We start from the raw sequence: 83,550 nt of genomic DNA, 5'->3' as shown, positions 1-83,550 counted from the left end.
CGGCCCGGTACGGCTGAGCCGGCCCGACGGCCCGGTGCGGCTGAGCCGGCCGGACGGTTCAGCCGTCCGGGTGCTGGTCGTCGACGACGAGCAGACGCTCAGCGAGCTGCTCGCCATGGCGCTGCGGTACGAGGGCTGGGACGTGCGGTCGGCGATCGACGGCGCCGGTGCGGTCAAGGTGGCCCGCGAGTTCCGGCCGGACGCGGTGGTGCTCGACATCATGCTGCCCGACCTGGACGGGCTGGAGGTCCTGCGCCGGATGCGGTCCGACGCGCCGGAACTGCCGGTGCTGTTCCTGACCGCGCGCGACGCGGTGGAGGACCGGGTGGCCGGCCTGACCGCCGGCGGCGACGACTACGTGACGAAGCCGTTCAGCCTGGAGGAGGTGGTGGCCCGGCTGCGCGGGCTGATGCGGCGGGCGCACCGGGTGGCCGCCCGGGAGGGTTCGGTGCTGGTGGTCGGCGACCTGAGCCTGGACGAGGACAGCCACGAGGTGCGCCGGGACGGCCGGGACATCCAGCTGACCGCGACCGAGTTCGAGCTGCTGCGGTTCCTGATGCGCAATCCGCGCCGGGTACTGAGCAAGGCGCAGATCCTCGACCGGGTGTGGAGCTACGACTTCGGCGGCCAGGCCAACATCGTCGAGCTCTACATCTCGTACCTGCGGAAGAAGATCGACGCGGGCCGGGAACCGATGATCCACACCCTGCGCGGCGCCGGCTACGTGCTCAAGCCGGCGCTCTGAGACCGGTGATGATCGGCGACCCGGCGCCACGCCCGGCCGGCCCGGCACCCCATCCGGCCGGTACCGCGGCCGGCGACCCGCCGGCGCACCCGGGCGGCCCCGCCCATGGTGGTCGACGGTGGGCCCGGTTCGCGAGCTGGTCGCTGCGGTCCCGGCTGACCGCGATGGTCGTGGTCCTGATCGCGGTCGTGTGCGTCGCGGCCGGGGTGGCCACCGAGGTCGCGCTGCGCTCGTTCCTGTTCGCGCAGCTGGACGGGCAGGTCGAGCAGGCGGCACAGCACTCGGTGGCGCTGCAGCGCGGCCCGCAGCCACCCGGCCCGGAGCCGGGTCGCCGGGCCCCGCAACGGTTCCTGGGCCTGCCCGCCGGTACGGTGCTGGCCACCGTCGAGGGCGGCACCGTCACCGACGGCCAGCTGGTGGAGTCGCACTCGGTCGGCACCCTGCCCACCGGGGCCGGCGAGCAGCTGGCGCAGGTCGCCGACGACGGACGGCCGCGGTCGGTGGACCTCGGCGCCGAGCTGGGCACGTACCGGCTGGTCGGGTTGCCGGTGGGCGACGGCGAGACGGTGGTGGCCGGGCTGCCGCAGGGTTCGGTGGACGACACGCTGCTGCGGGTGGCGCTGATCGAGCTGCTGATCGCCTCGGCCGCGGTCCTGGTCGGCGGTACGGTCGGTGCGCTGGTGGTCCGGCACTCGCTCCGGCCGCTGCGCCGGGTCGCCGCGACCGCGAGCCAGGTGGCGGAGCTACCGCTGGAGCGCGGCGAGGTGGCGCTGTCGGTCCGGGTGCCGGACGCCGACCTGCATCCGGCGACCGAGGTCGGCCAGGTCGCCGGCGCGCTCAACCGGATGCTGCGGCACGTCGCGAACGCGCTGTCCGTCCGGCACGCCTCCGAGCAGCGGGTCCGCCGGTTCGTCGCGGACGCGAGCCACGAGCTGCGCACCCCGCTCGCCGCGATCCGCGGGTACGCGGAGCTGACCCGCCGCGGCGGCCACGACCTGCCGCCCGACGTACGGCACGCGATGGAGCGGGTCGAGTCCGAGTCGGCGCGGATGAGCACCCTGGTCGACGATCTGCTGCTGCTGGCCCGGCTGGACTCCGGCCGGCCGCTCGCGCACGACGAGGTGGACCTGTCCCGGCTGGTCGCCGACGCGGTCAGCGACGCGCACGTGGCCGGTCCGCGGCACCACTGGCAGCTGGACCTCCCGGCCGAACCGGTGCTGCTGGTCGGTGACGGCGCCCGGCTGCACCAGGTGGTGGTCAACCTGCTCGCGAACGCCCGCACCCACACGCCGCCCGGTACCACGGTGACCGCCCGGCTGCGGGCCGACCGCGCCTCGGCGGTGCTGTCGGTACGCGACGACGGGCCGGGCATCGCGCCGGAACTGCTGCCGCGGGTGTTCGAGCGGTTCGCCCGCGGCGACTCGTCCCGGTCCCGGTCGGCCGGCAGTACCGGGCTGGGCCTGGCCATCGTGGCCGCGGTGGTCGCCGCGCACCACGGTACGGTCGGCGTCACCAGCCCGCCGACCACCGTCACCGTCCGGCTGCCCACCACCCCGCCGCCGGGCCCGGCCGCGGTGCCGCCCTCGGCCCCGCCTGCGGTCGCGCCGGGTACCACGCCGCCGGCCGGACCCGCGAACCGTTCCGGCCCCCGGCCGGGGCGGCCGGGGCGGCCGTGACGGCCGGGGCGGGTGGCCCGCCCCGGCCGGTCGGCCACCCGGATCAGGGGCGCTGGCGCGGCCGGTCGACGACGGCGACGGTCAGCGCGTCGAAGTAGTCGACGGTCCCGGACGGGAGGACGTCGTTCCCGGCCAGGGCGCTCGACCGGGCCCCGAGGTACTGGCCGGTGTCCGGGTCGATGATCAGTTCCTGGCGCCGGTCGACGGAGTCGAGGCCGAGCGCGGTGCCGCGCTTGCCGTTGAAGTTCGCGACCCGCTCGGTGACCTTCAGGTCCGGCAGCGTGGCGAGGGCACGGTAGATGGTCGCCCGCAGCGCGGCCGGGATGACCCCGGAGCTGAGCAGCATCGAGCTGGTCTGCATCGCCTCCCGCTCGACGTCGTCCGGGTGGGCGGTCGCGCCGCCGGCCGCCCAGCGCAGGTACGCCTTCGGATCCCGCGGTACCTGCTTGAGCAGCTGGGTGTTCGGCTGCTTGCGCACCTCGTTGCCGTCCACGCAGCGGGGCGTGCCGCCGTTCATCGCGTGGTAGAAGTCGCCGCAGATCGCCTCGGCCCAGGACGGCGGGTGGGAGCCGGTGAGCTCGCGTTCGAGCTTGGCGCCCCGCTTGGCGATCTGCGCGCGCGTGCCGATCACCCACTTCGGCTTGCCGACCTGCTCGTAGTGCTGCACCCAGGTGCCGGACTGGTCGTACGGCACCCACTTCTCGGTCTGCCCGGTGATCCGCAGGCCGAGCGGGCCGCTGTCGCCGCCGTAGACGGCGAGGCTCTGCGCCACGTCCTTGACGTAGAGGTACTGGCCGGGGCCGACTTTCGGGTCGCCGAACCGCAGCGTCCTCGCCGCGGCGGCGCGCATCGTGCTGCCGCCGGGCACGGTGGCGACCGTCGTCCGGTCCGGTACCGCCGCCCGCTGGTGCCGCGGCGGCTGGTGCTGGGGCTGGCCGAACGGTCCGGTGAACGCGACCGCGGCGGCGGCGACGGCGGCGACCCCGGCGGCGATCGAGGCGTACAGCCGGCGTCGTCTGCGCGGCGGACGCGGTGCCGCGGTGTCGCGGTCGCGGGAGGCGGTGAGCATCGGGACGCCCTGGTGTGCCAGCGCGTCGTCCATGGTGGCGCGGGCGGTGGCGAGCTGCCCGGTCTCGTCGGCGTGCAGCGCGTCGAGCGCCCGGTCCAGCTCGTCGTCCGTCCACAGTGCACGCATGGGTTCGGTGCGGTCAGTCATCGGTGCCGTCCTCGTCGGGCAGGGTCGTGGTGGGGCATTCGCGGCGCAGCCAGCGGCGTACCCGGTGCAGCCGGGAGCGCACGGTGCCCGGTGGGATGCGCAGGACCTGGCCGATCTCGGTGGCGTCCAGGCCGGCCCAACTGGTCAGCAGCAGCACGTCGCGGTCGCCGGGCGACAGCTGGCTCAGTGCCGTGGCGAGCTGCCCCACCCGGTACGCCGCGTCCACCCGGTCGCCGACCGCATCGGCGTGGTCGGTGCCGGTCGTACGGCCGGCGGCCAGCCGCGCGGTGGCCCGCAACCGGCGCATCTCGGTACGTTCGTGCTGCTTGAGGAGGTTGCCGGCGATGCCGTAGAGCCAGGCGCGGATGCCGGCCCGGTCCGGGTCGTAGCTGGCCCGGCGGCGCAGCGCGGCAAGGAACGTCTCGGCCACGATGTCCTCGGCGGTCGCGGCACCGACCCGGCGGGCCAGGTAGCGCTGCAGCCCGGGGGCGTGTTCGGCGAACAGCCGGCCGAACCGTTCGGTGAGTGCGGTGTCGGTGAGCGCGGCGAGGTTGGGACGATCGAGCTCGCCGGCGGCGGATTGCACCGGCGATGCGCCGGCCGGGCTGGTCATCTGCGCGCCACGTCCTTCCTCGCGTCGATCCTGATGTCGGTCACACCCCTTGTCTGCCGCAGCCTCGGCAGGTGTTCACGACGTGCGGATCGAACCGGCGGCGGCGCTCAGCCGGCGGCGTCGTCGGGAGCCGGTGCGGGGCGCAGCGCGACCGCGACGACGCCGGCCGCCACCATGAACGCGCCGACCACCCACAGCCCCGCCTTCTCGGTACCGGTGGCGTCGGTCAGCCAGCCCGTCACGTACGGCCCGGCGAAGCCGGCCAGGTTGCCCAGCGAGTTGACCAGGGCGATGCCGCCGGCCGCGGCGGCGCCGGTGAGGAACATCGTCGGCAGCGGCCAGAACGTGGGCAGCGCCGCGCAGATGCCCATCGTGCACACCGTGACCGCGATCATCACCGCGAACGGCGAGTGCAGGTACAGCGCGACCGGGATCGCGACGCCGCCGACGACCGCCGGGATCGCCACGTGCCACACCCGCTCGCCGGTACGGTCGCCGTGCCGCGCCCACACCAGCATCGCCACGCACCCGAACGCGTACGGCACGGCCACGATCAGTCCCTGCTGGAACACCGTGTAGCTGGTGTGGAACGTGTCCTGGAAGCCGGCGATGATGGTCGGCAGGAAGAAGCCCACCGCGTACAGGCCGTAGACGATGCCGAAGTAGACGAACGCCAGCGCGAGCACCCGGGGGTTGGTCAGCGCCCGGCGCAGCGGGAAGTGGTAGCGCCGGCCGGTCTCGGCCTGCTCGGCGTCCATCTCGCGCTGCAGCCAGTCGCGCTCGTCGGCGGCGAGCCAGCGGGCCTGGCTCGGCCGGTCGGTCAGGTAGAACCAGCAGACCACCCCGACCACGATCGCCGGCAGCCCCTCGACCAGGAACATGAACCGCCAGCCGGCCAGGCCGAACAGCACGTCGTGCCCGATCGAGATCAGCCACCCGGACAGCGGCGAGCCGATCATCGACGACAGCGGTACCGCGAGCATGAAGAACGCGACCGCCTTCGCCCGCTCCCGCTGCGGGAACCAGAACGTCAGGTACAGGATGATGCCGGGGAAGAAGCCGGCCTCGGCGATGCCCAGGACGAAGCGCAGCAGGTACATGGTGCCGGCGTTGGGCGCGAACGCCATCACCGAGGCGACCACGCCCCAGCTGACCATGATGCGGGCCAGCCAGCGGCGGGCACCGAACCGGTGCAGCGCGAGGTTGCTCGGCACCTCCAGCACCAGGTAGCCGATGAAGAACAGGCCGGACGCCAGCCCGAAACCGGCCTTGCTGAAGCCGAGCGCCTCGTTCATGCCGTGCGGCGCGGCGAAGCTGATGTTCGTCCGGTCCAGATAGTTGACGAAGTACAGCAGGATCAGGAACGGCGACAGCCGCACCGCCACCTTGCGCATCACCCGCCGCCGCAGCGCGGCCTGGTCCGGTGCCTCCGCGGTGCTGCTCATGCAGGCTCCCAGCGCGCGGCCGGGTGGCCCGGCCGCCCGGCAGGGATACGAACGGGCGTCAACCTAGCACGCCCGCCGGTGGTCGGCGCCGTGCGAAACGGCAGCCGGCCGCGGCACCGGAAGGGCCACGGCCGGGGATGCGGGGTGCTCTCAGCGGGGCCGGCCGGAGACGGCGAGCGCCCGGCCGAGGCACAGCAACGCGGCGACCGAGGCGAGCGTGCGGACCACGTTCCAGGCGAGCCACGGCGTGCGGATCCGGTCGATCACCGGGCCGGCATGGGCCGGCGCGACCGCGGCCAGCTGCTCGTTGAGCGGGATGTCGCCGACGATCGTGGCACCGAAACCGACCAGGTACAGGCCGAGCGCGAGCAGTACGAACAGCGCGGCGGTGCGGTTGCCCCGGCGCCACTGCTGCGTCGCGGCGATCGCGGTGACCACGAGCGCGCCGAAGAACGCCGCGAAGAAGGCCGGGTTCTCGATGGACTCGTTGATCCGGTTCAACGCCTCCGCGTAGGTGGCGTCCGACGCGCGCGACAGGCCGGGGATCACCGCGACCTGGAAGGCGAAGTACACGCCGGCGACCAGGCCGACGCTCAGCAGCGACAGCATCAGCATCGTCGCGCCGGAGGTGGCGTACCGGCGGGGCTGCCGCACCACGGGCACCGGCCGCGCGCCCTGCGGCCCGGCCGGCACGGGGCGCGGCGGTACCGGTGCGTACGGTCCCGGCCCGTTTGCCGGCGCGGGGATCGACTGGCCGGGCCCGACGGGCGGTACGGGCGCGTTCCGGAAGGCGATGGGGCGGTGCGGCGTCGTCGAGGTCGTCATGACCTCATTCCAGCGCAGGCCCGGGCCCGCAGCCATGGCCACGACGCTCACGCCCATAAGCGCTCGTCTCGACGCCGCAGGTTGCCGGTTCGGTTCGTGCCGCCCGGGGCCGACCGTGCTCGGCCCCGGGCGGGCCCCGCCCGAGGACCGCTCAGAGCACGAAGCCGTGCGGGAACGGGTCGGTCGGGTCCAGCAGGTAGGTCGCGGTGCCGGTGATCCAGGCCCGGCCGGAGAACTCCGGTACCACCGCCGGCAGGCCACCGACCTCGGTCTCGGCGAGCAGCCGGCCGGTGAACCGGGTACCGATGAAGGACTCGTTCACGAAGTCGGTGTCGAGTGCGAGCTCGCCGCGGGCGTGCAGCTGCGCCATCCGGGCGCAGGTACCGGTGCCGCAGGGGGACCGGTCGAACCAGCCCGGGTGGATCGCCATCGCGTTGCGCGAGTGCCGCGGGTCCGAGCCGGGCGCGAGGAACTGCACGTGCTTGCAGCCGGCCACGTCCGGGTCGGTGGGATGCACCGGCCGGCGCTGCGCGTTGATGCTGTCCATGATGGACAGTCCGGCGGCCAGGATCTCGCCCTTGCGGCCCCGGTCGAAGGGCAGGCCGATCCGCTCGATCGGCAGGATCGCGTAGAAGTTCCCGCCGTAGGCGAGGTCGTAGCGCACCTCGCCGAGTCCCGGCACGTCCACCACCGCGTCCCGCTCCAGGCAGAACGCGTCCACGTTGCGCAGCGTGACCTGCTGCACCGCGCCGTCGGCGACCGCCACCCGGGCGGTCACCAGCCCGGCCGGGGTGTCCAGCCGTACCACCGTCTCCGGCTCGGTGACCGGCACCATGCCGGTCTCCACCAGCACCGTGGCGACCCCGATGGTGCCGTGCCCGCACATCGGCAGGAACCCGCTGACCTCGATGTACAGCACGCCCCAGTCGGCGTCCTCGCGGGTCGGCGGCTGCAGAATCGCCCCGCTCATCGCGCCGTGCCCGCGCGGCTCGTCGACCAGGAACCGGCGCAGCTCGTCCAGGTGCGCCATCGCGTACCGCCGGCGCGCCGCCATGGTGGCGCCCGGGATCGGCGCCACCCCACCGGTCACGACGCGGGTCGGCATGCCCTCGGTGTGCGAGTCGACCGCGGTGATGGCGCGTGCGGACCGCATCAGGACTCCCGCAGCGCCGCGATCGCCCGGTCCAGGTCGGCGGTCAGCTGCTCGCGGTGCGCGTCGGTCAGCGGCCCGCGCGGCGGCCGGCAGGGCCCGCCGTACCGGCCGGTGCGGTCCAGGCCGTACTTGATTGCCTGCACGAACTCGGTCTTCGTGTCCCAGCGCAGCGTCGCGACGATCGGCTCGTACAGCGCCCGCGCCTCGTCCAGCTTGCCGGCCTCGGCGAGCGCGTAGAGCCGGGTCGTCTCGGCCGGGAACACGTTGGGGAAGCCGGCGAACCAGCCGGCGGCGCCCATCAGCACACCCTCCAGCAGGACGTCGTCGGCGCCGACGATCACCTGCAGGTCCGGTGCGTGCTCCTTGATCTCCAGCACCCGGCGCACGTCGCCGGAGAACTCCTTGACCGCGACCACGTTGTCGATCGCGGCGATCTCGCCGAGCAGCCGCGGCGTCAGGTCGACCTTCGTGTCGTACGGGTTGTTGTAGACCATCACCGGCAGCCCGACCGCGGCGACCGCCTGGTAGTGCGCGATCACCTCGGACTCGTTCGCCCGGTACATGGTGGGCGGCAGGCACAGCACGCCGTCCGCGCCGTCCTCGGCCGCGGCCTCCGCCCACCGGACCGCCTGGTGGCTGCCGACCCCGTGCACGCCGACGATGACGGTGGCGTCCGCGCCGACCGCGGCGATCGCGGTCCGCGCCACCCGGCGGCGCTCCTCGTCGGTCAGCGACGAGTACTCGCCGAGCGACCCGTTCGGGCCGACGCCGTGGCAGCCGTTGTCCACCAGCCACCGGCAGTGCTCGGCGTAGGCGTCGAAGTCGAGCGCCAGGCCGGCCGGTGCGCTGGCCTGCTCGCGGTAGAACACCGGCGTCGCCACCACGACACCACCCAGTCCACGCGTAGGGTTCTTCACGGATTCTCCTTGTCCGGTACGGGTTCCGGCGGCTCCGCGTCCGGCTCGGCGGACGCGGCGAGCTCGCCGAGGCGGATCGGTTGGGCGAGGGGACGGTGGTACGGGCTTGCGCCACGGGCACCGTCGTCCGGCCGGCGTGCGGCCTCGAACGAGCGCAGCGCTGCCACCGTCGGTCCGCAGATGCGGGCCTGGCACGGGCCCATCCCGGCCCGGGTGCCCAGCTTGGACACGCGCGGATCCTGGTCGGCGGCCTCGCGCAGGGCGCCGACGCACACCTCCTCGCAGCGGCAGACCACGGTGTCGTCGCGCAGCCAGCCCGGCCAGGCGGCGCCGATCGGGTGCGCGGCGGCCAGCCGGGCGGCGAACCGCCGGCCCGCGGCGACCCGGCGGCGCAACGCCCGTACCGCCGGGCGGTCCGGGCCGCCGGCCGCGAGCCAGCCGGCCAGCGCGCCCTCGGCCCGGGCGGCCGGTGCGCCGGCGATGCCGGTGAGCTCGCCGACCGCGTACACCCCGGGGCGGCTGGTGCGCAGGTCGGCGTCGACGGCGACGAACGAGCGGCCGTCCGGCTCGGTGCGCAGCGCGCAGCCGGCCGCCACCGGCAGCTCCAGTTGCGGGGTGAACCCGTGCCCGACGCACACCGCGTCGACCGCGACGGTGCGTTCGGTGCCCGGCAGCACCGACCAGTCGGGGCGCAGCCGGGCGGTGACGACCTCCTCGACCCGGCCGTCGCCGCGGGCGGCGACCACGGTACGGCCCAGCAGCACCGGAACCCGGTGCCGGGCCAGCGTCGCGGCGTACTCGGCGAGTTCCGGCAGCTTGCCGGCCTGCCCGGCGAGCTGCCACGGCCGGGAGCCCCAGCCCGCGGCGAGCCGGCCCGGCCGGTTCGCCTCCAGCACCTGCCGGAGGGTCGAACCGGCGCCGAGCAGCGTGGCGGCCACCGGCAGCAGGAACGGCCCGGTGCCGGCGACCACGACGGCGTCGCCGATGGCCACCCGTTCACCCTTCACCAGCGCCTGCGCCGCACCGGCGGTGACCACCCCGGGCAGCTCCCAGCCCGGGAACGGCAGCATGGTGTCGTGCGCGCCCACCGCGAGGACCAGCGCGTCCGCCTCGATCGCCTGCCGCCGCCGGCCGGCGCCGTCGGCCGGACCGGTCAGCACGTGCACCACCGGCACCCGGACCGCCGTCGAGCCAGGGCCGGTCGGATCGTGGGGCGCCGCCACGTCCAGATGGGTCGGGCGGTCGGTCCTCCTCCGGCCAGGATCGGCCACGAGACCGGTCGTGGGGCCGGTCGTGGGGCCGGTCGGGCGGCCGGCCGGCGCTGCCGCGTCGGGGTCTTCCAGCGCCCAGACGCTGGTGTCCGGCAGGAACCGACAGCGGGGATGGCTCAGCACGAAGTCGCGGCGGGCCGCGAAGTCGCGCCAACCGTGCTGCAGCGCCTCCGGCCGGCCGGCACCGAACTCGGCGACCGGCGCCCGGTGGTACTGGCCGCCCGGCTGCTCGGCCGCCTCGATCAGGGTGACCCGCGCACCGGCGCCGAGCGCGGTGGCCGCCGCGGACAGCCCGGCCGGCCCGGCCCCGACCACCACCACCCGGGTCACCGTTCACCATCCACATCGGACGGTACGCGGGCCTGGGTGGTGACCGTGTCCACATCGGACGGTACGCGGGTCTGGGTGGTCACCGTGTCACCGTCGCGGGCGCGGCGTCGGCACGCGCGTACGTCCGGCACGCCGTCGACGGTGACCAGGCAGTCGAAGCACACCCCGATGCCGCAGAACACGCCGCGGCCGGCGCCGGTCCGCCCGTACCGCCAGGCGGTCCGGCCGGCGGCGAGCAGCACGCCGGCGATCGACTGCCCGGCGACCCCGGTCACCGGCTCGCCGTCCACCGTGATGGTGACCGGTCGGTCGTTGCGGCCGAGCACGTCCTGGTCGGCCCGGATCAGCCTGGGGGTCATCAGCGCTCTCCGATCGCGACGGCGGATCGGTTGGGGGAGAAGGGTACCGGGTCGATCGGTGGGGTGCGGCCACCGATCAGGTTGGCGAGGATCCGCCCGGTGCCGACGGACAGGCCGATGCCCGCCCCCTCGTGCCCGGTGGCGTGCCACAGCCCGGGCAGCCGCTCGTCCGCCCCGATCACCGGCAGGTGATCCGGTACGAACGGCCGGAACCCGCCGTACGCCCGCATCACCGGCACCCCGGACAGCCCCGGGAACAGCCGCAGCGCCTTCGCCGCGATCGCCGACCACACCGCGACCGGCATCGCGTCGGCGAAGCCGACCTGCCGCCGGGACGAGCCCAGCAGCACGGTGCCGCCGCGGGTCGACTCGACCACCGCCGAGGTCTGCACCGCCGCCTCGTCGCTCGCGACCGCGCCGACGTAGTCCGCGTCGTACACCTTGTGGAACACCGTCGGCGGCTGCGGGGTGGTGACGAGCACCTCGCCGCGCCGCGGCCGGACGTCGATCGGTGCGCCCAGCGACGCGGACACCGCGCCGGCCCACGGGCCGGTCGCGTTCACGAACGCGTCGCCGGCCACCGTGCCGCCCTCGGTGCGTACCGCGGTCAGCCGGCCACCGCTGCGCACCGGGCCGGTGACCGCGCAGCCGGTACGCAGCTGGGCGCCGGCCGCGACCGCGTCGCCCAGCAGCAGGGTGGCCGCGCCGGCCGGCTGCACCTGCGCGTCCTGCGGGTAGTGCACCGCGGCGGTGTGGTCCCGGGTCAGGTGCGGCTCGGCCGCGTGCAGGGCGTCGTCGGACAGCTCGGTGGCGGTGACGCCGGCGGCCCGCTGCGCCGCGGCGAACGCGCGCAGCGCGGTGGCGCCGGCCGCGGTGGTGGCGACCACGATGCCGCCCTTCGTATCCCACTCGGCGGCCTCGGTGCGAGCCCGGTCCGCGACGGCGGTTCCGACGGCCCGGCCGGTGGCGATCGGTCGCGTTCCCGGCTCGGCGAGTACCTGCGGCCACAGCGCGCGGGACAGTTGGGCCAGAGCCAGCTCGGGGCCGGGCTCCTTGTCGGAGATCAGGATGTTGCCCTCGCCGTGCGAGGTGGTGGCGGCCGCGGCGCCGCCCCGGTCGAGCAGCACCACCTCGCAGCCGGCCCGGGCCAGCTCGCGGGCGCACGCGGCGCCGACGATGCCGGCACCGATCACCACCACCCGCATGGCGCCTCCCGTTCATTAAACCGAACGACTCCGAGAGTACAACCGGGCCACGGTCGCTGTCACGGGGCGAGTCCGTTCCGCTCGCCGAACGGCGAGTGCCGGACGAACCGGGCGCCGGGTCAGTGCGGGGTGATGGTGGCCCCGGCGCGGTCCGGCCGGTACTGCAGCAGCAGCACCGAGCGCACCTCACCGTCCGGCGCCTCGTAGCTGTGCGGCGCCGTCGCGTCGAACCGGATGTAGTCGCCGGCCTCCAGCCGGGTGGTCCGGCCGGCCAGGTGCACCAGCAGCGTGCCGGCCTGCACGCTGGTGTGCTCGATCCCGACATGGCCGTCCGAGTCCTGCCGCCGGCCGGCACGGACCCGCTGGTCGTAGAGCTCGACGATGCTCTCCCCGGTCTCCAGCCGGGACAGCGGGCGCAGGTCGACACCGGCGCCGCGGAGCACCTCCACGTCGGCGCCGCGGACCACCGTCGGCTCGGCCGTACTGGCGTCGAGCAGGTCCGAGATCGGCATTCGCAGCGCCCGGGACAGGCTGAACACGGTCTCGATGGTCGGGTTGCCGGCGCCGGACTCCAGCTGCGACAGGGTCGCCTTGCCGATACCGGACAACCGGGACAGTTCGGAGATCGACAGGCCCAGTCCGGACCGGGCCCGGCGCAGGTTGGCGGCCAACTGGCCGCGGATCGACCCGTCCGACGCGTGCACCGTGGCCGCCTCCCGTTCGCTTCACCGTACGCACGGGACCCGCGCCCCGTTCGTTCCACCGAACGATACCGCGCCGCCACCCACCGCCCCGGCGTCGACCGGGGCGGCTCCGGGCGCTGATCGAGGGGCCCCGGCCACACCGCCGCCCGGCGCTGCCGCGATCCCTCGACCAACGGGCCCGGTCGCTACAGCCGGTCCGGGGCGGGCAGGCCGAGCAGCGTCAACCCCTGCGCGAGGGTGCGCCGGGTGAGCCGGCACAGCGCCAGCCGGTTGCTGCGCACCGGCTCCGCGGCCCCGAGCACCGGGCAGCTCTCGTAGAAGGCGGTGAACGCGCGGGCCAGCTCGTACAGGTAGCCGCACAGCCGGTGCGGCTCCAGCGACTCGCCCACCTCGGTCACCACCGCGCCGAACCCGTCGAGCGCCAGGATCAGCGCGCGCTCCGCCGGCGCCACCGGTACCGCGGGGTCGGGCGGAGCGTCGCCGTCGCCGGTGGCCGGCTCGGCGCGGCGCAGGATCGCGGCGACGCGGGTGTGCGCGTACAGCAGGTAGACGCCGGTGTTGCCGGTGAACGCCACCATCCGGTCCGGGTCGAACCGGTAGTCCTGCTGCCGCGAGGTGGCCAGGTCGGCGTACTTGACCGCGGCGATCCCGCACAGCTCCGCGATCCGGTCGGCGTCGGCGTCCGGCATCGTCGGGTTCTTGTCCCGCACCACCCGCCGGGCGCTGGTCACCGCCGCGTCGAGCAGGTCGGACAGCAGCGCGGTGCCGCCGTCCCGGGTCCGGTACGGCCGGCCGTCGGCGCCGAGCACCGCCCCGAACGCGACGTGCTCGACGTCGACGGTGCCGGGCAGCCAGCCGGCCCGGCGGGCTGCGGCGAACACCTGCCGGAAGTGCAGCGCCTGCCGGGCGTCCACCACGTACAGCATCCGGTCCGCGCGCTCGCGCCCGACCCGGTCCCGTACGGTGGCCAGATCCGTTGCGGCGTAACCGAAACCACCATCGCTCTTGCGTACGATCAGCGGGACGGGCGCGCCGTCGCGGCCGGTGAACGCCGGGTCGAACACGCACAGCGCACCGGCGGAGGGCACCGCGATGCCCTGCCGTACCAGCTCGTCGACCACGCCCGGCAGCGCGTCGTTGTAACGCGACTCGCCGGCCGCGTCCGCCTCGGTGAGCAGCACGCCGAGCCGGTCGTACACCTGCTGGAAGGCGTGCTGCGACTCGGCGACGATCTCCCGCCAGGCCGCCAGCGTGTCCGGGTCGCCGGACTGCAGCGCCACCACCCGCTTGCGGGCCCGGCCCGCGAACGCCGGATCGGCGTCGAACGCGGCCCGGGCCGCCCGGTACAGCTCGTCCAGTGCGGCGACCGCGGTGGTGCCCGCGGCCAGCCGGTCGTGTTGCCAGCGCGCCTCGGGATGCTCGACCAGGTACTGGATCAGCATCCCGAACTGGGTGCCCCAGTCGCCCAGGTGGTTCTCCCGGATCACCTCGGCGCCGAGGAACCCGAGCACCCGGACCAGCGCGTCGCCGATCACGGTGGACCGCAGGTGCCCGACGTGCAGCTGCTTCGCCACGTTGACCGAGGAGTAGTCCACGACGGTGCGCACCCCGGCCTGCGGGGTGTCCACACCGAGCCGGTCGTCGGCCAGCCGGGCGGCCACCTGACCCCACAGTGCGGCATCGGTGAACGTCACGTTGAGAAACCCGGGCCCGGCAACGGAAACGGCCGCCGGCAGCGCGGTCGCCGGGCCCGTTCCCGCAGCCGGCCCCGCGCCGGGCGCCGCGGTCAGCTGGTCGGCGAGCTGGCCGGCGAGCTGCGCCGGTGGCCGGCCCGCCGCGCCGGCGAGCGACAGCGCCACGTTCGACTGGACGTCCACGCCGGGCCGGTCGGAGCGTCGGATCAGCGGGTCGGCGTCGCGTCGTGCCGGCAGCACCGCACCGATCGCGGTACCGACTGCCTGTTCCACCTGTCGCGCGAGCGACGCCACCCCGGTCATGCCCGGTCTCCTCCGACTCGTCGAGAAGCCGCCAGCGTGCCACACCCCGCCCCGCCGTACCGCCGAGTTTCGGCCCGTCGAACGGGCATCCCGGTCGCCGCCGGTGGGTCGCGGCGCGCGCTCCGGTGCCCGGGGAACGATCCGGAGCGGTTCGCGGTCGGCGTCGAGCCGGGACCGGACCTCAGGCCCAGCCCCGCCGGACCACCTCCATGCCGGCCTGGAACCGGGTTTCCGCGCCCACCTCCGCCATCATCCGGTGAACGTGGCGATGCACGGTACGGGGACTCCAGCCGAGGGCCCGCGCGATGGTCTCGTCGGTGGCGCCGCCGGAGAGCAGGCCCAGCAACCGGTCGTCGATCGGGCGGTCGGATTCGACCGCCCGGTCCCGGTCGTTGAGCCGGACCGCCCGGTGCCAGAGCGCCTCGAACAGCTCGCTGAACGCATCGAGCATCGAGGAGGGATGCACGAGGTACGCGGCTTCGGCCGCACTGCTGCCGGTCGTCACCGGGATGAGTGCGAGCTGGTCGTCGCACAACGCCATCTTCATCGGTACGTGGCGCGAAACGCGCGCTCGCTCGCCGTGCTGGACGCGCCGCCGGACGTCCTCGAGGCGGCCGGGGATCTCCAGCGCGCTGGAGTGGTACACGACCCGGTAGACGAGCTTCCGCCGCTCCGACTGGATGTACTGCTCCTCGTTGCCGGCGATCGGATCTTCCAGGTACGGCGGCCGGTCGAACGTCCGGATCTCGTGTCGCGCCGTGCGCTGGAGCCGGACGAAGGCGCTCTGCACGTTGCTGGCGCCGTCGATGATCTCGACGAGGGAGGCAGGGTCGTGTTCCTGGGGCCGTTGCCGGGCATGCTCGGCAGCGAGCTGGTCGGCATGCGTGCGCAGCCGCGACAGTTCCCGCTCCCGCTCGGCGATGAGCGACCCTGCCGCGAGATCCGGGGGGACCGCCACGTACCGGGCCGGTGCACCCGGCAGCCGGGTGGCGAGACCGCGCTGGACCAGGCGTCGAAGGACCCGGGTGACCTGCCCCTTCGACACCCCGACGGCCCCGGCCAGCGTCTCCGCGTCGGCCTGTCCACGATGGACGAGCGCTTCGTAGGCGGTGGCCTCGGTGCCGGACACGCCGACGGCGTCCCACATCGCGTACCCCCTCGTCAGGAACCGGACAGGTGGCAGGAACTCGCACCCCGAAGCGGTTGTCGCCGCACTCTACCGTCTGACAGGATCCTGCAATCTGCCAACGCTGTCAGGTATGAGACAGACCGGTTGACTCGATCGGAGCCCCTCCAGATGCAAGATCCCCGAAGACGGCGAGACGTCCTGGCTCGCCGCATCGCCAGATACTCCACGGCTCTGGCCATCGTCCTGGTCGCCGCGATCCTTCCGGGCTCGCCGGCTTCGGCGCGGCCGGCGGCGCCCCCCGCTCCCGCCTCCGGACAACCGACGTGGAGCAAGCACTCGGTGGCGGCGGGTTGTGCCGCCGACACCGACCCCGATCCGAGCGACGACACGCCGTTCGCCCGATGCTTCGCGGCGGGTCTGGCCACCTCCGACGGCAAGCTCGTCGAGCAGACCGACGAGCCCGTACCGGGTGCCCTCGGTCCGGCGGACATTCAGAGTGCCTACGGTCTGACCGACACCGGTCAGGGCGGCACCGTCGCGGTAGTGGACGCGTTCGGCTACAGCGCTGCCGAGTCGGATCTGGCCGTCTTCCGCGCCCACTACGGGCTCCCGCCGTGCACGACGGAGAACGGCTGCTTCACCAAGCTGGACCAGCGCGGCGGCGGCGACTATCCGAAGGTCGAAGACCCGGGCTGGTCGATCGAGACGGCCCTCGACCTGGATGCGGTCTCCGCGGCCTGCCCCTCCTGCGACATCCTGCTCGTGCAGGCCGACGACAACGGCTTCCCCAATCTCGGGCAGGCGGTCGACACGGCGGCGGCCCGGCACCCGGCGGCGATCTCGAACTCGTACGGCGTCGACGGCGAGATCCCGTACGAGGCCGCCTACTACGACCAGTACTACGACCACCCCGGCATCGCCGTGACGGTGTCGACGGGCGACACCGGGGGTGTGCAGAGCTACCCGGCCACCTCTCCCGATGTCGTCGCCGTGGGCGGCACGACCCTCACCCGGGATCCGTCCACCGCACGCGGCTGGACGGAGACCGCCTGGGCCGGTGGCGGCAGCGGATGCTCACGCTACGAAGCGGCGCCGGACTTCCAGCAGCCCGACGTGACCGGATGCGCGGGCAAGCGCGCGACCGCGGACGTCGCGGCCGACGCGGACAGCGCGACCGGTCTCGCGGTCTACAACACGCTGGGGCAGGATGGCTGGTCGCAGTACGGCGGTACCTCGCTGTCCTCGCCGCTCGTCGCAGCGATGTACGCGCTCGCCGGCCCGGCGATCCCCGGCACCTACCCGGCCAGCTACGTGTACCGCGCGGGCGCGTCACTGTTCGACGTGACCAAGGGCGCCAACCAGAACTGCGGCGACATCGAGTGCACCGCCGGGGTTGGCTGGGACGGTCCCACCGGGGTCGGCACGCCCAACGGCCTGTCGGCACTCACGCTGGGGCCCGCGGCCGCGGTCGCCGGCACCGTCACCGCCGGTCGCCAACCGCTCGCCGGCGCGCGGGTGACCCTGACGGACTCGAGCGGGTACCGCTTCCATGGCATCAGCGACGCGCACGGCCGGTACCACGTACCGGTCGCCGCGGGCACCTACCAGCTGACGGTCTCGGAGTTCGGGTACGGCTCGGCGGCGGTCGACAAGCTGTCCGTGGCCGCGGGGAAGACCGTCACGCGCGGATTCGCCCTCGACCGGCTCGCGAGCCGGCAGGTCAGCGGAGTGGTACGAGACGCGTCCGGTCAGCGATGGCCGATCTACGCGAAGATCACCATCGACGGTGACCCGAACGGTGCGGTCTACACCGATCCGGTCACCGGCCGGTACAGCGTCGAGCTGCCGGTCGGCTCGCGGTACTCGCTCGGCGTCGAGCCGGTCGACATGCCGGGCTACCAGACCCGGCGGACGACGGTCGACCTGCGTACCGGGCACGGCCGGGTCACCCACGACATCGGGCTGGCGGTCGACGCCACCACCTGCACGGCGCCGGGCTACGCGTACACCTACGACGGGGTCGCCGCCGACTTCGAGGACTGGTCGGGGGCCGCGGACGGCTGGCAGGTGACCGACGCCGCCGGGACCGGGAAGACCTGGGTCTTCGACGATCCAGGGGGCAAGGGCAACCGCACCGGCGGCGGCGGTCGGTTCGCCATCGTCGACAACTGGGTCAACCCCACCGCGCACGACACCAGCCTGGTGTCGCCGGCGCTCGACTTCTCCGATCAGGCCAGCCCCGAGATCGGCTTCGACACCTACTACTACGACTACGGATTCGGCAACCAGGACGGTGACGTCGACCTGAGCCTGGACGGCGGTTCCACCTGGACGAACGTCTGGCATGCCCCGGACACCATGGTGCAGGGCCAGGTGCGCGTCCCCGTACCGCAGGCCGCCGGGAAGCCCGACGTCCGGTTCCGCTTCCGGTTCGTCGGATCCTTCGACAACTACTGGGAGCTGGACGACGTCTTCGCCGGCTCGCGATCCTGCGGTGCGGCCGAGGGCGGACTCGTCGTCGGGACGGTGCGCGACGACAACACCGGAGCGCCGCTGACCGGCGCCGAGGTGGCGGTACCGGGCGGTGTCGCCACCGTGACCCAGCCGACGGTGGGCGACGCGGCGGTGGACGACGGTTTCTACTGGTTGTACGTGCCGGGCACCGGCACGACGCGGATCACCGCTGCCGGCCGGAACTACGTCGACAGCGCCGCGACGGTCCGCACGGCCGCCCATCGCGTCGTGCGGCAGGACTGGCGGTTGCGTGCCGGTCAGGTGCAAGCCACGCCCGGCGCCATCGACGTCACCGCGTCCGCCGATCGTGGCGGGCACCGTGGCAACACCCGTACCCTGCGGCTGCGCAACACCGGTCGGGCGCCCGCCACGGTGCGCATCGTCGAGCAGGACCGCGGCTTCACGTCGCCCGACGGGAAACGCCGGGCAGCGTCGCCGGGAGCGCCGACGAAGCGCGTCAAGGTCGACGCGAATCCGTTCGCGTTCGGTCCGTCCGGTCACGTCGGTGGCCATGATCTTCCCCCGCGGGAGGCGGCGGTCGACCCCGCCTGGGACGACCTGCCCACCGTGCCGAGGCCGATCCAGGACAGCGTGGTCGCGACCGAGGACGGGATCGTCTACTCGGTGGGCGGGCTCGACGACTCGGGTATCACGCGCAACGCCTATGCCTACGACTCCGCGGTCGGGAAGTGGCAGGCCATCGCGCCGCTGCCGGCGGCCCGGGAGAACGCCGTCGGCGGGTTCGTCAACGGCAAGCTGTACGTCGCCGGCGGCTGGGACGGGCAGGGCAACCCGTCCGCGAGCACCTTCGTGTACGACCCGGCCACCGACCACTGGTCGACAGCGCCGGACATGCCGACGCCCAGTACCGCTGCGGCTGGTTCGGTGTCAGGTGGGCGGCTCTACGTGGTCGCCGGCTGCACCACGGTGACCTGCGACAGCGCGTCGTCGGTCTACGCCTACGACCCGCACACCGCCACGTGGTCGCGATCGGCGAGCTATCCGGAGGACGAGGTACTGCTCGCGTGTGCGGCCTCGGGCGAGGGTCTGGTGTGTGCGGGTGGGCGCGATCCCGCGCCGTTCTCGGAGGAGATCGCGTCGACGGCCTACCGGTACGATGCCGGATCCGATGCCTGGACGCAGATCGCCAGCATGCCCTATGGCGTCTGGGGTGCGTCCTACGCCGGGTCGGGTGGAAAGCTGCAACTGGTCGGTGGCATCGCCACCTACGACCGCAACACCGGTGCCTCCTACACCAGCACCAACCAGGCGATCGAGTTCGATCCCGAGACCGGCGCCTGGTCTGCGCTGCCGAACGCGCGGTACGCGGTGTTCCGCGGCGGCGCGGCATGCGGCCTGACCGCGGTCGGTGGCTCGATCGGCTCGTTCACGCCGGTGCCCTACGCCGAGCGCCTGCCGGGGCAGGGTGACTGCGTCACCGGCTCCGACGTCGGTTGGCTGTCGACCGATCACAGCGAGGTGACCATCCCGGCCGGCCGGACGGTGACGGTACAGGTGGTGGTCGACACGTCGGCCACCTCGTCGCGCGGGACCTACTCCGCCCGGCTGGCATTCGTCACCGACACCCCGTACACCGTACCGCCGGTGGACGTCACGCTCAGCAGGAAGTGAGGGTCCGTTCGATCGGCCGACGAGTCCGGGCCGGCACGGGAGTCGTCCGTGCCGGCCCGGCGCCGTCACCAGCCGATCAGCAGACGATCGTGTGGTTGCTGGTGGCGTACGCGAGCTTCTTGTTGCCCGCGCCGTCGTCCCACTGGATCGTCAGCTTGCCGCCGTACGGCGAGACGATGGCCGTCGACTGCCCGGCCTTGACCGTGTGCGGGTACCCGAACCAGGTCGTCCTGCCGTCGTAGGTGACGCCGGCGTGGAACGTCCGGTCCCGGCCGCCCGACACGTTGGTCACCTGCCACGCGTTGGGCGAGGCGGACGACGACACCCGGCACAGGTTCGCCGGCGCGAGCACGCTCGGCTGGAACGCCGGCGGCGCCGCCTGCGAGGTGAAGTGGTCGGTGACGTCCTGGGCGTCGGTGACGATGTGGACGTCGTCGACCGACGCCTTCACCGCCTGCGGCGCCGGGAACGTGCCGAGCTCGACACCGTAGTAGCCGACGGTGAAGCCCTTCAGGTCGGCGGATCCCCAGTCGGCCAGACTGCGCCGGTCGGAGACCTTGTGCGTGGCGTCCGGGTTCTTCGTCCACCACCAGCCACCGCTGGTCTGCGACGTGTCGAACCGGGTGCCGTCGACGGTGCTGCCGCCCTGCGCCGGGTCGTACACCAGGGTGCCGTCCCAGTCGCCCGCGGTGTCGTACACCCCGAGCTGCAGCGTCGGCAGCAGCGCCGCGTTCGCCGGCCGGGCCGCCAACTGGATGGTGGTGTACCCGAACGACGCCACGTTGGCCAGCGGCGTCCTCGCGGCCAGCGGCCGCAGGTACCCCGCCTGGTCGCCCGGCGCCGAGACCGCCAGCGTGACCCCGCGCCGGCTCAACGTCGCGGTCGAGAAGTCACCGTTCATCGTGTTGCCGGGGATGAACAGCTGCTTGTCGACGGTCCGAACCGTGTTGTCCTGTGGGGTCGGTGCGGCGTTCGCGGAGCCCGCGGCGAGCAGGCCACCGGCGACGGTCGCGACCGCGGCCATCGCCAGAAACTTCCTGTGCATGTACCACATCCCTTGCTTCCCGAGTCGCCCGATGCGACTCCGCCACCGGCCCGGTGCGTCGCCGAGCCGTTGGCAGCACGTACCGAACGGGCCCGCGCCGGGGCGCCACCGGCCGCGGGGGACCGGCGGCCACAGGAGCGCGGGCAGCTTGATCTTCGCCGCCCGCATCCGCTTCGCTACCCAGTGCGGCCGAAACCGCCGGTTCGGTCAGCCGGGATCGGCCGTTCGGTGGGCATCGTGCGGTACCGCCCGCAAACCGGCGCGAACCCGCCGGTACCGCGCGGTGGCCGCCCGGCGGTCACCCGAGCTGCGGCGCGATCAGCGCGGTCACGAACCGGTCGGCGGCGAGGGTGCCGGGGCGGTCGCTGACCTGGCCGTCGCCGAGCTCGACCAGCCGCCAGCGGCCGTCGTCGCGGCGGACCAGGTCGGCGGTCACGAACGGGAGGCCGAGCCGGCCGACGACCGGCCCGAACCCGGCCGGGTCGGGCAGCTCGGCCGGCAGCTCGTCGGCGGTGTCGGGATGCGGCCCGACGAGCCGGCAGACACCGTCCACCCACCAGGTCCGCACCTCGGCGGAGACGAACCGTTCGAACCGGCGCAGCACGAACCCGCCGACCAGCTCCGAGCCGCGCAGCTCGACGAACCGGGACGCCACCGCCCAGGCGGCGTCCCGGTCGGCCAGCTCGGGAACGTACGCCGCCTCGTGCCAGTGGTGCTTCAGGGACTTCGTGTGGTCGCGCAGCACCGCCGGCCCCGCGCCCAGCTCGCTGGCCGCGGCGTCGAACCCGGCCCGCCCGGTACCGGTCGTCCACGTGGTCGGTGGCGTCAGCCCGGCGAAGTCGGGGTACCAGCCGGGCAGCTCGTGTGCCCGCCGGTACTGCGCGGCGCCGGTACGCAGCCGCACGCCGCGGCGCCGCAGCGCCGCGTCCAGGCCGGCGTAGTGCTCGCTGCGCAGCATCCAGCCGCGGTAGACCGCGGGCCCGGTGCCGCTCACCCGGGCGATCGCCGGCTCGGCCGAGCCGGCGGCCAGCGCGTCGTGGTCGACCAGGCACACCTCGATCCCGGCGGCGCGGGCAGCGGCGGCCTCGGCGGCGAAGTGTTCGTCGACCCGGCGGGGGCGCAGCACGTCGGACGGCATCAGCAGCATCCCGCCATCCTCGCAGCCGGCAGCCAGCCGGCCGCCCCTGTTCGGGCGCTGCCGGGTTGGCGGGTTCGCTAGCCGTCGCAGCAGAACGGGCCGTCGCAGGGGCGGCCGTGCTCGCTGCCGAAGGCGGTGAAAAGGCGCACCGGTGCCAGTACCGCGGCGGCGGTGTCGGCCGGCAGGGTCGGCGCCGACCGGTCCAGTGGCCGGCCCCAGCCGGCGGGGGTCTCGGTCAGGTCGAACCGGGCCACCCCCGCCACGAACAGTGTCCACAGTGGATGGTCGGGGAAGCCGTTGATCCGCAGCACCCACCAGCGGTCGCCGACCCGGGCGGCGACCGGGAACCGGCCGTCGCCGGTGAACCGCCACCGCGGCCGTTGCGCCAACTCCGGATGCGTCACCTCACCAGTGTGCACGCACCCCGCCGCTCCGGCCGGGGCGCGCCAGCTCGGCGGCACCCCGGCCGGACGGCCGCCCAGCGCGGTCAGCCGGCCGGGATCGGGGCGAGCAGCGCGGACAGCGCGCTCGCCTGGGTACGCCAGTCGAACACGTTGGGGTGCTCGGCGCTGGTGCCGCCGGCCCAGCGCTCCCCGAGCCGGTCGTCGGCGGTACGGTCCCGCGTCCAGATCGTGTCCGCCTGCCGCGTCGCGAACGCCCGGTACGCCGGGGCGCCGGTCACGTCGGCCAGATCGGTCAGGTACCGCAGGAACACGCCCTTGAACTGCTTCTGGTTGTCGTCGCAGCTCGCGGTGAGCGCATCGCACGACTCGGTCAGTACGCCGGCGGAGACCAGCGCCGGATCGCTGGTACCGGCTTCCGCGAGCCGGCGTGCGGTCGCCAGCGCCGACGCGTCGCCGGTGGCCCGCCACATCTCCACGCCGGCGCCGATCGCGAGCCCCTGGTTGTAGCTCCACACCGTCTGGCCGTTGTTCGTGCAGTCGTTGGTCAGCCCGTCGTTGACGAGGTTCGAGGAGTTGATCAGGCCGCTGCCGAGGAACCAGTTCCAGGCCGTCGTCGCCTTGCCGAGCCACCTGGTGTCGCCGGGGATCCGGTCGTGCAACTCGGCGGTGAGCCGGATGTAGAGGCCGTTGGTGACGGCGTTCTTGTAGGTGCGTTCCCGGTCCCACCACACGCCGCCGCCGCAGGTGCTGGTGTCCCAGTACCCGTCGACGTAGTCCGCGATGGTGACCGCCTCGTTCAAGTACGTCGCGTCGCCGGTCACGTCGTACGCGCGCAGCCAGGCCAGCCCCCACCACTCGGTGTCGTCGATGGCGCGGCTGACGAAGTCGCCCTCGACCGGGTCGCTGCTGCGCTCGCCGGCCGCGAACACCCCCTTGTTCAGCTGGTACGTGTTGCCGATGACCCACCGGTACCGGGTGTCGCCGGTGCGCAGCTCGTAGTCCTCGATCGTGGTGAGCGCGACCGCGGAGTTCCACCAGCTCGACGGCCACCAGCCGGTCGCCGGGTCGTAGTCGGCCATCAGCACGTCGGCAGCGGTACCGGCGTCGGCGGTGCGGTCGTGGTGGTGCCGCGGCTGCGCGGCCGCGGTGGCGGGCAGCACGGCGACCGCGCACAGCGCCGCGACGGCCGCGATCACCAGGGTCCGGATGCGTGGCACGGGTCCTCCTCCCAGGCCGCCGCGGCCGGGTAGCGGACACCCGGGAGCGCCGGCATGTGACATCGTTGTCACGATAAGAGGCGCAAAGCTGGCAATCCACCACGTACCACATGTTGGACGTCGCTGTCCTCCCGGCGGCGGCCGAGGCGTCGTCCGGGCCGCCGGGCCGCGACGGTGCTCAGCGGGGTAGGTTCGGGAGGTCGTGCGCACGGTGGTGTGGCGCGGCGTGCTGGCCGTGCAGTTCGGCGTGCTCGAACAGATCCTCGCCGGTGTGCTCGACCGCGGCGGCGCCGCCGGCGCCGGCCAGCAACACCACCAGCAGACCGGCGAGCAGCAGCGGGCGGCGGCGCGGCGGCGGGGCGAGCAGGGCGCGGACCCGTTGCGGCACCCGGCCGCCGACCGCCGCGACCGCGGTCGCCGCCGGCCGGCGCCGGCTGGCCAGCGCGGCGTGCGCGACGGCGCGGGCGACCAGCCGCCGGTCGCCGACGGCCGTCGCGGCGTCCTCGTCGGCCCACCGTTCGGTGGCCTGGGTGACGGTGGCGGCGGTGCGCCGCAGCAGCGGGTTCACCGCGGCGGCGAGGTCGGCGGCCAGCCGCCACCACGCGTGCCGGTGGGCCAGGTGGGACCGTTCGTGCGCGATCAGCGCCCGCTGCTGGTCGGCGTCCAGCGCGGTGAGCAGTGCGGTGGTGACGACGATGCGGCCGACCACGCCGGGCGTGGTGAACGCGTCCGGTACCGCCGAGTCGACGATCGCCACCTGGCCGGGCCGGGCCAGCCGGCGGCAGGCGCGGTGTACCCGGACCAGGGCGCGGCACCGGTCGACGGCGGCACGGACGCCGAGGAAGGCGAGCGGCAGCAGGACGGCGCCGGCGGCGATCCCGACCGGTGCCGGCAGCGGCGAGTCGGCGTGCAGGGTGACCGGCGACCAGTGGCCCCACTCGGCGACCTCGCCGAGCTGGCCCAGCCAGACGAACGCCATCACGGCCAGCACGAACCCGCCGCAGCCGGCCGCGAGCACCGACCCGCCGGCGAGCAGCCGGGTCGCCGGCGCCGGTGGCAGTCGCCGGCCGACGAACGGCGCCAGGGCCGCGAACGCCAGGCAGGCGCCGAGGCACACCACCACCGCGGCGATCACGACCGGTCCTCGTCCTCGCGCGTGCCGGCGAGGAGCTCCTCGAGCAGCTTCTCGTCCTGGTCGCTGAGCACGTCGATGAAGCGGGCCAGCACCGCGGCCCGGTCGGTACCGGCGTCCAGCAGCCGGCTCATCCGGCGTGCGGTGAGCTCGGCCTCGTCGGCGACCGCGGTGTAGGCGAACGCGCGGCCGACCCGGTGCCGGGTGGCGGCGCCCTGCGCGACGAGCCGGGTCAGCACGGTCATCACCGTGGTGTACGCCCAGTTGCCGCCGAGCACCGCGCGCACCTGTGCGGTGGTCATCGGTTCGGCGGACGCGGACAGCACCTGCCAGACCCGGCGGGTCAGTCCCACCCGGTCGGCGCCGTCGTCGGTACCCATGCCCCACCCCGCACAACTACGACATCGGCTGTAGTAATAATGGCTACGACGCTCAAGTGTAGTAAGCGGGTCGGGTCGCGGCCACGCTCCGGTCTCCGGAGGGGCGGGATGAACCGAGGTCACGCACTGTCGATGCTCGTCGGCTACCTGGAGGCACACCGGATGGGATGGGACAGCACGCTGTTTCTCGACGTCAACCGGCTGTCCGCGGACACCGGGTGGGCGCACGGCTTCATGGCCGGCTACGCGCTGTGGGGCGGCCTCGTCGCGCTCACCGTCGTCTGGGCCTGGTGTGGGCTGTCGGCCCGGCGCGGCGGCGACCGTCGACCGCTCGCCGGCGTACTGCTGGCCGGGGCGGCCACCGTGCTCGCACTGGCGCTCAACCAGGTCATCAACCCGGTGGTGGACCGGCCACGGCCGTTCGTGACGCTGCCGCACGTCCTGCGGTTGCTGCCGCACGCCGCGGACGGCTCGTTCCCGTCCGACCACGCGATGATCGCCGGCGCGTTCGCCGGTGGGCTGCTGATGGTGCACCGGCGCTGGGGGATCCTCGCCGCCGTGCTGGCGGTGTTCCTCGCCTTCGCCCGGGTGTACGCCGGGGTGCACTACCCGACCGACGTCGCCGCCGGGCTGCTGATCGGTGCCGCGGTCGCGGTGGTACTGGTGCTGTGCCTGACCGCGCCGCTGGCCCGGCTGCTCGACGCGCTCGCCGGCACCCGGCTGCGCCCGCTGATCACCGCCGACCGCACGCCCTGACCTCGCGGTCCCCGCGTACCGCCGGGATCGGCGCCCCGCCGCCGCCGCGGGCGGACGTGCGGCGCCGGCGGACCAGGGACGTGCGTCGCGATCGAGCCGGACGGGTCACCTAGCCGGCGGTGCGCCGGCGCCGGCCGGTGGCCGAGCGGGGCGGCTGCGCCCGCATGTGGTCGCGGGCCCGGGTCATGATCTCGGCCAGGGCGTGCAGGTCCCGGTCGGACATCGCGTCGAACATCAGGTCGCGAACCACCTCGATGTGGCCGGGCATCAACCGCTGGATGAGCGCGAGGCCGGCGTCGGTGATGGTGACCACGGTGGCGCGCTGGTCGTCCGGGCAGCCGGTGCGGGTGATCAGGCCCGCCTGCTCCAGCAGTTTCGCCTGATGGGTGAGGCCGCTGCGGCTGTACACGACGCCGTCGGCGAGTGCGGTCATGGTCAGCTGCTTCGCCTGGGCGAGCCGGGCGAGCAGCTGGAACTGCACGTAGCTGATGCCCCCCTCGGCGCGCAGCTGCCGTTCGACGGCGTGCTGCAGCAGCGTCACCGACTCCATCAGCGCGAAGTAGGCGCGCAGCTGCTCGGGTTCCAGGGCTTTCGCCATGCCCGGCAGTCTAGTTGTTTCGATGTCGAAGCAGAGTGACGACCCTCACCCGGCTCCGGTGTTGTTTCGAGTTCGAAGCAGTGGCACGGTGGGAGCACTTCGACATCGAAGCAACTTCGTCCAGGGGGACAGCCATGAAGGCAGTACGTTTCCACCGGTACGGCGACACCGACGTCCTGGCCTACGAGGACGCGCCACGCCCCGCACCCGCCGCCGGGCAGGTGCTGGTGCGGGTCGCCGCCACCACGTTCAACCCGGTCGACGCGTCGATCCGGGCCGGCAGCCTCACCGAGGCGTTCCCGATCCGGTTCCCGCACGTGCCCGGCGTCGAGGTCGCCGGCACGGTCGCCGAACTCGGTCCCGACGTGGCCGGCTGGCAACCCGGCGACGCCGTCCTCGCCTACCTGCCGATGACCGACGACGGCGCCGCCGCCGAGTACGTGCTCGCGCCGGCGGCAGCGCTCGCCGCCGCGCCGCGGACCGTACCGCTGGCCGACGCCGCCGCGCTGCCGGCCGTCGGGCTGACCGCCTGGCAGGCGCTGACCGAGGAGGCGGAACTCGCGGCCGGGCAGCGGATCCTGGTCAACGGCGCCGGCGGCGCGGTCGGCGGGTACGCGGTGCAGCTGGCCAAGCAGCTCGGCGCCGAGGTCACCGCGACCGCGACGGCCGGCAGCGCGGACCGGCTCCGGTCCTACGGCGCCGACCGGATCATCGGCCACATCGACGATCCGGCCGCCGTCGCGGGCGCGCCGTTCGACGTGCTGCTCAACCTGGTGCCCACCACGCCGGAACAGAACGCCACGCTCGTCGGCCTGGTCGCCGACGGGGGAGTACTGGTCAGCGCGACCTCGCCGGCGCAGCCGGACCCGGCCCGCGGGGTCCGCGCCGTCGCGGTGTTCTCCCGCAGCGACGCGGCTCAGCTCGCCGAGCTGGTCGCCCGGGTCGACGCCGGCACGCTGCGCATCGACGTCGCCGACCGCCGCCCGCTGGCCGACCTGGCGGCGGTGCACGCCGACCACGCCGCCGGCCGGCTCGCCGGCCGCACCATCCTGCTCCCCGCCTGACCGCCGCCCGGATCCCGCACCGACCCTCCGGTCCGGTGCGGGATCCGTTCCGGGACAACCGGTCTGCTCAGCGGAAGGCGTCCACGTTCCGGGCCGCCCAGCCGGCGAAGTCGCCCGGCGCCCGGCCGAGGACCGTCTCGACGTCCGGGCTGACCCGGCGCTCCTCGGCGGTGGGGTGGCCCAGGATGTCCAGCGTGGTGTCGGCCACCGGGGCGGGCATGAACGGCAGCATCGCGGCGTGCGCATCGGCCCGGCTCACCGCGGTGAAGCCGACCCGTTCGCCCAGCGCGGCGCCGATCGCGGCCGCCTGCTGGCGCGGCGAGATCGGCGCCGGCCCGGTCAGCACGTAGGTACGGCCGGTGTGGCCGTCGGCGCGCAGCACGGTCGCGGCGACCGCGGCGATGTCGTCCGGGTCGACCACCGGCAGCGCCACGTCCCCGTACGGCGCGACCACGGTGCGGTCGGCCCGCACCGACGCGGCCCACTGGTACGCGTTGGAGGCGAAGCCGCCGGGCCGCAGCACGGTCACCGCCGCCGGCGTGTCGAGCAGTGTCTTCTCGGCGGCCAGGAACCAGCCGTGCGACGCCGACTCCGGCCGGGTACCGGCGCCCTGCGAGCTGAGCAGCACGATGCGGCGGACCCCGGCCCGTACCGCGGTGTCGGCGAGCCGCGCCGGGTCCTGTCGCGGATCGGCCAGCAGCAGGAACAGCGCGTCGGCGCCGGCCAGTACCGGCCGCAGCGATGCCGGCTCGGCCAGGTCCGCGGTGGCGTGCACGGCCCCGTCCGGCGGCTCGGCGGCGGTACGCGACACCGCCACCACCTGCTCGCCCGCGGCGGCGAGCGCACGCACCAGCGGCCGGCCGACGTTGCCGGTCGCACCCGTCACAACGATCATGATGACTCCTGTTTCCCCAGGTCAGAGGCGGCTCTGGTGCCGCACCGAGGGAAAGCTAGCATCGTCGGGATAGTAGGTACCTAGAGGAAAGTGACTACCGAGGATGAGCGGAACGCGAACGAGCGCGGCGGTGACCGGCGCGGCGGTCGACCCGGCGGTGTCCGGTGCGGCGATCGATCCGGCGGTGACCGCGGCGATCGACGCCGAGCAGGCGTGCCCGATCAGCCCGGTGGTCGACATCGTGTTCAGCCGGTGGACGACGCCGATCCTGTGGACGCTCCATGCGTTCGGGCGGCAGCGGTTCGTCGAGCTGTCCCGCCGGATCGGCACCATCACCCCGAAGGTGCTCACCCAGCGGCTGCGCCAGCTCGAACGAGACGGACTGGTCGTCCGCACCTACCACCCGGAGGTGCCGCCACGGGTCGAGTACGAGATCAGCCCGCTCGGCCGCAGCCTCGCCCCGCTGTTCGCGCAGCTCGCCGACTGGGCGAGCGACCACCTGCCGGAGGTCGACACCGCCCGGCGCAGCTACGACGCAGCCGACCGCCCGCTGCCGTAGCCGGCGCCCACGCGCACGAGGCCTCCCCGTCCGGTCGGCGAGCCGCACGGGTCGCGGGCCGACGGCGCGCGGGCGCCCGTCGGGGCCGCGTCGGGTGGCCCTTTCGGTTGCGGCGTCAGGGATTCGGGATGATCTTGAAGACGACCCGGGCGCCGGTCGAGGTGTCGATCCGTTCGTTGATGCCCCACAGCTCGCCGGTCTGCGGCCAGTACGACAGGTTCTGGGTCAGCGGTGGGCCCTGGGTCAGCACGTGCGGCGCCTCGCCCGGAAGCGCCCGGTGGATGCAGATCCAGTCGTTCGGATCGGTACCGGCCGGCGGCGTGCCCGGGCAGTCCCCGGTGAGGTAGAACGCGGTGCCGTCCGTCGCGGCACCCTGCAGGTGCCAGACCGGCGAGGAGTACGCGCCGGTCGCGTGCACCACGCCGGTCTCCGGCAGCCCCGTGGTCGAGTCGGTGAGCGGCCAGCGGATCACCCGGGCGCCGGCCGGTGAGTCGCCGTCGGTCGGCGCGTAGTACTCCGCGGTGACGAACGAGGTCCGGTCCGGCGCCAGGCTGATCGAGTTCAGGCACGGCTTCGTGCCGGTCTTCGAGTTGCACGGCACCCATCCGCCGCCGGCGCCCCACGCGGTGCGGTACTCGGCGATCATCGGCAGCGCCCAGGCGTGCCACCGGGCGTACGCGCCGTCGGCGTACAGGCCGACGTTGCCGGCGTAGCCGCCGCCGGTGATCGTCTGCCAGATGTGGTCCAGGCTGAACACCTGCAACCGGGTACCGGTGGCGAGGAACAGCCGGTCACCGAACCACATCAGGCCATCGGCGTGCACGTTCTGCACGGTGCGGAAGTTCGGCGCACCGGTCGGGTCCAGGTACGGCTCGACCAGCAGCAGGTGGTGGTAGGGCACGCCGGCCGACGGCGTGGTGTAGTCGGCGATGCTGACCCGGGCGAACGCGTCGGACGGCGCGTGCCAGCTGGCCGCGAGCAGCCGCCGGCCGTCCACGTACCCGGTCGCCGAGGCGTCGCCGGAGCCGGTGATGCCCTGCGGTACCCACTGGTCGGTGGTGTCGTCGTCGTGGTCCCAGCAGAAGCCGGACGGCGAGTAGGTCGAGGACAGGTGGGTCGGGTGGCACAACGGCCAGGTGCCGGTGCGTACCACCCCGGAGGACAGCACGCTGGAGAGCGTCACCCGGTGGATCCGCGCATCAGACTCCAGCCGCGACACCAGGCCCTGGTAGCTCGCCGCGGTACCGGCCGGGTCGAGGGTGAAGCCGGACGCGTCGATCGGCGCGAACGCCGCCGCCTGCGGGGTCGCCACCTCGTCCGGCGGCGGCCCCGCGGTGGGAGGAACGCCGGTGGCCACGACGGCCGTGACGGCGATGGCTGCGGTCCGGATCCAGTGCATGACGACCCCTTCGTCCGGTCTGCCTCGGACCGTACCGGGACGTCGCGTTCGAGGCCATGCACGAACCGGTCGCGTTCAGGGCATCGTCGTCGGTGGGGTGAGGGTGGCGATGTCCTGCAGGGCGGCGAGGTGGCGGTCCAGCGCGTCGCGGCCGTGCCTGCTCAGGCGTACCCAGGTGCGTGGCCGGCGCCCGCTGCGGCCCTTGCTGATGCTGACGTAGCCGGCGTCCTCCAGCATCGTCAGCTGCTTGGACAGCGCCGAGTCGGAGACCTCGATGGTGTCCCGCAGGACCTTGAAGTCGGCCTTCTCGACCCGGGACAGGGCGGCCACGATGGACAGCCGGACCGGCGAGTTGAGCGCGTCCGCCAACCGGTGCCGCGGATGGGTGTCGGTCACGAGACCGGGTGGGGTCGGCGGGCCGGCAGCCAGCCGGCGAGCAGCAGCGGCACCGTGCTCACCAGCGCGGCGGGCACCCAGTACGCGGCGCCGGGCCGGATCGCGACGCCGAGGGCGAGGATCGCCACGTACGCCGCGGACCACAGGCCCGAACCGATGCCGAGGCGGAACTTCGTCGCGGCGACGACGGCGCCCTGCCCGCGTGCCCAGAGCACGCCGACGGTCACCAGCACGGCCCAGGCGGCCACCCCGACGACCATGCCGACGGCGCCGCCGAGGCCGATGAGCAGGATCAGCCCGACGCTGCCGATCGCCCACCCGGTCAGGTAGATGCGCACCCACCGCCAGCCCTGGGCGTGCGCGGCGTGCGCGACCCGGGCGGCCCGGTCGAGCGCGTCGGCGGCGGCGCGGGCATCGGGCAGGTCCTGCGGTTCCGCGGTCTCGGCCATGCCGTCGAGGATGACATCTACTTTCCAACCTGGCAAGTGTTTTCCGAATGGACAGTTGCGGCCGCGGATCGCGACAGAGTCGGGCAAACCGCAATGAGTCGGCGTGACGATCTTCTCTGTCCACGGGATCGCGCGCGGTTGGGCGGATCCGCACAATGGTGCGCATGCCGATTCCCCTTGCCGCGGTCGATGCGGCGTGCCCGCTCGACCGCGCGACGCCGACACCGCGGGCCGGCCGGTGAACCCTGCACCGTCCCCGCCGCCCCGTGCTACGGGGGCCGGCCGGCTCGGCTGGCTGCTGCTCGGCGCGGTGGTGCTGGTGGCGCTGCTGGCCGTCGCCGCCTCCGCCACCTCGGTACTGGCCCCGCTGCGGCACGGCCGCCCGGACCGGCTGGCCATCCTGGTCACCGTCGGCATCGTGGTCGGCGCCGGCATCGTCGCGACGGTACTGGTGATCCTGGTGCTGCGGCTGGTGTTGCGGGGCCGGCCCGGTGACCGCGGGCTGCGCCACACGCTGCGCGTCGCGGTACCGACCGCGGTCGTCGCGCTGGCGTTGCTGGCGCTGGTCGGCATCGCCCGCACCGGGCTGCCGCCGGCGGCACCGAAGCACCCGCCGACCCCGGCAGCCAGCGCGCCGCCGACCTCGACGGCGCAGCCCGGCATCGGCGGTACCGGCGCCGGCGGCACCCTCGCGCATCCGGTCGGCACCGCCCGGGTCGGCGACTTCGACCACGACGGCAAGCCCGACATCGGCGTCGACCTGGACGGCGACGGCACCATCGACGGCGTCTTCGTCCGGAGCAAGGACGCGGCCTCGCAGCTCGGCCCGAGCCGGCTGTACGTGGTGCGCCGCGACGGGCGCTGGGTCGGCGCGATCGACACCGACGGCGACGGCACCATCGACGGCTACGTCGCGCTGGACGACGGCGGCGGCGCGGGCATGTCGCACCGCGACGTCGACCGGTACCTGAACAGCCTGCCGACCTCGCCGTCCGCGCCGCCGATCGATCCGACGCCGGCCGAGGTGACCCCGGCGGCGACCGGCACGCCGCACCCCGGCGCGCTCGCCGGGCTGAACCTGGCCGCGCTGGGCTGGATCCTGATCGCGCTGGTCGGCGCGGTGGTGCTGGCCGCCGTGATGGCGGTCGCGGTCGTCGTCGGCCGCGGCGCGAGCCGGCGGCAGCGCACCGCACCGGCCGCGGCGCCGGACGAGTTCGCGCAGGCCCGGGAGGCGATGGCGGCGACCGTGGTGGGCAGCATCGACGCGATGCTCGCCGACCCGGATCCGCGTACCGCCGTGATCGGCGCGTACGCGCGGCTGCTGGAGGGGCTCGCCGCCTGCGGCCTGGCCCGGTACGACCACGAGGCGCCGATGGAGCACCTGCACCGGGTGCTGCTCGGCCTGCGGGTACGGCCGGAGCCGCTGCACGCGCTGACCGAACTGTTCGAGCGGGCCCGGTTCTCGCCCCATCCGCTCACCGCCACCGACCGGGACGCCGCGCTGGCCGCGCTGCGCCAGGCAGCGGCCGACCTGGCCGCGATGGCACCGACCGGGGCGGCGTGATGGCCGCGCCGCCGCCGAGCGGGAACCTGTTGCTGCGCCGGGGAGTCACCCTCGCCGTACTGGCCAGCGTGGCCGCGGTGCTGCTCGCGCTGGCCTGGCCGGCCGCGGCCGAGACGGTGCTGCGGGTGCTGCTGGTGCTGCTCGCCGCCGGCGCGGCGGGCTGGCTGCTCACCCGGGTCGCCTGGCCGGCCGCCTCCGAGGTGTCCGCGTCGCCGTTTCGCACCGGGCACGACGACGGCGCCCACCGCCTGCTGCCGATCGGGCTGCGCGATCTCGCCGACGACCTGGCGGCCACGTTCCGGACCACGCCGAACGGCCCGATCCCGTTCGCCGCGCGCGGCACGCTGCACGACGAGCTGCGCCGCCGGCTGGCCGACAGCCACGGCCTCGACCCGCGGGTGCCCGAGCACGTCCCGCGGATCCAGGCGCTGATCTCGCCGCCGTCGTGGGCGCTGCTGCAGTCGCGACATCCCGGCCAGCTCACCGACACACCCGTGCACCTGCGGTACCTGAGCATGATCCTCGACGATGTGGAGCGACTGTGACCGAGCAACCTTCGATCGGCGGTGAGGCGGCGGGACCGGGTGTCGCCGGTACGGCCGCCGCGGCCAAGCGGATCCTCGCCGAGGTGGAGCGCGCCGTCGTCGGCAAGCGACACGTGCTGGAACTGGTACTGGCCGGGCTGCTCGCCGACGGGCACGTGCTGCTCGACGACCTGCCCGGGGTGGCGAAGACGCTGCTGGCGCGGTCGTTCGCGACCGTCGCCGGGTTGGAGTTCCGCCGGCTGCAGCTGACCCCGGACGTGCTGCCCGCCGACATCACCGGCACGATGGTGCTCGACCTCGCCACCACCACGCCGGTGTTCCGGCCCGGCCCGGTGTTCGCCCAGCTGGTACTCGCCGACGAGATCAACCGCGCGCCGGCCAAGACGCAGGCCGCGCTGCTGGAGGCGATGCAGGAGCGGCAGGTGACGATGGACGGCAACACCCACCCGCTGCCGCGGCCGTTCCTGACCATCGCCACCCAGAACCCGATCGAGTCGGAGGGCACCTACCCGCTGCCGGAGGCGCAGCTGGACCGGTTCCTGCTGCGCACCGGCGTCGGCTACCCCACCCCCGACGACGAGCTGGAACTGCTGGCGCAGCGGCTCACCCGCGGCCAGGACGACGTGGTACTGACCCCGGTGGTCACCGCCGAGGAGTTCCGCGCCATGCAGGCCAGCCTGGAGCAGGTGCACGTGGACCGCAGCATCGCGCAGTACGCGGTCGCGCTCGTCACCGCGACCCGCTCGGACAAGCAGCTGGAGGTCGGGTCCAGCCCGCGCGGTTCGCTGGCGCTGATCAAGCTCGCCCGGGCGATCGCGGTGCTCGCCGGCCGCGACTTCACCACCCCGGACGACATGCGCGCGATCGCGGTACCGGCGCTGGCGCACCGGGTGGTGCTGCGTTCCGAGGCGTGGGCCCGCCGGGTCTCCTCCGACGACGTGGTACGCCAGATCGTCGACCGAGTCCCGGCGCCGAACTGGCGATGAGCGCACCCACCGGGCAGCCCACGATGCTGCCGCCGCGCCGCGAGGGTCGGCTCCTGCCGTACCTGGCGATCGTGATCGGTTCGCTGGTCGTCGCGGTGCTGGCCGGTCAGCCGGCGGTGGTGGCGTTCGCCGTACCGTTCCTGCTGGCCCTCGGCGTCGGTCTGGTCCGGACCGGCCGGCTGCCGGTCACCGCGACGCTCACGGTGGACACCAGCCAGCTGCTGGAAGGCGACCTGATCCGCGGCGAGATCACCGTCGACTGGACCGGCCCGCTGGACCTGGAGGTGCTGGTCCGTACCCCGAACGGGCTGGTCGGTGTGCCGCCGTACCCGACCCGGTGGGCGATGCCGGCCGCCACCGGCCCGCTCCGGTTTCCGGTGGTGCTGCGCGCCGCGCTCTGGGGCCGGCACGCCGCCGGCGAGGTGTGGGTGCGCGCCCGCGCACCGCACGGCCTGCTGGTGTGGCAGGGCCGGGTCGCGACGGGCCCGTCGCTGCGGGTGCTGCCGCAGGTGGAGCGGCTGAACCGGCTGCTCGACCCGGCCGAGTCGCGCACCGTCGCGGGCGTGCACCAGGCGCGCCGGATCGGCGAGGGCTACGAGTTCGCCGAACTTCGCCCGTACGAGCCGGGCGACCGGCTGCGCGACCTGAACTGGGGCGCCACCGCGCGGCACGGCCGCCCGTACGTCAACCGGCACCATCCGGAGCTGTCCGGCGAGGTCGTCGTCGTGCTCGACACCTACACCGACGGCACCACCGAGGTGCTGGCCCGCGCCGCCCGGGCGGCCTGGGCGATCGCCTCGGTACACCTGCAGGCCGGCGACCGGGTCGGGCTGATCGGGCTCGGTGGCGGCTGGCGCACGCTGCATCCCGCCGGTGGCGAACGCGCCAAGTACCAGCTGCTGGAGACGCTGCTGGCGATGGGAGCCGACGCGATGGACACCGCCAGCCACAACTGGGTCTCGCACCGGCTGCCGGTACCGGAGTCCGCGCTGGTGATCGCGCTGACCTCGCTGTACCAGCGCAGCGTGGTCCGGTTCTGTCAGGACTGGCGGGCCAGGGGGCGTGCCGTGGCGGTCGCCGTGCTGGACGCGGGCGACGCGCTGCCGCCGCCGGCGTCGGCCACCGACGTGATCGCCCGGCGGCTGTGGCGCCTCGAGCTCGACCGGCGGCGGGCCGCGCTGGCCGACGTCGGCATCCCGGTGGTCACCGTCGGCCCCGGCGGCCTGGCCCGCTCCGTGGTCGGCGGGCTGCGCCGGCTCGGTCGGTCCCGCACCGTACGGGCCGCCCGGTGACCGGGCTGCGGCTGGGCCTCGCCGCGGGATCACTGACCGGTGTGGTCGCCGCGAACGCGCTGGCACTCGCGCTCGGGCCGGAGCAGGGCCGGCCGCTGTTCGCGATCTGCGCGGTGTTCGCCCTGGGCGCGGCGGTCTTCGGCCTGCTGGTGCGCAACGACAGGTTCGGCCTGGCGTTGCTGGCCAGCGCGCCGCCGGCCCTCGGGCTGCTCGCCACCGACCGCACCTGGCTGCTCGGCCCGCTCGGGGTGCTGCTGTTCGCCGCCGCCGAGCTGTGTGCCTGGAGCTGGGAGCAGCGCGGCGCCGGTGCCGACCCGGCGCTGCCGGCCCACCGGGTGCTGCGCTCCGCCGTACTGTGCGGGGTCGGGCTCGCCGCGTCGCTGCTGTGCTATGCCGTCGGCGCGGCGCACCCGCTCGCCGGTACCGCCGCGGTGTTCGCCGCCGCCCTCGGCACCGCCGTCATCGCCTGGGTACTGGCCCGCGCCGGCGCCCGCCGCTGACCGCCGGCAGCCCTCGGCGTGCTCGGCCGCCGGCTCGGCGTGCTCGGCCGCCGGCCCGCACCGCCACCTGCCGCTGGCGGTCTGGGAGGAGGGCTCGGCTTGCTCGGCGTTTGCCGGGGGTTTGTCGGTCGACGCGTACGCTCGGCGCGCTCACAGGTTCCACCGGCGGCGGCCCGCCCCGGCGGGGCCGTCGGACCTGGGGATCGACCGGACCATCCGTCGTGGCGGCCCGGTCGCGGGGGACCTGCCATGCCGATCGCGTGCCACACCTGCGGCCATCCCGACGTCGACCACGACGGCGACGTCTGCTTCCACGACTCGCCCGAGGACCGCTGCGTCGACCACCCGGACCTCGCTCACGGTCAGTGCCGCTGCGAGTACTACCTTCCGCTCGACGACGGCACCGATCTTCCGGCCGGCCACGCCGGGCGGCGCGCCCGGTGACCCGTCCCACCGCCGGCTCGTCGGCGGGCACGCGGTCTCGCCGGTGCGGCTGCCGCGGGGTTCTCCTGAGGTAGGCGGTTAATTACTACACTTGAGTGTCGTAGACATTGTTACTACACTCGCTGTCGTAGTCGGGACGCGTGGTCGGCCACCCGGTGCATCACGCGTGCCGGCCGCGCCACGGACACCTGCGTACGGTCGGTCGACGCGCGCCACGCGGCACCGGCCCGGTGGGGCCACGGCTGCCGACCGACCCCTCGAACCAGCCCGCGACCGCGCCCGGAGGCTGTGCCGGCCCCTGCGCGCTCGGCCGCGGGGAAAGGCGTGCCCGATGAGCCACGTCGCGATCGTCTCGGCCAGCGTCGGTGCGGGGCACGACGGTGCCGCGGCCGAACTGACCCGCCGGCTCGGCGCCGCCGGGTACAAGACCGATCGGTACGACCTGCTCGACCTGCTGCCGCGCTCGCTCGCGCAGCTGCTCACCACCGGCTACTACCGCCAGCTGACGTCGGCGCCGTGGAGCTACCAGGCGACCGTACGGGTCTTCGACCGTGCCGGGCCGACCGGCTTCGCCGCCTGGGCGGTGCGCGGCGCCGACCGCCCGATCCTGCGGCTGGTACGGCCCGACACCGTCGCCGTGGTCTCCACCTACCCGCTGGCGAGCCAGGCGCTGGGCCGGTTGCGCCGCAGCGGATCCCTGCGGGTACCGGCCATCAGCTACCTGACCGACCCGTCGGTGCACCGGATCTGGATCGCCGCCGGCGTCGACGCCTGCCTCGCCGGGTACGACGTGACCGCGGCGCAGGCGCGCCGGCTCGGCGCCGCCGGCGTGCGGCGCGTCGCCCCCGCCGTACCGCCGGACTTCCGGCCGGCCGGCACGCGCGCCGAGATCGCCGCGGCCCGCCGCGCGTTCCGGTTGCCGCCCACCGGGAAGCTCGCCCTGGTGGTCGCCGGTTCGCTCGGCCTCGGCCGGCCGGAACTCACCGCCCGGGAGATCGCCGGTACCGGCCTGGCCACCCCGGTCGTGGTCTGCGGCCGGCACCGGGCGCTGCACCAGCGACTCTCCGGGGTACCCGGCCTGGTCGCGCTCGGCTGGGTGGACGAGATGCCGACCCTGCTGCGCGCGGTCGATCTGGTCGTGCACAACGGCGGCGGGCTGACCAGCCTGGAAGCGCTCGCCACCGGGCTGCCGGTGCTCACCTACCGGCCGCTGGCCGGGCACGGCCGGGCCAACGCGAGCATCCTCGACCGGGCCGGCATCATCCCGTGGATCCGTTGTCCCGCACAGCTTCCCGCCGTACTGCGGCGCACGCTCGACCGGCCGACCCCGGTCCCGGTCGACCGGTCGACCGATCCGGCCGAGGCGATCGTCGACTGCGCGCTGGCGCGCTGAACTCCGGCCACCGGCGGGGCCGAGCCACCGGAATCTCGCACTGGGCCGGCGACCGGGAAGCAGAAACCGGGTCTGGCGCCGAACCCGCGCCCCGGGCTTGCCGTCACGAGCCGACCACGGCTGCCGGTGGCAGATCGAGGGCCACGGCTGCCGGTGGTGGGTCGAGGGCCACGGGCTGCCGGCCGGGAACCGAGGAAGGACAACCGGCCGGCAGCGGCCGAGCGCGCCCCGGGGGACGGGGCGCAATCCGACCAACGCGCGAGCCAGCGGGTCGTCACGCGTTCGGCCGGCGGTGTGACGCAGCCCGCAGCGGTCAGCCGCGTCGCCGGGCGACGAGCACCGCGTCCCGGGTGTGTGCGGTACCGGGCGGTGCGGCGGAGACGCGCGGCCGGATCTCGTCGACCAGTACCGTCCAGCCGTCGTCGAGGACGGCGGCGATCTCGTCGGGCCGGTAGAAGTCGGCGGGGTCGGGACCGCCGTGGGCGTGCGGCGGCAGTTCGGTCGTGTCGTGCCCGGCGACCAGCAGCGTGCCGCCGGGTGCGACGGCGGCGAGCAGCCGGTGCAGCGCGGCGTGGTCGGCCTGCCGGGGCAGCGGGAAGTACTGCGCGGACACCAGCTCGTAGGCGTCCCGCGCCGGCGCGGTGGTGGCGAGGTCGAGCCGGGTGAAGGTCACGGCCGAGCCGTCGGTACCGGCGGCGGCCCGGTCCAGCGCGACCGGGGAGATGTCGATCGCGGTGACCTGCCAGCCGCGGTCGGCGAGCCACCGGGCGTCGGCGCCCTCGCCGCAGCCCACGTCGAGCGCCCGGCCGGGTGGCAGCGCCGACGCCTCGCGGACGAGCACGCCGTTGGGCTGCCCGCTCCACAGCTGGCCGCGCTCGCGGTAGCGCTGGTCCCAGTAGTCGCCGTCCATCGTCGCTGCGCTCGCGTCCGTCATGACCGCAGCGTGCCGGCCGCCGGCCGACGTGACAACTTTCCTTGCCGGACCGGCAAACTCAGCGGCCGTCGCCGTGGTACCGCTGGTGCCAGCGGTCGATGAGGGCGGGCAGCTCGGTGGCCAGGTAGCCGTAGAAGTCGTGCATCTCGGCGAGGCGCCGGCCGGCGACGCTGTCGGCGCCGGCGGTGTCGATACCGTCCCGCGCGGCCCGTTGCATGACGTCGAAGATGGCGTTCTGCCCGCCCATCAGGGTGGCCCAGGCGCCGCGGCGGACCCGGAAGTGGTCGCGGCGGCTGCCGGGTGCCGGCACCCGTTCGATCAGGCCGATCGGGGTCAGCTGCTTGATCGCGCCGGAGACCGAGCCGGAGCTGAGCCGCAGCTGTTCGGCCAGCTCTCCGGCGGTCATGGTCGCCCCGGGGCTGAACACCAGCGCGGCCAGCACCCGCGCGGTCGCCTTCTGCATCCCGTTCTGCGCCATGGTCAGCGCGAACGACTCGGCCAGCTCGGCCAGCCGCGCGCGGTGAGCGCGAACGAGGTGGGCCACATCGACCCGTCGTCCAGCATCGCCCTGTCGGTGAGCCGAGCGTGGCGTAGCGCGCCTTGACCTTCTGCGCCGGCTGGAAGAAGTACGGCACCGCGCCGTCCCGGGCGTAGGCCGGCATCCCGTACCCGGGGGCACGCCGTTGCCCGTCGCGATCACGCCGACCGGGCCGCTTCTCGGTTCCTGATCGCTAGCCGTTCACGCCGGTCAGGGAGAAGAACTCCTGGCGGGAGCGCGGGTCGGCCCGCAGCGTGCCGAGCAAGGTGGAGGTGACGGTGGTACTGCCGGTCGCCTGCACGCCGCGCAGCGTCATGCAGGTGTGCTCGGCGTCGATGACGACGCCGACCCCCTTCGGGTGCAGCTGCTCGTCCAGCCAGTCGGCGATCTGCTTGGTCAGCCGTTCCTGCACCTGGGGCCGGCAGGCGAAGTGCTCCACGATCCGGGCCAGCTTGGACAGCCCGAGGATCCGGGTGCCCGGCAGGTATCCCACGTGCGCGACGCCGACGAACGGCAGCAGGTGATGCTCGCACACCGACCGGATCGGGATGGAACGGGCCAGCACCAGCTCGTCGTACCCCTCGTCGTTGGGGAACGTGGTCAGGTCGAACGGGCGGGGGGTGAACAGTTCGGCATAGGCGCGGGCCATCCGGCCGGGGGTGTCGCGCAGGCTCTCGGCGTCCAGGTCGACGCCCAGCGCCGCGATGAAGTCCGCCGCGGCCCGCTCGGCCGCGGCGAGATCCAGGCCCGCCTCCGGCTGCTTGACGACCCGCAGTGCGCCGCTCGTGGTGGTCATCGGACTCCTCTCCATTTCGCTAACAAGTCTTGGTCATATTTGGCGCCGAGGTCAAGAGCGAGTGGCAGATCTATCGGGCGATGGGTTTTCGGACACGCTCATCGGAGTTACGGTGAGTTGGTGAGCACAGATCCGGCGGTCCGGGCCGTCGCCGCGCTCGACGACGAGCAGCGCGCCCGCATCTACGCCTTCGTCCGCGCCGAGCACCGACCGGTGACCCGGGAGCAGGCGGGTGCCGCCGTCGGCATCTCCCGCAAGCTGGCCGCGTTCCACCTGGACAAGCTGGTCGCGACCGGCCTGTTGCGGGTGCGCGACCAGGACGCCGCGGACCAGCCGCGGGTCGGCCGCCGCCCGAAGGTGTACGAGCCGACCGACGTCGAGGTGCGGATCAACATCCCGGCCCGGCAGCACGACCTGCTCGCCACGATCCTGCTCGACGCGGTGCTGGCGGAGCCCGGCCCGGGTGGCTCCGTCGAGGCCGCGACCCGGGTCGCGCACCGGCGCGGCGTCGAGCTCGGCGCGGCGGTACGGGCCGAGCGGCGTCCCGGCCGGCTCGGCGCCGAGCGGGCCCTGCACCTCGCCGCGCAGCTGCTCGCCCGCTACGGCTACGAGCCGGTCCGGCCGACGCCGAGCAGCCTGCGGCTGCGCAACTGCCCGTTCCATCCGCTGACCGACCGGGCGCCGGAGCTGGTCTGCGCGATCAATCACGCGTTCATCGCCGGGATCCTCGCCGGGGTCGAGGCGGACAGCCTCACCGCGACGCTGACCCCACCGGCGGACGGCGGCTGCTGCGTCGAGCTCAGCCCGCGCCGCTGAACCTCGCCGCCCCGGCACCGCACGCCGCGGCGCTCACCCGCGCCGGCGGCGCAACCCCGGTCACCGTTGCCCGCCCCAGCGGATCCGCGAGCACCGTCCGGTGTGGACGGTCGTGGCTCGGGGCGGGCCGAGGGTCAGGCGTCCCAGGCCGCGCCGAGGGCGAGCAACCGCTCGCGGTACTCGATCGCCGCAGCCCAGTCGGCCGGCCAGCCGTCGGCGCCGTGGTACGCGCCGGCGAAGGCGCCGGCCAGCGCGGCGATCGAGTCGGAGTCGCCGGACGAGTACGCCGCGCGCCGGACCACCGCCGGCGGGTCGTCGGCGAGCTGGAGAAAGCAGTACAGCCCGGTGGCGAGCGCCTCCTCGGCGATCCAGCCGGCGCCGGTGGCCAGGCACGGGTCGGCATCCGGGTCCGGTGCGGCGAGCGCGGCGTCGAGCCGGTCCAGCGCGGCGAGGCACTCGTCGAAGCCGCGGGCGACGAACGACCCCGGATCCGGGTCGTGGCCGTGGTCGGCGAGATCACCCAGCCAGTCGGCCCGGTAGATCGACCGGCCCGCCGCGGCGTACTCGCGCAGCCGGCCCACCAGCTCGGCGGGCCCGGTGCCGTGCGCGAGCAGCCAGACCGCGTGCATCGTCAGGTCGCTCGCGGCGAGCGCGGTGGGATGCCCGTGGGTGAGCGCGGACTGCAACTGGGCCGCGCCGGAGCGCTGCGCCGGATCGAGCCCCGGCACCAGCGCGACCGGCGCGACCCGCATGTTGGCGCCGCACCCCTTCGAGCCGAGCTGGCTCGCCGCCTGCCAGCGACCGCCGCGGCTGAGGTTCTCGCAGGCGCGCAGGCAGGTCGCGCCGGGCGCGCGGTCGTTGTCCGGGGACGCCCACCAGTCGAGGAAGTGCGCGCGGGCCGGTGGTTCCAGCCGCGCCGCCGTCAGCGGGCCGGTCGCGGTCGCCTCGCGCAGCGCCTCGCCCAGCGCGAGCGTCATCTGGGTGTCGTCGCTGACGTACGCGGTGCCGCGTTGCAGCGGCAGTGCCATCTCGCGCCACGGCCCGCACTTCGCGGTGATCCGGGCGACGTCGTTGAACTCGGTCGGGAATCCCATCGCGTCGCCGATCGCGAGACCCAGCAGTACCCCCGTCGCCACCCGCTTCGCCATCGACCCCTCGCTCCCACGCTCGTACCGCCGGAGGCGAAGCCTAACCGGGTCCCGCCACGGCGGCGACCAGTGCGGTGGCGAACGTCGCGGTGATGCCGGTCCACAGCACGGCGAAGCCGAGGTGCCCGGCGGTACGCAGCCGGGAACCGCGCCAGATCGACGGGGTGAACGCGGCGAACTGGCAGAGCCAGCGGGCGCCCCAGAACACGCACTCGCCGGCCAGGATCGCGGCCGCGAGCTGCCCGCCGGCGAGCAGGTCGCCGGTCAGCAGCAGCGGCGGCAGCCCGCCCAGTACGCAGGCGAGGCCGATGAAGCCGGTGTGCAGGTGCATGATCCGTCGGGTCAGCGGGGTCAGTGCGGTGAACTCCCGCAGCCAGCCCAGCCCGTACGGCAGGGCCAGGTGGGCGAGGCCCAGCAGCACCAGGAGCGCGCCGACGGCGCGCAGCGCCAGCGCGATCACCGGCGCAACACCCAGCCGCGAAGTGTCGGTGCGATCATCAGCGGAGCCCCCGACCGCGCACGATCGGTGCCGCTGCCGGCGCGCTCACCGGCGGAACGCCCAGCCGCGCACGAACGGTGTCATCGCCCGCTCGCCGACCAGCCGCAACCCGGCCGGGCCGGCCGGCCGCAGCCAGGCGCGGCGCGGGTGGAAGTGCCAGGCGCCGGGCCCGAACGCCGCGATGGTCGCCGCGTTGCGCGGATGCTCGACCACGACGAGCCGGCCACCCGGCCGCAGCACCCGGGCCACCTCGGCATAGAACGCGGCGCGCTGCGCCGGTCGGCGCAGCTCGTGCGCGGCGATCGCGGTGACCACCGCGTCCAGGCTGCCGGTGGCGAGCGGCAGCGCGTCGTGCCGGCACGGCCAGCCGGCGTCGCCGGACCGGTGCGCCCGGCGGATCGAGCCGGTCACGGTGTCCCGGTAGCAGTCCAGCACGACACCGCGCGCGGTCGGATGGTGTCGCCGCAGCGCAGCGCTCACCTCGTCCAGCCCGGTGGTGACCACGGCGTACCGGTGCGGCGAGGCAGGCAGCAGCGGGTGCAGCCAACCCCAGTCGTACAGCGCGGAGCGGTCGTAGACCCACCAGCTCACGGCCAGCGACGCCGCGGTACCGGCGGCGGTGAGCGCGGCGCCGGCCCGCAGCGCGCGACGCGGCAGCACCGGCAGCCGGCCGGAGACCGCGGTGGCGCCGGCGGCGAGCAGCGCGGCGGCGGCGTACTTCGGCCAGTTGAAGGCGACGATGCGGCGCACCCCGGTCGTGCTCATCGCGGGCTCCCGTCCGGCGCGTGCGCGCGGCCGCGATGCCAGCCGTAGTCGAGCTCGGCGACGTGGAACGCGTTGGCCAGCACCGGCGCGGTACCGGTGAACGGGCCGTGGGTGAGGAACCCGGGCCGTGGCACGGTGACCGTCACCGGCCGCGGCCGCCAGGCGGACCGGAACGCCTTCACCACCACGATCGAGCCGGTCGCCGGCTCGTGGTCGAACGTGTACGGCAGCGGGCCGGCGAACCGGCGGGCGTCGGCCATGGTGGCGAACGGTGAGCCCGCGGGCAGCCCGGCCTCGGCCCGGACGTCGGCCCGCAGCACCAGATCGCCACGACCGTCCACCGTGGACACATCGACCCGCACCTCGGCGTCGGTACTGGTGTCGAGGATCCGCGCCCGGTGGTAACGGTAGCGGGTGAGGGCGTTCGCGCCGAACCGCAACAGCCGGCGGTCGGTGTCGCTGCGCAGCACGTACAGGCCGCGCATGGTGCGGCCGCCCGGGGTGGCGAACCTCGTCATGATGCGGTAGCCGACCAGTACCGCGTCCAGACCGAACCGGGCCGGCAGCCGCGCGGGCCGCAGCCGCCGGGTCGACACCACGCCGACGGCGACGAAACCGACCCCGCGGTACGTGTCGAGGCGCAGCCCGGTGGGCAGCAGCGGGGCGAGCACGGCGGCCGGAAGGGCGTAGGTGAGGACGACGGAGTGGCCGAACCGGGTCGCCATCGGGATCGGGTGCCGGCGCAGTCGCTCGATCATCGCACCGTCCCCACCGACACGGTGCCCCACAGCGGGCAGCGGTCCACCTCGGTCCGGTCCCGCCAGCCGAGGTCGGCATCGAGCGGGCCCGTGGCGCCGAAACCGCGCAGCACCACCGGCCCGCCGGGCCGGACCCCGTGCCGCAGCGCGGCGACCAGCCGCCGTCTGAAGTGGACGGTCGTACCGTCGGCGACGTTGGACAGCGTGACCCCGTCGTACCGGCCGGCCGGGCCGGCGCGCAACTGCTCGACCACATCGGCGAGCACGAACCGTACGCCGCCCGTGCCGGCAGCCGCCCCCGCCGCCCCCGCCGTTCGGGGAGATACCGCTGCCGACCCCGGCGTTCCGACGGATGCCGCCGTTCCCGGCGTTCCGAGGGACTCCGCCGTTCCCGGCGTTCCGAGGGACTCCGCCGACCCCGGCGTTCCGGCGAGTGCCACCGCCCCCGCCGACCCTGGCGTTCCTGCGGATTCCGCCGAACCGGCCGGTACCGCGCTCCGATCCCCACCAGGATGGTCGAGTCCGCCGGGTCGGCCGGGATCGGCGGCAGCGTCGGGCTTGCGGGCCGCACCCTGCCTGCCCGGACCACCGGGGCCCGGCCCGAGGACCAGCCGGCGCAGGTACGGGTTGGTCGCGTTCGGGTGCCGGGACAGCCCGTCGCGCAACCGATCCCGCAACACCGCGTCGAAGCGGTCCGGTACCGCGGCGGCGAGCCCGGGGCGGACCACGAGCGCCGCGTGCCGCAGCGGGCGCAGCAGCAGCCGCAGCGCGCTCCGGTCCAGGTACTCGTCCCACCAGGCGATCTGGTCGGCCGGGTCGGTCAGCCGCAGGAACGGGGCCAGCCGGGCCGGGCGCCAGGCCGGTGCGACGGTGCGCAGCACGTCGCGTCCGGCGGCGAGCAGCCGTTCGGCCTGGCCACGCCGGGGCGGTGCGCCGGCGAGCCGGCCCGCCGCGTACCGCAGCTGGATCGGGTTGAGGTCCACGGCGGTCACCCGGTGTCCGGCGGCGGCCAGCGCCGCGACGGTGTCGCCGGCCGACGCGATCGCGAGCACCCGGGACCCGGGCGGGAACGCCGCCAGCTCCACCCGCGGATCCTCGTACATGTGCCCGAACACCAGCCGAGCGCCCCAGCCCGGCGTCAACCGCCCCGCCCGCCAGGCGGTACCGCCGGTCACGGTCGCCGCCCGGATCGCCTGGCGGACAGCGCAACCAGCCAGCCCAGCGCGAGGAACGCCAGGTTGCGGGCGAGCATCGGCGCCGGCTGGGACAGGTACCGGTGGCCGAACAGCAGGCCGCCGGCGTTGAACGCGACCAGCGCCACGGTCTGCGCCAGTGCGGCGAGCCGCGGCCGGGCCCCGGTCAGCACCCAGAGCCCGAGCCCGACCTCGGCGACACCGATCGCGAGCACCGCGTCGGGCACCAGGGCGGTCGGCAGCCACGGCACCGAGGCCACGATCGCCCGCTGGTCGGCACTGCCGGCGAGGATCTTGTCCCAGATCCCCTCGTACCACCAGACCAGCGCCACCGCCGCGGCCGCGATCCGGTGCGCCCCGGCGTACCACCGCGCGGAGGCGTCCCGAGGCAGCACGCCTTCCCGGCCGCCGGGTGGGTCGCGCCACGGTACGGGGAGGGCTTCCGCGGGTTCCGGGCGGGTCATGTCGGGGCTCCGGCGCGGCGCAGCCGGGAGCGCAGCGCCCGGCGGGCGACCGGGCCGAGGTCGTCGACCACCTCGGCGAGCACGGCGAGCCGTTCCAGCGCGGCGAACGCGTCGTCGGCGGCGGCCGCGTCGACCCCCTCGTACAGCTCCAGGCCGATGAACGCGGCGGCGACGGCCCGGGCGATGCCGGTGCTGTCGGCGATGCCGGCGAGCGGGCTGTCGGCGAGCAACCGGGCCAGTACCTGGTCGAGCTCGGCGACCCACCGCGCGAGGGCGTCGGCGACCGCCGGCCGCAGCGCCGGGTCACCCTGCGCGCCGGCGAGCGCCTGGCCGAGCACGGCGACGTTGCCGAGCCGGCGCTCCTGCGCGTGCAGTTCCCTGCCCACGGCGAGCAGTTCGGAAAGCGAGCCGACCGCGGCGAACCGCTCCCGGTAGGCGGCCACCCGCGCCTCGGTGCCGCGGCCGCAGGCCGCCGCGAGCAGCTCGGTGACGGTGCCGAAGTGGTAGAAGACCAACGCCTGGTTGACCCCGGCCTCGGTGGCGATGACCCGCGCGGAGGCGGCCGCGACGCCCCGGTCGCCCAGCACCCGCAGCGCCGCGTCCATCAGCTTGGTCCGGGTGTCCGCCATCCTCCGCCTTCCCTTCGCCCCTGGTCAGCAGGCACCGTAGCAGAATTTGAGCGACCGCTCAAACTGGCTGCGGGGCGCTCGTCGCGCCGGACCGAGCCGTGGCATGATCGGCGAGCGGCCGACCCGCGGCGCCACGCCGCGCGGCAGCTGCGGCGGAGTCACCGGAGCGGCCGGCGCACCGGTACGGCGGAGCCACCGGGGTGCCGAGTCGCGGGCGCCACCGGTCGGCGGAGTCGCCGGGGTGCCGAGTCGCGGGCGCCACCGGTCGGCGGAGTCGCCGGGGTGCCGAGTCGCGGGCACCACCGGTCGGCGGAGTCGCCGGTGTGGCGAGCGGCGGCGCCACCGGCACGGCGAGGGAGGGCGCGCGGATGACCATGACCGAGCCGACGGTGCCGGGGCACCGGCGCGACCTGCGGGCGCTGCCGAAGGCCGAGCTGCACCTGCACATCTCGGCGGCGATGCGGCCGGCGACGCTGACCGAACTCGCCGAGCAGGCCGGGCTGACCGCGCCGGACCCGCGCGGGTTCACCACGTTCACCGAGTTCCAGCAGGTGTTCGCCGCCTCGCACGCGGTGAGCCAGGCCCGCCCGGAGAACCTGCAGCGGCTGGTACGAGAGCTGATCGAGGACGCCGCCGCCGACGGCGCGGCCTGGGTCCAGCCGCACTTCAACCCGCACGTGTACCCGCGGTTCGGGCCGCCCGAGCAGGTCCTGGAGATGGTGCTGGACACCGCGCGGGAGGCCGGTGCGCGCTGCGGCGTCGGGTTCGGCCTGACGATGGCGGTCAACCGGCACGCCGACCCGGCCGGCGAGGTGGCGCTGGCCCGGTTCGCGGCCCGGCACGCCGGCAACGGCATCCACGCCCTCGGGCTGACCGGCGACGAGTCGCAGTTCGGCGCGGAGCCGTTCGCCCCGGCGTTCGCGATCGCCCGCGATGCCGGGCTCACAGTGGCCCCGCACGCCGGCGAGCTGAGCGGTCCGGACAGCGTCCGTGCCGCGATCGAGACGCTCGGCGCGACGCGCATCGCGCACGGGGTCCGGGCGGCCGAGGACCCGGAGCTGGTGGCGCTGCTCGCCGACCGGGGCATCGGCCTGGACGTCTGCCTGACCTCGAACCGGATCCTCGGCGTGGTATCCGATCTCGCCCGGCATCCGCTGCCGCGGCTGCTCAACGCCGGTGTCCGGTGCTCGCTGGGGGCCGACGACCCGCTGATGTTCGGCGCCGGCCTCGCCGACGAGTACCAGACCGCGCGGGACACGTTCGGCCTGTCCGACGCGCAGCTCGCCGACATCGCCCGTACCTCGCTGGAGACCGGAGACGCGCCGGCCGAACTGGTCCGCTCCGCCACCGCCGGCATCGACGCCTGGCTCGCCGGCCCCGCGGACCAGCCACCGACACCCCGCTGACCGAACCGCCGTCACGGCGGCCGGGCCACCGCCGCAGCGGCGGAACCTCGCGGCGCCGCCGGACCGGGGCTGCGATGGCTCGGGCCATGCCAGCTCGGGCCATGCCAGCTCGGGCCATGCCAGCTCGGGCCATGGCAGCGCGGTGGCGTGGCGGCTCGGTCAGTGGTGGTTCCGTACCGCGGCGGCGCGGAGCGGGCCGCCGCGGTCCGTCGGTCAGAGGCGGAGGTTGCCGGTGGTCTGCACGCGCTTGCCGTCGGCCGGGATGCTGCGCGTGACGCCGGTCTCCACGTTGCCGGTGTGCAGCAGGTACGAGTCGCCCTCGAACGCCTTGTCCGCCAGCGAGAGCGTGCCGCCGGTGAACCGCGCGCCGGTCGCCTGGTACTCGTTGGTGCCGGCCCTGATCGCCAGGTGCGCGGTGTCCGCGTTCGCCGCGGTGCTCGCGTAGGGGCCGAGCTCCCAGCGTACGGTGGCGTCGCCGGCGCCGCGGGACAGCAGCGCCTTGGCGTTGTTGGTACCGGAAACGGTTGCGCCGCCGCCGATCCGCAGCCGCTGCGCCCTGGTCGCGGTGAGCCGCAACCCGACGTCGGACAACGTCCCGCCCTCGATGGTCACCGCGGTGGCGGCGATCGTCACCGGCTGCGCGTCCTCGGCGCCGGTGAACACGCAGTCGGTGAAGTGCAGCTCGCCGGTGCCGTTGAACGCGTTGCCGTTGACGCCGCGGAACGTGCACCGGTCGAAGTACAGCGGGTTGGTGACGTTGGCCTGCACCACCTCGTTGCCCTGCTGGCCCGGGTAGATGACGCCGGCGGTGGGCGTGGCCGGGATGTCGCAGCCGGAGATGATGTTCGCCCGGCCGGAGAGGTTCGACGACTGGGAGACGATGAACGTGTCGCTGGCCTGGCAGCCGCGCAGCTGCACGCCGTCGGCGTTCACCCAGATCATCCCGGAGCCGTCCAGCCCCTTCTTGCCGATGACCCGGACGTCCTCCAGCGTCAGGTCGGTGACCTTCACCCGGGCGACGAACCAGGAACAGACGTGCCGGCGTACCGTGATGCGCTTCGCCGCCGAGCCCCAGGCCGCGCCGCTGTTGGCGAACGTCATCAGCCCGGAACAGCCGGTGTAGACCAGGTCGTGCTCGTACTGCCCGTGCGTGACGAACGGCCCCTGGTCGTCGCCGTCACCGTGGCAGTTGGTCACGTAGCAGTAGGCGGAGGCGGTCCAGTCGTTGAGGTGCCGGGCGTTGGAGGTGTGGCAGTCCTCGACGTGCCCGTACAGGCAGTAGATCTGCTGGGTCAGGTAGCCGGCGCCGCCGTAGTCCACGTCCGGCGGGTTGACCAGCGAGCACTGCTCGGTGCGGAAGAACGTGCACCAGCGGCGCATGATCACCGGCCAGAACGTTGCCGTACCGTGGATGCCGGACACGTCGCAGCGCACCGTGTACTCGTAGGCGAGCGGGTGCGAGCCGGACAGCTCGTCGCCGCCCACCCCGACGAACACCATGTTGCGTACCGTCGTGTTCACCACCGGCTCGACCTTCGTCCAGGTGAAGGTGCGGCCGGCGGCGAACGGCCAGCCGTTCTGGTAGTTGACCCGCACGTGCGTGCCGTCCACCCGCTCGGTGATCTGGACCAGCTTCTGCAGCTCGCGTTCCCAGGTCGTGTTGCGCAGGTTGACCTGCAGCGCGTACCAGTCACCGATGGCGAACGTCGACGAGTCCGCGACCTGGAACACGTCCGACAGCTCGGCGATCGCCTCGGTGGTGGTGAACGTGATCGGGTCCTTCGCGACCGTGCCGCGGAAGTAGAGCACCGCGCCGAACGGGTTGTCGTGCGTGTTGGCCTCGATGCCCTTGCTGCCGACGGTGTGGCCGCCGAAGTCGAGTTCGAGGTTGCTGCGCGACAGGGTGTGCCGCTTCACGAAGTTGAGGTCGGTGTGCGCCTCGATCCGCCAGATGCTCGCGTCGCCGACCATCGCCTCCAGCGCGGCGTCCGCGTTGGTCTTCGGACCGGTGATGCCGAAGCGGCGGAAGTCGAACACGCCGTCGTGCAGCGCGAGCCAGCGACCCTTCTTCGCCTTGCCGTGCGAGGGATCCAGCACGGTACCGCCGTTGTGCGCGCGGGTCGAGCCGGCGTCCCAGCGGTACTGGCCGCCCCCGCCGTCACCGGCGGTGTGGTAGCCGGCGACCAGCGCCACGGTGCCGTCGTGGACCTTCCCGGTGTCCAGCGCGAGCAGGTCGGCGATTCGGGCCAGGCCGTACACCGGGTCGTGGTGGGCGGGCGCGGCCTGTGCGGGGGAGGTGGCGGCGCCGGCGAGCAGCAGCCCGCCGGCGCCGGCGACGGTCGCCAGCAGCGCGCGCCGGCCGCGGGTCGGTGCGGTGTCGGGTGTCGAATCCATGGCTTCTCCTGAAACGGCAGGCAGGATGGCGGCGCGTACGGCGCCGCCGGGAGGTGGTCGGTGCGATCCCGGCACGCCGGGTTCGCGGAGGACGCTGCGATCCCGGTTCGCCGGGCTCGCGGAGGACGCTGCGATCCCGGTTCGTCGGGTTCGCGGAGGACGGTGCGATCCCGGTTCGCCGGGTCGCGGCGGTCAGACGGTGAGATCGGTTCCGGTGTGCACCCGGTCGCCGGCCGGCGGGTACGCCGTGCGGTCCACCCCGGACTCGACGCAGCCGGTCTGCAGCAGGTACGAGTCGCCGCGGAACGCCTGCGGCGACAGGGACAGCGTCCCGCCGGCGAACCGGGACCCGACCGCGGTGTACCGGTTGGTGCCGGTGGCGAGCGCGACGTGCGCGGTGCCGTCGTCGGCGGAGCTGTCGTAGTCGGCCAGCTCCCAGTCGATCGTGCCGTCGCCGCCGCTGCGGGAGATCAGCGCCTTCGCCGCGTTCGTACCGGCGATGCGGGCGCCGCCGCCGATGTGCAGTCGCTGGTCGCGGGTTGCGGTCAGGACGAACCCGGTGTCGGTGTAGCGGCCGCCGGAGACGACCACGTCGGTACCGGCGAACGAGATCGGCTTGCCGCCGGGCGTCCCGGTGATCGTGCAGTCGGTCAGGTACACCGGGCCGCTGCCGTGGCACTCGACACCACTGAGGTCGGTGAAGGTGCACCGGTCGAAATGCACTGCCACGTCGACCGGCGTCTGCACCAGTACGTTGGCCGACGCGACCTCGAACGTGCAGCCGCTGATCACGTTCGGCCGGGACGAGCGGGACGAGGTCTTCGCCACCGCGAACGTCTTCGCCGAACAGCCCCGCAGCTGCAGCCCGTCCGCGTTGACCATGAACTTGCCGTCCGGGTCGAAGGTGCTGCGCGGGATCACCGTGACGTCCTCCAGCGTCAGGTCGCTGATCCGGGTACTGGCCACGAACCAGGACATGACGTGCCGGCGGATGGTGAACCGCTTCGCCGCGGTACCCCAGGCGGAGCCGCTGTTGGCGATGTCCATCAGCCCGGAGCAGCCGGTGAACACGAGGTCGTGCTCGTACTGGCCGTGCGTGGTGAACGGGTTGCCGCCGGCGTCGTCCCCGTCGCCGTGGCAGTTGGTGACGTAGCAGTACGCGGCGTTGACGAAGTCGGTGAGGTGCCGGGCGTTGCTGCTGTGGCAGTCCTCGACGTGCCCGTACAGGCAGTAGATGTTCTGGGTCAGGTAGCCGGCGCCGCCGTAGAACACCGTGGGCGGGTTGGCGATCGAGCAGCGCTCGGTGCGGAAGAACGTGCCCCAGCGGCGCATCACCACCGGCCAGAACGTCCCGACGGCGTGCACGTCGGCCACGTCGCAGCGCACCGCGTACTCGAACGCGAACGGGTGCGAGCCGTTCCACTCGTCCGGATCGGGCTTCGGCCAGTCGGACTCCGCGTACGGGGTGCCGCCGGAGCCGACGAACGCCAGGTTGCCGACCCGTACGTCGGTGACCGGCTCGACCTTCGTCCAGGTGAAGGTGCGGCCGGCGGCGAACGGCCAGCCGTTCTGGTAGTTGACCCGCACGTGCGTGCCGTCCACGCGCTGGGTGACCTGCAGCAGCTTCTGCAGCTCCCGCTCGTACTGCCCGGACAGCGCGTTCACCTCGACCGCGTACCAGCCGCCGACGGTGAAGCTCGCGGAGTCGGCGACCGGGAACACGTCGGACAGCTCGGCGATCGCTTCGGTGGTGGTGAACCGGATCGACTCCTTCGCCACCGCGCCCCGGAAGTACAGCACCGCCTGGAACGGGCTGACGTCCGGGTCGTGGCTGGCCTCCTCGATCCCCTTCGTGGTCACCGTGTGGCCGCCGAAGTCGAGCTCGATCCGGCTGCGGGAGAAGGTGTGCCGGCGAACGAAGTTCAGGTCGGTGTGCGCCTCGATCCGCGCGATCGACGGGTCGGTGACCATCGCGTCCAGCGCCGTGTCGGCGTTGGTCGTCGGCCCGGTCACCCCGAACCGGCGGAAGTCGACGGTACCGGTGTGCAGCGCGAGCCAGCGGCCGCGCCTCGCCTTGCCCCGCGCGGGATCCAGCACGGTACCGCCGTTGCCGGTGCGGGTCGCGCCGGCGTCCCAGCGGTACCCACCGCCGCCGCCGTCGCCGGGGGAGTGGTAGCCGGCCACGACCGCCACCGCGCCGTCGGCCGGGTGCCTGGCCGCGAGCAGGTCGCGGACCGTGTCGTACCGGAGCACCGGCGCGGCCTGGTGCGGCGCGGCCTGCGCCGGGCCGGCGGTCGCGGCCGCGAGCAGCAGGCCACCGGCGCCGGCGGCACCGGCCAGCAGCGCGCGTCTGCCGCGGCCGTGGGACTCGGGAGTGGGATCGTTCATCAGACGTCTCGCCCTTCGCCAGGGGTCGGCAAGCGACCGATCCGTCCGGCGGTGCCAGAACAGTCCGTGGCGGGAGCGGAGCGGGCCGAAAAGGATCCGCGGTCGGGGCTGCGACGCGCGAGTGTCGGCCGGAGCTCGTGACGATGCTGCTGTCGCGAGGTTGCGCCAGCTTAGGTCGGCCGATCCCGGCCGTCAAGACTCCGGCACCGGCACCGGCACCGGCATCGGCATCGGCATCGGCACCGGCATCGGCACCGGCATCGGCATCGGCCCCGGCATCGGCATCGGCACCGCCACCGGCTGTGCCGGCGAGTGCCGGCCGGCGACGGGGCCGGTCGCCGACGCGCTCGGCGCTGCGGTCAGCCGGCGGCCGGGACCGGTGACCGGTCGACGCCGGCCGCTCGGCGGGCGTCGCGGTCAGCCCGCGTCGTCGCGGTGGCCGAGGTCGGCGGAGATGCGGCGGGCCGCGTCCCGGACGGCGTGGCCGAACTCCTGCAGCCGCCACGCCGGGATGTCCAGCTTCATTCCGGTGACGCTGACGGCGCCGACGCAGCGGCCCTCGTGGTCGTGCACCGCGCCGCCGATGCAGAAGATGCCCTCGGCGTCCTCCTCGTCGTCCACCGCGTAGCCGAGTTGCCGCACGTCCGCGAGGTGCGCCAGCAGCCGGTCCAGCTCGACGATGGTCTTGCCGGTACGCCGGGGCATGCCGACGCGCGCGATCAGCTCGGTGACCTGAGCGTCGGTCATCTCCGCCAGCAGCGCCTTGCCCAACCCGGTGCAGTGCGGCAGCTCCCGCACCCCCATCCGCAGGTCGAACTGGATGCGCTGGCCGTTGGTGACCTGGTCGACGACGACCGCGTGGTCGCTCTCGCCGACCGCGAGCCGGGAGCTCAGCCCGGTGGCCTGGGTCAACCCGGTGAGTACCGGCCGGGCCACGTCGCGCAGCGACACCTGGGACTGGGCCCGCCAGCCGAGCCGGGCCAGGCCCATGCCGAGCCGGTACCGGCGGCTCATCCCGTCGCCGTCGTCGGCGACCAGACCGACCTGGCACAGCGTGTACAGGGTGCTGAAGGCGGCGCTCTTGGACAGCCGGCAGGCGGCGGCGACCTCGGTGACGCTCATGCCGTGGCCGGGCTGGGCAGTGGCGAGCGTCTCCAGCACCTCGGCGGCCCGCGCCACGCTGCTCACCCAGTACCGCGAGTCCTCGCCGGCCGGACGCCCTCTGTTCGCCATAGCCGAACAGCATACGGATTTTCTGGCCAATCCCCAACCGAACCCTTGACTCGCTGGTCAGGCCAGCTCTAGGTTTGCCGCACAGCGTTCGGCAATGCCGAACAGTGTGTGGCGAGAGCAACGGAGCAGGATCACGCGAGCGCGGTCGGGCTGGGCCGCGCCGCGGCGAGGACGAGGAGCACCGAATTGCAGGGCACAGCGTGACGGCGGCAGACGCCCGCGGCGCCGGGCTGGCCGAGCGCGCCCGGCGCGTCATCCCGGGCGGGGTGAACTCCGGCCAGCGCAGCATCCCCGGCCTGGCCGACCTGGTGATCACCGCGGCGAGCGGTGCCCGGTTCACCGACGCCACCGGCCGCGAGTACGTGGACTACCACGCGGCGTTCGGCCCGCCGCTGCTCGGCCACAACGACCCGGACGTGAGCGCCGCGGTCGCCGAGGCCGGCCGTACCGCCGACCTGTGCGGCGTCGGGGTGACCCCCGGTGAGGTCGAGCTGGCCGAGCAGCTCTGCGAGCTGGTACCCAGCCTGGAACAGGTGCTGCTGACCTCGACCGGCAGCGAGGCGACGTTCCACGCGCTGCGGGTGGCGCGGGCGGCGACCGGCCGCCGGCTGGTGGTGAAGTTCCAGGGCTGCTACCACGGCTGGCACGACTCGGTCAGCCTGAACGTGATCTCCGCGCCGGACCGGGTCGGCGCGCACGACCCGATCTCCACCGGCATCCTGCCCGAGGTGCTGGACGCCACGCTGGTGCTGCCGTTCAACGACGTCGCAGCGGTCCGCGCCGCGTTCGCCGAGCACGGCGCCGACATCGCCGCGGTGATCGTGGAACCGGTCCCGCACAACGTCGGCTGCCTGCTGCCCGACCAGCAGTTCCTGCAGGCGCTGCGGGACGAGACCACCCGGCACGGCTCGGTGCTGGTGTTCGACGAGGTGATCACCGGGTTCCGGCACGCGCTCGGCGGCTGGCAGCAGCTGTCCGGCATCACCCCGGACCTGACCACGCTCGGCAAGGCCATCGCCAACGGGTACCCGGTGGGCGCGCTCGGCGGCCGCGCCGACCTGATGCGGCTGTTCAGCACCACGCCCGGCGCGCCGGCGTTCTTCGCCGGTACCTACAACGGGCACCCGGCGGTGGTCGCGGCGGCGCTCGCCACCCTGCGCAAGCTGCGTACCGAACCGGTGCACGAGCACGTTTTCGCGCTCGGCGAGAAGATCCGCGCCGGCCTGGCGGAGGTGTTCGCCGAGCTGGACGTGCCGGCGGTGGTCACCGGGTACGGGTCGGTGTTCGTCAGCTACCTGATGTCCGGGCCGGTTCCGCGCACCTACACCGACCTGCTGCGCAACGATGTCGGTATGTTCATCGGCTACCGGCGGCGGCTCGCCGAGCACGGCGTCTTCGAGCTGCCGCTCAACCTCAAGCGCAGCCACGTCTCGTACGCGCACACCGCCGCGGACGCCGACCGGCTCGTCGAGGCCACCCGCGCCGCGGTGCGCGACACCCTGGCCGACGGCGGCGTGGACCAGCTCGCCGGTACCTCCACCATGGGCGGAGCCGATGCTCACCGTTGACACCACCCGGCCGACCACCGCCGCCGGCCGGATCAGCCGGGTCGAGACGCTGATGCTCGGCACCGCCTGGCGCGACTTCGGCTACGTCCGGATCCACACCGACGCCGGGTTGCACGGCGTCGGCGAGATCACCCACCCGTACCGGGGGCGGGAGACCTGCCAGCTTGCCGAGGCGATGGCGCAGCGGCACCTGATCGGCGCCGACCCGTTCGACGTGGAGGAGATCTGGCTGCGCCTCTACCAGGGCGACTTCCTGCGCGGCGGGGACATCGGCGGCGTCGTGCTGAGCGGCGTGGACCAGGCGCTGCACGACATCATGGGCAAGGCGCTCGGCGTCCCGGTGTACCGGCTGACCGGGGGCGCCTGCCGCTCGTCGGTCCCGGTGTACGCGAACGGCTGGTACACCGGCGATCGGGAGCCGGCGGCGTTCGCCGCGAAGGCGACGGAGACGGTGGCGAAGGGATACTCGGCGCTCAAGTTCGACCCGTTCGGCGCCGGGCTGGGCGAGCTGTCCCGCACCGAGCTGCGGCGGTCGGTCGACATCGTCGCCGCGGTGCGCGAGGCGGTCGGCCCGGACGTCGAGCTGTTCGTCGAGGGGCACGCCCGGTTCGCGATGCCGACCGCGGCGCGGCTGGTGGCCGAGCTGGCGCCGTTCGACCTCGGCTGGTTCGAGGAACCGTTGCCGTGGACGCACATCGAGCGCTACCCGGAGCTGCGGGCGCGCGCGAGCATGCCGATCTCCGGCGGCGAGCACTTCCACAACCGGTACGAGTACAAGCAGCTGTTCGCGACCAACGCGGTGGACATCATCCAGCCGGACCTGTCGATGGCCGGCGGTTTCACCGAGCTGCGCAAGCTCGCGGCGCTGGCCGACCTGCACGCGATGCTGGTCGCCCCGCACAACTCCAACTCTCCACTGTGTACCACCGCGTCGGTGCACGCCGCGCTCGGCGTGCCGAACCTGAAGATCCTGGAGACGTTCGACTCGCTGCTGGAGGACTTCGTCTTCGACGCGATCACCGGCACGCTGCCCATCGTGGACGGACGGGTCGGGCTGCCGGAGCGGCCCGGCCTCGGTGTCGAGCTGGTCGACGAGGTGTTCGCCGAACACCCGCCGACGCAGGGGTTCTGGAACATGTTCGCGCCCGGCTGGGAACGGCGGGAGCGGACGTGATCGTCGACGTGCACGCCCACCTGTTCGGCTGCGCCGACCACGTCGGCGACCCGTTCCGGTCCGAGGCGGCCCGGGCGCGCGGCGGCGAGGTCGACCTGACCGTCCGGTGGGAGCAGTACGCGGCGAGCTGCCCGCCCGGTACCCGCACCATCGTGGTCGGCGGCAAGGCGCGGCGCAGCGGGCTGTGGGTCGACGACGCGGACGTCGCCCGCTACGTGGCGGCCCACCGGGAGGCGCTGATCGGTTACCTGGCCGTCGATCCGACCCAGCCCGGCTGGCAGGACGAGCTGCGCCGCGGACACCAGGAACTCGGGCTGCGCGGCGTCAAGCTGATGCCGATGTACGCCGGGTTCGACCCGGCCGATCCCGCCTACGACGACCTGTACTCCTACGCCGAGCGCCACGGGCTGCCGCTGCTGGTGCACACCGGTACCACGTTCGTGTCGGCCGCGCCGCTGAAGTACGCGCTGCCGGTGCACCTGGACGAGGTGGCGATCCGGCACCCGGAGCTGCGGATGGTGCTGGCGCACCTGGGCCACCCGTACGAGGGAGAGTGCATCGCGATGATCCGCAAGCACCGGCACGTGTACGCGGACGTCTCCGCGCTGCACTACCGACCGTTCCAGCTGTGGCACTCGCTGCGGCTGGCGCAGGACTACGGGGTCTGGAGCAAGCTGCTGTTCGGCAGCGACCACCCGTTCACCACGGTGAACGACTCGATCGACGGGCTGCGCGCGATCGGTGCGGTACCCGGCATTCCCGGTCTGCCGCCGCTTGCCGCGGACGAGATCGAGAAGCTGATCCACCGGCCGTCGCTGGACCTGCTGGGGCTGTCGTGACCGACCGGCGCGAACCGCCCGACCGTTCCGGCCGGCCTGAGGCGGGCCGGTTCGACCTGACCGGTCGCCGGGCCGTGGTGACCGGTGCGGCGCAGGGGCTCGGCGCGACGCTGGCGCTCGGCCTCGCCGAGGCCGGCGCGGCGATCGTCGCGGTGGACCGGCCCGGCGCGCCCGGCCTCACTACGCTGACGGACCGGATCGAGGCGGCGGGCGGCAGCTGTCGCCCGGTCGGCTTCGACCTGGCCGACACCGAGGGCCTGGCCGGGCTCGCCGACAGGATCTGGGGTGCGGCCGGGCCGGTCGACATCCTCGTCAACAACGCCGGTACCGCCCGGCTGGAGCACTTCAACCAGATCACCGTGGCGGGTTGGCGCGAGCTGATGCGGATCAACCTGGACGCGGTGTTCTTCCTGTCCCAGCGGATCGCCGAGCAGATGATCGCGGCCGGGATAGCCGGCCGGATCATCACCGTGTCGTCCAAGAACGGGCTGATGGCCGAGGCCGGACTGGCCCACTACAACGCCTCCAAGGGCGCGGTCGAGCTGCTCACCCAGTCGCTCGCGGCCGAACTCGGCCCGCACTCGATCACCGCCAACACCATCGCGCCGGGCATGCTCGCCACCCCCATCGCGGACGACTTCCCGCTGGACCGGCCCGCGTTCGACGACGCCTGGCGGGACCGGATCCCGCTGGCCGGCGGACCGGGCTCGCCCGAGGACTGCGTCGGCGCGGTGCTGCTGCTCGCCTCCGACGCCGGCCGCTACATCACCGGCACCCACCTGGTCGTGGACGGCGGCGTCCTCGCCGACCAGCTCCCGCGGCTGCGCTTCATGCCCCCGTACCGCAACACCGTCCGGCCCTGAGCGTCGGCCAGGGGACCGGTACGCGCGCCGGCTGGAAGCCGGGTACCGATCCCCTGGCCGGCGGTGCCGGCGTCAGGCGTCGCGCAGGCGGAACAGCAGGGCGCCGGCCAGCAGCGCCGCCGCGGCCCAGCCGGCCAGTACGGCCAGGCCCGACCACGGGCCGATGGGCAGGTCGGCGGCGCCGACGGTGACCTGCACGGCGAGCCCGGCGCTCATCGGCGCGACCTGCACCAGGTGCCGCTGCCAGTGCGGGTCGCCGACGGCGCCGGCGACCACCGGGAGCAGGTACAGCACACCCAGTACGACGCCGATCGCCGCCGCCGAGTGCCGCACCGCGACGGCGATGCCCAGGGCGAGCAGCCCGACGAGTACCAGGTAGAGCACCGAACCGCCGGCCGCCCGCAGCAGCGTGGCCCCGCCCGGCAGCGTGCTGCCGGGCAGCAGGACCCGGCCGAGCAGCAGCGAGGCGACGACCGCGACCGCTCCGGCCGCCGCGACCAGCGCGCCGAGCACGGCGGCCTTGGCCGCCAGTACCGCGCCGCGCCGGGGCGCCGCGGCCAGCGTGACCTGGATGGTGCCGGTGCCGTACTCGGTGCCGACCAGCAGCACCGCCAGCACCACGACCGCGATCTGGCCCAGCTGCACCCCGGTCAGGCTGGTCCGCACCGGATCGCCGCCGCAGCCACCGGACGGGCAGTGCGTGGCGCCGGCGACCGCGCCACCGAGCGCGACCGTGGTCAGTACGGTCCCCGCCACCAGCCAGCCGGTGCTCGCCACGGTGCGCGCCTTGGTCCACTCCGCCCGCAGCAGTCGCCACCCGTTCATGCGTCCCGCCGGCGCAGCAGCAACGTCGCCACCGCGAGCGCAACCAGCGCCCAGCCGCACAGCACCGCGAACCCCTGCCAGGGCGCGAGTGGGTAGTAGCCGTCGAGCGGGGTGTAGGCGGCGTCCACCTGCGGGTAGGCCAGCATCGTCTGCTGCACCGCGAAGCCGGCCGCCGGGCTGACCCGCAACAGCCACTCGGCCGCCGGCGCCGGCAGCACCGGCAGCACCGCGGCGAGCAGGTACGGCAGGATCAGGCCGGCCAGCACGGCGACGATCGCGCCGACCGCGTGCCGCACGATCGCGCCGACCGCGAGCGCCAGCACCGCGGCGACCGCGAGCAGTGCCGCGGTGCCCACCACGACCCGCAGCACGGTACCGGGGGGTACCGCGGCGAGCACGTTCCCGTTGGCGCGCAACAGTGTGGTACCGAGGGCGACGGCCACCGCGGCGGTGGCCAGGCCGACCAGGAACACGGCACCGCCGACCACCAGCGCCTTGGCGGCGAGTACCCGGCCGCGCCGCGGGCTGGCGAGCAGGGTCAGCCGGATCGTCCCGCGCCGGTACTCGGTGCCGATCGACGAGATCGCCACCACGGCGATCGCGACCAGCCCGGCGAAGCTGCCGAGCAGGGTGCGCTCGACCGGGGTGATCGACTCGATCGAGCTCACCGCCGGCGCGATGTCGCCCGAGCCGCGGACGGTCAGCGTGTCGCCGGCCCGGTGGTACCCGCCGGCCGCCGAGGGCAGCGGCCCGGTGTCGCCGATCCGGGTACCGGTCCAGGCCGTGCCGGCCGCGCCGCCGGTCGCCCGCACCCGGTCGAACGTGGCGGTGGCCACGGTGGCCTCCGGATGCACCGTCGACTGGGTCAGCGAGTCGGTACGCCCGAAATCGAGGGGCGTCGCGGCGAACAGCCCGACCTGCGCGGTCCGGGGCAGTCCGGCCAGCCGGGCGGTGCCGACGGTGGTCCAGCGGTGGCCGTCGGGCGACACCGCGCCGGTCAGCCGGTCGCCGGCCCGGGTCAGCCGCAGCCACCGGGGCCGTCCGGGTGACACCGTCCCGGCCGGGCCGGCGACGTCGTGGGCGAAGTCGTCCTGCAGCCGGGCGCCGTGGCCGGGCGTGACCAGCACCGCGGCGTAGCCGGCGCCGGGCCGGATGCCGTCCTTGACCATGATCCCGGCCTTCGCCCACGGCTGGCTCGCGTCCAGCGCGGTCAGCCGTACGGTGAGGCTGCCGTCGCCGGTCATCGGCCGGTGCACGAAGTAGAAGCGGTCGGTGACGTTGCGGCCGTCCGGCCCGACCGTGGCCGTGCAGGCCACCTCCCGGCCGTGCGCGTCCTGCCGGCTGCACACCGAGGCGCCGCAGATCAGCAGCCCGATCGCCGCGGTCAGCAGCGCCGCCACGGCCAGCCCGACCAGCCACGCCGGCACGCTGCGCAGCTTGGTCCACTCGGCCCACACCAGCCGCCCGAAACCGGGCCGCCGCACCCGATCCGTCCTCGCCGCCGGTCCTCCCGCGTCGTCCCGCCCCGTGGGGTCCGCCGCACGGTGTTCCGGCTCCGTCCGCGCGCTCATCGCCGCACCTCGCCGGGTCGGGCGGTCGCGTCGGCGCCGCGGTACTGGGTGGCCTCGCGGGTCAACCGCAGGTACGCGTCCTCCAGCGTGGCGCGGTGCGGAGCGAGCTGGCCCACCGGTACCGCCGCGGCGGCGAGCAGCGCGCTGACCCGCTCGGCGGCCAGCCCCGTCACGACCAGCGCGTCCGGCCCGAACGCGGCGACCGCGCCGCCGGCGCCGGTCAGCGCGGCGGTGGCCCGGTCGACGGCCGGCGTGCGCAGCACGACCCGGTCACCGGACTCGGCCGCGATCAGCTCGGCGACCGGGGCGTCGGCGAGGACCCGGCCGCGGCCGACCACGACCACGTGCTCCGCGGTGCCCTCCAGCTCGCCCATCAGGTGACTGGACACCAGCACCGTGCGGCCCTGCCCGGCCAGCGACCGCAGGAAGCCGCGCAGCCAGACGATGCCCTCCGGGTCCATCCCGTTGAACGGCTCGTCGAGCAGCAGCGCCGGTGGATCGCCCAGCAGCGCCGCCGCGATCCCGAGCCGCTGCCGCATGCCCAGCGAGTACCCGCCGGCGCGGCGCCGGGCCGCGGACCGCAACCCGACCAGGTCGAGTACCGCATCGACCCGGCTGGCCGGCAGCCCGGCGCAGCGGGCCAGCCAGAGCAGGTGGTTGCGGCCGCTGCGGGCCGGGTGCACGGCGCCGGCGTCCAGCAGCGCCCCGAGCCGCCGCAACGGATCGGGCAGGCTCCGGTACGGCCGGTCGCCGACCGTCGCCTCCCCCGCGTTCGGGTGGTCCAGGCCGAGGATCACCCGCATCGTGGTGGACTTGCCGGCGCCGTTCGGGCCGAGGAAGCCGGTCACCCGGCCCGGTTGCGCGCGGAACGACATCCCGTCCAGCGCGACGACCGACCCGTACCGTTTGCGCAGCCCGGTGACGGTGATGGCGGTCTGTTGCATCCTGCCCCTCCACTCGTGGTGTGCCTGGCACAGAGGTCTACCCGGCGGTACGTGTCAGCCCGGTGTCACCGCCGCGACACCGGCGGCCTGGCAGGCTGGCGGCGGACGGTGCGAGGAAGGTGGAGCGAGATGCGGGTGCTGGTCGTCGAGGACTTCCCGGTACTGGCCCGGGCGGTCGGCGCCGGGCTGCGCCGGGCCGGGCTGGCGGTCGACGTGGTCCTGGACGGCGCCGACGCGCTGGAACACCTGGCGGTCACCGGCTACGACGTGGTCGTCCTGGACCGGGACCTGCCCGGGGTGCCCGGCGACGAGGTGTGCCGGCAGATCCTGGCCGGCGACGCCGGTGCCCGGGTGCTGATGCTCACCGCCGCCGGTTCGGTCGCCGACCGCATCGAGGGGCTCGACCTCGGCGCCGACGACTACCTGTCGAAGCCGTTCGACCTGGGCGAGCTGGTGGCCCGGGTGCGCGCGCTCGGGCGCCGGCGTGCCGCGGCGTTGCCCCCGGTACTGGAGCGCAACGGCATCCGGCTGGACCCGAGCCGGCGCACCGCGACCCGGTCCGGCCGCCCGCTCGCGCTGACCCCGAAGGAGTTCGGCGTACTGGAGTGCCTGCTCGCCGCCGACGGCCGGCTGGTGTCCACCGAGCAGCTGCTGGAATGGGTCTGGGACGAGGCGGCGGATCCGTTCACCACCACCGTGAAGACCACGATCCGCCGGCTGCGGGCCAAGCTCGGCGAGCCGCCCGCGATCCACACCGTCCGCGAGGGCGGCTACCGGGTGGGGCGGCCGTGACACGCCGGGCCCGGCGCAGCGTGCGAACCCGGCTCACCCTGCTCTACGCGGTGCCGTTCTTCGCGGTCGGCGCCCTCCTGCTGCTGGTGCCGATGATCTCGGTCGGCGACACCGAGCCGGCCGGTACCGGCGGCGGCCGGCCCGGCATCGACCTCGACGTGCACCTGGTCTCCGTCGCGGTCGGCCTGCCGCTGGTGGCGCTGATCGCGCTGCTGCTCGGCTGGTTCGTCGCCGGCCGCTACCTGCGACCGCTGCACGCGATCACCGCCACCGCCCGGGAGATCTCCGCGACCAGCCTGGACCGGCGGCTGGCGCTGCCCGGCCGGGACGAGTTCGGCGAGCTCGCGGCGACGCTGGACGACCTGTACGGGCGGCTGCGCGCCGCGTTCGAGTCGCAGCGGCACTTCGTCGCGAACGCCTCGCACGAGCTGCGTACCCCGCTGTCGGCCGAGCGCGCGCTGCTGCAGCTGGCCCTCGACGACCCCGACGCCACGGTCGACACGCTGCGCGAGACCTGCCGGGAGCTGCTGGAGCTCAACGTGGGGCAGGAGCACCTGGTCGACGCGCTGCTCACGCTGGCCACCGGCGAGCAGGGCGTGGCGCGGGCCGAACCGGTCGACCTGGCCGAGGTCGCCGCGCGGGTGGCGTCCACCGCGACCCGCGACGCCGGTACCCGGGGGATCGTGCTGCGCACCGAACTTCGCGCCGCACCGACCCGCGGTGACCGGGCGTTGCTCGCCAGCCTGGTGAGCAACCTGGTCGACAACGCGCTGCGGTACAACCGGGCCGGCGGCCGGGTCGAGGTCGGGACCGGCCTCGACGACGCCGGCCGGGCCCGCCTGCGGGTGGCCAACACCGGTCCGGCCGTTCCGCCGGACGAGCTGCCACGGCTGTTCCGACCGTTCCAGCGGCTGGACGGCAACCGGGTGCGGCGCGGCGGGCACGGGCTCGGTCTCGCCATCGTCCGGGCCGTCACCGACGCGCACGGCGGGGAGCTGGCCCCGGTCGCCCGCCCGGACGGCGGGCTGGTGATCACGGTCACCCTCCGCGCCGACCTGGGGTCGGCGACCACCGCGCAGTGAGCACGGGCCGCCGGTCGGTGTCGGCGGCGCGATTCGGGCCGGCTGTGCCCGTGCGTCGTCGATGCCGCCCGACCTGCGAGTTCGTCCCGTGTAGCCGACCGAATCGCCGAATGTCAAGGCTTGTCCTGGGAGGCGGGGTCGACGGTACCCTCTGGACACCTTGAGCGGTCCGGGGTGTTTTCGCCGCGGCTCCGGTCGGGCTGCGGGCGGCCGGTGTGCCGCCCGTCGTCGATCGGTCCGCCGGCGCGAGCGGCCCGACCGTGGGGTCGTACCGCGGGCGGGGTCGACCCCGTCGCCAGCGCACGGGCGGGAGGTTTCGTGGGGGGAGCCAGGTTCGCCGGCATGGGGCGGTTCGGCGTGGTCTGGTCCGGCCAGGTCGTCACGCTCGTCGGGAACTCGGTGCTGCGGTTCGCGTTCGTGGTCCGCGCCTGGACCGAGGGCGGTCACGCCACCCAGGTCGTCCTGCTGTCGCTGTGCGCGATGGTGCCGCAGCTGGCGCTGAGTCCCACCGCCGGCGCCGTGGTCGACCGGCTCGCCAAACGCACCGCGCTGCAGCTCGCCGACGCCGGCGGGCTGGTCAGCGTCGGCGCGCTCGCTCTGGTGTACGCGACCGGGCACCTGAGCCTGTGGGAGATCTACCTGGCGGTGGCGCTGCTCGGCGCGTCCGCGGCGTTCCAGTACCCGGCGCTGTCGTCGGCGGTGCCGCTGCTGGTACCGAAGCGGAACCTGCAGCGGGCGAACGGGCTGCTCGCCACCGCGCGCAGCGCCGCCGACGTGTGCGGCCCGGCGCTCGCCGGCGTCCTGGTCGCCACCGCCGGCCTCGGCTGGATCCTCGCGCTGGACCTGGTCACGTTCGTGCTCGCGATCACCACGGTACGGCTGGTCGGGCTGCCCCGGACCCGGCCGGCCGACGCCGGCGCCGCGCCACGCAAGCGGCTGCTCGCCGACTCCGCCGAGGGCCTGCGGTACCTGCTGGCGCGCCCCAGCCTGCGCGGCCTGATCCTGGTGTTCTGCGTGGTCAACCTCGTGATGGTGTTCGGCTTCGCGGTCGTGCAGCCGATGGTGCTCGCCCGTACCGGCAACGACACCGCCACGCTCGCCGGGGTGCTGACCGCGATGGGTGTCGGCGGGATCGCCGGCGGCCTGCTGCTCGCCGCCTGGGGCGGGCCGCGCAACCGGGTCCGCGGGATGATGCTCGGCATCGTCGGGATGTGCCTGTCCGCGCAGCTCGCGATGTCCGCCGCGGACGGCGCGCTCGCCTGGTGCGCGGCGATCCTGGTCGGGGCGCTGCTGATGCCGCTGGTCAACGGCACCATGCAGGCGATCGTGCAGACCAAGGTCCCGCCGGACAAGCAGGGCCGGGTGTTCGGGGCCGTCGTATTCGTCTCGCAGGTGTCGATGCCGGTGGCCACGGTGCTGGCCGGCCCGCTCGCCGACCACGTCTTCGAACCGCAGGCCGCCGCCCACCGCGGGCTGGTCGGCCTGCTCGCCCCGATCGTCGGTACCGGCCGGGGCAGCGGGATGGCCGCGATGCTGTTCGTCGCCGGCCTGCTCGGTGCCGCGGCGGCGCTGATCGGCCTGGCCAGCACCGCGGTCCGCCAGCTGGACAGCCGGATACCCGACCTCGACCAGACCGCGACCCAACCCACCGGAGGCTGACGTGAGCACCAACCCCTTCGAGGACGACGACGCCAGCTACCTGGTGCTCGCCAACGACGAGGACCAGCACTCGCTGTGGCCGGCGGAGATCGCGGTACCGGACGGGTGGCGGATCGTGCTGGCCGCGAGCAGCCGCGCCGACTGCCTGGCGTACGTGGAGCGCAACTGGACCGACCTGCGGCCGGCGAGCCTGCGCCGATGACCCCCCACCCGACCTCGCCCGAGCCGGCGACCGCAGCCGAGCCCGCACCGGGAACCGCCGCCGAGCCGGTACCGACCGCGGCGAGCCGCCGGGAGTCCGTACCGGCGACCGCCGAGCGGTGCGTGCACGACCTGGTGGCGGAGCAGGCCGCGCGCCGCCCGGACGCGGTGGCGCTGGTGTCGGGCACCGAGCGGATCCGGTACGCCGAGCTCGACGACCGCGCGTCCCGGCTCGCCGCCCGGCTCACCGGCGCCGGAGTGCGCCGCGGCGAGCTGGTCGCGGTGCACCTGCCCCGGGGTACCGACCTGGTGGTGGCGCTGCTCGCCACGCTCCAGGCCGGCGCCGGCTACCTGGTCCTCGACCCGGAACTGCCCGCCGAGCGCCGCGCCGCGATGGCCGCCACCGCCCGGATCGCGGCCGTGGTCGGCCCGCCACTGTCCACATCGGACCCGGCGGTACCGGTGCTCGACGTCGGCGCGGCCGGGGCGCCGCTGCCACGCGGTGCGGTCCCGACGCGGCCCGGCGACGTGGCCTGCGTGATGTTCACCTCCGGATCGACGGGCCGGCCGAAGGGCGTCGCCGCACCGCACCGGGCCATCGTCGGCACCCTCGCCGGGCAGGACTACCTGCCGTTTCGCCCGGACACCCGGTGGCTGTCGGTCGCGCCGCCGTCCTGGGACGCGTTCGCGCTGGAACTGTGGGGCGCGCTGTGTTTCGGCGGCGTCTGCGTGCTGCATCCCGGTACCCGCGCCGATCCGCTCGTGATGGCCCGGCTGGTCGCCGAGCACCGGGTGACCGCGATGTACCTGTCGGCCAGCCTGTTCAACCTCGTCGTGGACGAGTACCCGGCGGCGCTGGCCGGGCTGCGCGAGCTCGTCGTCGGCGGCGAGCCGCTGTCCGCCCGGCACGTGCGCCGGGCCCTCGCCGCCCACCCGGACCTGGTGCTGCGCAACGGGTACGGGCCGGTCGAGGAGATGATCTTCCTGACCACCCAGGTGGTGCCGGCCGACGCCGCGGGCCCGGTGCCGATCGGCCGGCCGATCGCCGGCAAGCGGGTGCACGTGCTCGATCCGCTGCTGCGGCCGGTCGCCGACGGCGACGTCGGCGAGCTGTACGCGGCCGGCGTCGGCACCGCGCTCGGCTACCTCGCCGCGCCCGGCGCCACCGCGGAGCGGTTCGTCGCCGACCCGTACGGGCCGCCCGGCGGACGGCTGTACCGCACCGGCGACCTGGTCCGGTGGCACGCCACGGCGCCGCTGGAGTACGTGGGACGGGCGGACGCCCAGGTCAAGGTGCGCGGCTACCGGATCGAACCGGGCGAGGTGGAGGCCGCTCTGACCAGCCACCCCGCGGTACGCCGGGCCGCGGTCGTCGCCGACACCGATCACCGTGGCGAGCGCCGGCTCGTCGCCTACCTGGTACCCGACGGAACCCCGCCGAGCGCCGCCGCGCTGCGCGCGCACGTCGCGACGACGCTGCCCGACTTCATGCTCCCGGCCAGCTACGCCGTGGTCGACGAGCTGCCGCTGACCGCGTCCGGCAAGCTCGACCGGGCCGCCCTGCGCGCGCACCCTCCCACGGCGACGCCCCTCCCGTCCACCGGCCCGGCCACCGCGGGGCGGCATCCGGCCAACGAAGCCGAACGGCCCACCGTGCGCCCAGCCACCGCGATCCCGATCCCGCCTGCCGGCGCCCCGCCCATCGTGGCCCCGTCCCCGGCCGGGGTGCTCGGGACTCCTCCGGCCAGCGAGCCCGCCTCGGCGGCCGGGTACGTGCCGGCCACCGGACCCGCGTCGGACGACGAGTCCACGTCGGACGTCGAGTCCACGTCGGGCGTCGGGTCCGGGTCGGGCACCGGAACAGACCCGTACGACGGCTCCGATCGTCCCGCTGCCGGGGCGGCCACCGCCGCCGCGGTGACGGCGGCGGTGTGCGGGGTGTTCGGCGAGGTGCTGGGGATCGCGGCGGTCGGGCCGGACGACGACTTCTTCGCACTCGGCGGCGACTCGCTGTCGGTGGCGCGACTGCTGATCAGGCTCGACGCGACGCTCGGTGTCTCACCGGGGGTACGTGCCGTGTTCGAGGCGCCGACCCCGGCCGGACTGGCCGCCCGGCTGCCCGACGCCGCCGGTGCGGCGGCACCGCCCGTACCCGCGGCGTCCGGACCATCGCCCGCGCCGCCGGATGCTCCCGGCGTACCGGCCGCGGGCGAGGATGCGGCCGGTGTGCCGACCGCGCGCCCGGACGGGTCCGGGATGGCGGCCGCGCGCCCGGATGCTGCGTCGACGCGCGCGGATGCTGCGACCGCGCGCGCGGATGCGCCCGGGGGACCGACCGTACGGCGGCAGGCGCGAGGGGGGCCGACCGCGGGCCCGGACGTGGCCGGGACGGTGGCGGCGCAGCCGGACTCGGCCGGCCTGGTGCCGATGTCGGCGGCGCAGCGGCGGTTGTGGTTCCTGGACCAGGTGGACGCGGGGCTCGCCTACACGATGCCGATCCTGTTCCGGTGGCGCGGTCCGGTCGACGCCGCGGCACTGCGCGCGGCGCTGGCCGACGTGGCCGCCCGGCACGCGTCGCTGCGCACCCGGTACGTCGCGGTCGACGGCGAACCGCGCGCGCGCCTGCTGCCCGCGGTCCGGCCGGTGCTGGACGAGGTGGTGGGGGAGCAGGCCACGCTCGCCGCGGCCCGGCACCGGTTCGACCTCGCCGCGGAACCGCCGATCCGGGCCACCCTGGGTACCGACCCGGCCGATCCGGACGCGCACGCGCTGCTGCTGGTGCTGCACCACGTCGCGGTGGACGGCTGGTCGCTGCCGCCGCTGGTACGCGACCTGTCCGCGGCGTACCGGGACCGGCTCGCCGGCCGCGAACCGGATCGCACCCGCGTCCCCGCGCCCGCACCGGCGGACGGCACCGCGGGCCTCGGGTACTGGCGGGAGCGGCTGCGCGGGCTGCCGGACGGGATGGCGCTGCCCCGCCGGCCGGATCGCCCGGCGGCTCCCGGGCCGGACGCCGACACGGTGCTCCGCCGGCTGCCGGCCGGCTGCCACGCCGAGCTGACCGGGCTCGGGCGAAGGTACGGTGCGACGCTGTTCATGGTGCTGCACACCGCCCTCGCCGCGGTGCTGTCCGCCGCCGGCGCCGGCGACGACATCGTGCTCGGGGCCCCGGTTGCCGGCCGCGACGGTCCGGCGGCCGGCGACGCGGTCGGCTTCTTCGTCAACCTGCTGGTACTGCGCACCGAACTGGCCGGCGCGCCGACCGTGGCCGACCTGCTGGCCCGGGTACGCGAGGCGGACCTGGCCGCGTTCACGCACCAGGACGTCGGGTTCGACGCCGTCGTGGCCGAGCTCAACCCGCCCCGCCGGCCCGGCCACCATCCGCTGGTCGACGTGGTACTCGCGTTGCAGAACAACGACCGCGCCGTGCTCGCGCTGCCGGACGCCACCGCACCGATGGAGGTGGTCCGTACCGGGGCCGCCCGGTTCGGCCTGCTGGTCGACGTCACCGACGAGTACGGACCGGACGGTGCCCCGGCGGGCATCGCGATCACCGTGGAGTACCGCCGGGACGAGTACGACGCCGCCTTCGCGACGTGGCTCGCGGACGCGCTCACCGCGACGCTGGCGGCGCTGCCGGCCGATCCCACCGCCCGGATCGTCGCGCTGGTACCGGATCCGGCCGGCCTGCCGCCCGCCGTACCACCCCTGCCTGCTGTCCGACCGGAGGCCGGCGAGGCCTCCGCGCTCTCGTCCGGCGGGCCGGAGGGCGGCGCCGCGCCACCGTCGACCGGAGACACCGGATCCGCGCCGGCCATGCCCGCGGCCGAGCCGCACAGCACGGAGCTGGCCGGGAGGATCGCGGCGATCTGGGCGGACGTGCTGGGTCTCGACGCGGTCGGCCCGGACGACGACTTCTTCGCGCTGGGCGGCAACTCGCTGCGCGCGGTCCGGGTCGCGGCCCGCATCGCCACCGCCGAGCGGCTGCCGGCGACCGCGCAGCACCTGTTCACCGCGCCGACTGTGACCCGGCTGGCCCGGCTGCTGGCCACCCTGCCGGCGGAGCCCGCGGCGCCGATCCCGCGGCGTCCCCGGGTACCCCGGCCGGCCGCCCGAGCGAGGGAGTGAACGTGGACCTGTCCGTGATGTTCTTCGGTGCCGACGACGCGGGCGGCGGCGGCCGGCACGCCGCGAAGTACGACGAGATCCTCACCATCGCGCGGACCGCGGACGAGCTCGGCTTCACCGCCGTGTGGACGCCGGAACGGCACTTCCAGCAGGTCGGGCAGGTGTTCCCGAGCCCGCCGGTACTGTCGGCCGCGCTCGCGGTCGCGACCGAGCGGATCGCGGTGCGGGCCGGCAGCGTGGTGCTGCCGCTGCACCACCCGCTGCGGGTGGTGGAGGACTGGGCGGTCGTGGACAACCTGTCCCGCGGCCGGGTCGGCATCTCGGTGGCGACCGGCTGGCACTCGACCGACTTCGTGCTCGCCCCCGACCACTACGCCGACCGGCGCGAGCGGGCCCACCGGGACATCGGGTTGCTGCGCCGGTTGTGGGCCGGCGAGGCGGTCGAGTTCGTCGACGGTACCGGCCGGCAGACCGCGGTGGCGCCGCAGCCGGCGCCGTACTCGCCGCGCCTTCCGTTGTGGCTGACCAGTTCCGGCAACCCGGCGACGTGGGAGGCGGCCGGACGGTTGCGCACCAACGTGCTCGCCGCGACGATCGGGCAGACCCGGGACGAGCTGGCCGACAAGATCGCCCGGTACCGGGCGGCCTACGCGGCGGCGCCGGACCAGCCCGGCACCGCCGAACGGGGCACCGTGACGCTGATGGCGCACACCTACGTCGCGGCCGACGACGCCACCGCACTGTCCACAGTGGATGAACCGTTGCGCGCGTACCTGCGGTCGTACGTGGCGCAGACCGCCGCCAACCGGGCCGGCGACGGGCGGGCCGCGGCCCTCGACGACGCCCAGCTCGACCAGCTCGCCGGCTTCGCGCTCCGCCGGTACCTGAGCTGGGGCAGCCTGCTCGGCTCGCCCGACACCTGCCGGGCGACCCTGACCGACCTGGCCGAGCTGGGCTGCGACGAGGTCGCGTGCTTCGTCGACTTCGGTCTCGGCCTCGACGACGTGCTCGGCGGGCTGCGCCGCCTCGGCGCCCTCGGCAAGGAGGTGACCGCGTGACCGCCGCCCGACCGGCGCCGACCCCGGACCGCCGGGAGAGCCCGCCGGCGGCCTCCCGGCGGAGTGGCTCGGCCGCGGACCGGTTCGCCGCCCTGGACGGTACGCGCCGGGTCGAGCTGCTGCGCAAACTCGTGGCGGCACAACGGATCTCGGACATCCCGGCGGTGGTGCCGCCGCGCGATCCGGCCGAACCGGTACGACTGAGCCCGGCGCAGCGCGACCTGTGGGTGTTCGAGACGCTGTACCCGGATGCGGCGGCGCTGAACCTGTGCTGCGCGTACCACTTCGACGAGCCGGTCGAGCCGGCGCACCTGGTCGAGGCGCTGACCACGGTGTGTACCCAGCACGACGTGCTGCGGATGCGGATCGCCGGCGCGGACGAGGATCCGCGGGTCGAGTTCGCGCCGCCGGACCCGTTCCCGCTGGAGCGGGTGGAGCTGGGCGGTGTCGCGCTGGACGAGGAGCTCGCCCGGTTCAGCCGGACCCGGTTCGACCTGCGCCGGCAGGCGCCGATCCGCGGCCGGCTGATCACCGTGGACGAGCGCCGCAGCACCCTGGTCCTCGCCCTGCACCACATCGCCACCGACTGGTGGTCGTTCGACGTGCTGCACACCGAGTTCACCGCCGCGTACCGGGCGATCCGGGACGGTGCGCCGGTGCCACACCAGCGGCCGCGCTTGCAGTACGCCGACTTCGCCGGCTGGCAGGGCGAGCTGGAGCGCGCCGGGGTGTTCGACGCGCAGCTCGACCACTGGCACCGGTACCTGGCGGATCCGCCGCCGCCGCTGACGGTCGGCGGCATCGACGCGCCGGACGCCTCGTTCGACATCGAGCAGGTCGCGTTCACATTGGACGCGACGGTGGCGGCGGCGGTGCGCGCGTTCGCGCGCCGGCACGACGCCACCGTGTACGCGGTGCTGATGACCGCGTTCGCGGTGCTGGCACACCGGCTGTCCGGCGCGCCCGACCTGGTGCTCGGTACCCCGAGCGCGAACCGGTCGGCGCGCGGCCTGGCCCGCACCGTCGGGTACGTGATGAACGCGGTGCCGACCCGCTGGCGGATCGGCGAGCAGGACACGTTCGCCCGGCTGCTGGCCGCCTTCACCGCCGAGTTCCCGGCGCTGCTCGCGCACGCCGACGTACCGGTGGGCCGGATCGTCACAGCGCTCGACCCGGCCCGGGTGCCGGGCCGGTCCCCGCTGTTCCGCTGGGTGTTCATGCACCTGCCGAAGCAGGCCAGCGTCGAGGCGCTGCGCTCGATCGCCGACCCGCGGCGGGTGCACACCGGCGGCGAGCACGACCTGGTCGGCATCCTGCGCGACACCGACGACGGGATCGCCGGCACGTTCGAGATCCGTACCGACGTGTACCCGCCGGCGGTGGTGCGGGAGTGGACCGAGTCGTTCGGCGTGCTGCTGGATGCGCTGCTGGCGGCGCCGGACGCGCCGGTCGACGGGCTGGAGTGGTCGAGCCCGCGGCAGCGGCGCTGGCTCACCGACGCCGGTACCGGCCGCGCGGCACCGACCCGGCCGTCCGGCGTCGCGGCGACCACCGGAGCGGGCGAGACCGCGGCAGTGCCGGTACCGGCCGGGCCGGCGGCGCCGGCCGCGGCGACCCTGGTCGACCTGGTACGCCGGTACGCCGCCGAGACGCCGGCCGCCGTCGCGGTCGAGGACGCGACGAGGCGGCTGACCTACCGTCAGCTGATCGACCGGGTGGATCGGCTCGCGGTACGGCTGGTGGCGGCCGGTGCCGGCCCGGAGCGGCTGGTGGCGCTGGCGCTCGGCCGGTCGCTCGACGCGGTCGTGGCGCTGCTCGCGGTGCACCGCGCCGGCGCGGCGTACCTGCCGATCGAGCCGGACCACCCGGCCGACCGGATCCGGTACCTGCTCGCCGATGCCATACCCACGCTGCTGGTCACCGACGCCGCGACGGCCGCCGAACTGCCGGCCACCGACGTACCACGGCTGCTGCTCGACCCGGCCGCCGACGACCCGGCCGGGACAGCTGCCGACGACCCGGCCGCCGCGGCGGGCGATGGTCTGGCCGACCCAGGCTGCGGCGAGCCGGTCGAGGCGACGGGTGGCGGCGCGGCCGGGGCGGCCGACGGCGGGCCGGTGGCCGGGGACGCGGCCTGGGTGATGTACACCTCCGGGACGACGGGGTGGCCGAAGGGTGTCGTGGTGTCGCACGCCGGGATCGCGGCGCTGGCCGACGGGCTGGTCCGCAGCTTCGGTACCGGGCCGGCGAGCCGGGTGCTCGCCCTCGGCTCGCCGGCGTTCGACATCTCGGTCGGGGAGCTGTGCCTGGCGTTCGGTGCCGGCGCGACCCTGGTGGTACCGCCGCCGGGCCCGCTGGTCGCGGCGGACCTCGCCGCCGTGCTCGCCGAGCGGCGGATCAGCACCGTGCTGCTGCCGCCGACGATCCTGTCCGGTGTCCCGGTCACCGAGCTGCCGGAGCTGCGCACCATCGGGCTCGGCGCGGACCGCTGCCCGGCGGGGCTGGTCGCCGCGTGGTCGGCGACCGGCCGGCGGATCCTCGACGCGTACGGGCCGACCGAGGCCACCGTGGGCGCCACGATCAGCGATCCGCTGCCGGCCGACGACGAGGCGCCGCCGATCGGCCGCCCCGTCACCGGCATGCACGCCCACGTACTCGACCGGGCGCTGCGGCCGGTGCCGGTCGGCGTGCTGGGCGAGCTGTACCTGGCCGGCCCGGGCCTGGCCCGCGGCTACCTCGGCCGGCCCGGGGCCACCGCGGAGCGGTTCGTCGCCGATCCGTACCGCCCGGGTGAGCGGATGTACCGCACCGGCGACCTGGTCCGCTGGCGCGCCGACGGGCAGCTCGACTTCGTCGGCCGCGCCGACGACCAGGTCAAGATCCGCGGGGTACGGGTCGAGCCGGCCGAGATCGAGGCGGTCCTGGCCCGGCACCCGGACGTGGCGCGGGCGCTCGTCGTGCTCCGCGCGGACCGCCCCGGCGACCGCCGCCTGGTCGCCTACCTCGTCGGCCGGGACGCCGACCCGAACGCCGCCCGGGCTGCCGGTCCGGACGCTGCCGGCGCGGATGCCGTCTCCGACGTCCGCCCGGATGCCGCCCGGGGTGCCGGCCCGGATGCCGACCGGGCTGTCGGTCTGGGCGCCGGTCCGGACGCCGGGGTCGGCATCGACGTGGCCGCGGTCCGGGCGCACGCCCTCGCGGTACTGCCGGCGCAACTGGTGCCGGCCGCGCTCGTGCCGCTGCGGGCGCTGCCGGTCGGGCCGAACGGCAAGCTCGACCGCGACGCGCTGCCCGCCCCCGACACCGCGCCGCGGCCGACCGGTCGCGCCCCGGCCGGCCCGACCGAACAGACCCTGTGCGAGCTGTTCGCCGAGGTCCTCGGGGTGCCGGCGGTCGGCGTCGCAGACGGCTTCTTCGCCCTCGGCGGGGACAGCATCATGGCCATCCAGCTCGCCGGCCGGGCCCGCGCGGCCGGGCTGGAACTCAGCCCGCGGGACGTGTTCACCGCCGGTACGCCCGAGGCGCTGGCGCTGCTGGCCCGGCCCGCCGAGCCGGCGCGGGCGGTGCCGGACCCCGGCGTCGGTACCGCGCCGCCGACCCCGGTGATGCGGTGGTGGCGGGACCACACCGACGACGCCACCGCGTTCACCATGTCCGCGCTGCTGCCGGTACCGCCGGGGACCGGTGCGGCTCGGCTGGCCGCCGCGCTGCGCACGCTGCGCGCCCGGCACGGCGCGCTGCGCCTCCGGCTCGCCGACGACACCCTCACCGTGCCCCCGCCGGCGGCCGAGACGCCGCCTGGCTCGGTCGAGCCGGTGCCCGCGGAGCCGGCACGCACCCTGCCGTCCGATCCGGCCTCGTCGCCCAGCCCGCTGGGGCGGGTGGCGGGCCCGGACGATGCGGTGTTGCGACGGGTCGACGTCGCCGGCTGGGACGCCGACCGGATCCGGCACCTCGCCGTCGAGACGGCCGCGGCGACGCGGATCGACCCGGCGGCCGGCGACCCGCTGCGCGCGGTCTGGTACGACGGCGGGCCGGCCGGCGGGCAGCTGCTGCTCACCGTGCACCACCTCGCGGTGGACGGCGTCTCCTGGCGCATCCTCGCCGCCGAGTGGGCCACCCTGCTGGCCGGCGGCACCGAACCGCCGGCGCCGCCGGTCTCGTTCCGTACCTGGGCGCGGGCGCTGGCCGCGACCGACGCCGGGCCGGAACTGCCGTACTGGACGGCGAACCAGGCCACCTCCGACGCGGCGCTGCTCACCCCCGCGGCGGCCGCCCCGGCCGAGGCGTCGGCACGGCGGGCGACGCTGCACACCGAGGTGCCGGCGAGCTGGCTGCCCCGGGTACTGGCCGGCTTCCGTTGCGGCGCCGACGACGTGCTGCTGACGGCGCTGCTCGCGGCGGCGGTGCGCTGGCGCGGTTCCGGTACCGCGCTGGTGGTCGACCGCGAGGGGCACGGCCGGGACGAGCTGGCCGGGCTCGACGCGTCCGGCACGGTCGGCTGGTTCACCACCCAGTACCCGGTGCGGCTGGCGGCGGCCGACGCGGGCGACGCGTACTGGGCCGACGACACCGCGCCGGGCCGGATCCTCAAGCAGGTCAAGGAGGATCTGCGCGCGGTGCCGGCCGGCGGCCGCGGCTACGGGCTGCTGCGGTACCCGGCGTCCGGGGCGCCCCGGCTCGGCGGGCCGGTGCCGGACGTGCGGTTCAACCACCTGGGCCGGTTCGGCACGGCTGCGGTCGACCTGCTCGATGCCGGTGGCGTACCGCTGACGCATCCGGTCGAGATCGACGTGGCCACCGACGACGAGCGGATCCTCGCCACCTGGTCGTACGATCCGGGTCGGGTCGGCGAGAGCCGGATCCGGGCGCTCGCCGACCTCTGGGCCGCCGCGCTGGCCCGGCTGTCCACACAGGACGGTGGTGCCACCGCGTCGGACTTCCCGCTGGTCGCGCTGGACCAGCGGCAGGTCGAGGCGCTCGAACTCGACCTGACCGACGAACTCGATCCGGGCGACGAGGCGGACCAGCGATGGCCCGGCTGAGCGACGTCCTGCCGGTGCCGCCGGCAGCGCAGGGGCTGCTCTACCACGCGCTGCTGGCCGGCACCGGGCCGGACTTCTACCAGGTGCAGGTGCGCTTCGCGGTGGCCGCGCCGGTCGACGCCGGGCGGCTGCGCGGCGCCGTGGGCGTGCTGCTCGACCGGTACCCGAACCTGCGCTCCTGCTTCCGGCACGTGCCGCCCGGCCGGCTGGTGCAGGCGGTACCGGAACGGGTGCCGGTGCCGTGGCGGGAGATCGACGTCGGGCCGGGCGAGGTCGAGCCGCTGCTGGCCGCCGATCGGCTGCGGCACTTCGATCCGACCCGCCCACCGCTGCTGCGCGCCATGCTGCTGCGCCACCCGGACGGCTCGGCGGAGCTGGTGTTGACGCTGCACCACGTGCTCGTGGACGGCTGGTCGATGCCGATCCTCGCCGCCGAACTCGCCGCCGCCTACGCCGGCGAACCGCTGCCGCCCGCCGTCGCGTACCGGGACTACCTCGCCTGGCTGGACCGCCAGGACCGGGACACCGCGGACGCCGCCTGGCGGGCAGCGCTGCGCGGCGTCCGGCCCACCCTCCTGTGGCCCGACGGCCCGGTGACGGCAGCGGCCGAGGCGGACCGGCTGCCGGCGCTGCCGGAGACCGTCGAGGTGGAACTGCCGGCGGAACCGTTGCGCCGGCGCGCGCGGTCGGTCGGCGTCACGCTCAACACCCTGGTGCAGACCGCCTGGGCGTTGGTACTGGGCCGGACGGCCGGCACCGACGACGTCGTGTTCGGCGCCGTGGTGTCCGGCCGCCCGGCGGAGCTGCCCGGCGTCGAGCGGATGGTCGGGCTGCTGATCAACACCGTCCCGGTACGGATCCGGCTCGCCGGCAGCACCGACGCGCTGCTCCGCCGGGTACAGCGCGAACAGGCCGAACTGGCCGGCCACCACCACGTCCCGCTCGCCGAGGCGCAGCGACTGGCGGCGCCCGACCCGATCGTCCCGGAAACACCTGCGCCCCCGGCCGCACCGGCAGGTTCGCAACGCCATGCTGTCGCGGGCGGGCCGACCGCTCCGGTTCGACACGGTGGCGCGGGCGGGCCGAACGCTCCGGTTCGGCGTGCTGGCGCGGGCGGGCCGGTCGATCCGGTTCGGCGCGGGGGCGAGGGGGAGTCGGCGGGCCCGGCGGTGCGCCCTGCGTCGGTCGCGCTGTTCGACACGGTGCTGGCGTTCGAGAGCTTCCCGCAGCCGGCGCCGCCGAGCGGCGGGCCGGTGCTGGTGGAGGTACGCGACGCCACCCACTACCCGCTCACCGTGACCGTGCTCGCGGGCGACACGGTGCGGCTGCGCCTGTCGTACCGGCCGGATCGGGTGTCGGCGGACGAGGCGGCGCTGCTCGGCGCCCGGCTGCGGCAGGCTCTCGTCATACTGGCCGGGCCGCCGCTGCCGGTCGACGCGGTCGACGTGCTGCCGCCGGCGGAGCTCGCCCGCCTCGTCCCCACCCGGCACGGATCGCCGGCGACCGCTGGGGATCCGACCGCGGCGGGCGGGCGCCGGGTCGAGCCGGCTTCCGCTGGCGAGCCCCGGGGGGAGCCGGCCGCCGGTGTGTCGCGGGGCTCGGAGACCGTGCCCGACCGGGTCCGCGGCTGGGCGCGGCGTACCCCGCAGGCGGTCGCGGTGCGGGCCGGCCGGCGCGACCTCAGCTACGCCGGGCTCGTCGCGGCGGCCGACGAGCTGGCCGGAACGCTTGCCGCGCACGGGGTGTCGGACGAGGCGCCGGTCGCGGTGGTGCTGGAACGGTCCGCCGCGCTGGTCGTCGCGCAGCTCGCCGTGCTCACCGCCGGCGGCTGCTTCGTACCGCTCGACCCGGCCCAGCCGGCCGATCGGCTGCGCCGGCTCGTTGCCGACTGCGGCGCCCGCCACCTGCTCGCCGGTACCCGTCCCGGCTGGCTCCCCACCGATGTGGCCTGGCTCCCCGCCCCGTCGACCGGCGGCAGGGAGTACCCGCCGCCGGTGGTCGTGAACCCGGTTCGGGGAGCCCCGGCCTCGCCGGCAACCGTGGACCCGGCTGCGGCCGTCCTGGATTCTTCGCTGGCAGCCGCGGACCCGTGGGCGGACGTCGCAGGCGCGCCTCCGGAGACCGGGGGCTCGTCTCCGGCCGCCGCGGTCCCGCCTCGGGGAGCGGCGGGCCCGTCTTCGGGCGCCGCGGAGTCGTCCTTGGCGGCAGCGGAACCGGTTCCGGGCCTCGCCGACTCGCCTCCGGACGGCGCGGTGCCGGCTCCGGGAGCCGCGGGATCGGTTGGCGGGAACGGGATCGGGCCACTGGCGGGTGCGGGACGCGGTGCGGTGGGTTGCCCGCCGCGCGCGGAGTCGGCGGCGTACGTGATGTACACGTCGGGCTCGACCGGGGCGCCGAAGGGGGTCGTCACCACCCATCGCGACGTGGTCGCGCTCGCCGACGATCCGCTGTTCGCCGGGCCCGCGCACCGGCGGATCCTGCTGCACAGCCCGCACACCTTCGACGCCGCCACGTACGAGACGTGGGTACCGCTGCTGTCCGGTGGCACCGTGGTCGTCGCACCGCCCGGCCCGCTCGCCCCGGACCGGCTGACGGACCTGCTCGCGGACGGCGAGGTCAGCGCCCTGTGGCTGACGGCCGAGCTGTTCCGCGCTGTCGCCGAGCTGGCGCCGGAGGCGCTCGCCGGGCTGACCGAGCTGTGGGCCGGCGGTGACGTGCTCGATCCCGGCGCGGTCCGCCGGGTGCGCGCCGCCTGCCCGGACCTGACGATCGTCGACGGGTACGGGCCGACCGAGACGACCACCTTCGCCACCGCTCACCGGATCACCGGCTCGCCGGCCGGTCCGGTACCGATCGGCCGGCCGCTCGCCGGCACCCGGGCGTACCTGCTGGACCGGCGGTTGCGGCCGGTCCCGATCGGCGCCGTCGGCGAGCTGTACCTGGCCGGCACCGGGCTGGCCCGGGGCTACCTGGGGCAGCCGGCGCGCACCGCGGAGCGGTTCGTCGCCGACCCGTTCGTGCCGGGCGAGCGGATGTACCGGACCGGCGACCTGGCGCGCCGCGATCCGGCCGGTGACCTGCACTTCGTCGGCCGGGGCGACGCGCAGGTCAAGGTCCGCGGGCACCGGATCGAACCGGCCGAGGTGGAGGCGGTACTGGCCGGCGCGCCCGGGGTCTCCCGGGTCGCCGTCACCACCCGAGCCGATCCCGCCGGAGGGCTGGCCCTGGTCGCCCTGGTCGTCGGCACCGCGGACCGCGAGGTGGTCCGCGGCTACGCCGCCGCGCGGTTGCCCCGGCACCTGTGCCCGGACCGGTACGTGCGGGTCGACGCGCTGCCCTGCACCCCGCACGGCAAGCTCGACCGCCCCCGCCTGCCCGACCTCGCCGCCGCCACCCCGAGCCCGACCCCCAGGCTCTCGACTCCCGCGCCACCGGCGCCGAGGCCACCTGCGCCCGTTGCCTCGACGTCCCAGTCCCCGGGGCCCGTGCCGCTGGTCGCTGGGCCGGGCGCGTGCGTGGCCACGGCGCGCAGCGAGGCCGCCGGCGCCGATCCGGGCGGCCGGGTGGCCACGGTGTGCGGGCTGTTCGCGGCGGTACTGGGGGTGCCCGCGGTCGGGCCGGCCGACGGGTTCTTCGACCTCGGCGGGCACTCGCTGGCCGCGATGCGGCTGGTCGCCGCGATCGAGGCCGAACTGTCGATCCGGCTCCCGGTCGAGGCGGTGTTCGCCGCGCCGACGCCGGCGCTGCTCGCCGCGCGACTCGACCGGGCGGTACCGGATCTCGGCTTCGCGCCGCTGCTGACGTTGCGCGGCACCGGAACGGGCACGCCGCTGTTCTGCGTGCACCCCGGGATGGGCGTCGGCTGGACCTACGCCGCGCTGCTGCCGCACCTGCCGGCCGACCGCCCGGTGTACGCGCTGCAGGCGCCGGCGCTGTCCGGCGGGCCGCTGCCGGAGGGCATCGAGACGATGGCCGACGCGTACCTGGAGCGGATCGCCGCGGTGCGCCCGCACGGGCCGTACCGGCTGGTCGGCCGGTCGTTCGGCGGCCTGCTCGGGTACGAGCTCGGGCGGCGGTTGCGGGCCGCCGGCGAGCGGGTCGAGCTGGTGGCGGTGCTGGACACCGCGCCGCGGTCCGGGCCGGTCGAACCGCTGGACCGCGACCCGGTCGAGCAGGAGACGCTGCGGATCCTGCTGCGCAGCGGCCTGGCACCGGTACCCGCCGGCCGGCTCGACCTCGACGAGGTGCTGGACACCGTGCGCGCCGCCGACGGCCCGCTGTACCGGTGGCCGCGCCGCGCGCTGGCCCGTACCGCCGCGCTGTGCGCCCGGCACATCGAGCTCGCCCAGGCGTACCGGCCGGGCGGCTACGACGGGCCGGTGACGCTGGTGTCCGCGACCGGCGACCGGGGCGCGCCGACGACCGCGGCGAAGGCGGCGGCCTGGCGCCGGGTGGCACCCGACCTGCGGGTGTCCGAACTGGACTGCGGGCACGGCGAGATGCTGCGGGCGCGGTACGCCGCCCGGATCGTCGCCGCGCTCGAACCCCGTCGGGAGGAGACCTGATGGCCGAGTACACGTTCCCGGTGTCGTCGGAGCAGGAGCGGCTGCTGGTGCTGGACCGGATGCATCCGGGCAGCGTGCAGTACCACGTGCCGGTGGCGTTCCGGGTGTCCGGGCCGCTCGACATGGCGGCGCTGCGCCGGGCGTTCGCCGAGGTGGTGGCCCGGCACGAGGCGCTGCGTACGACGTTTCGGCCCGACGCCGGCGGCTACGTCCAGATCGTCACCGACCCCACCAGCCCCGACCCCGACCCCGCCGGCCCGGGCCCGGTCGACGGATCCGGTGGTGCGGCGGCCTGCACCGGGGGCGCGGCCGGCGGAGTCGGGGAGGCGTTCGGGGTCGTGGATCCGGTGTCGCCGGAGCGGCTCGGCGCGGTACTGGCGGAGCTGGCGGCCCGGCCGTTCGACCTGGCGCGCGGCCCGCTGCTGCGGTGCGCGGTGCTGCCGCTGACCGGCGGTGACCACGTCGTGCTGCTCACCGCGCACCACATCGTCTGCGACGGCTGGTCGTTCGCGGTGCTGCTGACCGACCTGGCTGCCGCGTACCGGGCGCCGGGATCGCTGCTGCCGCCGGACATCCAGTACCCGGACTACGCCGCGTGGCAGCGCGACCGGCTGGCCGACGGAGGGTACGGGCCGGCCGTCGAGCACTGGCGGCGGACGCTGCACGGGGCGCCGCAGACGCTGGCGTTGCCGACCGACCGGCCCCGCCCGCCGGTACAGTCCACCGACGCCGAGTCGCTCGTGTTCGTCCTCGACGCGGGCACCCGGGAGCGGCTCGCCGCGGTCGCGGCCCGGTACGCGGCGACGCCGTTCATGGTGCTGTTCGGCGCGTTCGCGGTGTTCCTGCGGCGGATCTGCGGGCAGACCGACCTGGTCGTCGGGATACCGGTGGCCGGCCGGGACCGGCCGGAGACGCAGGACCTGGTCGGGATGCTCGCCAACACGCTCGCGGTCCGGTTCGACCTCGCCGGCGAGCCGGCGTTCGGCGACGTCGTCGCGCGGGTACGCGACGACCTGCGGGCCGGCCGGCCGTACCAGGACGCGCCGTTCGGCGCCGTGGTCGACGCGGTCGCGCCCGGTCGGGCGCTCAGCCACGACCCGCTGGTGCAGGTCGCCTTCTCGTACGACGACGACACCGAGTCGCGGCTGGAGCTGGCCGGCGCGGTGACCGAACGGATCGACGTACCGCTGGATGCCGCCAAGTTCGACCTGCTGCTGCACCTGGAACGGCACGACGGGGAACTCGTCGCCCGGCTGGTGCACCGTACCGACCTGTTCGACACCGGGACCGTCCGGTGCTGGGCCGACGCGTTCCGGGTGCTGCTCGCCGCGCTGCTGGCCGAGCCGGACACCGCGATCACCGCCGCGCCGCTGCTCGCCGCCGCCGACGTCGACCGGGCGCTGGCCGCGGTCAACCCGGACCCGCCGGTCGAGGCCGGGCCGCGGCTGGTGCCGGACCTGATCGGCGGGCGCGCCGCGGAACGGCCCGACGCGGTGGCGCTGGTCTGCGGCGACACGGTGCTGACGTACCGGCAGCTGCTGGCCCGCGCGGACCGGATCGCCGCCCGGCTCACCGCCGCCGGCGTCGGCCCGGAGGTGCCGGTGGGGGTGTGCCTGCCACGGTCGGCGGACATGGCGATCGCCGCGCTCGCGGTGGTCCGGGCCGGCGGCGCCTACCTGCCGCTCGACCCCGAGCAGCCGGCCGTGCGGCTGCGGGCGCTGCTCGCCGACGCCCGGGCCCACCTGGTGCTGACCGCGCCCGGCTACCCGGCCGACCTCGGCGTACCGGTCGGCACGCTGGCCGGCGACCGGATCGAGGTACCGGCGGTCGCGCCCGGCCCGGGTGGCCCGGTGACCCCGGAAACCCTGGCGTACCTGCTGTTCACGTCCGGCTCGACCGGCACCCCGAAGGCGGTCGCGGTGCCGCACCGGGCGCTCGCCAACCTCGCCCTCGCGGTACGGCCCGGTTTTCCCGTCACCGCCGCCGACCGGGTGCTGCAGTACGTGTCGTTCGGGTTCGACGTGGCGGTCTCCGACCTGTTCTTCGCCTGGACCGCCGGCGCCGAGCTGCACGTCGCCACCGAGGACGAACGGCTCGGCGACGCGCTGTACGAGCGGCTGCGCGACTCGCACATCAGCTACGTCTTCCTGCCGCCCGCCGCCGGCATGTCGCTGCCGGTACGGCCGCTGCCCGAGCTGCGCACGCTCGCCGTCGGCGGCGAACCCTGCCCGCCGGAGCTGGTCGACCGGTGGGGCACCGACGGGCGCCGCATCCTCGACGCGTACGGCCCGAGCGAGTGCACCGTCTACGCGACCACCGCGGTGCTGCACCCCGGCGAGCCGGTGCGGATCGGCCGGCCGGTACCGAACGTGCGCGCCACGGTGCTCGACGAGCGGCTGCGGCCGGTCCCGGTCGGCGTCACCGGCGAGATCTACCTGTCCGGCGCCAGCCTCGCCCGCGGCTACGCGCACCGGCCGGGGCTGACCGCCGAACGGTTCGTCGCCGACCCGTACGGCCCGCCCGGCGGCCGGATGTATCGCACCGGCGACCTCGGCCGGTACGACCACGACGGCGTGCTGTCCTACCTCGGCCGGGACGACGCGCAGGTCAAGGTGCGCGGCTTCCGGGTCGAGCTCGGCGAGATCGAGACGGTACTGGCGGCGCATCCCGCCGTCACCGCCGCCGCCGCGACCGTGGTCGGCGACGCGCTGGACCGGCGGCTCGCCGCGTACGTGGTCGGTGACGAGGTACCCGGCCCGGTCGAGCTGCGCGGTTGGCTCGCCGAACGGCTGCCCGGCTACCTGGTGCCCGACACGGTGACCCGGCTCGACGCGCTGCCGACCGGCCGCTCCGGCAAGCTCGACCGCGCGGCGCTGCCCGCCCCGCCGGCGGAACGGCCCGAGCTGGCGCAGCCGTACGCGGCGGCGTCGACCCCGACCGAGCGGCGGATCGCGGACGTGTGGTCCCGGGTGCTCGGGCTAACCCGGATCGGCGTGCACGACACGTTCTTCGACCTGGGCGGCAACTCGATCCGGCTGCTCGCCGTGCTCACCGCGCTGCGCGAGCAGGATCCCGGCGTACCGGGCGAGCTGGTCGACCTGTTCCGGCACCCCACCGTCGCCACCCTCGCCGCGCACCTCGACCGGCAGGCCGCCGTGGCCGGCGATCCCGACCCCGGCGCCGGGGCCGGGGAGGTTGTCGGAGCCGGCGGTGGCGCCGGGAGCGCGGCCACCGACGCCAGCGACGCCAGTGACGCGGCGCCGGACACCCTGCTCGACGACGCGGCCCACCGGGGCCGGGACCGCCGCGCCCGACTGGCCGCGGCCCGTACCGGGAAAGGAATGCGATGACCGAGACCGCGGTGGCGATCGTCGGCGTGGCCGGGAGG

67 protein-coding genes and 1 pseudogene are annotated in these 83,550 nt (G+C 75.0%); 28 read left to right on the top strand and 40 right to left on the bottom strand.

Annotation, left to right across the window (positions count from 1 at the left end; translation table 11 throughout):
- Positions 1-13: 13 nt before the first annotated feature.
- Both NUM_RS02160 and NUM_RS02155 read left to right on the top strand, forming a co-directional pair.
- The gene (locus NUM_RS02160) at positions 14-745 is read left to right on the top strand and encodes a response regulator transcription factor (RefSeq protein WP_308440532.1); all 732 of its coding nucleotides are present in this window, start codon (positions 14-16) and stop codon (positions 743-745) included.
- 164 nt (positions 746-909) lie between these two features.
- Positions 910-2,421 (top strand): sensor histidine kinase, encoded by a 1,512-nt coding sequence (locus NUM_RS02155; RefSeq protein WP_308440531.1) that lies wholly within the window; start codon positions 910-912, stop codon positions 2,419-2,421.
- A 43-nt stretch (positions 2,422-2,464) separates the two neighbouring features.
- On the opposite strand, the gene NUM_RS02150 is transcribed toward NUM_RS02155, so the two are convergent.
- From NUM_RS02150 to NUM_RS37880, 13 genes and pseudogenes are all read right to left on the bottom strand, one after another.
- Positions 2,465-3,637, bottom strand: coding sequence for a CU044_5270 family protein (locus NUM_RS02150; RefSeq protein WP_207122812.1), 1,173 nt, complete (start codon positions 3,635-3,637; stop codon positions 2,465-2,467).
- Positions 3,630-4,250, bottom strand: coding sequence for an RNA polymerase sigma factor (locus NUM_RS02145; protein ID WP_207122811.1), 621 nt, complete (start codon positions 4,248-4,250; stop codon positions 3,630-3,632). Before NUM_RS02145 ends, NUM_RS02150 begins: the two co-directional genes overlap by 8 nt.
- Positions 4,251-4,357: 107 nt before the next feature.
- Positions 4,358-5,695, bottom strand: coding sequence for an MFS transporter (locus NUM_RS02140; protein ID WP_207122810.1), 1,338 nt, complete (start codon positions 5,693-5,695; stop codon positions 4,358-4,360).
- Between the two features lie 150 nt (positions 5,696-5,845).
- Positions 5,846-6,349 carry an anthrone oxygenase family protein gene (locus NUM_RS02135; RefSeq protein WP_207122809.1) on the bottom strand — a complete coding sequence of 168 codons (504 nt, stop codon included), beginning with the start codon at positions 6,347-6,349 and terminating at the stop codon, positions 5,846-5,848.
- Positions 6,350-6,671: 322 nt separating this feature from the next.
- The gene (locus tag NUM_RS02130; protein WP_207122808.1) at positions 6,672-7,673 is read right to left on the bottom strand and encodes a proline racemase family protein; all 1,002 of its coding nucleotides are present in this window, start codon (positions 7,671-7,673) and stop codon (positions 6,672-6,674) included.
- A complete protein-coding gene (locus NUM_RS02125; protein ID WP_225918274.1) occupies positions 7,673-8,590 on the bottom strand; it encodes a dihydrodipicolinate synthase family protein in 918 nt (305 codons plus the stop codon). Before NUM_RS02125 ends, NUM_RS02130 begins: the two co-directional genes overlap by 1 nt.
- The gene (locus tag NUM_RS02120) at positions 8,587-10,191 is read right to left on the bottom strand and encodes an NAD(P)/FAD-dependent oxidoreductase (protein ID WP_207122807.1); all 1,605 of its coding nucleotides are present in this window, start codon (positions 10,189-10,191) and stop codon (positions 8,587-8,589) included. Before NUM_RS02120 ends, NUM_RS02125 begins: the two co-directional genes overlap by 4 nt.
- Complete coding sequence (locus NUM_RS02115; protein ID WP_207122806.1) at positions 10,188-10,550, bottom strand: (2Fe-2S)-binding protein; 363 nt, start codon at positions 10,548-10,550, stop codon at positions 10,188-10,190. The genes NUM_RS02120 and NUM_RS02115 overlap by 4 nt, the downstream gene beginning before the upstream one ends.
- Positions 10,550-11,755: an NAD(P)/FAD-dependent oxidoreductase gene (locus NUM_RS02110; protein WP_207122805.1), complete on the bottom strand. Its 1,206-nt coding sequence runs from the start codon at positions 11,753-11,755 to the stop codon at positions 10,550-10,552. Before NUM_RS02110 ends, NUM_RS02115 begins: the two co-directional genes overlap by 1 nt.
- Before the next feature lie 119 nt (positions 11,756-11,874).
- A complete protein-coding gene (locus NUM_RS02105; protein WP_225918273.1) occupies positions 11,875-12,459 on the bottom strand; it encodes a helix-turn-helix domain-containing protein in 585 nt (194 codons plus the stop codon).
- 185 nt (positions 12,460-12,644) lie between these two features.
- Positions 12,645-14,456, bottom strand: coding sequence for an arginine--tRNA ligase (argS, locus tag NUM_RS02100; protein WP_207122804.1), 1,812 nt, complete (start codon positions 14,454-14,456; stop codon positions 12,645-12,647).
- A 181-nt stretch (positions 14,457-14,637) separates the two neighbouring features.
- Entirely contained in the window at positions 14,638-14,907 is a 270-nt protein-coding gene (locus NUM_RS37055) for a helix-turn-helix domain-containing protein (protein WP_225918287.1), read from the bottom strand.
- 552 nt (positions 14,908-15,459) lie between these two features.
- Positions 15,460-15,603 (bottom strand): annotated as a pseudogene (locus NUM_RS37880) (helix-turn-helix domain-containing protein); the annotation flags it as partial.
- Between NUM_RS37880 and NUM_RS37585 the strand changes: the two are divergent.
- A complete protein-coding gene (locus tag NUM_RS37585; protein ID WP_370466916.1) occupies positions 15,544-19,731 on the top strand; it encodes a carboxypeptidase regulatory-like domain-containing protein in 4,188 nt (1,395 codons plus the stop codon). The pseudogene NUM_RS37880 and the gene NUM_RS37585 sit on opposite strands and share 60 nt — an antisense overlap.
- 76 nt (positions 19,732-19,807) lie before the next feature.
- Here the strand turns inward: NUM_RS37585 and NUM_RS02085 are convergent, their stop codons facing one another.
- The 6 genes from NUM_RS02085 to NUM_RS02060 form a co-directional block, all read right to left on the bottom strand.
- Positions 19,808-20,776: a hypothetical protein gene (locus NUM_RS02085; RefSeq protein WP_207122801.1), complete on the bottom strand. Its 969-nt coding sequence runs from the start codon at positions 20,774-20,776 to the stop codon at positions 19,808-19,810.
- A 298-nt stretch (positions 20,777-21,074) separates the two neighbouring features.
- Entirely contained in the window at positions 21,075-21,923 is an 849-nt protein-coding gene (locus NUM_RS02080) for an ATP-grasp domain-containing protein (protein WP_207122800.1), read from the bottom strand.
- A 68-nt stretch (positions 21,924-21,991) separates the two neighbouring features.
- Positions 21,992-22,318, bottom strand: a complete 327-nt coding sequence (locus NUM_RS02075) for a hypothetical protein (protein WP_207122799.1) — start codon at positions 22,316-22,318, stop codon at positions 21,992-21,994.
- A gap of 83 nt (positions 22,319-22,401) precedes the next feature.
- Positions 22,402-23,535 carry a glycoside hydrolase family 76 protein gene (locus NUM_RS02070; protein WP_207122798.1) on the bottom strand — a complete coding sequence of 378 codons (1,134 nt, stop codon included), beginning with the start codon at positions 23,533-23,535 and terminating at the stop codon, positions 22,402-22,404.
- 178 nt (positions 23,536-23,713) lie between these two features.
- Positions 23,714-24,670, bottom strand: coding sequence for a M56 family metallopeptidase (locus NUM_RS02065; protein WP_207122797.1), 957 nt, complete (start codon positions 24,668-24,670; stop codon positions 23,714-23,716).
- Entirely contained in the window at positions 24,667-25,047 is a 381-nt protein-coding gene (locus NUM_RS02060) for a BlaI/MecI/CopY family transcriptional regulator (protein WP_207122796.1), read from the bottom strand. The genes NUM_RS02065 and NUM_RS02060 overlap by 4 nt, the downstream gene beginning before the upstream one ends.
- A gap of 108 nt (positions 25,048-25,155) precedes the next feature.
- On the opposite strand from NUM_RS02060, the gene NUM_RS02055 reads away from it, so the two are divergent.
- A complete protein-coding gene (locus tag NUM_RS02055; RefSeq protein WP_207122795.1) occupies positions 25,156-25,803 on the top strand; it encodes a phosphatase PAP2 family protein in 648 nt (215 codons plus the stop codon).
- Positions 25,804-25,912: 109 nt separating this feature from the next.
- On the opposite strand, the gene NUM_RS02050 is transcribed toward NUM_RS02055, so the two are convergent.
- The gene (locus NUM_RS02050) at positions 25,913-26,401 is read right to left on the bottom strand and encodes a MarR family winged helix-turn-helix transcriptional regulator (RefSeq protein ID WP_207122794.1); all 489 of its coding nucleotides are present in this window, start codon (positions 26,399-26,401) and stop codon (positions 25,913-25,915) included.
- Between the two features lie 134 nt (positions 26,402-26,535).
- On the opposite strand from NUM_RS02050, the gene NUM_RS02045 reads away from it, so the two are divergent.
- Entirely contained in the window at positions 26,536-27,465 is a 930-nt protein-coding gene (locus NUM_RS02045; protein ID WP_207122793.1) for an NADP-dependent oxidoreductase, read from the top strand.
- A 67-nt stretch (positions 27,466-27,532) separates the two neighbouring features.
- Here the strand turns inward: NUM_RS02045 and NUM_RS02040 are convergent, their stop codons facing one another.
- Entirely contained in the window at positions 27,533-28,360 is an 828-nt protein-coding gene (locus NUM_RS02040) for an NAD(P)H-binding protein (RefSeq protein WP_207122792.1), read from the bottom strand.
- Between the two features lie 103 nt (positions 28,361-28,463).
- Between NUM_RS02040 and NUM_RS02035 the strand changes: the two genes are divergently transcribed.
- Positions 28,464-28,919, top strand: coding sequence for a winged helix-turn-helix transcriptional regulator (locus NUM_RS02035; RefSeq protein ID WP_207122791.1), 456 nt, complete (start codon positions 28,464-28,466; stop codon positions 28,917-28,919).
- Positions 28,920-29,034: 115 nt separating this feature from the next.
- On the opposite strand, the gene NUM_RS02030 is transcribed toward NUM_RS02035, so the two are convergent.
- From NUM_RS02030 to NUM_RS37040, 3 genes are all read right to left on the bottom strand, one after another.
- Entirely contained in the window at positions 29,035-30,318 is a 1,284-nt protein-coding gene (locus tag NUM_RS02030; protein WP_207122790.1) for a hypothetical protein, read from the bottom strand.
- Between the two features lie 75 nt (positions 30,319-30,393).
- Positions 30,394-30,714, bottom strand: a complete 321-nt coding sequence (locus NUM_RS37045) for a winged helix-turn-helix domain-containing protein (RefSeq protein ID WP_225918272.1) — start codon at positions 30,712-30,714, stop codon at positions 30,394-30,396.
- Complete coding sequence (locus NUM_RS37040; protein WP_225918271.1) at positions 30,711-31,163, bottom strand: hypothetical protein; 453 nt, start codon at positions 31,161-31,163, stop codon at positions 30,711-30,713. The genes NUM_RS37045 and NUM_RS37040 overlap by 4 nt, the downstream gene beginning before the upstream one ends.
- Positions 31,164-31,359: 196 nt before the next feature.
- Between NUM_RS37040 and NUM_RS02020 the strand changes: the two genes are divergently transcribed.
- The 7 genes from NUM_RS02020 (at position 31,360) to NUM_RS01990 (ending at position 37,887) form a co-directional block, all read left to right on the top strand.
- Complete coding sequence (locus NUM_RS02020) at positions 31,360-32,727, top strand: DUF4129 domain-containing protein (RefSeq protein WP_207122788.1); 1,368 nt, start codon at positions 31,360-31,362, stop codon at positions 32,725-32,727.
- Positions 32,727-33,272, top strand: coding sequence for a hypothetical protein (locus tag NUM_RS02015; RefSeq protein ID WP_207122787.1), 546 nt, complete (start codon positions 32,727-32,729; stop codon positions 33,270-33,272). The genes NUM_RS02020 and NUM_RS02015 overlap by 1 nt, the downstream gene beginning before the upstream one ends.
- 14 nt (positions 33,273-33,286) lie before the next feature.
- Complete coding sequence (locus NUM_RS02010; protein WP_207122881.1) at positions 33,287-34,258, top strand: AAA family ATPase; 972 nt, start codon at positions 33,287-33,289, stop codon at positions 34,256-34,258.
- Positions 34,255-35,550 (top strand): DUF58 domain-containing protein, encoded by a 1,296-nt coding sequence (locus tag NUM_RS02005; protein ID WP_207122786.1) that lies wholly within the window; start codon positions 34,255-34,257, stop codon positions 35,548-35,550. The genes NUM_RS02010 and NUM_RS02005 overlap by 4 nt, the downstream gene beginning before the upstream one ends.
- Positions 35,547-36,050, top strand: coding sequence for a hypothetical protein (locus NUM_RS02000; RefSeq protein WP_207122785.1), 504 nt, complete (start codon positions 35,547-35,549; stop codon positions 36,048-36,050). The genes NUM_RS02005 and NUM_RS02000 overlap by 4 nt, the downstream gene beginning before the upstream one ends.
- Positions 36,051-36,299: 249 nt before the next feature.
- A complete protein-coding gene (locus NUM_RS01995; RefSeq protein ID WP_207122784.1) occupies positions 36,300-36,494 on the top strand; it encodes a hypothetical protein in 195 nt (64 codons plus the stop codon).
- A gap of 331 nt (positions 36,495-36,825) precedes the next feature.
- Entirely contained in the window at positions 36,826-37,887 is a 1,062-nt protein-coding gene (locus NUM_RS01990) for a glycosyltransferase family protein (protein WP_207122783.1), read from the top strand.
- 313 nt (positions 37,888-38,200) lie between these two features.
- Here the strand turns inward: NUM_RS01990 and NUM_RS01985 are convergent, their stop codons facing one another.
- The 3 genes from NUM_RS01985 to folE all read right to left on the bottom strand — a co-directional run bounded on the left by NUM_RS01985 (position 38,201) and on the right by folE (position 40,155).
- On the bottom strand, positions 38,201-38,821 hold the full coding sequence (locus NUM_RS01985) for a class I SAM-dependent methyltransferase (protein ID WP_207122782.1): 621 nt from the start codon (positions 38,819-38,821) through the stop codon (positions 38,201-38,203).
- A 58-nt stretch (positions 38,822-38,879) separates the two neighbouring features.
- The gene (locus NUM_RS01980) at positions 38,880-39,365 is read right to left on the bottom strand and encodes a GbsR/MarR family transcriptional regulator (RefSeq protein ID WP_225918269.1); all 486 of its coding nucleotides are present in this window, start codon (positions 39,363-39,365) and stop codon (positions 38,880-38,882) included.
- 187 nt (positions 39,366-39,552) lie between these two features.
- Positions 39,553-40,155, bottom strand: a complete 603-nt coding sequence (gene folE / locus NUM_RS01975; protein ID WP_207122781.1) for a GTP cyclohydrolase I FolE — start codon at positions 40,153-40,155, stop codon at positions 39,553-39,555.
- Positions 40,156-40,275: 120 nt separating this feature from the next.
- On the opposite strand from folE, the gene NUM_RS01970 reads away from it, so the two are divergent.
- Entirely contained in the window at positions 40,276-40,971 is a 696-nt protein-coding gene (locus tag NUM_RS01970) for a helix-turn-helix transcriptional regulator (RefSeq protein WP_225918268.1), read from the top strand.
- Between the two features lie 134 nt (positions 40,972-41,105).
- On the opposite strand, the gene NUM_RS01965 is transcribed toward NUM_RS01970, so the two are convergent.
- The 7 genes from NUM_RS01965 to NUM_RS01935 all read right to left on the bottom strand — a co-directional run bounded on the left by NUM_RS01965 (position 41,106) and on the right by NUM_RS01935 (position 46,427).
- Entirely contained in the window at positions 41,106-42,119 is a 1,014-nt protein-coding gene (locus NUM_RS01965; protein ID WP_207122780.1) for an ADP-ribosylglycohydrolase family protein, read from the bottom strand.
- Between the two features lie 40 nt (positions 42,120-42,159).
- Positions 42,160-42,579, bottom strand: a complete 420-nt coding sequence (locus NUM_RS01960) for a hypothetical protein (protein WP_207122779.1) — start codon at positions 42,577-42,579, stop codon at positions 42,160-42,162.
- Positions 42,580-42,663: 84 nt separating this feature from the next.
- Complete coding sequence (locus NUM_RS01955) at positions 42,664-43,383, bottom strand: class I SAM-dependent methyltransferase (protein ID WP_207122778.1); 720 nt, start codon at positions 43,381-43,383, stop codon at positions 42,664-42,666.
- Positions 43,380-44,141 carry a DUF2071 domain-containing protein gene (locus tag NUM_RS01950; protein ID WP_207122777.1) on the bottom strand — a complete coding sequence of 254 codons (762 nt, stop codon included), beginning with the start codon at positions 44,139-44,141 and terminating at the stop codon, positions 43,380-43,382. Before NUM_RS01950 ends, NUM_RS01955 begins: the two co-directional genes overlap by 4 nt.
- Complete coding sequence (locus tag NUM_RS01945; protein ID WP_207122776.1) at positions 44,138-45,316, bottom strand: DUF3419 family protein; 1,179 nt, start codon at positions 45,314-45,316, stop codon at positions 44,138-44,140. Before NUM_RS01945 ends, NUM_RS01950 begins: the two co-directional genes overlap by 4 nt.
- Positions 45,313-45,798, bottom strand: a complete 486-nt coding sequence (locus tag NUM_RS01940; protein ID WP_207122775.1) for a DoxX-like family protein — start codon at positions 45,796-45,798, stop codon at positions 45,313-45,315. Before NUM_RS01940 ends, NUM_RS01945 begins: the two co-directional genes overlap by 4 nt.
- Positions 45,795-46,427 carry a TetR/AcrR family transcriptional regulator gene (locus NUM_RS01935; protein ID WP_207122774.1) on the bottom strand — a complete coding sequence of 211 codons (633 nt, stop codon included), beginning with the start codon at positions 46,425-46,427 and terminating at the stop codon, positions 45,795-45,797. The genes NUM_RS01940 and NUM_RS01935 overlap by 4 nt, the downstream gene beginning before the upstream one ends.
- 368 nt (positions 46,428-46,795) lie before the next feature.
- On the opposite strand from NUM_RS01935, the gene add reads away from it, so the two are divergent.
- Positions 46,796-47,833 (top strand): adenosine deaminase, encoded by a 1,038-nt coding sequence (add, locus tag NUM_RS01930; RefSeq protein WP_207122773.1) that lies wholly within the window; start codon positions 46,796-46,798, stop codon positions 47,831-47,833.
- A gap of 213 nt (positions 47,834-48,046) precedes the next feature.
- On the opposite strand, the gene NUM_RS01925 is transcribed toward add, so the two are convergent.
- The 3 genes from NUM_RS01925 to NUM_RS01915 all read right to left on the bottom strand — a co-directional run bounded on the left by NUM_RS01925 (position 48,047) and on the right by NUM_RS01915 (position 53,848).
- Complete coding sequence (locus NUM_RS01925) at positions 48,047-50,227, bottom strand: hypothetical protein (protein WP_207122772.1); 2,181 nt, start codon at positions 50,225-50,227, stop codon at positions 48,047-48,049.
- Positions 50,228-50,419: 192 nt separating this feature from the next.
- Positions 50,420-52,615, bottom strand: coding sequence for a hypothetical protein (locus tag NUM_RS01920; RefSeq protein WP_207122771.1), 2,196 nt, complete (start codon positions 52,613-52,615; stop codon positions 50,420-50,422).
- 417 nt (positions 52,616-53,032) lie between these two features.
- Entirely contained in the window at positions 53,033-53,848 is an 816-nt protein-coding gene (locus NUM_RS01915) for an IclR family transcriptional regulator (protein WP_207122770.1), read from the bottom strand.
- Positions 53,849-54,048: 200 nt separating this feature from the next.
- Here NUM_RS01915 and NUM_RS01910 point away from each other — a divergent pair, with 200 nt between their 5' ends.
- From NUM_RS01910 to NUM_RS01895, 4 genes are read left to right on the top strand one after another with little or no spacing between them, the layout of a single operon-like run.
- Entirely contained in the window at positions 54,049-55,416 is a 1,368-nt protein-coding gene (locus NUM_RS01910) for an aspartate aminotransferase family protein (RefSeq protein WP_207122769.1), read from the top strand.
- On the top strand, positions 55,403-56,590 hold the full coding sequence (locus NUM_RS01905; protein WP_207122768.1) for a mandelate racemase/muconate lactonizing enzyme family protein: 1,188 nt from the start codon (positions 55,403-55,405) through the stop codon (positions 56,588-56,590). The genes NUM_RS01910 and NUM_RS01905 overlap by 14 nt, the downstream gene beginning before the upstream one ends.
- Entirely contained in the window at positions 56,587-57,429 is an 843-nt protein-coding gene (locus NUM_RS01900) for an amidohydrolase family protein (RefSeq protein WP_207122767.1), read from the top strand. Before NUM_RS01905 ends, NUM_RS01900 begins: the two co-directional genes overlap by 4 nt.
- Positions 57,426-58,292 carry an SDR family NAD(P)-dependent oxidoreductase gene (locus tag NUM_RS01895; protein ID WP_207122766.1) on the top strand — a complete coding sequence of 289 codons (867 nt, stop codon included), beginning with the start codon at positions 57,426-57,428 and terminating at the stop codon, positions 58,290-58,292. Before NUM_RS01900 ends, NUM_RS01895 begins: the two co-directional genes overlap by 4 nt.
- A 72-nt stretch (positions 58,293-58,364) precedes the next feature.
- Here NUM_RS01895 and NUM_RS01890 read toward each other — a convergent pair whose 3' ends face one another.
- Genes NUM_RS01890 through NUM_RS01880 form a run of 3 tightly spaced genes read right to left on the bottom strand, consistent with a single transcriptional unit; the run spans position 58,365 to position 61,632 of the window.
- The gene (locus NUM_RS01890) at positions 58,365-59,117 is read right to left on the bottom strand and encodes an ABC transporter permease subunit (protein ID WP_207122765.1); all 753 of its coding nucleotides are present in this window, start codon (positions 59,115-59,117) and stop codon (positions 58,365-58,367) included.
- Positions 59,114-60,688 (bottom strand): ABC transporter permease subunit, encoded by a 1,575-nt coding sequence (locus NUM_RS01885; RefSeq protein WP_207122764.1) that lies wholly within the window; start codon positions 60,686-60,688, stop codon positions 59,114-59,116. Before NUM_RS01885 ends, NUM_RS01890 begins: the two co-directional genes overlap by 4 nt.
- On the bottom strand, positions 60,685-61,632 hold the full coding sequence (locus NUM_RS01880; RefSeq protein WP_207122763.1) for an ATP-binding cassette domain-containing protein: 948 nt from the start codon (positions 61,630-61,632) through the stop codon (positions 60,685-60,687). The genes NUM_RS01885 and NUM_RS01880 overlap by 4 nt, the downstream gene beginning before the upstream one ends.
- Positions 61,633-61,761: 129 nt before the next feature.
- Here NUM_RS01880 and NUM_RS01875 point away from each other — a divergent pair, with 129 nt between their 5' ends.
- From NUM_RS01875 to NUM_RS01835, 9 genes are all read left to right on the top strand, one after another.
- On the top strand, positions 61,762-62,424 hold the full coding sequence (locus tag NUM_RS01875) for a response regulator transcription factor (protein ID WP_207122762.1): 663 nt from the start codon (positions 61,762-61,764) through the stop codon (positions 62,422-62,424).
- Complete coding sequence (locus tag NUM_RS01870) at positions 62,421-63,506, top strand: sensor histidine kinase (RefSeq protein WP_225918267.1); 1,086 nt, start codon at positions 62,421-62,423, stop codon at positions 63,504-63,506. The genes NUM_RS01875 and NUM_RS01870 overlap by 4 nt, the downstream gene beginning before the upstream one ends.
- Before the next feature lie 318 nt (positions 63,507-63,824).
- Positions 63,825-65,165, top strand: coding sequence for an MFS transporter (locus NUM_RS01865; RefSeq protein ID WP_207122761.1), 1,341 nt, complete (start codon positions 63,825-63,827; stop codon positions 65,163-65,165).
- Between the two features lies 1 nt (position 65,166).
- Entirely contained in the window at positions 65,167-65,367 is a 201-nt protein-coding gene (locus NUM_RS01860) for an MbtH family protein (protein WP_207122760.1), read from the top strand.
- Positions 65,364-69,494, top strand: a complete 4,131-nt coding sequence (locus NUM_RS01855; RefSeq protein ID WP_207122759.1) for a non-ribosomal peptide synthetase — start codon at positions 65,364-65,366, stop codon at positions 69,492-69,494. The genes NUM_RS01860 and NUM_RS01855 overlap by 4 nt, the downstream gene beginning before the upstream one ends.
- A 2-nt stretch (positions 69,495-69,496) precedes the next feature.
- Positions 69,497-70,552, top strand: coding sequence for a MupA/Atu3671 family FMN-dependent luciferase-like monooxygenase (locus NUM_RS01850; RefSeq protein WP_207122758.1), 1,056 nt, complete (start codon positions 69,497-69,499; stop codon positions 70,550-70,552).
- Complete coding sequence (locus NUM_RS01845; protein WP_207122757.1) at positions 70,549-75,597, top strand: non-ribosomal peptide synthetase; 5,049 nt, start codon at positions 70,549-70,551, stop codon at positions 75,595-75,597. Before NUM_RS01850 ends, NUM_RS01845 begins: the two co-directional genes overlap by 4 nt.
- A complete protein-coding gene (locus tag NUM_RS01840; RefSeq protein WP_207122756.1) occupies positions 75,585-80,162 on the top strand; it encodes a non-ribosomal peptide synthetase in 4,578 nt (1,525 codons plus the stop codon). Before NUM_RS01845 ends, NUM_RS01840 begins: the two co-directional genes overlap by 13 nt.
- A complete protein-coding gene (locus tag NUM_RS01835) occupies positions 80,162-83,512 on the top strand; it encodes a non-ribosomal peptide synthetase (protein WP_207122755.1) in 3,351 nt (1,116 codons plus the stop codon). The genes NUM_RS01840 and NUM_RS01835 overlap by 1 nt, the downstream gene beginning before the upstream one ends.
- Positions 83,513-83,550: the final 38 nt, after the last annotated feature.

It is taken from the genome of Actinocatenispora comari (assembly GCF_017312725.1).
GTDB lineage: Bacteria > Actinomycetota > Actinomycetes > Mycobacteriales > Micromonosporaceae > Actinocatenispora > Actinocatenispora comari.
Note: the sequence above shows the minus strand (reverse complement) of the source record. Positions and strands in the feature narration are given on the sequence as shown.

Excerpts from the sequence above, each read along its gene's own strand:
- NUM_RS02155 (WP_308440531.1), top strand. The coding sequence starts at position 910 with ATGGTCGTGGTCCTGATCGCGGTCGTGTGCGTCGCGGCCGGGGTGGCC.
- NUM_RS02150 (WP_207122812.1), bottom strand. The coding sequence starts at position 3,637 with ATGACTGACCGCACCGAACCCATGCGTGCACTGTGGACGGACGACGAG.
- NUM_RS02145 (WP_207122811.1), bottom strand. The coding sequence starts at position 4,250 with ATGACCAGCCCGGCCGGCGCATCGCCGGTGCAATCCGCCGCCGGCGAG.
- NUM_RS02140 (WP_207122810.1), bottom strand. The coding sequence starts at position 5,695 with ATGAGCAGCACCGCGGAGGCACCGGACCAGGCCGCGCTGCGGCGGCGG.
- NUM_RS02130 (WP_207122808.1), bottom strand. The coding sequence starts at position 7,673 with ATGCGGTCCGCACGCGCCATCACCGCGGTCGACTCGCACACCGAGGGC.
- NUM_RS02115 (WP_207122806.1), bottom strand. The coding sequence starts at position 10,550 with ATGACCCCCAGGCTGATCCGGGCCGACCAGGACGTGCTCGGCCGCAAC.
- NUM_RS02110 (WP_207122805.1), bottom strand. The coding sequence starts at position 11,755 with ATGCGGGTGGTGGTGATCGGTGCCGGCATCGTCGGCGCCGCGTGCGCC.
- argS (WP_207122804.1), bottom strand. The coding sequence starts at position 14,456 with ATGACCGGGGTGGCGTCGCTCGCGCGACAGGTGGAACAGGCAGTCGGT.
- NUM_RS37055 (WP_225918287.1), bottom strand. The coding sequence starts at position 14,907 with ATGCTCGATGCGTTCAGCGAGCTGTTCGAGGCGCTCTGGCACCGGGCG.
- NUM_RS37585 (WP_370466916.1), top strand. The coding sequence starts at position 15,544 with ATGGACGAGCGCTTCGTAGGCGGTGGCCTCGGTGCCGGACACGCCGAC.
- NUM_RS02085 (WP_207122801.1), bottom strand. The coding sequence starts at position 20,776 with ATGCACAGGAAGTTTCTGGCGATGGCCGCGGTCGCGACCGTCGCCGGT.
- NUM_RS02080 (WP_207122800.1), bottom strand. The coding sequence starts at position 21,923 with ATGCTGCTGATGCCGTCCGACGTGCTGCGCCCCCGCCGGGTCGACGAA.
- NUM_RS02060 (WP_207122796.1), bottom strand. The coding sequence starts at position 25,047 with ATGGGTACCGACGACGGCGCCGACCGGGTGGGACTGACCCGCCGGGTC.
- NUM_RS02055 (WP_207122795.1), top strand. The coding sequence starts at position 25,156 with ATGAACCGAGGTCACGCACTGTCGATGCTCGTCGGCTACCTGGAGGCA.
- NUM_RS02050 (WP_207122794.1), bottom strand. The coding sequence starts at position 26,401 with ATGGCGAAAGCCCTGGAACCCGAGCAGCTGCGCGCCTACTTCGCGCTG.
- NUM_RS02045 (WP_207122793.1), top strand. The coding sequence starts at position 26,536 with ATGAAGGCAGTACGTTTCCACCGGTACGGCGACACCGACGTCCTGGCC.
- NUM_RS02040 (WP_207122792.1), bottom strand. The coding sequence starts at position 28,360 with ATGATCGTTGTGACGGGTGCGACCGGCAACGTCGGCCGGCCGCTGGTG.
- NUM_RS02035 (WP_207122791.1), top strand. The coding sequence starts at position 28,464 with ATGAGCGGAACGCGAACGAGCGCGGCGGTGACCGGCGCGGCGGTCGAC.
- NUM_RS02030 (WP_207122790.1), bottom strand. The coding sequence starts at position 30,318 with ATGCACTGGATCCGGACCGCAGCCATCGCCGTCACGGCCGTCGTGGCC.
- NUM_RS37040 (WP_225918271.1), bottom strand. The coding sequence starts at position 31,163 with ATGGCCGAGACCGCGGAACCGCAGGACCTGCCCGATGCCCGCGCCGCC.
- NUM_RS02015 (WP_207122787.1), top strand. The coding sequence starts at position 32,727 with ATGGCCGCGCCGCCGCCGAGCGGGAACCTGTTGCTGCGCCGGGGAGTC.
- NUM_RS02005 (WP_207122786.1), top strand. The coding sequence starts at position 34,255 with ATGAGCGCACCCACCGGGCAGCCCACGATGCTGCCGCCGCGCCGCGAG.
- NUM_RS01995 (WP_207122784.1), top strand. The coding sequence starts at position 36,300 with ATGCCGATCGCGTGCCACACCTGCGGCCATCCCGACGTCGACCACGAC.
- NUM_RS01990 (WP_207122783.1), top strand. The coding sequence starts at position 36,826 with ATGAGCCACGTCGCGATCGTCTCGGCCAGCGTCGGTGCGGGGCACGAC.
- NUM_RS01985 (WP_207122782.1), bottom strand. The coding sequence starts at position 38,821 with ATGACGGACGCGAGCGCAGCGACGATGGACGGCGACTACTGGGACCAG.
- folE (WP_207122781.1), bottom strand. The coding sequence starts at position 40,155 with ATGACCACCACGAGCGGCGCACTGCGGGTCGTCAAGCAGCCGGAGGCG.
- NUM_RS01965 (WP_207122780.1), bottom strand. The coding sequence starts at position 42,119 with ATGGCGAAGCGGGTGGCGACGGGGGTACTGCTGGGTCTCGCGATCGGC.
- NUM_RS01955 (WP_207122778.1), bottom strand. The coding sequence starts at position 43,383 with ATGAGCACGACCGGGGTGCGCCGCATCGTCGCCTTCAACTGGCCGAAG.
- NUM_RS01950 (WP_207122777.1), bottom strand. The coding sequence starts at position 44,141 with ATGATCGAGCGACTGCGCCGGCACCCGATCCCGATGGCGACCCGGTTC.
- NUM_RS01940 (WP_207122775.1), bottom strand. The coding sequence starts at position 45,798 with ATGACCCGCCCGGAACCCGCGGAAGCCCTCCCCGTACCGTGGCGCGAC.
- NUM_RS01935 (WP_207122774.1), bottom strand. The coding sequence starts at position 46,427 with ATGGCGGACACCCGGACCAAGCTGATGGACGCGGCGCTGCGGGTGCTG.
- add (WP_207122773.1), top strand. The coding sequence starts at position 46,796 with ATGACCATGACCGAGCCGACGGTGCCGGGGCACCGGCGCGACCTGCGG.
- NUM_RS01925 (WP_207122772.1), bottom strand. The coding sequence starts at position 50,227 with ATGGATTCGACACCCGACACCGCACCGACCCGCGGCCGGCGCGCGCTG.
- NUM_RS01920 (WP_207122771.1), bottom strand. The coding sequence starts at position 52,615 with ATGAACGATCCCACTCCCGAGTCCCACGGCCGCGGCAGACGCGCGCTG.
- NUM_RS01915 (WP_207122770.1), bottom strand. The coding sequence starts at position 53,848 with ATGGCGAACAGAGGGCGTCCGGCCGGCGAGGACTCGCGGTACTGGGTG.
- NUM_RS01905 (WP_207122768.1), top strand. The coding sequence starts at position 55,403 with ATGCTCACCGTTGACACCACCCGGCCGACCACCGCCGCCGGCCGGATC.
- NUM_RS01890 (WP_207122765.1), bottom strand. The coding sequence starts at position 59,117 with ATGAACGGGTGGCGACTGCTGCGGGCGGAGTGGACCAAGGCGCGCACC.
- NUM_RS01885 (WP_207122764.1), bottom strand. The coding sequence starts at position 60,688 with ATGAGCGCGCGGACGGAGCCGGAACACCGTGCGGCGGACCCCACGGGG.
- NUM_RS01880 (WP_207122763.1), bottom strand. The coding sequence starts at position 61,632 with ATGCAACAGACCGCCATCACCGTCACCGGGCTGCGCAAACGGTACGGG.
- NUM_RS01875 (WP_207122762.1), top strand. The coding sequence starts at position 61,762 with ATGCGGGTGCTGGTCGTCGAGGACTTCCCGGTACTGGCCCGGGCGGTC.
- NUM_RS01855 (WP_207122759.1), top strand. The coding sequence starts at position 65,364 with ATGACCCCCCACCCGACCTCGCCCGAGCCGGCGACCGCAGCCGAGCCC.
- NUM_RS01840 (WP_207122756.1), top strand. The coding sequence starts at position 75,585 with ATGGCCCGGCTGAGCGACGTCCTGCCGGTGCCGCCGGCAGCGCAGGGG.
- NUM_RS01835 (WP_207122755.1), top strand. The coding sequence starts at position 80,162 with ATGGCCGAGTACACGTTCCCGGTGTCGTCGGAGCAGGAGCGGCTGCTG.